100 protein-coding genes, 4 tRNA genes, 3 rRNA genes and 3 pseudogenes (2 of these 110 only partly in view) are annotated in these 112599 nt (G+C 65.6%); 41 read left to right on the forward strand and 69 right to left on the reverse strand.

Going from position 1 to position 112599, the window contains the following annotated elements; translation table 11 throughout:
• A protein-coding gene (gene glnA / locus FFI87_RS11050; protein WP_012364236.1) for a type I glutamate--ammonia ligase crosses the window boundary here: on the reverse strand, window positions 1-1385 show its 5' portion. Its footprint begins 31 nt before the window's first position; the window shows 1385 of its 1416 coding nt (coding positions 1-1385); the start codon lies at window positions 1383-1385; its stop codon lies off the left edge, out of view.
• 409 nt (window positions 1386-1794) lie between these two features.
• Here glnA and FFI87_RS11055 point away from each other — a divergent pair, with 409 nt between their 5' ends.
• Window positions 1795-2259, forward strand: coding sequence for a rhodanese-like domain-containing protein (locus tag FFI87_RS11055; protein ID WP_012364237.1), 465 nt, complete (start codon window positions 1795-1797; stop codon window positions 2257-2259).
• A gap of 127 nt (window positions 2260-2386) precedes the next feature.
• On the opposite strand, the gene FFI87_RS11060 is transcribed toward FFI87_RS11055, so the two are convergent.
• From FFI87_RS11060 to hrpA, 5 genes are all read right to left on the reverse strand, one after another.
• Window positions 2387-3202: a competence/damage-inducible protein A gene (locus FFI87_RS11060; RefSeq protein WP_138847458.1), complete on the reverse strand. Its 816-nt coding sequence runs from the start codon at window positions 3200-3202 to the stop codon at window positions 2387-2389.
• A complete protein-coding gene (locus FFI87_RS11065; RefSeq protein ID WP_012364239.1) occupies window positions 3199-4026 on the reverse strand; it encodes an EI24 domain-containing protein in 828 nt (275 codons plus the stop codon). Before FFI87_RS11065 ends, FFI87_RS11060 begins: the two co-directional genes overlap by 4 nt.
• Before the next feature lie 111 nt (window positions 4027-4137).
• Window positions 4138-5112, reverse strand: coding sequence for a sterol desaturase family protein (locus tag FFI87_RS11070; protein WP_012364240.1), 975 nt, complete (start codon window positions 5110-5112; stop codon window positions 4138-4140).
• A gap of 16 nt (window positions 5113-5128) precedes the next feature.
• Entirely contained in the window at window positions 5129-6118 is a 990-nt protein-coding gene (locus tag FFI87_RS11075) for a beta-propeller fold lactonase family protein (protein WP_012364241.1), read from the reverse strand.
• Between the two features lie 180 nt (window positions 6119-6298).
• Window positions 6299-10510 (reverse strand): ATP-dependent RNA helicase HrpA, encoded by a 4212-nt coding sequence (hrpA, locus tag FFI87_RS11080; RefSeq protein WP_138847457.1) that lies wholly within the window; start codon window positions 10508-10510, stop codon window positions 6299-6301.
• A gap of 23 nt (window positions 10511-10533) precedes the next feature.
• On the opposite strand from hrpA, the gene argA reads away from it, so the two are divergent.
• Both argA and FFI87_RS11090 read left to right on the forward strand, forming a co-directional pair.
• A complete protein-coding gene (argA, locus tag FFI87_RS11085; protein WP_138847456.1) occupies window positions 10534-11913 on the forward strand; it encodes an amino-acid N-acetyltransferase in 1380 nt (459 codons plus the stop codon).
• 49 nt (window positions 11914-11962) lie between these two features.
• Window positions 11963-12238 (forward strand): oxidative damage protection protein, encoded by a 276-nt coding sequence (locus FFI87_RS11090; protein WP_006755553.1) that lies wholly within the window; start codon window positions 11963-11965, stop codon window positions 12236-12238.
• A gap of 140 nt (window positions 12239-12378) precedes the next feature.
• On the opposite strand, the gene FFI87_RS11095 is transcribed toward FFI87_RS11090, so the two are convergent.
• The 3 genes from FFI87_RS11095 to FFI87_RS11105 form a co-directional block, all read right to left on the reverse strand.
• A complete protein-coding gene (locus FFI87_RS11095; protein ID WP_138847455.1) occupies window positions 12379-13794 on the reverse strand; it encodes an MFS transporter in 1416 nt (471 codons plus the stop codon).
• A gap of 163 nt (window positions 13795-13957) precedes the next feature.
• On the reverse strand, window positions 13958-15187 hold the full coding sequence (locus FFI87_RS11100; RefSeq protein ID WP_138847454.1) for a CaiB/BaiF CoA transferase family protein: 1230 nt from the start codon (window positions 15185-15187) through the stop codon (window positions 13958-13960).
• Window positions 15184-16938 carry an acyl-CoA dehydrogenase family protein gene (locus FFI87_RS11105; RefSeq protein ID WP_138847453.1) on the reverse strand — a complete coding sequence of 585 codons (1755 nt, stop codon included), beginning with the start codon at window positions 16936-16938 and terminating at the stop codon, window positions 15184-15186. Before FFI87_RS11105 ends, FFI87_RS11100 begins: the two co-directional genes overlap by 4 nt.
• Before the next feature lie 172 nt (window positions 16939-17110).
• Between FFI87_RS11105 and FFI87_RS11110 the strand changes: the two genes are divergently transcribed.
• Window positions 17111-18013 (forward strand): LysR family transcriptional regulator, encoded by a 903-nt coding sequence (locus tag FFI87_RS11110; RefSeq protein WP_138847452.1) that lies wholly within the window; start codon window positions 17111-17113, stop codon window positions 18011-18013.
• A 10-nt stretch (window positions 18014-18023) separates the two neighbouring features.
• On the opposite strand, the gene FFI87_RS11115 is transcribed toward FFI87_RS11110, so the two are convergent.
• From FFI87_RS11115 to FFI87_RS11130, 4 genes are all read right to left on the reverse strand, one after another.
• A complete protein-coding gene (locus FFI87_RS11115; protein WP_138847451.1) occupies window positions 18024-19442 on the reverse strand; it encodes an amino acid permease in 1419 nt (472 codons plus the stop codon).
• Window positions 19443-19534: 92 nt separating this feature from the next.
• Window positions 19535-20596: a porin gene (locus tag FFI87_RS11120; protein WP_186381699.1), complete on the reverse strand. Its 1062-nt coding sequence runs from the start codon at window positions 20594-20596 to the stop codon at window positions 19535-19537.
• A 99-nt stretch (window positions 20597-20695) separates the two neighbouring features.
• Entirely contained in the window at window positions 20696-21082 is a 387-nt protein-coding gene (locus FFI87_RS11125; RefSeq protein WP_012364250.1) for a RidA family protein, read from the reverse strand.
• A 30-nt stretch (window positions 21083-21112) separates the two neighbouring features.
• Window positions 21113-22327, reverse strand: coding sequence for an amino acid aminotransferase (locus FFI87_RS11130; RefSeq protein WP_138847449.1), 1215 nt, complete (start codon window positions 22325-22327; stop codon window positions 21113-21115).
• Between the two features lie 191 nt (window positions 22328-22518).
• On the opposite strand from FFI87_RS11130, the gene FFI87_RS11135 reads away from it, so the two are divergent.
• The gene (locus FFI87_RS11135; RefSeq protein ID WP_034176545.1) at window positions 22519-23001 is read left to right on the forward strand and encodes an Lrp/AsnC family transcriptional regulator; all 483 of its coding nucleotides are present in this window, start codon (window positions 22519-22521) and stop codon (window positions 22999-23001) included.
• 82 nt (window positions 23002-23083) lie between these two features.
• Window positions 23084-23158: transfer RNA gene (locus FFI87_RS11140), tRNA-Val, on the forward strand.
• Window positions 23159-23310: 152 nt separating this feature from the next.
• Here FFI87_RS11140 and FFI87_RS11145 read toward each other — a convergent pair.
• From FFI87_RS11145 to hutH, 10 genes are all read right to left on the reverse strand, one after another.
• Entirely contained in the window at window positions 23311-24696 is a 1386-nt protein-coding gene (locus FFI87_RS11145) for an aspartate aminotransferase family protein (protein WP_012364252.1), read from the reverse strand.
• A gap of 27 nt (window positions 24697-24723) precedes the next feature.
• A complete protein-coding gene (locus FFI87_RS11150) occupies window positions 24724-26061 on the reverse strand; it encodes a glutamine synthetase family protein (RefSeq protein ID WP_138847448.1) in 1338 nt (445 codons plus the stop codon).
• 12 nt (window positions 26062-26073) lie between these two features.
• Window positions 26074-26880: a gamma-glutamyl-gamma-aminobutyrate hydrolase family protein gene (locus tag FFI87_RS11155; protein WP_138847447.1), complete on the reverse strand. Its 807-nt coding sequence runs from the start codon at window positions 26878-26880 to the stop codon at window positions 26074-26076.
• A gap of 728 nt (window positions 26881-27608) precedes the next feature.
• The gene (gene hutG / locus FFI87_RS11165; protein WP_012364256.1) at window positions 27609-28406 is read right to left on the reverse strand and encodes an N-formylglutamate deformylase; all 798 of its coding nucleotides are present in this window, start codon (window positions 28404-28406) and stop codon (window positions 27609-27611) included.
• A 59-nt stretch (window positions 28407-28465) separates the two neighbouring features.
• Window positions 28466-29842 carry a formimidoylglutamate deiminase gene (locus tag FFI87_RS11170; RefSeq protein WP_138847446.1) on the reverse strand — a complete coding sequence of 459 codons (1377 nt, stop codon included), beginning with the start codon at window positions 29840-29842 and terminating at the stop codon, window positions 28466-28468.
• 23 nt (window positions 29843-29865) lie between these two features.
• Window positions 29866-31089, reverse strand: coding sequence for an imidazolonepropionase (gene hutI / locus FFI87_RS11175; protein ID WP_138847445.1), 1224 nt, complete (start codon window positions 31087-31089; stop codon window positions 29866-29868).
• A 4-nt stretch (window positions 31090-31093) separates the two neighbouring features.
• Window positions 31094-31744: a HutD family protein gene (locus FFI87_RS11180; protein WP_138847444.1), complete on the reverse strand. Its 651-nt coding sequence runs from the start codon at window positions 31742-31744 to the stop codon at window positions 31094-31096.
• Between the two features lie 2 nt (window positions 31745-31746).
• Window positions 31747-33435: a urocanate hydratase gene (hutU, locus tag FFI87_RS11185; RefSeq protein ID WP_012364260.1), complete on the reverse strand. Its 1689-nt coding sequence runs from the start codon at window positions 33433-33435 to the stop codon at window positions 31747-31749.
• 38 nt (window positions 33436-33473) lie between these two features.
• Entirely contained in the window at window positions 33474-34169 is a 696-nt protein-coding gene (gene hutC, locus FFI87_RS11190; RefSeq protein WP_011657419.1) for a histidine utilization repressor, read from the reverse strand.
• Between the two features lie 4 nt (window positions 34170-34173).
• Window positions 34174-35697 carry a histidine ammonia-lyase gene (gene hutH, locus FFI87_RS11195; RefSeq protein WP_138847443.1) on the reverse strand — a complete coding sequence of 508 codons (1524 nt, stop codon included), beginning with the start codon at window positions 35695-35697 and terminating at the stop codon, window positions 34174-34176.
• A 226-nt stretch (window positions 35698-35923) separates the two neighbouring features.
• Here hutH and FFI87_RS11200 point away from each other — a divergent pair, with 226 nt between their 5' ends.
• Window positions 35924-36844 (forward strand): glutamate/aspartate ABC transporter substrate-binding protein, encoded by a 921-nt coding sequence (locus FFI87_RS11200; protein ID WP_138847442.1) that lies wholly within the window; start codon window positions 35924-35926, stop codon window positions 36842-36844.
• Between the two features lie 21 nt (window positions 36845-36865).
• Here the strand turns inward: FFI87_RS11200 and FFI87_RS11205 are convergent, their stop codons facing one another.
• Window positions 36866-37621, reverse strand: a complete 756-nt coding sequence (locus tag FFI87_RS11205; RefSeq protein ID WP_138847441.1) for a 4'-phosphopantetheinyl transferase family protein — start codon at window positions 37619-37621, stop codon at window positions 36866-36868.
• 142 nt (window positions 37622-37763) lie between these two features.
• Window positions 37764-38822 (reverse strand): alpha/beta fold hydrolase, encoded by a 1059-nt coding sequence (locus tag FFI87_RS11210; RefSeq protein WP_138847440.1) that lies wholly within the window; start codon window positions 38820-38822, stop codon window positions 37764-37766.
• Window positions 38823-38939: 117 nt separating this feature from the next.
• Between FFI87_RS11210 and FFI87_RS11215 the strand changes: the two genes are divergently transcribed.
• The 3 genes from FFI87_RS11215 to FFI87_RS34820 all read left to right on the forward strand — a co-directional run bounded on the left by FFI87_RS11215 (window position 38940) and on the right by FFI87_RS34820 (window position 41561).
• Window positions 38940-39881 (forward strand): LysR substrate-binding domain-containing protein, encoded by a 942-nt coding sequence (locus tag FFI87_RS11215; protein ID WP_138847439.1) that lies wholly within the window; start codon window positions 38940-38942, stop codon window positions 39879-39881.
• Between the two features lie 334 nt (window positions 39882-40215).
• Window positions 40216-41448, forward strand: a complete 1233-nt coding sequence (locus tag FFI87_RS11220) for an MFS transporter (RefSeq protein WP_138847438.1) — start codon at window positions 40216-40218, stop codon at window positions 41446-41448.
• A complete protein-coding gene (locus tag FFI87_RS34820; RefSeq protein ID WP_041489831.1) occupies window positions 41439-41561 on the forward strand; it encodes a hypothetical protein in 123 nt (40 codons plus the stop codon). The genes FFI87_RS11220 and FFI87_RS34820 overlap by 10 nt, the downstream gene beginning before the upstream one ends.
• 8 nt (window positions 41562-41569) lie before the next feature.
• Here the strand turns inward: FFI87_RS34820 and FFI87_RS11225 are convergent, their stop codons facing one another.
• The 4 genes from FFI87_RS11225 to FFI87_RS11235 all read right to left on the reverse strand — a co-directional run bounded on the left by FFI87_RS11225 (window position 41570) and on the right by FFI87_RS11235 (window position 45001).
• Window positions 41570-43072 (reverse strand): cryptochrome/photolyase family protein, encoded by a 1503-nt coding sequence (locus FFI87_RS11225; protein WP_138847437.1) that lies wholly within the window; start codon window positions 43070-43072, stop codon window positions 41570-41572.
• A 263-nt stretch (window positions 43073-43335) separates the two neighbouring features.
• Entirely contained in the window at window positions 43336-44316 is a 981-nt protein-coding gene (locus FFI87_RS11230) for an acetyltransferase (RefSeq protein ID WP_138847436.1), read from the reverse strand.
• A gap of 17 nt (window positions 44317-44333) precedes the next feature.
• Window positions 44334-44543 (reverse strand): hypothetical protein, encoded by a 210-nt coding sequence (locus tag FFI87_RS34825; protein WP_244097105.1) that lies wholly within the window; start codon window positions 44541-44543, stop codon window positions 44334-44336.
• Complete coding sequence (locus tag FFI87_RS11235; RefSeq protein ID WP_244097106.1) at window positions 44495-45001, reverse strand: SDR family NAD(P)-dependent oxidoreductase; 507 nt, start codon at window positions 44999-45001, stop codon at window positions 44495-44497. Before FFI87_RS11235 ends, FFI87_RS34825 begins: the two co-directional genes overlap by 49 nt.
• A gap of 192 nt (window positions 45002-45193) precedes the next feature.
• Here FFI87_RS11235 and FFI87_RS11240 point away from each other — a divergent pair, with 192 nt between their 5' ends.
• Complete coding sequence (locus FFI87_RS11240) at window positions 45194-46555, forward strand: MFS transporter (RefSeq protein WP_138847435.1); 1362 nt, start codon at window positions 45194-45196, stop codon at window positions 46553-46555.
• Complete coding sequence (locus FFI87_RS11245) at window positions 46542-47591, forward strand: lactonase family protein (RefSeq protein WP_138847434.1); 1050 nt, start codon at window positions 46542-46544, stop codon at window positions 47589-47591. Before FFI87_RS11240 ends, FFI87_RS11245 begins: the two co-directional genes overlap by 14 nt.
• Window positions 47592-47675: 84 nt before the next feature.
• Here FFI87_RS11245 and FFI87_RS11250 read toward each other — a convergent pair.
• Window positions 47676-48350, reverse strand: a pseudogene (locus FFI87_RS11250) (helix-turn-helix domain-containing protein); the annotation flags it as partial.
• Window positions 48351-48626: 276 nt separating this feature from the next.
• On the opposite strand from FFI87_RS11250, the pseudogene FFI87_RS11255 reads away from it, so the two are divergent.
• Window positions 48627-49367, forward strand: a pseudogene (locus FFI87_RS11255) (fatty acid desaturase); the annotation flags it as partial.
• A gap of 41 nt (window positions 49368-49408) precedes the next feature.
• Here the strand turns inward: FFI87_RS11255 and FFI87_RS11260 are convergent.
• The gene (locus tag FFI87_RS11260; protein WP_012364274.1) at window positions 49409-50029 is read right to left on the reverse strand and encodes an HAD family hydrolase; all 621 of its coding nucleotides are present in this window, start codon (window positions 50027-50029) and stop codon (window positions 49409-49411) included.
• Window positions 50030-50253: 224 nt separating this feature from the next.
• Between FFI87_RS11260 and FFI87_RS11265 the strand changes: the two genes are divergently transcribed.
• The 3 genes from FFI87_RS11265 (at window position 50254) to FFI87_RS11270 (ending at window position 51816) form a co-directional block, all read left to right on the forward strand.
• Window positions 50254-50344, forward strand: a tRNA-Ser gene (locus FFI87_RS11265).
• A 260-nt stretch (window positions 50345-50604) separates the two neighbouring features.
• A complete protein-coding gene (locus FFI87_RS34450) occupies window positions 50605-50754 on the forward strand; it encodes a hypothetical protein (RefSeq protein ID WP_175734826.1) in 150 nt (49 codons plus the stop codon).
• Between the two features lie 366 nt (window positions 50755-51120).
• Complete coding sequence (locus FFI87_RS11270; protein WP_138848474.1) at window positions 51121-51816, forward strand: multiprotein-bridging factor 1 family protein; 696 nt, start codon at window positions 51121-51123, stop codon at window positions 51814-51816.
• 151 nt (window positions 51817-51967) lie between these two features.
• Here FFI87_RS11270 and FFI87_RS11275 read toward each other — a convergent pair whose 3' ends face one another.
• Together FFI87_RS11275 and FFI87_RS11280 are read right to left on the reverse strand one after the other, a co-directional pair.
• Window positions 51968-52801: a competence protein CoiA gene (locus FFI87_RS11275; protein ID WP_041489833.1), complete on the reverse strand. Its 834-nt coding sequence runs from the start codon at window positions 52799-52801 to the stop codon at window positions 51968-51970.
• Between the two features lie 121 nt (window positions 52802-52922).
• Window positions 52923-53276, reverse strand: coding sequence for a hypothetical protein (locus tag FFI87_RS11280; RefSeq protein WP_012364277.1), 354 nt, complete (start codon window positions 53274-53276; stop codon window positions 52923-52925).
• Between the two features lie 812 nt (window positions 53277-54088).
• Here FFI87_RS11280 and FFI87_RS11290 point away from each other — a divergent pair.
• Entirely contained in the window at window positions 54089-54445 is a 357-nt protein-coding gene (locus tag FFI87_RS11290; RefSeq protein WP_138847433.1) for a lysozyme inhibitor LprI family protein, read from the forward strand.
• Window positions 54446-54454: 9 nt separating this feature from the next.
• Window positions 54455-54559 (forward strand): annotated as a pseudogene (locus FFI87_RS11295) (PAAR domain-containing protein); the annotation flags it as partial.
• Between the two features lie 113 nt (window positions 54560-54672).
• On the opposite strand, the gene FFI87_RS11300 reads toward FFI87_RS11295, so the two are convergent.
• The 3 genes from FFI87_RS11300 to acs form a co-directional block, all read right to left on the reverse strand.
• Complete coding sequence (locus FFI87_RS11300) at window positions 54673-56688, reverse strand: sodium:solute symporter family protein (protein ID WP_138847432.1); 2016 nt, start codon at window positions 56686-56688, stop codon at window positions 54673-54675.
• A gap of 3 nt (window positions 56689-56691) precedes the next feature.
• Window positions 56692-57036: a DUF4212 domain-containing protein gene (locus tag FFI87_RS11305; RefSeq protein ID WP_012364279.1), complete on the reverse strand. Its 345-nt coding sequence runs from the start codon at window positions 57034-57036 to the stop codon at window positions 56692-56694.
• Between the two features lie 85 nt (window positions 57037-57121).
• Window positions 57122-59104: an acetate--CoA ligase gene (gene acs, locus FFI87_RS11310; protein ID WP_138847431.1), complete on the reverse strand. Its 1983-nt coding sequence runs from the start codon at window positions 59102-59104 to the stop codon at window positions 57122-57124.
• A gap of 322 nt (window positions 59105-59426) precedes the next feature.
• On the opposite strand from acs, the gene FFI87_RS11320 reads away from it, so the two are divergent.
• The 9 genes from FFI87_RS11320 to FFI87_RS11360 all read left to right on the forward strand — a co-directional run bounded on the left by FFI87_RS11320 (window position 59427) and on the right by FFI87_RS11360 (window position 66748).
• The gene (locus FFI87_RS11320; protein WP_138847430.1) at window positions 59427-60335 is read left to right on the forward strand and encodes a DMT family transporter; all 909 of its coding nucleotides are present in this window, start codon (window positions 59427-59429) and stop codon (window positions 60333-60335) included.
• Between the two features lie 114 nt (window positions 60336-60449).
• The gene (locus FFI87_RS11325) at window positions 60450-61055 is read left to right on the forward strand and encodes a TIGR00645 family protein (RefSeq protein WP_011657441.1); all 606 of its coding nucleotides are present in this window, start codon (window positions 60450-60452) and stop codon (window positions 61053-61055) included.
• A gap of 43 nt (window positions 61056-61098) precedes the next feature.
• On the forward strand, window positions 61099-62622 hold the full coding sequence (locus FFI87_RS11330; RefSeq protein ID WP_006762441.1) for a fumarate hydratase: 1524 nt from the start codon (window positions 61099-61101) through the stop codon (window positions 62620-62622).
• A gap of 193 nt (window positions 62623-62815) precedes the next feature.
• Window positions 62816-63292 (forward strand): bacterioferritin, encoded by a 477-nt coding sequence (gene bfr, locus FFI87_RS11335; protein WP_012364283.1) that lies wholly within the window; start codon window positions 62816-62818, stop codon window positions 63290-63292.
• A 46-nt stretch (window positions 63293-63338) separates the two neighbouring features.
• A complete protein-coding gene (gene murI / locus FFI87_RS11340; protein ID WP_138847429.1) occupies window positions 63339-64202 on the forward strand; it encodes a glutamate racemase in 864 nt (287 codons plus the stop codon).
• 150 nt (window positions 64203-64352) lie between these two features.
• Complete coding sequence (locus FFI87_RS11345) at window positions 64353-64589, forward strand: bacterioferritin-associated ferredoxin (protein ID WP_006755389.1); 237 nt, start codon at window positions 64353-64355, stop codon at window positions 64587-64589.
• A gap of 217 nt (window positions 64590-64806) precedes the next feature.
• On the forward strand, window positions 64807-65538 hold the full coding sequence (locus tag FFI87_RS11350; RefSeq protein WP_138847428.1) for an energy transducer TonB: 732 nt from the start codon (window positions 64807-64809) through the stop codon (window positions 65536-65538).
• 36 nt (window positions 65539-65574) lie between these two features.
• Window positions 65575-66306: a MotA/TolQ/ExbB proton channel family protein gene (locus FFI87_RS11355; protein ID WP_011657446.1), complete on the forward strand. Its 732-nt coding sequence runs from the start codon at window positions 65575-65577 to the stop codon at window positions 66304-66306.
• Between the two features lie 13 nt (window positions 66307-66319).
• Window positions 66320-66748, forward strand: a complete 429-nt coding sequence (locus FFI87_RS11360) for an ExbD/TolR family protein (protein ID WP_006754473.1) — start codon at window positions 66320-66322, stop codon at window positions 66746-66748.
• 381 nt (window positions 66749-67129) lie between these two features.
• On the opposite strand, the gene FFI87_RS11365 is transcribed toward FFI87_RS11360, so the two are convergent.
• Window positions 67130-68107, reverse strand: a complete 978-nt coding sequence (locus tag FFI87_RS11365; protein WP_006754472.1) for a LysR family transcriptional regulator — start codon at window positions 68105-68107, stop codon at window positions 67130-67132.
• Between the two features lie 122 nt (window positions 68108-68229).
• Here FFI87_RS11365 and FFI87_RS11370 point away from each other — a divergent pair, with 122 nt between their 5' ends.
• The 3 genes from FFI87_RS11370 to hemP all read left to right on the forward strand — a co-directional run bounded on the left by FFI87_RS11370 (window position 68230) and on the right by hemP (window position 70068).
• Entirely contained in the window at window positions 68230-69102 is an 873-nt protein-coding gene (locus FFI87_RS11370; protein WP_138847427.1) for a pirin family protein, read from the forward strand.
• Window positions 69103-69201: 99 nt separating this feature from the next.
• Window positions 69202-69684 (forward strand): SRPBCC family protein, encoded by a 483-nt coding sequence (locus FFI87_RS11375; RefSeq protein ID WP_138847426.1) that lies wholly within the window; start codon window positions 69202-69204, stop codon window positions 69682-69684.
• A gap of 138 nt (window positions 69685-69822) precedes the next feature.
• A complete protein-coding gene (gene hemP / locus FFI87_RS11380; protein WP_006760849.1) occupies window positions 69823-70068 on the forward strand; it encodes a hemin uptake protein HemP in 246 nt (81 codons plus the stop codon).
• A 318-nt stretch (window positions 70069-70386) separates the two neighbouring features.
• Here hemP and FFI87_RS11390 read toward each other — a convergent pair whose 3' ends face one another.
• From FFI87_RS11390 to uvrB, 5 genes are all read right to left on the reverse strand, one after another.
• On the reverse strand, window positions 70387-71784 hold the full coding sequence (locus FFI87_RS11390) for a 4Fe-4S binding protein (RefSeq protein WP_138847424.1): 1398 nt from the start codon (window positions 71782-71784) through the stop codon (window positions 70387-70389).
• Window positions 71781-72623 (reverse strand): FTR1 family protein, encoded by an 843-nt coding sequence (locus FFI87_RS11395; RefSeq protein WP_012364291.1) that lies wholly within the window; start codon window positions 72621-72623, stop codon window positions 71781-71783. Before FFI87_RS11395 ends, FFI87_RS11390 begins: the two co-directional genes overlap by 4 nt.
• A 58-nt stretch (window positions 72624-72681) precedes the next feature.
• Window positions 72682-73014, reverse strand: coding sequence for a cupredoxin domain-containing protein (locus tag FFI87_RS11400; protein WP_006760846.1), 333 nt, complete (start codon window positions 73012-73014; stop codon window positions 72682-72684).
• A 55-nt stretch (window positions 73015-73069) separates the two neighbouring features.
• Window positions 73070-73621, reverse strand: coding sequence for an iron transporter (locus tag FFI87_RS11405; RefSeq protein WP_012364292.1), 552 nt, complete (start codon window positions 73619-73621; stop codon window positions 73070-73072).
• 220 nt (window positions 73622-73841) lie between these two features.
• On the reverse strand, window positions 73842-75932 hold the full coding sequence (uvrB, locus tag FFI87_RS11410) for an excinuclease ABC subunit UvrB (protein WP_012364293.1): 2091 nt from the start codon (window positions 75930-75932) through the stop codon (window positions 73842-73844).
• Between the two features lie 248 nt (window positions 75933-76180).
• Here uvrB and FFI87_RS11420 point away from each other — a divergent pair, with 248 nt between their 5' ends.
• Window positions 76181-77380: an amino acid aminotransferase gene (locus FFI87_RS11420; RefSeq protein ID WP_011657455.1), complete on the forward strand. Its 1200-nt coding sequence runs from the start codon at window positions 76181-76183 to the stop codon at window positions 77378-77380.
• Window positions 77381-77529: 149 nt separating this feature from the next.
• On the opposite strand, the gene FFI87_RS11425 is transcribed toward FFI87_RS11420, so the two are convergent.
• Window positions 77530-78318: a 3-hydroxybutyrate dehydrogenase gene (locus FFI87_RS11425; protein ID WP_138847423.1), complete on the reverse strand. Its 789-nt coding sequence runs from the start codon at window positions 78316-78318 to the stop codon at window positions 77530-77532.
• A gap of 164 nt (window positions 78319-78482) precedes the next feature.
• On the opposite strand from FFI87_RS11425, the gene FFI87_RS11430 reads away from it, so the two are divergent.
• Together FFI87_RS11430 and FFI87_RS11435 are read left to right on the forward strand one after the other, a co-directional pair.
• Window positions 78483-79454 carry a potassium channel beta subunit family protein gene (locus FFI87_RS11430; protein WP_012364295.1) on the forward strand — a complete coding sequence of 324 codons (972 nt, stop codon included), beginning with the start codon at window positions 78483-78485 and terminating at the stop codon, window positions 79452-79454.
• A 111-nt stretch (window positions 79455-79565) separates the two neighbouring features.
• Window positions 79566-80411, forward strand: a complete 846-nt coding sequence (locus tag FFI87_RS11435; protein WP_138847422.1) for a 23S rRNA (adenine(2030)-N(6))-methyltransferase RlmJ — start codon at window positions 79566-79568, stop codon at window positions 80409-80411.
• Window positions 80412-80425: 14 nt separating this feature from the next.
• Here the strand turns inward: FFI87_RS11435 and FFI87_RS11440 are convergent, their stop codons facing one another.
• The 8 genes from FFI87_RS11440 to FFI87_RS11480 all read right to left on the reverse strand — a co-directional run bounded on the left by FFI87_RS11440 (window position 80426) and on the right by FFI87_RS11480 (window position 87162).
• Window positions 80426-80794: a hypothetical protein gene (locus tag FFI87_RS11440; protein WP_175712562.1), complete on the reverse strand. Its 369-nt coding sequence runs from the start codon at window positions 80792-80794 to the stop codon at window positions 80426-80428.
• 114 nt (window positions 80795-80908) lie between these two features.
• Window positions 80909-81055 (reverse strand): DUF3563 family protein, encoded by a 147-nt coding sequence (locus tag FFI87_RS11445; protein WP_006478295.1) that lies wholly within the window; start codon window positions 81053-81055, stop codon window positions 80909-80911.
• A gap of 215 nt (window positions 81056-81270) precedes the next feature.
• Window positions 81271-81675 carry a Cu(I)-responsive transcriptional regulator gene (gene cueR, locus FFI87_RS11450; RefSeq protein WP_012364298.1) on the reverse strand — a complete coding sequence of 135 codons (405 nt, stop codon included), beginning with the start codon at window positions 81673-81675 and terminating at the stop codon, window positions 81271-81273.
• A 217-nt stretch (window positions 81676-81892) separates the two neighbouring features.
• Window positions 81893-82005, reverse strand: a 5S ribosomal RNA gene (gene rrf, locus FFI87_RS11455).
• 153 nt (window positions 82006-82158) lie between these two features.
• Window positions 82159-85039 (reverse strand): 23S ribosomal RNA (locus FFI87_RS11460).
• 280 nt (window positions 85040-85319) lie between these two features.
• Window positions 85320-85395, reverse strand: a tRNA-Ala gene (locus FFI87_RS11470).
• A 96-nt stretch (window positions 85396-85491) separates the two neighbouring features.
• Window positions 85492-85568: transfer RNA gene (locus FFI87_RS11475), tRNA-Ile, on the reverse strand.
• A 62-nt stretch (window positions 85569-85630) separates the two neighbouring features.
• A 16S ribosomal RNA gene (locus FFI87_RS11480) occupies window positions 85631-87162 on the reverse strand.
• Together the 16S, 23S and 5S rRNA genes with 2 tRNA genes alongside form the textbook arrangement of a ribosomal RNA operon.
• A gap of 564 nt (window positions 87163-87726) precedes the next feature.
• Here FFI87_RS11480 and FFI87_RS11495 point away from each other — a divergent pair.
• The 4 genes from FFI87_RS11495 (at window position 87727) to FFI87_RS11510 (ending at window position 91524) form a co-directional block, all read left to right on the forward strand.
• Entirely contained in the window at window positions 87727-88944 is a 1218-nt protein-coding gene (locus FFI87_RS11495; protein ID WP_138848473.1) for a DUF2863 family protein, read from the forward strand.
• Between the two features lie 215 nt (window positions 88945-89159).
• Complete coding sequence (locus tag FFI87_RS11500; protein ID WP_012364300.1) at window positions 89160-89990, forward strand: LuxR C-terminal-related transcriptional regulator; 831 nt, start codon at window positions 89160-89162, stop codon at window positions 89988-89990.
• Window positions 89991-90065: 75 nt separating this feature from the next.
• Window positions 90066-90740, forward strand: coding sequence for an energy-coupling factor ABC transporter permease (locus FFI87_RS11505; RefSeq protein WP_012364301.1), 675 nt, complete (start codon window positions 90066-90068; stop codon window positions 90738-90740).
• A gap of 136 nt (window positions 90741-90876) precedes the next feature.
• A complete protein-coding gene (locus tag FFI87_RS11510; protein WP_012364302.1) occupies window positions 90877-91524 on the forward strand; it encodes a BspC domain-containing protein in 648 nt (215 codons plus the stop codon).
• Window positions 91525-91602: 78 nt separating this feature from the next.
• Here FFI87_RS11510 and FFI87_RS11515 read toward each other — a convergent pair whose 3' ends face one another.
• Both FFI87_RS11515 and yaaA read right to left on the reverse strand, forming a co-directional pair.
• The gene (locus tag FFI87_RS11515; protein WP_012364303.1) at window positions 91603-92757 is read right to left on the reverse strand and encodes a M14-type cytosolic carboxypeptidase; all 1155 of its coding nucleotides are present in this window, start codon (window positions 92755-92757) and stop codon (window positions 91603-91605) included.
• Window positions 92758-92943: 186 nt separating this feature from the next.
• Entirely contained in the window at window positions 92944-93726 is a 783-nt protein-coding gene (gene yaaA, locus FFI87_RS11525) for a peroxide stress protein YaaA (RefSeq protein ID WP_012364304.1), read from the reverse strand.
• A gap of 57 nt (window positions 93727-93783) precedes the next feature.
• Here yaaA and FFI87_RS11530 point away from each other — a divergent pair, with 57 nt between their 5' ends.
• Together FFI87_RS11530 and FFI87_RS11535 are read left to right on the forward strand one after the other, a co-directional pair.
• Window positions 93784-94281, forward strand: coding sequence for a putative toxin-antitoxin system toxin component, PIN family (locus FFI87_RS11530; protein WP_138847421.1), 498 nt, complete (start codon window positions 93784-93786; stop codon window positions 94279-94281).
• 31 nt (window positions 94282-94312) lie between these two features.
• Window positions 94313-95485, forward strand: a complete 1173-nt coding sequence (locus FFI87_RS11535) for a pyridoxal phosphate-dependent aminotransferase (RefSeq protein ID WP_138847420.1) — start codon at window positions 94313-94315, stop codon at window positions 95483-95485.
• Between the two features lie 48 nt (window positions 95486-95533).
• Here FFI87_RS11535 and FFI87_RS11540 read toward each other — a convergent pair whose 3' ends face one another.
• A complete protein-coding gene (locus FFI87_RS11540) occupies window positions 95534-96190 on the reverse strand; it encodes a glutathione S-transferase (RefSeq protein ID WP_138847419.1) in 657 nt (218 codons plus the stop codon).
• Between the two features lie 211 nt (window positions 96191-96401).
• On the opposite strand from FFI87_RS11540, the gene FFI87_RS11545 reads away from it, so the two are divergent.
• Complete coding sequence (locus tag FFI87_RS11545) at window positions 96402-97193, forward strand: oxepin-CoA hydrolase, alternative type (RefSeq protein WP_012364307.1); 792 nt, start codon at window positions 96402-96404, stop codon at window positions 97191-97193.
• A 172-nt stretch (window positions 97194-97365) separates the two neighbouring features.
• Window positions 97366-98058, forward strand: a complete 693-nt coding sequence (locus tag FFI87_RS11550; RefSeq protein ID WP_012364308.1) for a glutathione binding-like protein — start codon at window positions 97366-97368, stop codon at window positions 98056-98058.
• 51 nt (window positions 98059-98109) lie between these two features.
• Here FFI87_RS11550 and FFI87_RS11555 read toward each other — a convergent pair whose 3' ends face one another.
• The 15 genes from FFI87_RS11555 to nuoG form a co-directional block, all read right to left on the reverse strand.
• Window positions 98110-98586, reverse strand: coding sequence for a MaoC family dehydratase (locus tag FFI87_RS11555; RefSeq protein ID WP_138847418.1), 477 nt, complete (start codon window positions 98584-98586; stop codon window positions 98110-98112).
• Window positions 98583-99044 (reverse strand): MaoC family dehydratase, encoded by a 462-nt coding sequence (locus tag FFI87_RS11560; RefSeq protein WP_012364310.1) that lies wholly within the window; start codon window positions 99042-99044, stop codon window positions 98583-98585. Before FFI87_RS11560 ends, FFI87_RS11555 begins: the two co-directional genes overlap by 4 nt.
• 34 nt (window positions 99045-99078) lie before the next feature.
• The gene (locus FFI87_RS11565; RefSeq protein WP_138847417.1) at window positions 99079-100212 is read right to left on the reverse strand and encodes an acyl-CoA dehydrogenase family protein; all 1134 of its coding nucleotides are present in this window, start codon (window positions 100210-100212) and stop codon (window positions 99079-99081) included.
• A gap of 19 nt (window positions 100213-100231) precedes the next feature.
• A complete protein-coding gene (locus tag FFI87_RS11570) occupies window positions 100232-101428 on the reverse strand; it encodes an acyl-CoA dehydrogenase family protein (RefSeq protein WP_138847416.1) in 1197 nt (398 codons plus the stop codon).
• 107 nt (window positions 101429-101535) lie between these two features.
• Complete coding sequence (locus tag FFI87_RS11575) at window positions 101536-101958, reverse strand: DUF1178 family protein (RefSeq protein ID WP_012364313.1); 423 nt, start codon at window positions 101956-101958, stop codon at window positions 101536-101538.
• Window positions 101959-102096: 138 nt separating this feature from the next.
• Entirely contained in the window at window positions 102097-102687 is a 591-nt protein-coding gene (locus tag FFI87_RS11580) for an NUDIX domain-containing protein (protein WP_012364314.1), read from the reverse strand.
• Window positions 102688-102723: 36 nt separating this feature from the next.
• Window positions 102724-103020, reverse strand: coding sequence for a DUF2818 family protein (locus FFI87_RS11585; RefSeq protein WP_006756909.1), 297 nt, complete (start codon window positions 103018-103020; stop codon window positions 102724-102726).
• Window positions 103020-104474: an NADH-quinone oxidoreductase subunit NuoN gene (gene nuoN / locus FFI87_RS11590; protein ID WP_186381724.1), complete on the reverse strand. Its 1455-nt coding sequence runs from the start codon at window positions 104472-104474 to the stop codon at window positions 103020-103022. Before nuoN ends, FFI87_RS11585 begins: the two co-directional genes overlap by 1 nt.
• A gap of 36 nt (window positions 104475-104510) precedes the next feature.
• A complete protein-coding gene (locus tag FFI87_RS11595; RefSeq protein ID WP_138847414.1) occupies window positions 104511-106001 on the reverse strand; it encodes an NADH-quinone oxidoreductase subunit M in 1491 nt (496 codons plus the stop codon).
• Between the two features lie 18 nt (window positions 106002-106019).
• Entirely contained in the window at window positions 106020-108074 is a 2055-nt protein-coding gene (gene nuoL, locus FFI87_RS11600; protein WP_105830695.1) for an NADH-quinone oxidoreductase subunit L, read from the reverse strand.
• A gap of 17 nt (window positions 108075-108091) precedes the next feature.
• On the reverse strand, window positions 108092-108397 hold the full coding sequence (gene nuoK, locus FFI87_RS11605; protein WP_004185739.1) for an NADH-quinone oxidoreductase subunit NuoK: 306 nt from the start codon (window positions 108395-108397) through the stop codon (window positions 108092-108094).
• Window positions 108398-108414: 17 nt separating this feature from the next.
• A complete protein-coding gene (locus FFI87_RS11610; protein WP_012364318.1) occupies window positions 108415-109065 on the reverse strand; it encodes an NADH-quinone oxidoreductase subunit J in 651 nt (216 codons plus the stop codon).
• A 105-nt stretch (window positions 109066-109170) separates the two neighbouring features.
• Window positions 109171-109659 (reverse strand): NADH-quinone oxidoreductase subunit NuoI, encoded by a 489-nt coding sequence (gene nuoI / locus FFI87_RS11615; protein WP_006398806.1) that lies wholly within the window; start codon window positions 109657-109659, stop codon window positions 109171-109173.
• Window positions 109660-109674: 15 nt separating this feature from the next.
• Window positions 109675-110742, reverse strand: a complete 1068-nt coding sequence (gene nuoH, locus FFI87_RS11620; protein WP_006750463.1) for an NADH-quinone oxidoreductase subunit NuoH — start codon at window positions 110740-110742, stop codon at window positions 109675-109677.
• A protein-coding gene (gene nuoG, locus FFI87_RS11625) for an NADH-quinone oxidoreductase subunit NuoG (RefSeq protein WP_138847413.1) crosses the window boundary here: on the reverse strand, window positions 110743-112599 show its 3' portion. Its footprint extends 474 nt past the window's final position; only the last 1857 of its 2331 coding nucleotides appear in the window; its start codon lies beyond the right edge, outside the window; it ends in the stop codon at window positions 110743-110745. It abuts the gene before it with no gap.

Consider the following 112599-nt stretch of genomic DNA (forward strand, 5'->3'; position numbering starts at 1 on the left):
GGATGCGTCGTCATGCGGAACTTCGCCAGCTCCTGCTCCTTCAGCGCGAGGTACGCGTCGAGCATGCTGTCGGTGAACACGCCGCCGCGCGTCAGGAACTCGCGATCCTTGTCGAGCGCTTCCAGTGCCTGGTCGAGACCCGCGCAGACGGTCGGGATCTTTGCATCCTCTTCCGGCGGCAGGTCGTACAGGTTCTTGTCCGCGGCTTCGCCCGGATGGATCTTGTTCTGGATCCCGTCGAGGCCGGCCATCATCAGCGCCGTGAAGCAGAGGTACGGGTTCGCCATCGGATCCGGGAAACGCGTTTCGATACGGCGGCCCTTCGGGTTCGACACGTGCGGAATGCGGATCGATGCCGAGCGGTTACGCGCCGAGTAAGCGAGCTTGACCGGTGCTTCGAAGTGCGGGACCAGACGCTTGTACGAGTTCGTCGTCGGGTTCGTGATCGCGTTCAGTGCACGGGCGTGCTTGATGATGCCGCCGATGTAGAACAGCGCCAGTTCCGACAGGCCGGCATAGCCGTTGCCCGCGAACAGGTTCTGGCCGTCCTTCCAGATCGACTGGTGAACGTGCATGCCCGAACCGTTGTCGCCGACGACCGGCTTCGGCATGAACGTCGCCGTCTTGCCGTACGAGTGCGCGACGTTGTGGATGATGTACTTCGACCATTGCGTCCAGTCGGCGCGCTGAACCAGCGTCGAGAACTTCGTGCCGATTTCGTTCTGGCCCTGGCCCGCCACTTCGTGGTGGTGCACTTCGACCGGGATGCCGAGCTGTTCGAGCAGCAGGCACATTTCCGAACGCATGTCCTGGAACGTGTCGACCGGCGCGACCGGGAAATAGCCGCCCTTCGTGCCCGGACGATGGCCCGTGTTGCCGCCTTCGAATTCCTTGCCTGCCGACCACGGTGCTTCTTCGGAGTTGATCTTCACGAAGCAGCCCGACATGTCCGTGTTCCACTGGACCGAGTCGAAAATGAAGAATTCCGGTTCCGGACCGAAGTAGGCCGTGTCGCCGATGCCCGTGCTCTTCAGGTACGCTTCGCCGCGTTTCGCGAGCGAACGCGGATCGCGCTCGTAGCCCTTGCCGTCGGCCGGCTCGACCACGTCGCAGGTCAGCACGAGCGTCGACTCTTCATAGAACGGATCGATGAAGGCAGCGCTCGGGTCCGGCATGAGCAGCATGTCCGACGCCTCGATGCCCTTCCAGCCGGCGATCGACGAGCCGTCGAATGCATGGCCGCTTTCGAACTTGTCTTCGTCAAACGCCGAAACCGGCACCGACACGTGCTGTTCCTTGCCGCGCGTATCCGTGAAGCGGAAATCGACAAACTTGACGTCCTCGTCCTTCACGAGCTGCATGACGTCGGCGACGGTTTTACTCATAACCTCTTCTCCTGATTGAACAATTCCGGCGGACTGGGAACCGCCTCGTTTACCGAGCTGCCCGGAGTCTGGCTTTGGCGCAGCGCGCCCCGGGTCGACCGAATTCTATATAGCAGCAACCGTGCCAGCCATGCACAGATGCGACATGAATCGCGCCAGCCCGCGCCACCACGGGGCCCTGCTGCGCGATTGCGGGGCCGGGCGCCGCACCGGGGGCCGCGCAATCGCACTGAAATGGTGCAATCTCCGGAGGGCACAGGCGCAACTGAATCATTGTGGTGCATACGTACCATTCTGCACTCTTTTGGTGAGCACGGAGCGGTGCATGCGCGGCAGGCTACGCCCACATCCGCGCGGCGGCGGCGCGCTAGAATGTTTGTTTGATCGAACCATACGGAGACCTCCTGCCATGAGTACGCTCGACCAGCTTTACGCGAAGGCCGAAGAACGCCGCACCCAAGGCGCGCTCAACTATGCCGGCGCGCTGCTGCCGGTCGAGGCATTCGAACTGCTGCAGCTCGACCCGTCGGCGCGCCTCGTCGACGTGCGCACCCGCGCCGAGCTCGACTGGGTCGGCCGCCCGCTCGTCGGCGACGGCCAGTACCTGCACCTCGAATGGACGCGCTACCCGGGCGGCGTGCCGAACGCCGAATTCGTCAACGAACTGAAGGCGGCCCTGCCGGCCGATACGCCCATCCTGTTCCTGTGCCGCAGCGCCGCGCGCTCGAAGCTCGCCGCGGTCGCGTCGGCGCAGGCCGGCTTCACGAAGGCGTTCGACCTGCTCGAAGGCTTCGAGGGCGGCAAGGACGGCGAAGGCCACCGCAAGACGGTCGACGGCTGGTGCTTCCGGAAACTGCCGTGGATCGGCGCCTGAGCGCGCATCCGTTCAGGCACGCCCGACTGCCACATCGTCGAGCCGGGCGATGACATCCCGATGACGGGCCGCGTTGCGCGGCCCGTGGTTTTTGCGCGGCCCGTTTGCGTGAAGGATCGCGGGCTGCTCAGGCGCGCGGCGCATCCGGCTCGACGACGTCGCCGCCGAGCAGGTGCACGCCTTCGCGCAGCTTCACGAACGCGGCCGCGACCGCTTCCGGCTCGCCCTTCACGCCGAGATCGATATGCCGGCGCGCGTAGATCCCGCCGCGCTCCGCGTCGCCCACGCTCGGCAGGCTGAAGACGCGCACGCCGGGGAAGTCGCGCTCGATGTTCTCCATCAGCGGCGTCAACGTCGATTCGGGCAGTTCGAACACGAACAGCGAGCGCTCCGCGTGCGGCGTCACATGATGGAGATGCTGGTATTTCGTATCGAGCACCCATTCGATCATCGGCCACGCCATCACCGGGAAGCCGGGCACGAAATGGAGCTCGCCGACCGAGAAACCGGGAATCCGGTTATAGCCGTTCGGGATGATCGTCGCGCCCGCCGGAAACACGCCCATGTTGAAGCGGTGGCGATTTTCCGGCGAATCGAAGTCGACCGGCGTGGCCGGATCGGTATGCGTCTCGCGGATGCGCTCCGAAATCAGCGCCTTCGCTTCCGGATGCAGCGCGAGCGGCACGCCGAGCGCGGCGGCGGCGCACTGACGTGTATGGTCGTCCGGCGTCGCGCCGATCCCGCCCGTGCAAAACACGATGTCGCCGGACGCGCTCGCGCGGGCGAGCGTCGCGGTGATCCGCGCCGGATCGTCGCCGACGTATTCGGCCCAGTCGAGCGCGAGGCCGCGCGCGCCGAGCAGCTCGATGACCTTCGCCAGATGCTTGTCCTGCCGGCGGCCTGAAAGGATTTCGTCGCCGATGATGATGATGCCGATGCTCATGCCTGCCCCATGTCGATTGCGGTGGCGCGCGAACGCGCGCGCAGGTCGTCCAGCGCGCGCAGGCAATAGTGCCCGAACCACAGCGCCGAGAAGACCAGGATGAAAGCGTAAACCCAGATCATCGCCGCCGCCACGAACGGAAACAGCACCATCATCCAGACCGACGACACCCACACGAAGGTCGGCACGGTGCCGAGCAACCCGGTCGCGACGCCGATGCCGATCAGCGGCCAGCGATGCTGGCGCACGAGCGCGCGGCGCTCGTCGCGGCTCGCGTGCTGGGCGAGCGCGTCGTAGGTCATCACGCGGTACGTGAGCCAGCCCCAGATGACGGGCGGCAGCAGCGCGAAGAACGGAGGAATCAACCACAGCGGGATCGTGACGACGAGCAGCACGACGCCGACGAGCGCCGCGCCGAGCGAATTGACCACGCTGCCGAGAAATGTGCCGCCCCGCTTCGCCTCGAGCGCGGCGAACTGGCGGTTCGACAGGTGCTTGATCACGACGGGCATCGAGATCGTCGCGATCAGCAGCAGCACGGTCAGCACGATCAGCGGAATCGCGAGCGACACGACGACGAACGGCGCGACGACCGCATGCAGCTGCGACATCCCGATCGCGTCGAACGCGCGGTACAGCGCGGCGGTCAGCACGAAGCCGTCGAGCGCACCGCGCGCGGCATCGATCAGCGTCTGCCACGAGAACCACAGCAACACGCCCCACAGCAGCGCCGAGACGACAAACGGCATCAGGGTCAGCCACAGCATGCGCGGGTGCAGCGCGCTGGCGAGCGCCCGGATGAAGGAGCGCAGCAAGTCGTTCATGCGAACCTGTATCGACGGAGAAAAACGGGGAAAGGATAAACCACACGGCCCGCATGCGCCAAAGCGCATGCGGGCCGTGTGGGGAAGCGGTTCAACGGGACGGTGACGAGCTCAGGCCGACGCCGCGCCGCGCTTCGCGGGAACGAGGCGCCGGAAGATCCGCACGAACGCGAGGCCGTGCTGCGCCCAGAAGCCGTCGCCGTAGGACACGCCGTCGATCTGCTCGCGGATACCGGTCGGCTCGACCGTGCGGTTCCACGACGCGGTGCCGAACATGACGTCCCACCACGGGAACAGCACGCCGAAATTGCAGCCGTACTTGGTGCCTTCGTGACCGTAGCCGACCGCGTGGTGGCGCCGGTGGAAGGTCGGGCTCACGAGCAGGCGCTCGCCGAGCCGGCCGAACGACAGCCGCGCATTCGTATGCTGGATGCTCTGCAGGAAGTTGGTGACCGCGGTCAGCACGACGAACTGCGACGGCGTCACGCCGATCACGAGCGCGATCGCAGCGAAGAAGCACGACTGGAGCACGTCGTCGAGCAGGTGGTTGCGGTCGTCGCACCACAGCGACATCTGCCGCTGGCTGTGATGGACCGCGTGCAGCTCCCACCAGATGCCGAACTTGTGCTGCCAGCGGTGATACCAGTAGCCGGCGAAGTCGAGCACGACGAGGTAGATCGCGAACGCGACGATCGGCTGCGAGGTCACGCCGGGCCACAAATAGTCGAGGTTGAAGTTCGCGACGCCGTGCAGGCGCAGCCACGACTGGAACTTGTCGAACACCGGCTGCAGCGCGAAGAAGAAGAACAGCGCATAGATGCCGAGCTTCGAGATCGCCGTGTAGATCACGTCGACCCGCACCGCGCGGCGGTTCTTCCAGCGCTCGACGGGCGCGAGCGCCTCGAGCGGGCGCAGCAGCGCGAACATCAGCACCATCTGCAGCGCGCCGATGATCACCCAGTACAGTGCGTCGTAGGTGTCCTCGTCATAGTCCATCAGGTTGAACTTGAAGAGGAGCGGCTGCACGACGTCGACGTACAGCCAGGTCTGGATGTCCGACACGAACGCATCGATCAGGTGCAGCATCGTTCGCCTCCGCCCGTCACGCGCCGTTCGCAGCCTTCCACGGCGCGCGGTCGTAGAAGTAGATCCCGTGCGGCGAACGGCCGACGGCGATCGTCTGCACCAGCTTGCGCGATGCCAGATCGATGATACCGACCTTCTTCGCGAAGCGGAACGTCACCCACAGCGTCTTCTTGTCGGCCGACAGCTCCATGTCGTCCGGCCCCGGCAGCAGGCCGGTGATGTCGCCGACGTTGGTGAGCGTGTTCTCGTCGAGGATGCTGATCGTGTTCGCGACCCGGTTCGTGACGGCGACGTGCGAGCCGTCGGCGAGCGAGCGGAAGTTGTGCGCGCCCTTGCCCGTGTAGATCTGCTTGACGACCTTCTGGTTGCGCCAGTCGACGACCGCGACGTAATCCGCGCCGGTCATCCCGACCAGCAGGAACTTGTCGTCCGGCGTGAGCCACAGGCCGGCCGGCACCTTGCCGACCTTCATCTTCCACTTGACCGTCTGCGTGGGCAGGTCGATCGCCGCGATCTCGCCGGACACCTGCAGCGACACGAGCAGCGTCTTGCTGTCCTTCGTGAATGCGAGGTGGCTCGGCATCACCGCGAGCGGCACGCGCTTCGCGAGGTGCACGTCGTGGCCGTCGTAGCTGTAGATGTCGACGCGGTCGAGCCGCAGCCCCGCCGCCGCGAACCACTTGCGGTCGGGCGAGAAGCCGAGCTGGTACGGATCGTCGATCCCCTCGACGGTGCGCTGCAGCTTGCCCGTCTTCGGATCGAGGAACATCAGGCTGTTCGAGATCGAATTCGCGACGATCAGCGACGAATTGTCGGGCGTCGCCATCAGATGGTGCGGCTCCTTGCCGGTCGGCAGCGTGGAGACGACCTCGCGGGTCTGCTGATCGATCAGGGAAAGCGTCGCTTCGGCCGAGTTGAGGATGATCACGTTATTCGCGTGTGCGGCCGGCGCCAGCACGGCGGCGGCCAGCGCGAGTGCGCGGCCGAGGGAAAGGAAAGTGCGCATGAAGACTCACGTCGTGGAACAGCAGTCATTGTAGAACGTTCGACCGGCCCCGCCGGTTGACGCAAGCCCGGGTTGCGCCACATTGACGCACGCCGCGGCGGCCGGGCGGCCGACCGCGGCCGGCGCCACGGGGCGGCCGCGGCCGGCAGCCGGCGCGGGGCCGGCGAGCCCGCCGTGGCGCTAGCGCTGCATCGACTCCCACACCTTGTGCAGACGCTTGACAGAGACCGGCATCGGCGTGCGCAGTTCCTGCGCGAACAGCGAAATTCGCAATTCTTCCAGCAGCCAGCGGAATTCCGCAAGCCGCGGATCGGCGACACCGCCGCGCTGCGACACCGCGCGCTGGTACTGCTGCACGAGCGGCAGCAGCTCGCCGGACTGCTTCGCGTCGCGCGCCGGGTCGGCCTTCAGCTTGTCGATCCGCAACGCGATGCCCTTCAGATAGCGCGGGAAGTGCGCAAGCTGCGTGTAAGGCGTGTCGATCACGAAGCGCTTGCCGACCAGCGCCGCGAGCTGCTGCTGAAGATCCGCGTGGGCCTGCGCGAACGGCTTCGCCTGCGCGAGCTTCTTCACGAGCCCCGCGTATTCGGCGAGGATCTGCCCGACGAGCCGCGCGATCTCCTGCGCGAGCAGGTTCAGGCGGCTGCGGCCCTCGTCGCGGCGCGCATGGAAGCTCGCGTCGTCGTCGGGCAGCGGATCCTGCAGGCACGCGCGGTCGAGCGCCGTGTCGATCAGCTGGTCGCGCAGCTCGTCCTGCGTGCCGAGCGACATATACTGCATCGCCATCTCGCGCAGCCCCGGCAGGTTCTTCTCGAGGAACTTGATCGGCTCCTTCAGTTGCAGCGCGAACAGCCGCCGCAAGCCGGCCCGGTGAATCCGCGCGGCCTCCTCCGGCGAGTCGAACACCTCGACGTCGCAATGCGTGCCGCGATCGACGAGCGCCGGATAGCCGTACAGCGTCTGGCCGCGCCGGCGGATCTCCAGCAGCTCGGGGAGCTTGCCGAAGTTCCACGTCGTCAGGTTCTCGTACAGCGCGGTCGCGCCGGCTTCCGCCGGGGCGGCCATCCGCGCGGCGCCCGTGTGCGGCGCGGCGCCCTTGCCGGCCTTGCCACCCTTCGCCGCCGAACCCGGTACGGCAGCGGGCGCCGGCGTGTCGCCAGCGTCGCCCGCGCCAGCGTCGCCGCCGGGCGCGATCGTCGACGCCGCCGCGATCTTCTGGAACTGCTGCTGCGCCTGCGCGCCCAGCTCCTGTCGAAGCTGCGCGAGATTGCGCCCCATCGCGAGCTGGCGGCCGTGCTCGTCGATCACCTTGAAGTTCATGAACAGGTGCGCGGGCAGCGTCTCGAGCTTGAAATCGGCCGTCTTCATCGCGACCTGCGTCTCGGCGCGCACGTCGGCGATCAGCGCCTCGACGAGACCGCCCGCGCCGAAGCGCTCGCGCCCCATGCGCTCGACGAAGCCGGCCGCGTACTCGGGCAGCGGCACGCAGTGCCGGCGCAGCTTCTGCGGCAGCGACTTCAGGAGCAGCTGCACCTTCTCCTTCAGCATCCCCGGCACGAGCCATTCGCAGCGGCGCGCGTCGACCTGGTTCAGCGCATACAGCGGCACCGCGAGCGTCACGCCGTCGCGCGGCGTGCCGGGCTCGAAGTGGTACGTGAGCGCCATCTCGACGCCGGCCATCGTCGCGCGCTTCGGGAACAACTCGGTCGTCACGCCGGCCGCCTCGTGGCGCATCAGGTCGTCGCGCGACAGGTACAGCAGCCGCTGCTTGTCCTCCGCCCGGCCGCCCCTGCTCACCTCGTCGCGATACCAGCGCTCGAACGCGGCGCCCGTGTGGATGCCCTCCGGAATCGCCTGGTCGTAGTACGCGTAGATCAGTTCGTCGTCGACCAGCACGTCCTGCCGGCGCGACTTGTGCTCGAGCTGCTCGATGTCGGCGAGCAGCTTGCGGTTGTGCGCGAAGAACGGCAGCTTCGTGTCGAACTCGCCCTCGACCAGCGCGCCGCGGATGAACAGCTCGCGCGCGCGCGCCGGATCCTGCCGGCCGAACGCGACGCGCCGGCGGTGGTAGATCGGCAGCCCGTACAGCGTCGCGCGCTCGAATGCGCTGACCTGCGCGGGACGCTTTTCCCAGTGCGGCTCCGACAGCGACTTCTTCAGCAGGTGCGCGCCGACCTTCTCGATCCACTCCGGCTCGATCTTCGCGAGGCAGCGCGCGTACAGCCGGCTCGTCTCGACGAGTTCGGCCGCCATCACCCAGCGGCCGGCCTTCTTCGCCAGCGCGGAGCCCGGCCACAGGTAGAACTTGATCCCGCGCGCGCCGAGGTAGTGCGGATCGTCGTCGGCCTTCATGCCGAGGTTGCCGAGCAGGCCCGTCAACAGGGCCAGATGGATCTGCTCGTAGGTCGCCTCGACTTCGTTGAGCCGCCAGCCATGCTCGCGCACGACCGTCAGCAGTTGCGAATGCACGTCGCGCCATTCGCGCAGCCGCAGGTGCGACAGGAAGTTCTGCCGGCATGCATCGATCAGCTGACGGTTCGATTTCTTGTGCGCGACGGCCTCTTCGAACCACGCCCAGATCTTCAGCCACTGCAGGAATTCGGAGCGCTCGTCGGCGAACCGGCGGTGCGCCTGGTCGGCCTGCTCCTGCGCTTCGATCGGACGGTCGCGCGGGTCCTGCACGGACAGCGCGCTCGCGATGATCAGCACCTCGCGCAGCGACTGCTGGTCGCGCGCGGCGAGGATCATCCGGCCGACGCGCGGATCGAGCGGCAGCCGTGCGAGCTCGCGGCCGAGCGGCGTCAGCGCGTTGTCGTCGTCGACCGCGCCGAGTTCGTTGAGCAACTGGTAGCCGTCCGCGATCGCGCGGCCGGGCGGCGGCTCGAGGAACGGGAACGACTCGATCTCGGTCAGGTGCAGCGACTTCATCCGCAGAATCACCGACGCGAGCGACGAGCGCAGGATTTCCGGATCGGTGAAGCGTGCGCGCGCCTGGTAGTCGCTTTCCTCGTACAAGCGGATGCACACGCCATCGGCCACCCGGCCGCAGCGACCCGCGCGCTGATTCGCGGCGGCCTGCGAGATCGACTCGACCTGCAGCTGCTCGACCTTGTTCCGGTACGAATAGCGCTTCACGCGCGCGAGACCGGTGTCGACGACGTAGCGGATGCCCGGCACCGTCAGCGACGTTTCGGCCACGTTGGTCGCGAGCACGATGCGGCGCGCGTTCGACGCCTTGAACACCTTGTCCTGGTCGGCCGCCGAGAGTCGCGCGAACAGCGGCAGGATCTCGGTATGCGGCGGATGGTGCTTGCGCAGCGCCTCGGCCGCTTCGCGAATCTCGCGCTCGCCGGGCAGGAACACCAGCACGTCGCCGGGGCCTTCGCGACACAGTTCGTCGACCGCGTCGACGATCGCGTCCATCAGGTCGCGTTCGGCCTCGCGCGCGGTCTTCACGCGATCGCGCCCGCCCGTGCCCTCGGCGTTCTTCACGGCCGGGCGATCCTCGGCCACCGGGCGGTAGCGCATCTCGACCGGATACAGCCGCCCGCTCACCTCGATCACCGGCGCCGGGCGCGCGTCGCTGCCGAAATGGCGCGCGAAGCGGTCGGCGTCGATGGTCGCAGACGTGACGATCAGCTTCAGGTCCGGCCGCCTCGGCAGGATTTCCTTCAGGTAGCCGAGCAGGAAGTCGATGTTCAGGCTGCGCTCGTGCGCCTCGTCGATGATCAGCGTGTCGTACGCCTTCAGCAGCGGGTCGGTCTGCGTCTCGGCGAGCAGGATGCCGTCCGTCATCAGCTTCACGGACGCGCCCGGCGCGAGATTGTCGGTGAAGCGCACCTTGTAGCCGACCACCTCGCCGAACGGCGTGCCGAGTTCCTCGGCGATCCGCCGGCCGGTCGACGACGCGGCCAGGCGCCGCGGCTGCGTATGGCCGATCAGGCCCGTGCCGCCGGCGCCGAGGCCGCGGCCGAGATCGAGACAGATCTTCGGCAGCTGGGTGGTCTTGCCCGAACCCGTTTCGCCGCAGACGATGACGACCTGATGATCGGCGATCGCGCGCGCGATTTCGTCGCGCTTGCCCGATACGGGCAGGCTTTCGGGATACGTGATCGGCGGAACCGGATTGGGGGCGACGGCCGCGCGCGGCGCACGCTCGCGGCGCGGGGCGCGCGCATCCGCCCGCGCTGCGTCCGTCGCCGCGGCCGGCTGGCGCGCGTCGCCGCGCCGCTCTTCACCGCGCGGCCCGCGCGGCGGCTTGCCCGCCTGCTGTTGCTGCGGCTGGCGCGGCGGCTGGCCTTGCTGCTCGCGCGCATCGGCCGCACCATCCGGGTGCCTGGCCGACGGCGCTTTGGCCCGCGTCGGCGCGGGACTTTTAGGTACATTCGACATGGGGGCGCATTATAATCCCGCCCATGAATTCCCAAACCGACCTCCCTCCCGCCCAGACCGGCGCTGCGACGCCGCCGGCCGCCGACGATTCGGCCGCCAGCCACGCGCAGTTCGTCGACTGGATGCGCTCCGTCGCGCCCTATATCCACAAGTTCCGCAACAGCACCTTCGTCGTGGGGTTCGGCGGCGAGGTGGTGCAGCAGGGACTCCTGAACGCGCTCGTGTCCGACATCGCGCTGCTTCAGGCGATGGGCATCCAGATCGTGCTGGTCCACGGCTCGCGCCCTCAGGTCGAGGAGCAGCTGAGCCTGCATGGTGTCGAATCCGAGTTTTCGCACGGGCTGCGCATCACCGATGCGCGCGCGCTCGAATCCGCGAAGGAAGCGGCCGGCGAAGTGCGTCTCGACATCGAGGCCGCGATCAGCCAGGGTCTGCCGAACTCGCCGATGGCGCACGCGCACATCAGCGTCGTGTCCGGCAACTTCGTGACCGCACGGCCGGTGGGGATTCTCGACGGGGTCGATTTCGCGCACACGGGCATCGTGCGCAAGATCGACGCCGAATCGATCCGTCATTCGCTGGCGAGCCGCAAGCTCGTGCTGCTGTCGCCGCTCGGTTTCTCGCCGACCGGCGAAGCATTCAACCTGTCGATGGAAGACGTCGCGTCGGCGGCCGCGATCGCGCTGCGCGCCGACAAGATCATCTTCCTGACCGAAGCGCCCGGCATCATCGACGACGAAGGCGCGCTGGTCCGTGAAATGTCGCTCGACGCGGCCGCCGAGCTGCTCGATTCCGGCAACGTCCAGGGCGACGACGCGTTCTTCCTGAAGCATTCGATCCGCGCGTGCCGCGGCGGCGTGACCCGTGCCCACCTGATCCCGCAATCGCTCGACGGCAGCATGCTGCTCGAACTGTTCCTGCACGACGGCGTCGGCACGATGATCTCGTACGAGAATCTCGAGAGCCTGCGCGAAGCGACGCCGGACGACGTCGGCGGCATCCTGTCGCTGATCGAGCCGCTCGAGTCGGACGGCACGCTGGTGCGGCGCGGCCGCCACCAGATCGAACGCGACATCGACCACTTCTCGGTGATCGAGCACGATGGCGTGCTGTTCGGCTGCGCGGCGCTGTATCCGTACCAGCAGGAAAAGATCGGCGAGATGGCGTGCCTGACGGTCGCGCCGGAAGCGCAGGGCTCGGGCGACGGCGAACGCCTGCTCAAGCGCATCGAGCAGCGTGCCCGCGCGCGGGGCCTCACGCATATCTTCGTGCTCACGACGCGCACCGAGCACTGGTTCCTCAAGCGCGGTTTCGTCAAGGTCAGCGTCGACGACCTGCCGGAAGACCGCCGCAAACTCTATAACTGGCAGCGCAAGTCGCTCGTGCTGATGAAGCAGCTCTGAGCGCAGGCACGACTGCCCTCCCCCAGTCCGATTACAGGAGAAGTACACGATGGCTCGAATGATTCAATGCGCGAAGCTCGGCAAGGAAGCCGAGGCTCTCGATTTCCCGCCGCTGCCGGGCGAACTCGGCAAGCGCATTTACGAAAGCGTGTCGAAGGAAGCGTGGCAAGGCTGGCTCAAGCAGCAGACGATGCTGATCAACGAGAACCGCCTGAACATGGCCGACCCGCGCGCGCGCCAGTACCTGATGAAGCAGACCGAGAAGTACTTCTTCGGCGACGGCGCGGACCAGGCGTCCGGCTTCGTGCCGCCGACGGAAGGCTGAGCACCGCGGATCGCGCGGGCCGGTCGTACCGGTCTCATGCAAAGCAAACGGCACCGTGCATCGCACGGTGCCGTTTGCTTTTGGGGGCGGGCAAATCGAGAGCCGATGTGAGTCGGCCCGGCGCGGTCGATGCCGCCACGTCAGGTCGCGCCGGCCTGCCCCGCCGGCTTCAACGTGCCTCGCTCGTCCGGCTGCGCGGACGCGGCGTCGACACTCGCGCTTGCGGTGCCCCATTCGGCCGCATCGCTGCGCTCGGCGCTCGACAGCTCATCCGCACGGTAGCCGGTGCGATTGAGCAGCGCGAGCATGCAGGCGAGCGACACGAGCGCGTACAGCCCCGACGCGATCGCGACGCCGACGATGCTGCCGGTCGCGTTCAGGATCGCCTGCGCGAGCACCGGCGTGCCGCCGCCGACGACGAGCGCGCTCAGCTGATACGCCAGCGACAGGCCCGTATAGCGGATGTTGGCCGGAAACACGCGCGCGAGCACGCCGCCGACCGCACCGTAGAACATCGCCGACGGGATCGTCGAGATGCACATCCCCACGACGGCGACCCAGTACGAGCGGGTCGCGAGTGCATGGAACATCACCGGCATCAGCACGATCTCCGGAATCAGGATCCAGCACATCGCGCGGCGCATGTCGATCTTCGACACGAACCACGCGCCGATCGGCTGCATCAGGAACTGCACGACGAGCGAGATCGACAGGATGCCGAGGAACGTGCCCTGCGCGTAGCCGAGTTCCTTGGTCGCCCACGACAGCGCGAACGTGCTGCGGAAATACGTGACGTTGATCACCGGCAGCGTGCCGGCCGCGAGCAGCACGACGAGCCAGTGGTCGCGCACGACGTCGCGCAGCGGCAGCTTCACCGTGCGCTTGCGCGCGAGCACGCGCTGCATGTCGAGCGATTCCTCGAGCCGCAGCCGGATCACCATCCCGATGATCACGAGCACCGCCGACAGCAGGAACGGAATGCGCCAGCCCCACATCAGGAACGACGGCGTCGGCAACGCGCTCAATGCGAAGAACGCGACCGTCGCGAGCAGGTTGCCGGTGGGCGAGCCCTGCTGAGCGAAGGCTGCATACAGGATGCTGCGATGCTTCGGCGCGTTCTCGCTCGCGATCAGTACCGCACCGCCCCACTCGCCGCCGACCGCGATGCCCTGCAGCACGCGCAGCACGACGAGGCCCGCGGGCGCCCACACGCCGATCGACGCATAGCCGGGCAACAGGCCAATGCCGGTCGTGGCAAGGCCCATCATGATCAGCGTGATCACGAGCGCGGTCTTGCGGCCGACGCGATCGCCGAGATGCCCGAACACGATCCCGCCGAGCGGCCGCGCGGCGAAACCGGCCCAGAACGTGACGAACGCGAGTAGCGTCGCGACGCCGGGATCCATCGTGCCGGAAAAGAACACCTTGCCGAACACGAGCGCGGCGGCGGTGCCGTAGATATAGAAGTCGTACCACTCGATCGTGGTGCCGACGAAGGCTGCGAGGGCGGCGCGGCCGGGCCTTGGCGCGGCGGACGGGGTTTGCGGACGGCTCATCGATGTCTCCATGTTCGTGATCGGCGGCGCGACTGTCACGCGCCTTGCCGGATGGCCGGACTTGCGCCGCCGGCTGGCGGGGTTGTTTTACGGCTTTACGTTCTGATGCTTTGCCTGCTGCTTCCTCGGCCGGGGATGCTCACCCGCGGGCCCCGTCGGCCCGTCACGTCTCATCGGGCGCGACCTTCAGCACGCCGGCGTCGAGCAGCTGCTGCTGGAGCGCGGGATCGACGCCGAGGCGATCGAGCACCGCGCGCGTGTCGCGGCCGAGCGCCGGTGGCGACGAGCGATAGGTCGCCGGCGTGCGCGACAGCTTCACCGGCGATGCGGTGCCGCGATATGCGCCGATCTCGACGAACAGCTCGCGGTGCAGCGCATGCGGGTCGCGCGCGACGTCGGCGACCGTGCGCACCGGTCCGCACGGCACGCCCGCCGCCATCAGGTCGCGCGCGAGCGGCTCACACGGATGGGCGGTCAGCCGCGCCTCGAGTTCGGCCTTCAGCTCGGGCCGGTGCGCGCAGCGGCTGCGGTTGTCGACGAAGCGCGGATCGCCGGCGAGCGCCGGTGCGCCGAGATGCGCGACGAGCCGTGCGAACTGCCGGTCGTTGCCGACCGCGAGGAACATCGGCACCGTCGCCGTGCGGTAGCTGTCGTACGGCGCGATGTTCGGATGCGCGTTGCCGCTGCGCCCGGGCACGCGCCCCGAGCCGAAGAAGTTCGGCAGGTGCGGATGCAGCAGCGACACGCCGCAGTCGTACAGCGCGATGTCGATCGACTGCCCCTGCCCGCTCTTCTCGCGCTCCGCGATCGCAAGCAGGATGCCGGCAAGCGCGTTGAGCCCCGTGACCATGTCGACAATCGGCAAGCCGATGCGCATCGCGTCGCCGTCGCGCTCGCCGTTGACGCTCATCAGCCCGGCCATCGCCTGGATCACCGCGTCGTAGCCGGGCAGCCCGCCGAGCGGACCGTCCGCGCCGAAGCCGGTCACCGCGCAGTGGATCAGGCGCGGGAAGCGCGGCCGCAGGTCGCGCGCGTAGTCCATCCCCCAGCGCGCGAGCGTGCCGGGCTTGAAGTTTTCGACGAGCACGTCGGCGTCGTCGAGCAGGCGCCACAGGATTGCGCGCCCTTCGTCGCGGGACAGATCGAGCGCGAGCCCGTCCTTGTTACGGTTCACGCCCATGAAATACCACGCGGTGTCGCCGAGGAACGGCGGCCCCCAGCCCCGCGTCTCGTCGCCGTCCGGCGGCTCGATCTTGATCACCGTCGCGCCGTGGTCGGCGAGCGCCTGCGTGCAGTAAGGGCCGCCGAGCACGCGGCTCAGGTCGACGACCTTCAGGCCGTCCAGTGCGCCGCGTGTCGCGTTCGTCGGGTTGGTCGCGTTCGTCGCGTTCATCGTTCGACCTCCGGCAGCAGGTCGAGCGCCATGTCGAGCGGCACCGGCGTGCCGCGCACCAGCGCGTCGAACGCCATCGCTTCTTCGTCGCGCGACGCCGGCGCGAACGGATCGACCGGCAGCAGCTTGTGACGCACGATCAGGTGCGCGAGCGCGAGGCGCCGGTAGTCGGGCGCGAGCCGCACGCCCTCGCACGCCATCAGCACGGCCGCGCTCGCGTAGTACAGCGCCGACGCGGCCTGCCGCACGCACGCGTCGTTGCCTTCCGCCGCAACGCGGGCGAGCGCATCGCATGCGCGCGCGAGAATACGCCGCAGCGCCGCGCGACTCGCGTCGGGCAGCGGCGCCGCGCCGAGCCGATCGCCGAGGAACGTGCGCAGCGCGTCCAGCGCCTGCTCGCGCTGGGCGGCACGCGCGACGTCGAGCGCGACGATGTTGCTGGTGCCTTCCCAGATCGAGCCGAGATGCGCGTCGCGCACAAGGCGCGCATCGCTCCATTCCTCGATGTAGCCGATGCCGCCGCGCACCTCCATCGCGTCGCCCGTTACGCGGCGCGCATCGCGGCATGCGCGGAACTTGATCAGCGGCGTCAGGATGCGCACGCAGCGGGCGGCCTGCTCGTCGCCCGCATCCGCCTGCGGCAGCAGCAGCGCGATCTGCATGAACATCGCTCGCGCGGCCTCGGCGGGCAGCAGCATCTTCATCAACTGGCGCTGCATCAACGGCATCTCGATCAGCGTCCGGCCGAACGCCGTGCGGCGCGCGGCCACGTGCAGCGACTCGTTCAGCGCGCGCCGCATCAGCCCCGCCGCGCGCACGCCGTTCGACAGCCGCGACATGTTGATCATGTCGGCCATCTGGTGAAAACCGCGGCCGATCTCGCCGATCAGGTAGGCCTGCGCGCCTTCGAGCGCGATCTCGCCGCTCGCCATCGAACGGCTGCCGAGCTTGTCCTTCAGCCGCACGATCCGGTAGTGGTTGCGCGTGCCGTCCGGCAGCGTCTTCGGCAGCAGGAACAGCGCGAGCCCCTTGATGCCGTCCGGCGCGCCGTCGGGCCGCGCGAGCACCATCGCCAGATCGGCGTCGGCGTTCGAGCAGAACCACTTGTCGCCGTACAGGCGCCACACCGCTTCGCCCTGCGCGTGCGTTTCGTGCACCGCGCGCGTCGCGATGCGGCCGACGTCGGAGCCGGCCGCCTGCTCGGTCATGAACATCGCACCCTGGAACAGCGTGTCGAAATCGCGCGACGCGAGCATCGGCAGGTAGTGCTCGACGAGCGCCGGTTCGCCGAAACGGCGCAGCGTGCGCGTGAGCGAGTCGGTCATGCTGACCGGGCAGCACAGCCCGAATTCCGCCTGCACGAACAGGAAGGTCAGCGCGTACTTGACGAGCGGCGCCACCGCGTCGGGCTGGTGGCTCAGCGCCGCGAGCCCGAGCTCCGAATACGCGACGCGTTCGAGCGCGACATACGCCGGGTCCTTGTCGATCCGCTGCACGGCCACGCCGCGCCGGTTGCGATGTTCGAGCACGGGCGGATGCTTGTCCGCGCGCGACGCCCATTCGTCGAGCTCGCCCGACACACGCGCGCCGAGTGCGTGCAGTTGCGGTTCGAGTCGTGCGTATTGGGCGGCGCCGAGATGCAGCTTCAGCAACGCGCCGAGATCAGGATCGGCCGTGAAGAAATTGATGCCCCGGCTGTCGGGGATGTTGTTGGATGCGCCGGCGTCCGGCGTGCGAGCGGTGTCGTTCATGCATGCGTCTCCATGGTGGCCCGGCTGGCGGCCGGCGCCCGCATCGTGGCGGCGCGGCGGCCGATGCCAGGCGTTACGCAGAGACTAGGCGCGCGATCGATAAGCGTCCAATACAGGATTTGTCCGGTACGATAGACCGCACTTATCGATGCCGAAGCCGGGAGGAGACACCATGGAACTGCGGCAGTTGCGTTACTTCGTGGCGGTCGCCGAGGAACTGCATTTCGGGCGCGCGGCGAAGCGCCTGTTCATCTCGCAGCCGGCGCTGAGCTTCGATATCCGCAAGTTCGAGGAAGGGCTCGGCGTGCAGCTCTTTTCACGCACCAACAAGACGGTCGCGCTGACCAACGCGGGCGCGGTGCTGCTCAGCGAAGCGCGCCGGCTGCTGCTGCAGGCCACGGAGGCCGAGCGTCTCACGGTGCGCTCGGCGTCCGGCCTCGCGGGTCGGCTGAGGATCGGCTTCGTCCATTCGATGCTGTATCGCGGGCTGCCCGATGCGGTGCAGCGCTTCGAGGCCGACTATCCGGGCGTGGAGATCGTGCTGAGCGAGATGAACACGCACGCGCAGGTGCAGGCGATCCAGCGCGGCCAGATCGATCTCGGTTACGCGCACTGGGGCCACTGCCCGCCCGAGGTCGAATCGACGCCCGTCTACGCGGAACCGTTCGTGTGCTGCCTGCCGGCCGCGCATCCGCTCGCGGGGCGCCGGCAGGTCGCGCTCGCCGCGCTGGCCGCGGAACCGTTCATCCTGTTTCCGCGCGACGCGGCGCCGCACTATCACGACCTGATCATCGCGCAATGCGTGAACGCGGGATTCAGCCCGCTGATCCGTCACGAGGCGCGGCTGTGGCAGACGATCCTGTCGATGATCGAGTTCGGGATGGGCATCGCGCTGGTGCCGCGCGTGCTGCAGCAGGTGAAGAGCGACCGGCTCGCGTTCCGGCCGCTGAAGGACACGTCGTTCGAATCGCGCACGCTGGAACTGAAGCGCAGCGGCACCGCCGAACCGGTCGCGCTGCGCTTTGCCGACTACGTGCGCGCGTCGATCGACGCGCTGCCCGCGCTGGCGGGCTGAGCCGCCGCCGCTACTTCGCGTCCGGCTGCAGCACCGGCTGCGCGCGCCGGTACCACACCGCGTACACGATCGACAGCGCGATCAGGAACGGAATGCCGAAGATCAGCGTCATGTGGAATTCGGCGGTGAAGTAGGTCGTCACCATCACCGCGAGCATCAGCGCCGCGCCGAGCAGCGTCAGCAGCGGAAAGCCGCGCATCCGGAACGCGGGCGCCGGCAGGCCGAGCGCCGCGCGACGCCGCCGGAAGCAGTAGTGCGTGACGAAGATCATCATCCACGTGAACAGCGCACCGAACATCGACACCGACATCATGATCGCGAACGATGCATCCGGATACAGCACGCTCAGCACCGTCGCGAGCGCGATGCCGAGCGTCGACAGCAGCAGCGCGCCGAACGGCACGCCGCGCGCGTTCACCTCGCCGAGTGCCTTCGGCGCATGGCCCGCGCGCGACAGGCTGAACATCATCCGCGTCGTGATGTAGAGCTGGCTGTTCATCGCGGACAACGCGGCGATCAGTACCACGAAGTTGATCAGCCCGGCCGCGCCCGGCAGGTGGATCGCCTCCATCACCTTCACGAACGGGCTCTCGTCGCGCCCCGCCGCCGTCCACGGCACGATCGCGAGCATCAGTGCGAGCGTGACGAGGTAGAACAGCACGAGCCGCACGATCGTCGAGCGGAACGCGCGCGTCACCGCGCGCTCGGGATCTTCCGCCTCGCCCGCCGCGACCGCGATCATCTCGATGCTCAGGTAGCTGAAGATCGACACGATCACCGCGACCCACATCCCCCACATGCCCTTCGGAAAGAAGCCGCCATGATCGGTGTAATGATGGAAACCCGCGCGCGCCGCGCCGTCGCCGACCAGCGCCGGATTGCCGAAGACCACGTACGCGCCGAGCACGATGAAGCCGACGATCGCCGCGATCTTCACGACCGAGAAACCGTATTCGACCGCACCGAACACGTCGACGCTGCGCGCGTTGACGAACACGAGCAGCGCCGAGAAGCCGACGATCCACAGCCAGCCCGGCACGCCCGGGAACCAGTACTTCATGTACAGCGCGATCGCGGTGACTTCGGTGCCGACCGCGAGCACGATGCACGCCCAGTACGCATAGCGCACGAGAAACCCGGCCCACGGGCTCACGTAATGTTCGGCGTAGGCGCCGAATGATCCGGAGGTCGGGTGCGCGACCGTCATCTCCGCGAGACAGCCCATCAGCAACAGCGAGATGAACGCGCCGATCGCGTAACTGACGAGCACGCTCGGGCCCGCGAAGCCGATCGCGAACCCGCTGCCGAGAAAGAGACCGGTGCCGATCGCACCGCCGATCGCGATCATCGCCATCTGGCGTGCGGAAAGCGTGCGGCGCAGACCGTGCTCGCGCGCCGCGATGTGCTGGAATTGCCCTTCTGGTTGCATCGAATGACCTCGTTCTAAAGCGTATGTCCGGTCGAAACGTCGACGGCGCACGGGCCGGTGCCGGACCGCACCGGCCACCGCGCGCCGCATCCTCAGAACAGGTGGCGCAGGCCGGCCGCGAGGCCCGTCTGGTTGCCGCGTCCGGGCATTTCGGTGAACGCGCCGCCGGTCACCCGGTTGTAGTCGAGCGTCGCGTAGACCTGCGTCGCCTTCGACAGCGCGTACTCGGCCTCGAGCACGCCCGTATAACGCTTGCCGCCGTTACCTGCCACGCCGTTGACGTTGCGGATGTCGTCGTAGTACGCGACGCCCGTCACCGATACTGCCGGCGTGACCTTCACGCTCACACCGGTGTAGAAGATCGCGTCGCGGCGCGGGTTGTCGGCGAACGAACCGTAGCTCACGTCGCGGCCCGGCGCGTTCAGCAGTTGCCGATCGAGCATGCCCGTGCGGTCGATGCCGCCGAGATAGCCGGCGTACAGCGTCGCCGCGCCGAACGCGTAGCGTGCGCCCGCGCCCCAGGCCTGCTGTGCACGGCTGTTCAGGTCGCGCACCTGCTGGTAGGTCGCACCGACCATCAGTCCGCCGAGCGTGTACGACACGTGCGTGCCCCAGTACGCATTCGCGCCGAGGCTGCCCGCGACGCCGCCGAAACCGTAGCTCGCGCCGACGTCCAGCCCGCCGAACGTGCCGTCGTAGCTGACGGTGTTGCTTGCGCGGCCCTGCGTGAGGAAGTACGGCCACATGTTGGCCGTGTAGTTGCCGACCGTCAGCGGATCGAGATCGCCGAACAGGTTGAATGCCTCGGTCGCCTGCCTGCCGAGCTTCACGGTGCCCCAATCGCTCGCGAGGCCGACATATGCGTAGCGGCCGAACAGCGCGCCGTCGAGCTGCCCGTTCTGCGGCTCGAAGCCGCTCTCGAGCTGGAAGATCGCCTTCAGCCCGCCGCCGAGCGCTTCGCTGCCCTTCAGGCCCCAGCGGCTGTTGGTGATCGCGCCGTTGGCCATCTGCACGCTCGCGTCGTTCGACGCATTCGCATGCGTCGTGTAGCGGATGCTCTGGTCGACGATGCCGTACAGCGTCACGCTGCCCTGCGCCATCGCGCCGCTCGCGGCGATCAGGCCCGCCATCGTCGGTACTGCGAATCGAATCATTCTCGTCACGTTCGTCTCCATCCTTGTCTTTATCCTTGTTGCACTTCTTGGGGTTTGCTGGTGATACGGGTATTGCAAGCCGCGCCACACGGCGTGGTGCTAGTCGCGCGCCGCCGGCAGCGCGACGTACGCGACGAGTTCGACGCGCATCGCCGGATGCGCGAAGCCCTGCACGCCCACGCACGTGCGGTTCGGATACGGTTCGCGGAAGTGGCGCCGGTATTCGGCGTCGAATTCCGGCATCGCCTCCACGTCGGACAGATAGACGAGCACCTGCGCGACGTCATCCATCGTCGCGCCGGCCGCCGCGACGGCCTTCGCGAGATTGCAAAGCGTGATGCGCGCCTGCGCGGTCATCGTGTCGCCGGCGATCGCGCCGGATGCATCGACCGGCCCGTGGCCGGTAAACATCAGCCCGCCCGCGCGGGTCGCCCACGAGAACGGCTGGGCCAGCTGCGGCAAGTCGACCGGGATCGTATCTGCCATCGTGTCCTCCTTCGGTTCGGGATCGGCCGCTCAGGCGGCCTGGCGCGACGTGCCGCCGAGCACGTCGGCGATCGCGTTCGCGACATGGTCGACGTTCGCGTCGTTCAGGCCGGCGATGCACATGCGGCCCGAGCGCAGCAGGTAGACGCCGTGCGACGCACGCAGCCGGTCCACGTCGGCCGCGGCGATGCCCGTATAGCTGAACATCCCGCGCTGCGTGACGAGTGCATCGAACGCGGGCGCGGGCAGGCGCGCGTCGAGCCGCGCCTTCAGCGCGCCGCGCATGCGCTTGATGCGCGCGCGCACCGCTGCGACTTCGTCCTCCCAACACGCGCGCAGCACGTCGTCGTTCAGCACGGTCGACACGAGTTGCGCGCCTAACAGCGGCGGACTCGAATAGGTGCGGCGCACGCCGGCTTGCAACTGGCTCAGCACAGTCGCCGCTTCGCCCGCGCTCGTGCAGACGATCGATAGCCCGCCGACACGCTCGCCGTACAACGAGAAATTCTTCGACAACGAGTTGCTGACGATCGCCGGCAGCCCCGCTTCGACGATCGCGCGCACAGCCCACGCGTCGTCGTCGAGCCCGTCGCCGAAGCCCTGGTACGCCATGTCGAGGAATGGAATCAGCCCGCGGCGAGCGAGCACGTCGATCACCGCGCGCCACGCGTCGCGGCCGAGGTCGAGGCCCGTCGGGTTGTGACAGCACGGCTGCAGCAGCACGATGCTGCGCGCGGGCAGCGCATCGAGCGCCGCGAGCATCGCGTCGACGCGCAGATCGTTGCGCGCTTCGTCGTAGTACGGATACGTGTGCACGTCGAGGCCGGCCGCCGAGAAGATCACGCGATGGTTGTCCCACGTCGGATCGCTGATCCAGATCGCGCTGTCGGGGAAATAGCGCTTCACGAACTCGGCGCCGAGCCGCAGCGCGCCCGAGCCGCCGAGCGTCTGCAGGGTCGCGATGCGTCCTTGCGCGAGCGCCGCGCAGCCGGCGCCGAACACGAGGCGCTGCACGCCCTGCCGGTACGCGGCGAGCCCTTCCATCGGCAGATACGTGTGCGGCGTGCCGGCCTGGCTCACGCGCTCGGCCGCGAGACGCGTGCTCTCCAGCACCGGGATGCGGCCCGCGTCGTCGTAGTAGAGGCCGATGCTGAGATTGACCTTGTGCGGATGCGCATCCTGCTGGAACGCCTGGAACAGCGACAGGATCGGGTCGCCCGGATAGGCGGGAACATGTTCGTACATGGCGTAAAAACGATAGGTGTTGAAGGCGGCGATACGGCCGGCGGCATGACAGCGCGTCAGGCCGTGCGGTCGAGGCATGGGGCGCATGTTATCGAGGACGAAATAGAATGAGCTTCACTTTTCGATGACGAATCGCGCCGATTGCCGTAGAGTCTGCGTCTTGCATCTCAAAATTCACGGAATTCTGCGAAATGACTCTGGATCGAACCGACATGCGGATCCTCCGGCACCTCGAGCGGGACGGACGCATCAGCAATCAGGACCTCGCGAACGCGGTCGCGCTGTCGCCGTCGGCGTGCCTGCGGCGCGTGAAGTTGCTCGAGGAACGCGGCGCCATTGCAGGGTATCGCTGCACGATCGAGCCGAAGAAGGTCGGCGTCGCGTTCGAGGCGCTCGTGCATGTGTCGATGCGGCCGGACGTGCCCGAGTGGCACGACCGGTTCGTGGAAGCGATCCAGGCGTGGCCGGAAGTGATCGCCGCGCAGATCGTGACGGGCGGCTCGAACTACGTGCTGACGGTGCGGGCGCGCGACCTCGACCACTACTCGGACTTCGTGATCAATCGGCTGCACCGCGCGGCGGGCGTGATGTCGATCAATTCGAGCATCGTGCTCGCGACGCTGAAGCGCGACGGCTCGATCCTCGATCTCGTCGAGCCATCGACGGCCGGCTGATGGATTGCTGCACGAGCATGAAAAATATTTGCAGAAAGGGCTTTACGAACCCCAAAAGCTCTGACATAATTTCAGCTTCTTTGGGCGGTTAGCTCAGCGGTAGAGCACTGCCTTCACACGGCAGGGGTCACTGGTTCGATCCCAGTACCGCCCACCAAAGAATTCAAGGGCCTGCGTCTCACGACGCAGGCCCTTTTCGTTTTGCGGTCGCTTTTCTGCGCCCCTCCTCTGCTGCCGAATGCTTCGGGTTCGCCCACCGCGTTCAAGAGCCGGCGCTTCGACGGCAAGTAATCGAAGCGCCGCGACCGCTCACTTCACCCGCTCCGCCGTCGCGTCGAACGCACGCCGCGCCTTGTCGACGATCTCGTCGACTTCAGCCTCCCGGATCACGAGCGGCGGCGACAGCAGCATCCGGTCGCCTGTCGCGCGCATGATCAGGTTGCCGTTGAAACAGAAGTCGCGGCAGATCGTGCCGATATCGACGTCCGCGCCGAATCGCTCGCGCCGGCTCCGGTCGCGCGCCAGCTGAACGCCCGCGACCAGCCCCGCTCCCGCGATCTCGCCGACGATCGGATGATCGCCGAGCGCTTCCCGCAGCCGGCGCTGGAAATACGGCCCGATGTCGCGCTTTACCCGCTCGACGATCCCTTCGTCACGCAGCAGCTTCAGGTTCGCAACCGCGACGGCTGCCGCCACCGGGTGCCCCGAGTACGTGAGGCCATGATTGAATTCGCCGTTGTCGATGATCGGGCGCGCGATGCGCTCGTGAATGCCCACCGCACCCATCGGCACATAACCCGACGTCAGGCCCTTGGCCATCGTGATCAGGTCCGGCTCGAAGCCGAAATGCTGGTGCGCGAACCATTCGCCGGTGCGCCCGAAGCCGCCGATCACTTCGTCGGCGACGAGCAGGATGTCGTACTTGCGGCAGATCCGCTGGATTTCCGGCCAGTACGTCGACGGCGGGAAGATCACGCCGCCCGCGCCCTGGAACGGCTCGCCGATGAACGCGGCGACGTTCTCCGCGCCGAGTTCGAGGATCTTCGCCTCGAGCTGCTGCGCGCGTGCGAGGCCGAACGCTTCGGGCGTCTCGCCGGCTTGCGCCTCGCCGAAGAAATACGGCTGGTCGATGTGCACGATGTGCTCGACCTTCGACGGCATCTGCTCGTGCATGTAGCCCATCCCGCCGAGCGTGCCGCCCGCGATCGTCGAGCCGTGGTAGCCGTTCTTGCGCGAGATCACGAACTTCTTCTGCGGCTGGCCCTGCACGCGCCAGTACTGGTGCACGACGCGCAGCACGGTGTCGTTGCCTTCCGAACCGCTGTTGCAATAGAAGAAGTGGTTGAAGCCGGCGGGCGTGACTTCCGCGAGCAGCGCCGACAGCTCGATCACCGGCGGGTGCGTGGTCTTGAAGAACGTGTTGTAGAACGGCAGTTCCTGCAGCTGGCGATACGCGGCGTCGGCGAGCTCCTTGCGGCCGTAGCCGACGTTCACGCACCAGAGGCCTGCCATCCCGTCGATGACCTTGTTGCCGTCCGAGTCCCACAGGTAGACGCCGTCGGCCTTCACGATCACGCGGCTGCCCGCGCGGTTCAGCGCGCCCATGTCCGAGAACGGGTGGATGTGGTGGGCGGCGTCGAGCGCGCGGTATTCGGCGGTCGAGTGCGGCGGGAAGGCTTCGTTTCGATCGGTCATGTTTCCTCCGTAAGCAGCGCCGCACACTCACACGTGCAGCAGCAGATGGCGGCGTTCCCACGAGCTGATCACGCGGAAGAACGCTTCGTATTCGGTTTCCTTCAGCGCCAGGTAAGCCTTCACGAACTTGTCACCGAGAATGCCGGCGAGCGGCGTGCACGCGGCCATCAGCGAGATGCCCTCCTCGAGATTGCGCGGCAGCTGGTACGGCAGGTCGTAGCCGTCGGACGCGATCGGTTCGGTCGGCGCGAGCTGCTGCGTGAGGCCCAGATAGCCGGCCGCGAGCGTCGCCGCGAACGCGAGGTACGGGTTGCAGTCGACGCCCGGAATCCGGTTCTCGATGCGCCGCGCGACCGGCGTCGACTGCGGGATGCGGAAGCCGACCGTGCGGTTGTCGTAGCCCCACTGCACGTTGATCGGCGCGGCCATGAAACGCGACAGCCGGCGATACGAGTTGATGTACGGCGCGAAGATCGGCATCAGCGCAGGCGTGTACTTCTGCAGTCCCGCGAGATAGCTGTGGAACATCGGCGACACGACCCCGCCCTCTTCGGCGAACAGGTTGCGGCCGGTGTGCACATCGGCGAGGCTCTGGTGGATGTGCATCGCGGAGCCCGGCTCGCCTTCCATCGGCTTGGCCATGAAGGTCGCGTACATGTTGTGCCGCAGCGCGGCCTCGCGCACCGTGCGCTTGAACAGGAACACCTGGTCGGCCAGCGACAGCGCGTCGCCGTGCACGAAGTTGATCTCCATCTGCGCGGCGCCGACTTCGTGGATCAGCGTCTCGATGTCGAGCCCCTGCATCTCGCAGTATTCGTAGATGTCCTCGAACAACGGATCGAACTCGTTGACCGCCTCGATCGAATACGACTGCCGGCCGGTTTCCGCGCGGCCCGTGCGCCCGATCGGCGGACGCAACGGCAGGTCGGGATCCGCGTTCATATCGACCAGGTAGAACTCGAGCTCCGGCGCGACGACGGGCTGCCAGCCCTTCGCCTTGTACAGGTCGAGCACGCGGCGCAGCACGTAGCGCGGCGAGATCTCGACCGGCGAGCCATCGAAATGCACGCAATCGTGGATCACCTGCGCGGTCGGATCGACGGCCCACGGAATCAGGCAGATGGTCGATGGATCGGGCACGCACACCATGTCGGGATCGGTCACGCCGGTCAGCGAGCCGTCCTCCGGATAGTCGCCGGTGACGGTCTGCACCATCACGGCCTGAGGCAGGCGCATCGATTCGCCGGATTCGAATTTGTTGCGCGGAATGATCTTGCCGCGCGCGATGCCGGCCATGTCGGGAATGATCGCCTCGACTTCGGTGATGCGGTGCTGACGCAGGAATTCGCTCAGTTCGGGTTGCATGATCGGCCTCGTTCAGTCGATGTCGGATGCGGCCGGCGACGGCATGGTGCCGCCGGCCGCACGAATGCGGTGGGTCATGCGCGCGCGGCACGCCGCGCCGAATGCCGCGAAGATGTCGCGCGACAGCGGCTGTTCCGCGAAACGCCATTCGGGATGCCACTGCACGCCAAGCGCGAACGCGCGCGCGCCGCGCACGCTGACGGCCTCGATCAGCCCGTCGGGCGCGCTCGCTTCGGCCGCGAGCCCCGCGCCGAGCCGCGCGACGCCCTGGTCGTGCAGCGAATTGACCATCGCGTCGTGCGCGCCGCGAGCGATCCGTTGCAGCAGGCCGCCCGGCGCAAGCTGTATGCGGTGTGCGGGGCCGTACTGTCGCTCGAGCGGATCGCCGTCGCGCTCGCGATGGTCGTGAAAGCCGGGGCTCGCATGCAGCCGCTGATGCAGCGTGCCGCCGTACGCGACGTTCAGCTCCTGCATCCCGCGGCAGATCGCGAGCACCGGCACGCCGGCATCGATCGCCGCGCGGATCAGCGGCAGCGCGGTCGCATCGCGCGCGGGATCGTGCAGCGTGTCGGGCGTACTCGCCGGGCCGCCGTAGTGATGCGGCTCGACGTTCGAATAGCTGCCGGTCAGCAGCAGCCCGTCGACGGACGCCACGATCGCGTCGACCGGCTGCCGCGCACCCAGCGCGGGCAGCACGAACGCCAGCGCGCCGGCGCCGTCGACCAGCGCGACGAGATACTTCTCGCCGGCCGTGTGGTTCGGATGGGCGCCGCGCAGGATGCGGTCGGCGGTGACGGCTACGATCGGGCGCGCGCGCATGATCGCCTCCGCGATAAGCGCGCGACGCGTGCGGAGGCGCAAGACGATGGAAGCCCGCCGCCGCCTGGCATGCGCGCGTGCGCGATCATGCCGCGCGCACGGTGCGGCAACCGGCAGTGTGACCCGATGCGAAAACGGAAAAGGACACTAGGGTAACAATGAAGCGCTGCCGTCGCGCTGCACCGCGCTGAACAGGTGCGCGGTCACGAGGTTGAAGCGGCGCAGGCCGCGATGGGACACAGCGACGAAACCAGGCTCGCGTATGAGGGCGGCGCGCGTGCCGCGATCAGCATGCCGGATCGGCCCGGCCTGAGGCGGCGCGCCCGCCGACGGACTTCGGGTCCGGCGTATCGAAGGGCTGGCGGCTTTCACGATCGTACTCGACTGACTGATGAAGACAGGACACGTGTCGCGGTGAAGCGCAGACGGCAATGCCGTACGGCGACACGTCGGGAAGGTGCCTCGCGACGAATTCCGGCTGGGTACGGCGCCAATCGGCGCCGTCGTCGCCGGTGTGCGCGTGACGACTTCCTGACATTCAGCTTATATCACCTAAAAATTGCGTCAAATTTCCAGGTGCCGATCCCCGACATCGATCAGACAAAAAAACGGCATCGATCGTTCGGATCGATGCCGTTTTTGTGCGCTGCGTCAGCTTGCCCGCATCGCGTGCCGTCAAGCCGGCGCGGAAAGTATCACCGCACCGCCGCACGCAGCGTGCCGACGGATCAGCGATGCGCGAGCGCGGTTTCGACGAGCGTCTGCAGCAGCGGCACGATCCGCGCGGCGCGCGCTTCGTCGTATGCGTACGGACGCGTCTCTTCCATGTAGGTGATCTGCGACAGTTCGAGCTGCACGGCTTCGACGCCGGTTGCAGGCACGCCGTAGTGACGCGTGATGTAGCCGCCCTTGAACCGCCCGTTCGCGACCGCCGTATAACCGCCGTGCGCGTTCACGCAGGCGGCCAGCGCCTCGGCGAGGCCAGGCGCGGCGCTCGCGCCGCTCGACGTGCCGAAGTTGAAGTCCGGCAGGCGGCCTTCGAAGAAACGCGGCACGTGCGAGCGGATCGAGTGCGCTTCCCACACGAGCACGCGGCCATGCTCGCGCTTCAGGCGCGCGATCTCGCCTTGCAGCGCGTCGTGATACGGGCGCCAGTAGCGGTCGCGGCGGCGCATGATCTCGTCGTTGCCGGGCAGCGCGTTCGGCGGATACAACGGCGCCTTGTCGAACGTGTCGACCGGCACGAGCCCGGTCGTATCCTGCCCCGGGTACAGGTTCTCGTTGTCGGGCGGACGGTTCAGGTCGACGACGTAACGCGCATGCGACGGCACGAGGATCGATGCGCCGAGCGTCGCCGCAAACCCGTACAGCCGCTCGAGATGCCAGTCGCAATCGTCGACGAAGCGCGCGTCGGGCGTCATCGTCGCGGCGATGTCGTCGGGGATGTGGGTGCCTGCGTGCGGGATCGAGATCAGCAGCGGCAGCGTGCCCTGCTTCAGCGTGAATACAGCCGGTTGTTCAGTCATGTCGCCTCACCGTAAAAGTCTGCCGGCGCACGCGCGCGGCGTGCGCCAGGTGCCGCGCGTCAGCGCAGCAGTTGCGCCAGCGCGGCGCGGTAGCCGGCATAAGCAGCGGTTTCGTCGCGATGGCGGCGGCCGCTCACGACGCGTTCGCCGCCGGTGTAGACGTCGAGCACCGGCGTGTCGCCATGTTCGGCGAACACCGCGCCCGACAGCCAGTCCGCGCTGCCGTGTTCGGCGATCGCGGGATGATCGGGATCGAGCACGAGCCAGTCGGCGCGGCAGCCTTCGCGCAGCGCACCGATGCGCCGCCCGCTTGCCTGCGCGCCGCCGGCGAGCGACGCGTCGAACAGCCGGTCGGCGACATGCGCGTGCGTGTCGCTCGCGAGCACGTTGCGCGCGCGATGCACGAGCCGCTGCCCGTATTCGAGCAGGCGCAGCTCCGAGCGCCAGTCGACCGACGCATGGCTGTCCGAGCCGACACCGATCACGCCGCCCTGCGCGAGATAGTCGACGGCCGGGAACACGCCGTCGCCGAGGTTCGCTTCGGTGGTCAGGCACAGGCCAGCCACCGCGCGACGCTGCGCGAGCGCCGCCGTTTCGGCCGCATCGACGTGCGTCGCGTGCACGAGGCACCAGCGGGCGTCGACGTCGAAGCGATCGAGTAGCCATTGCACGGGCCGCGCGCCGTACGCACGCACGCAGTCGTCGACTTCGGCCGTCTGCTCGGCGATGTGAATATGCACCGGCGCGTCGTCTGGCAGGCCGTCGAGCAGCACGCGCAGCCCGTTCTCGGACACCGCGCGCAGCGAGTGCGGCGCGACGCCGTAGCGCAGCCCGCCATGCTCGGGCGCGACGCGACGCATCGCGTCGAGCAGTTCGAGCAGGCCGTCCGGCGTGTTGATGAAGCGGCGCTGGTCGTCGCGCGGCGGCTTGTTGCCGAAGCCGGCGAACTGGTACGACACGGGCAGCATCGTGATGCCGATGCCGGCCGAGCGCGCCGCGTCGATCACGCGCGTGCCGAGCTCCGCGAGCTGCGGATAGCGCGAGCCGTCCTGCGCGTGATGCACGTAGTGGAATTCGCACACCGACGTATAGCCGCACTTGAGCATCTCGACGTACAGCCAGCGCGCGATCGCCGCGAGCGCGTCGGGCGTGATCTTCAGCGCGAAGCGGTACATCAGGTCGCGCCAGCTCCAGAAGCTGTCGGCGGGATTCGCACGGTATTCGGTGAGCCCCGCCATCGCGCGCTGGAACGCGTGCGAATGCAGGTTCGGCATGCCGGGCAGCACGGGGCCGGCCGCGCGCGCGACGCCCGCCGGCGCATCGGTGTCGGGCGTCACGTCGGTCAGCGTGCCGGCCGCGTCCCAGCGCAGCAGCACGTTGCGGCGCCAGCCGTCGGGCAGGTAGGCATGGTCCGCGAACAGCGTCATTTCGGTCATGGTGAGTCTCTTCTCCTGCAAGGCTAGCCGTTCATCCGGCGAAACACCGTCGCACCGCCGCGCACGACTTGCTCGCACAGCGGACGGCCGATCCAGTAAGCGAGCTCCGCCAGCGAGCCGACCGACCAGACCGCGAAATCGGCCTGGCGACCGATCTCGAGCGCACCGTGCCGATCGGCACGGCCGAGCGCCGCGGCCGCATGGCGCGTCACGCCCTGCAGCACCTCGGGCACCGTCATCCGGAACAGCGTGCAGCCCATGTTCAGCGTCAGCAGCAGCGATTCGAGCGGCGACGTGCCGGGGTTGTGATCGGTCGCGAGCGCGATCGGCACGCCGTGCTTGCGCAGCAGCTCGATCGGCGGCAATTGCGTTTCGCGGATGAAGTAGTACGCGCCGGGCAACAGCACGGCGACCGTGCCGGCCGCCTTCATCGCCTCGATGCCGGCTTCGTCGAGAAATTCGAGGTGGTCGGCGGACAGCGCGCGATAACGCGCGGCGAGCGCGGTGCCGCCCGCGTTCGACAGCTGCTCCGCGTGCAGCTTCACCGGCAGGCCGCGCCGCGTCGCGGCTTCGAACACGCGCTCGGTCTGCGCGAGCGAAAAGCCGATGCGCTCGCAGAATACGTCGACCGCGTCGACGAGGCCTTCGTCGGCCAGCGTCGGCAGCATCCGTTCGCACACTTCGTCGATGTATGCGTCCGCGCGGCCCGCATATTCCGGCGGCAGCGCGTGCGCGCCGAGGAACGTCGTGTAGACGGTGACCGGGAAGCGCTCGCCGAGCTGGCGCGCGACGCGCAGCATCTTGCGCTCGCTCGCGAGGTCGAGCCCGTAGCCCGACTTGATCTCGATCGCGCTCACGCCTTCCGCGAGCAGCGGCTGCAGACGCGCGGCGGCCTGCACGAACAGCGTCGTCTCGTCGGCCGCGCGCGTCGCGCGCACCGTCGACACGATCCCGCCGCCCCGCCGCGCGATCTCCTCGTAGCTGACGCCGGCGAGGCGCTGCGCGAACTCGTCGGCGCGCGTGCCGCCGTACACGAGGTGCGTGTGGCAGTCGACGAGGCCCGGCGTCACCCACGCGCCGTGCAGGTCTTCGCGCTGCCAGTGCGCGTAACCGTGCGGCAGCGCGGAGAACGCGCCGAGCCACACGATCGTGCCGGTTTCGTCGACGGCGATCGCCGCGTCGTCGATGGTTTCGTCGGGGTGGCCGTGCGGACACAGCCTCAGGTGATGCCAGACAGTCGGTTTCATGCGTTCAGTCCCGTGCGCCGACGGCGAGCGACACGGCGAGCAGCGCGCCGCCTCCGCTCACGACGACGTCAAACGCACGCCGCGGCCCGTCGAGCCGCAACGTGTCCATTTCCTGCAGCGCGTAATGCGCGCCGTCGATGTCGACGCCGACCGCGCCGGTCGCGCAGAACAGCAGCACGGTATCGGCGCGCTCGACGCGGTGCGTGCCTTCGCGCCACACGTCGACGGTCCCACGCGCGGCCGAGCGGCGCGTCATCAGGTTGAAGTCGCGGGTCGGGCCGTCGTGCAGCGTCGCGTCGATCGCCGTTTCGCCGGCGAAATCCGCACGGGCGAGCGGCGCATCGAGCACATGGCGCGCGCCGCCCGCTTCCGTGAGCGTCATGCCCGCGCCGGACAGCAGCACGAGTGTGCGGTCGACGCCGTCGAAACGCGAGAACGGCCCGGCCGCGTCGACGTCCGCGACGCTCACGCGCCATGCGAACGCATCGAGCGCGGCGCCCGGTGCCGCCCCCGAGGACGTTCCCCGCGGAGAAAATGCCGCGATTTCGCGCGTGACGCCACCGCCGTTCTTCCACGGCGACGCAACGAGATCCGCCGCGCGGATCATCGCGGCGGCCAGTGTCGCGTGCACCGGCGCCTGGTCGAGCGCCGTCATGCTCAGCGGCCGAGCATCGGCAGCTTCAGGCCGGCTTCGCGGGCCGTCTGCTGCGCGAGTTCGTAGCCGGCATCCGCATGGCGCATCACGCCCGTCGCCGGATCGTTCAGCAGCACGCGCCCGAGACGCTCGTGCGCTTCGGCGGTACCGTCGGCGACGATCACGACGCCCGAGTGCTGCGAGAAGCCCATCCCGACGCCACCGCCATGGTGCAGCGACACCCACGATGCGCCGCCCGCGGTGTTCAGCAGCGCGTTCAGCAGCGGCCAGTCGCTCACGGCGTCCGAGCCGTCCTTCATCGATTCCGTCTCGCGGTTCGGGCTCGCGACCGAACCGGTGTCGAGGTGGTCGCGGCCGATCACGATCGGGGCCTTCAGTTCGCCGTTCTTCACCATCTCGTTGAACGCCTGGCCGAGACGATAGCGATCCTTCACGCCGACCCAGCAGATCCGTGCCGGCAGGCCCTGGAACGCGATGCGCTCACGTGCCATGTCGAGCCAGTTGTGCAGGTGCGCGTCGTCGGGGATCAGCTCCTTCACCTTCTGGTCGGTCTTGTAGATGTCTTCCGGATCGCCCGACAGCGCGACCCAGCGGAACGGACCCTTGCCTTCGCAGAACAGCGGGCGGATATAGGCCGGCACGAAGCCCGGGAAGTCGAATGCGTTCTCGACGCCCATTTCCAGCGCCATCTGGCGGATGTTGTTGCCGTAGTCGAGCGTGGCCGCGCCGCGTTCCTGCAGCGTCAGCATCGCGCGCACCTGCTCGGCCATCGACTGCTTCGCGACCTTCACGATGCTTTGCGGATCGACCTTCTGCGCCTCGCGCCATTGCGCGACGGTCCAGCCTTGCGGCAGGTAGCCGTTGATCGGGTCGTGCGCGCTCGTCTGGTCGGTCACGCAATCCGGCGTGACGCCGCGCTTGACGAGTTCCGCGAACACGTCGGCCGCGTTGCCGAGCAGGCCGACCGAGACCGGCTTGCCGGTGCGCTTCGCTTCGTCGATCATGCCGAGCGCTTCGTCGAGCGTCGTCGCCTTCTTGTCGACGTAGCGGGTCTTCAGGCGGAAGTCGATGCGCGTCTCGTCGCATTCGACCGCGATCATCGAGAAACCCGCCATCGTCGCGGCCAGCGGCTGCGCGCCGCCCATCCCGCCCAGGCCGCCCGTCAGAATCCAGCGGCCCGACGGGTCGCCATTGAAGTGCTGGTTCGCGACCGAGAAGAACGTCTCATAGGTGCCCTGCACGATCCCCTGGCTGCCGATGTAGATCCAGCTACCGGCCGTCATCTGGCCGTACATCATCAGGCCCTTGCGGTCGAGCTCGTGGAAGTGATCCCAGTTCGCCCAGTGCGGCACGAGGTTCGAGTTCGCGAGCAGCACGCGCGGCGCATCCGTGTGCGTGCGGAACACGCCGACCGGCTTGCCCGACTGGATCAGCAGCGTTTCGTTTTCCTCGAGATCCTTCAGCGACGCGAGGATCTGGTCGTAGCATTCCCAGTTGCGCGCCGCGCGGCCGATGCCGCCGTACACGACGAGCGCATGCGGATGCTCGGCGACTTCCGGATCCAGGTTGTTCTGGATCATCCGGTAGGCCGCTTCGGCCAGCCAGGTCTTGCAGACCTTCTCGCTGCCGCGCGGTGCGCGGATCGTGCGCGTCGGATCGAGACGGGGATCGATGTGTTTCGGATGGTTCATGACAACTGCTCCCGAAGGAAAGTGAAGATCAATTGGAATCAGAAATGCCCGGTGAAGCGATAACGACTGCCCGGGTGCCACAGATTCGCCACCGAGGCGACGACGCCCTGCGACCAGGTACGCCGATGTAAAACCAGACACGGCTCGACGTCGTCCATCCGCAACTGCTCGCGCCGCTCGGGCGCCGGAGCCGCCGCTTCGATCCGGTACTCGACGCGCTGCAGCGGGGCCGCGCGCATCAGGTACAGGTTCGGCGTCGTGTTCGTGAAATCCTGCTCGGCATAATCCGGCGCGACCGCCGGATTCACCCATCGTTCTTCGAGCTGGACGGGTTCGTCATTCTCGAAGTGCAACACCTGCGAATAAAACAGCGTTGCGCGCACGGCCATCTGCATCTCGTCGGCGAGCGCCTCGTCGGCGCGGATCGTGTCGAGGCCGAGCACGCTGGCGCGGTACGCATGCCCGCGCGCGTCGACCTCTTCCGAAATGCTGCGGATCGCGACGAGCGTCGACTCGTACTTCGGCCGCGCGACGTAGGTGCCCGCGCCCTTCATGCGCGTGAGCACCTGCTCGGCCGTCAACTCGCGCAACGCGCGGTTGACGGTCATGCGCGCGACCTTGAACTCGCGGGCCAGTTCGTTCTCGGAGGGCACCTGGTCGCCCTCCGCCCACTCGCCGGCGTGAATGCGGCCCAGGATGAAATCCTTGATCTCCTGGTAGACCGGCGCGCTCATGGGCTTACTGTTCCGATGCGAACGAGAACGGCGCGGCCTTCGCGAACGCGCGCTCGCCGACGAGCTTCGCGATCACCGCGATGTCCGGTGCGAAGTAGTGGTCGAGCTCGTAGTGCGCCACATGGCCGCGGATCGTTTCCATCACGGGCGCCAGCTTCGGACTCGTGTGGTACGGCGCGCGCAGGTCGACGCCCTGCGCGGCGGCCAGCAGTTCGATCGCGAGGATGTACTTCGTGTTGTCCGCGATGTCGGCGAGCTTGCGCGCGGCGAACGTCGCCATCGACACGTGGTCTTCCTGGTTCGCCGAGGTCGGCAGCGAGTCGACCGATGCCGGATGCGCGAGCGTCTTGTTTTCCGATGCCAGCGCGGCGGCCGTCACGTGGGCGATCATGAAGCCCGAGTTCACGCCGCCGTCCTTCACGAGGAACGGGGGCAGGCCCGACAGCGTCGCGTCGATCAGCAGCGCGATGCGGCGCTCGGCCAGCGCACCGATTTCGGCGGCGGCGAGTGCGAGGTTGTCGGCCGCGAATGCGACGGGTTCGGCGTGGAAGTTGCCGCCCGACAGCACTTCGCCGGTATCCGGGAAGATCAGCGGGTTGTCCGACACGGCGTTCGCTTCGATCAGCAGCACGTCGGCCGCGTGGCGCATCTGGTCCAGACACGCGCCCATCACCTGCGGCTGGCAGCGCAGGCTGTACGGATCCTGCACCTTGTCGCAGTCGCGGTGCGACTGGTTGATCGGCGAGCCGTCGAGCAGGTCGCGGTACGCCGCGGCCGCGTCGATCTGGCCGCGATGGCCGCGCAGCTCGTGGATGCGTGCGTCGAACGGCTTCACCGAGCCGGCTGCCGCGTCGACCGACAGCGCACCGGCGACGAGCGCGGTGCGGTACAGGTCTTCGATCGAGAACATGTTGTCGAGCGCCAGCGCCGTCGACGCCTGCGTGCCGTTCAGCAGCGCGAGGCCTTCCTTCGCCTGCAGCGTCAGCGGCGCGAGGCCCGCGACGCGCAGACCGTCGAGCGCGCTCGCGCGCTCGCCGCGGATGAACACTTCACCGACGCCGAGCAGCACGGCCGACATGTGCGCGAGCGGCGCGAGGTCGCCCGATGCGCCGACCGAGCCCTTCACCGGGATCAGCGGCAGCACGTCGGCGTTGAACAGCGTGATCAGCGCATCCATCACCTCGCGGCGGATGCCCGAGTGGCCGCGGCCGAGGCTCGACAGCTTCAGCGCCATCAGCAGGCGCACCGACGAGCGCGCCATCGGCTCGCCCACGCCGACCGCGTGCGACAGCACGAGGTTCTTCTGCAGGAGCTCGAGCTGGTCGTGCGGGATGTGCGTGCTGGCCAGGCGGCCGAAGCCCGTGTTGATGCCGTATGCCGGCTCGCCCTTCGCCGCGATGTCGGCGACGGCCTTCGCGCCGGCGTCGATCTTCGCGAAGCTCGCGGGGTCGAGCGTGAGCTGCACGGGTTCGCGAGCGATCTTGCGCAGTTGCGGAAGGGTCAGGTGGCCGGGGGTCAACGTAATCATGTGAGCAATCCTGTCTAGACAAGTTCGGGATGGATTGCAGTGTAGCCATCGGAACTTGTCTAGACAACCCCGTTTTTAATGATTTCGACTCGGGAGTTTCCCTGATGTCGGGCGGGCCCCGCGGGAGCAGCCGGCCGGGCTCGGGAATTAACATATGTTGCAATTATTTTTTATTTGGCAACATACGAATCCACCCTTTCCCGCCATCCGCCTTCGGAGACCTGCCATGACCATCCCGCCCCGGTTGACCGCCCTTTTCGGCCGCAGGCTGCTCGTCGCCGCCTGCGCGCTCGCGTGCGGCACGGCGCTCGCCGCCCAGCCGCTGTCCGGCACGCTCGAGAAGATCCGGCAGGCCGGCCTGATCTCGATCGGCCACCGCGAAACGTCGGTGCCGTTCTCCTACGTCGACGCGAGCGGCAAGGTGATCGGCTTCTCGCAGGACCTGTGCGATCGCGTGATCGCCGCCGTGAAGGCGCGCACCGGCAAGCCCGACCTGCAGGTGCGCTTCATCCCGGTCACGTCGCAGAACCGCATCCCGCTCGTGCAGAACGGCACCGTCGATCTCGAATGCGGGGTGACCACCAATCTCGCCGCGCGCCACGCGCAGGTCGCGTTCTCGACCACCTTCTTCGTCGCGACGACGCGCCTGCTCACGCGCACGAGCTCGGGCATCCGCGACTTCCCCGATCTCGCCGGCAAGACGGTCGTGACGAACCAGGGCACGACGTCCGAACGCCTGCTGCGCAAGATGAACGAGGAAAAGAAGATGAACATGCAGATCATCAGCGCGAAGGACTACGGCGAAGGACGCCTCACGCTCGAATCGGGCCGCGCGGCCGCCTACATGATGGACGACGTGCTGCTCGCCGGTGTGCGCCAGCTCGCGGCGAAACCGGCCGACTGGGCGATCGTCGGCACGCCGCAGTCGTCGGAAGCGTACGGATTCATGCTGCGCAAGGACGATCCGCAGTTCAAGGCGCTCGTCGACGGCGTGCTCGTGCAGCTGATGAAGAGCGGCGAGATCAATGCGCTGTACGACAAGTGGTTCATGAAGCCGGTGCCGCCGAAGGGGCTCGCGTTCGACTTCCCGATGAGCGACGTGATCAGGACGCGCTACGCGGCGCCGAACGATGCGCCGCTCGAGTGAGCATCGCGCGGTGACCTCGGCTCACGCGCGCGTCCACGCGACGCAGGCCGCGTAGCCAGGCGCCGCGTCGAGCCAGCGCGCGTCGAATGCGGCCACGCCGGCCGCCGGCGCGGCCGGCTCGACGATCGTCGTCGCGGGCGTCGCCGCATCGCGCGGCGGCACGACGGCGAACGCGCGCAGCCCACCGCCGATGCCGATGCCGAGCGCCTTGAGCAGCGCCTCCTTCGCGGACCACACGCGCATGAACGCGTCGGCACGCGCGCCGGGTGGCAGGCCATCGAGATACGCGGCTTCGGCGGCCGCGCACACTTCGGCCGTGAGCGCGCGCCAGTCGGTCGTGCGGTTGCAGCTTTCGATATCGACGCCGACGCGCCCTGTCCCTGCCCATGCGATGAGCGCGTGATCGCCCGCGTGCGAGACGTTGAAATCGAGCGATGCGCGATGCGCGGGATCCAGCGACGGCCGTCCCGATGCATCGACGACGATCGCGATATCGTTCGGCGCCGTGTCGAGCGCCGCGCCGAGCACGTCGCGCAGCGCGGCGCGGGTCGCGGCGCTGCGCACCGCATCCTCGTGTCGGAGATAGCGCGCGGCACGCGCGCGCTCGGCGTCACTCAATGCCGCATAGGCCGGCGACGCGAGCGGCACGCGCCAGTCGAAATCGATGCGCGCGACCTGCACGCCGGCACGCGACGCGGCAGGCGGCAGGTCGAGCAGGTGCACGCGCCACGCGTGCGACAGGTCGGCGGAAATCTCGGAATCGGGCTGAACGGACATCGGCACGCGGCAGGCAGTCGGATCAAACGTCCGATGTTAATCGATCGCGTCGGACGCGGATCGGTGTGTCGCGACGGGCATCGTCGCCAGGGGCAGCCAGCGCGACCGCCGCATCGACGCGGCCACCCGGTTGCGGGCGCGGTCAGCCTTGCGCGACGGCACCCGGCACGCCGCTTCCCGCCAGCCGCGCACGCTGCGCCGGATGGCGCGCGTGGACGTGGCCCGGCGCATCGGCCGGCAGCGCGCCGTGCTGCAGCCAGTACAACGCGACGGGCCACAGCGTGTCGGTGAAGCGGCTGTGGAAGAACGCGAAGTGGCCGATCACATCGACGCTGATGTCGCGCGGCGCGATCCGCAGATGCGTGACGTCGCTGCCCGTGTAGTAGCCGGCCAGCCGTTCGATCGCGTCGACCGTGCCGAAGCCGTCGTCTTCGAGGCCGATCGCGAGCATCGACGCCGACAGCCGCGCGAAGCGCGCCGGCAACGCGGCGCGGCTGGCCGCGGTTTCGGCGAGCGGGCCGTGCGTGTACGCATCCTCGAAGCGCGGTTGCGCGCGCACCCACGACAGCGCGACGCCGCGCGGCGTGTCTTCCATCCAGCCGAGCCGTTTCGCGGGCACATAGCCGAACACGGCCGCGAGCGCCGGCATCGCGACGTGCCACTTCAACCACATGCGCCGCCGCTCTTGCGGTCGATAGTCGCGCCAGTACGCATACTGCGCGCCGACGGTCACCACATGACGCACGCACGCGTTCGACGCCGCGAGCCCGAGCACGCAGCCGCCGATGCTGTGCGCGACGACGTCGAGCGGTTGGCCCGCAAACGCGTCGCGCGCGTACTGCAGCGCGGCCTCGCAATCGAGCCGCCCCCAGTCGAGCCAGTTCGCGCGCAGCGTCGCGAGCCGCGCGGGGCGCGATCCGCCGATCCCGCGATAGTCGTAGACCAGCACGTCGCGCCCCTGCGCGAACAGCCACGCGGCGAAGCGGAAGTAATAGTCGCAGCGCACCGACGTCGCGCAATTGATGACCGTCACGGGCCGCACGGCACCACCGCCGCCGCGATGGCGCCACACGTAGCCGCGCAACGCGTAGCCGTCGGCCGCGGTCAGCGTCACGGGCTGCGGCGGCAATGCGTCCGCCGCCCGCCCGGGCGCTTGCTCGGCCGCGTGCGCCGTCCCGTCTGCTTCGTTCGAAATCGTCATCCTGTCTCCTGTGCGGCACCCCCTGCGCCGGCGCCCGCCCGTCTGCAGCCTCCATTGAACTTGACGCGCCCGGTGTTCTCAACCAATCTTGCTGCTCCGTTCGCATGAGCCCTACGCATGTCAACGCCGCTCGTCCGTCTCCCGTCGCTGGACCTCGTGCGCGGCTTCGTCGCCGTCGGCCGCCGCATGAGCATCACGCTCGCCGCGCAGGACCTGTGCGTCACGCAGTCGGCCATCAGCCGCCAGGTGCATGCGCTCGAAGCGCATCTCGGCGTCGCGCTGCTGCAGCGCGGCTATCGGAAGATCGCGTTCACGCCCGAAGGCGAGCGGCTGTTCCGCGCCGCGGATGCGGCGCTGCTCAGCCTGCAGCACACCGTCGCGTCGCTCGCCGCCGCGCGCGAGCGCCAGCCCGTCACGATTACCGCGAGCATCGGCGTGACCGCCTTGTGGCTGCTGCCGCGACTCGGGCGCCTGCAGGCGCGCCTGCCCGAGGTCGACTTGCGCGTCGCCGCGAACGACAAGGTACTCGATTTGCGCGCGGAAGACATCGACCTCGGGATCCGCTACTGCCCGCGCGAGCGCGCGCCGGCCGGCGCGGTGCGGCTGTTCGACGAGATCGTCGTGCCGGTCGCGCACCCCGCGCTGGCCGCCCGGCCCGTCACCGACGCGGCCGCAATCGCGGACCACGTGCTGCTCGAATTCGACGGACCGCCGCAAACGCAGCTGCAATGGCGTGCGCACCTGCACGCGGCCGGGCTCGGCGACGCGCGCCCCAAGGGCGTGCTGCGCTTCAACCAGTACGACCAGGTGATCCACGCCGCGATCGCCGGCCAGGGCGTCGCGCTCGGACGGCTCGCGCTCGTCGCGCCGATGCTCGCCGACGGCCGGCTCACGGTGCTCGGCCCGCGCTCGCAGGCGGCGTCCGATGCATATGGCTACTGGCTGTTCCGGCACGATCCGGCACCGCGCCGCGAAGTCGCCGACGTGCGCGACTGGATTCTCGCCGAAGCGGCCGAGTGCGACGCGGCGATGCGCGCGTACGACGTGGCGCAGCGGTAGCCGCGCGCGATTTTCCGCGTCGAGTCGATGCCGATGCGGCGGCGATCGTTGTGCGACGGATCGCGCTGCCGCAGGCGATGCACCGACGCCGTAACCACCGCCTCAGCCTCGCGCGTCACGCCGACAGGCTGCGCGGCAGCGACTCCTCGCACCCAGCCCGCGCCGCCCTTCTCGCCCTTCTCGCCCTCCTCACCGGCATCGCGCGCGACCTCGCATCGCATTCCCAACGCGCATGCGAACCCGACCGAATGATCGCTTGAGCGACACATCGACCGGATCGTCTAATCGGATCGAACGCGGCCATCGCGCCGCACGCATTCATCCGGAGACACGCATGACCCCGATCGAACGAGACGCTCGGCGGCGCTGGCTGCCGGTACTGGCAGGCGGCCTGCTCATGGGCGCCGCGCTCGGCATCCGCCACGTACAGGGATTGTTCCTCGCGCCGGTCACGCTCGACCACGGCTGGTCGCGCGAAGCGTTCGGTCTCGCGCTCGCGCTGCAGAACCTGATCTGGGGCATCGCGCAGCCGTTGACCGGGATGATCGCCGACCGCTTCGGGTCGGTGCGCGTGATCGTCGCCGGCATGCTGCTGTACGCGGCCGGGCTCGTCGCGATGGCGCTGGCGGCGTCGATCGGTGTGTTCACGGCCGGTGCGGGGCTCGTGATCGGCATCGCGCTGTCGGGGTCGGCTTTCGCGTCGATCTACGGCGCGCTGAGCCGGCTGTTTCCGCCCGACCGGCGCGGCTGGGCGCTCGGCGTCGCCGGCGCGATCGGCGGGCTCGGCCAGTTCTGCATGGTGCCGGTCGCGCAGGTCCTGATCGGCGGCATCGGCTGGCAGCATGCATTCGTCGCGCTCGCCGTCGTCGCAGCGCTGCTCGCGCCGCTCGCCGTGCTGGTGCGCGACCGGCCCGCGCAGGCCGCGAGCCGTGCCGACGGCACCGACCAGTCGATCGCGGCGGCCGTGCGCGAAGCGTTCGCGCACCGCGGCTTCTGGCTGCTGAATGCCGGGTTCTTCGCGTGCGGGTTCCAGCTCGCGTTCATCGCGACCCACCTGCCGGCCTACCTGCTCGATCACGGGCTGCCCGCGCGCCATGCCAGCGTCGCGCTCGCGCTGATCGCGCTGACCAACGTGGCCGGCACCTACGCGTGCGGCCATCTCGGTGGCCTGCTGCGGCGCAAGTACGTGCTGTCCGTGCTGTACCTCGTGCGCGCGCTCGCGATGGCCGCGTTCGTTGCCGCGCCGTTGTCGCCCGCGAGCGTGTACGTGTTCGCGGCCGTGATGGGCTTCACGTGGCTCGGCACGGTGCCGCTGACCAACGGCGTGATCTCGCAGGTGTTCGGCGTGCGCTACATCGCGACGCTGTTCGGTTTCGTCTTCTTCGGGCACCAGCTCGGCAGCTTCTTCGGCGTGTGGCTCGGCGCGCTCGTGTACGACGCGACGCATTCGTACCTGCCGCTGTGGATCGGCTCGATCACGCTCGGCGTGCTGGCCGCGCTGCTGCACCTGCCGATCGACGACGCGCGCATCGCGCGCCCCGGCTCGGCCAACGCCGCATGGGCATGATCCGTGCGGTGCTGGCCGCCGGCGTGCTCGCGTTCGTCGCGTGGTGCGGCGCGACCTACTTCGATTCGGGCATCGCGCTCGCGCTCGTCGAGCACGCGGCGTTCTGCAATTGACGCGGCAGTTACACCGCGCGCGGCTGGCCGGCGGCGCCCGGCTTCGGCAACGTGGCCAGCGCATCGAGCGCACGACGGCGCGCGCCGTCGTGATCGACGGTCGGCGCCGGATAGTCGAGCCCGAGCCGCACGCCGGCCGCCGCCAGCTGCGCCGCGGACGCCTCCCACGGCGCATGGATCGCCGCCGCGTCGAGGCCCGCGAGTTCCGGCACCCAGCGGCGCACGTACGCGCCCTGCGGATCGAACTTCCGGCCCTGCGTCACCGGATTGAAGATGCGGAAATACGGCGCGGCGTCGGCCCCGCAGCCGGCCACCCATTGCCAGTTCGCCGGGTTGTTCGCGGCGTCCGCATCGACGAGCGTGTCGTGGAACCAGCGCTCGCCCGCCCGCCAGTCGATCAGCAGATGCTTGACGAGGAACGACGCGACGACCATCCGCACGCGGTTGTGCATCCAGCCGGTCGTCCACAGCTCGCGCATTCCCGCATCGACGAGCGGATAGCCGGTCAGCCCGCGCTGCCATGCGCGCAGCGCGGCCGGATCGTCGCGCCACTGCATCGCGTCGAACTGCGCGCGGAAGTTGTCGGTCGCGAGCGCCGGGAAGTGATACAGCAGCACGTGGCTGAATTCGCGCCAGCCAAGCTCGCTCAGGAATTTCTCCGCGCTGGCCGCGCACGCCGCGCCGCCCGCCTGTGCCGCACCCTGCACCGCATGCCACACCTGTCGCGGCGACACGTTGCCGAAGCGCAGGAACGGCGACAGCCGGCTCGTCGCGGGCTCGCCCGGTCGATCGCGTGTGTCGGCGTAGCCGGCCAGCGACTCGTGCACGAACGCGTCGAGCCGCGCGTGCGCGCCGGCTTCGTCGGGTGCCGGCCACGCGTCGCGCAGACCGCCTGCCCAGTCCGGCGCGTGCGGGCGCAACGCGAGTGTGTCGAGCGCCACCGCGCGTTCGCGCACAGCGGCCGGCCACGGATGAAACGCGATCCGCTCCGGTTCGGGCAGCGGCGCCGCCACCAAGCGATCGCGCCGCACCGCGCGCCAGTAGGCGGTGAACACCTGGAACGGCGTGCCGGCGCCCGTCATCACTTCCCACGGTTCGTTCAGCAGGCTGCCGTTGCTGCTCTCGACCTCGAGGCCGCGCGCCTTCAGCGACGCCTTCAACGCCGCATCGGCGTCGCGTTGCGGCTGCGCATAGCGGCGGTTCCAGTACACGGCCGCCGCGCCCGTGTCGTGCACGACGCGCTCGATCTCGCGCTGCGCATCGCCGCGCAACAGCAGCAGGCGTCCGCCATGACGCCCGAGCGCCGCGTCGAGTGCGGCGAGCGCGCCGTGCAGCCACCAGCGCGCCGCGCCGCCGAGCGCACGCCCCGCCCCGTCGCCCGTATCGTCGACATACACGCATACGAGCGGCCGGCCCGACGCGACTGCGCGCGTCAGCGCGGGCTGGTCGGTCACGCGCAGATCGTCGCGGAACCATACGACGGCAGGAGCAACGGACGACTTGGCTGACACGGGCACCTCGCGGCAGGAAACTGAAAGTGATGCGTATTGTCGCGGGAGGCTCGTGCGATGTCGATGCATGCAATGCATGCGCCGGCCGCACGTGCATCGCGTGCCGACGCCGGATCGCCGGATTGCCGGCCTGCTGAAACGCCTTAGTCCATTCCGACGATTCTTCGTCGAGGTTCACGCGTGACGCGATCGACTCGCGCGTGCCGGGCTCGCCGACGCAACCGGCCGGAGCGGCGCGACGCGCGCGGCGCACGGGCCGCGGCTCAGTCCAGCCGGAACGCCGCTTCGAAACGCTCGGCGAACGCGTCGAACTCGGCTTCCGGCAGATGGTTGATACCGCCCGCGCGCTTGCGTCCGCCGCCGGTCGGGAAACCGCGGCAGAACTCGTCGGCGCAAAGCGGCCTGCCGTCGGGCACGCGCACGCTGACCACGAACCCGCCCTGCGCACGCGGCGACAGCACCGCGAGCGCCGCATGCGGCGCGTTGCGCATCCGCTCGTTCGCGAGCATCCCCGACACGCGCCGCGCCCAGGGTTGATCCGGCGTCCTGATCAGCGTCGCGCCCGGCACGTCGCGCAGCGGCACGAGCGCGCATGCCCGCGCCATGTCGTCGCGATAGCCGTCGCGCAGCGCGGCGAACACCGGCGTGTCGCGCACGAAGTCGAGCGGATCGACGCACGGCAGCATCGCATCGGCCAGCACCGCCGGATCGAAATGCAGGTCGGCGACGCAGTCGCCGTATGCGTTGTAGTTCAGGTAGAGCCCGAGCTCGGCCAGCGTGCAGCGTTCGGCTTCGTCGATTCCGTATTCGCGCGCGAGCGCGTCGCCGAGCGCCGGCAGTTCGTCGCCGAACGCCGCGACGATCGCCCAGCGCACGTGCCGGCCGCCGAGATAGCGGTTCACGAGCGCGCTCGTGCAGATGTCGGCGGCCGTGTCGATATACGCATCGAAACGCGGATCGCCCGGCAACGCGCCCGCGAAGTGATGATCGAAATAGCGAACCGCCGCGCCGTCGCGCAGCAGCCGCGCGCATGCGTCGCGGTTCTGGTCGTGCGACACGTCGAGCACGGTCACGCGATCGCCGGCCCGCACGTGGATTCGCTCGAGCAGCTTGATGTCGCGCTTCACGCCGGTCACGAGCGTGCCGCCCGCGCCCTCCGCGAGCCGCAGCTGCTGCAACGCGCAGAGGCCGTCCGCGTCGCCGTTGAACGCGAAGAAATGCCGTGCCTGCCGAGTTTCCTGCATGATTCTCTGCTCCCTCCTCAGGGCATGAAATCGCCGCCGTTCGCATCCAGCGTCGCGCCGGGCACCGCGTTCACGTAATCCGACGCAAGGAACAGCGCTGCGCGCGCACAGTCGTCGTCGGTCGGCAGCTTCGCGAGCGCGATGTTCGACGCGACCGGCGCAATGATCTCCTCCTCCGTTATCCCGTACTCGGCTGCCGCCTGCCGGAAATACGTCTGCGTCGGCACGCCCCACATCCACCCATGTGGATGCTGTTCGCGCGGATCCCGTGCACGCCGAGCTCGCGCACCAGGTATTTTGCCGCGACCGCGAGCGCGCCCTTCGATACAGCGTAGCCCGATTCCCCTGCAAATGGCTTGCGCGTCGCCTGCGTGTTGATCATCAGGATCGCGCCGCGCTTCTGCCGCTTCATGTGCGGCACGATTTCCTGCGTGAGCGTCATCGTGCCGAACACGTTGGTGTCGAACACCGCGCGCCAGCCGTCGAGATCGGCGTCCTCGACTGCCTCCGGAAACGTGCCGTGCACGAACGCGCTGTTCACGAGCGCGTCGATCCGGCCGAAGCGCTCGATCGCCTGGGTCGCGAGCTGCCGGCATTGCGCGCGCTCGGCGATGGCGGTACGCACCGTCAGCACGGCGCCTGCGACGCCGCCAGTGGTGAGCCGGCACTTGCGGTCCCACGTCATACGTCATCAGATGTGATCGAGCACGGCGACTCTCTCATGATATTCCCCAATATATGGGCATATTCCGGGTAAACCCGCGACGTCACGCCTGATGCTCCGGCGTACCATGTCATACGACGACATACTACTTAAATCACCATCCCGACGCCGACGCGGGCCGCCGCCCCGTTCGCCGCCCGACCGGAGACACCCTTGACCTCACCCGCCCTGCCCGGACGCGACCCGCTCGCGTCCGCCGTTTCGAAAGTGAAGTGGCACGTGCTGCCGCTCGTGCTGATCATGTTCATCGCGAACTACATCGACCGCGTGAACGTCGGCTTCGTCGACCGCCACCTCGAAGCGTCGATCGGTATCGGCGCGGCCGCGTACGGGCTCGGCGCCGGCCTGTTCTTCGTCGGCTACGCGCTGTTCGAAGTGCCGTCGAACCTGCTGATGCAGCGCTACGGCGCACGCATCTGGCTCGCGCGGATCATGGCGACGTGGGGCGTCGTCGCGGCCGCGATGGCGTTCGTGTGGAACGACACGTCGTTCTATGCGCTGCGCTTCCTGCTCGGCGCGGCCGAGGCCGGCTTCTTCCCCGGCGTCGTGCTGTACCTGTCGCAATGGCTGCCGCCGCAGGAACGCGGCAAGGCAATGGCGATCTTCCTCGGCGGCTCGGCGTTCGCGTCGGTCCTGTCCGGGCCCGTCACCGGCGCGCTGCTGTCGATCCACGGCTTCGGCCTGCAGGGCTGGCAGTGGATGTTCCTGATCGAGGGAATGTTCTCGGTCGCGCTGTGCGGCGCGAGCTGGCTGCTGCTGAAATCGCACATCCGCGACGCGACGTGGCTCACCGCCGACGAACGCGCGGCGCTGCAGAACGCCCTCGATGAAGAGCGCGCGACCCGCGACGTGCGTTCGAAGGTGCACGTGTCGGCCGCCACGCTGCTGCGCGACCCGCAGATCATGCTGTTCTGCTTCCTGTATTTCGCGATCCAGCTGACGATCTACGCGGCCACCTTCTGGCTGCCCACGATCATCCGCAAGATGGGCGGCCTCACCGACTTCCAGGTCGGCCTCTACAACACGATTCCGTGGATGATCGCGATCGGCGCGATGTACGGCTTCGCGGTGCTGTCCGCGAAGTGGAAGCATCCGCAGCGCTGGCTGTCGTTCGCGCTGGTGCTGGCCGCGTGCGGGCTGTTCGCGTCGACGTCGCACGATCCCGTCTGGTCTTTCGCGTCGATCTGCTTCGCCGCGCTCGGCTTCAAGGCCGCGTCGGCGCTGTTCTGGCCGATCCCGCAGGGCTACCTCGACACGCGCGTGGCCGCGGCCGTGATCGCGCTGATCAACTCGATCGGCAACCTTGGCGGCTTCGTCGCGCCGACGGCATTCGGCTATCTGAAGCAACATACGGGTTCGATCACGGGCGGCCTGTATGCGCTCGCGATCGCGTCCCTCGTCGCGGCGGTCGCCGCGCTGTTCGCGCGCACGCACCGGCGCAGCGATCCGCCGCGCGGCCTGCCGGCCGACGAGTCCTTCACGAACACCGCGATGCTCCGCCATGCCGAACACTGATCGCCTGACCGTCGTCGTCTCGAATGCCGTCGACGGCGACCTCGCCACGTTCTCGCTCACGTCCGACGGCGCGCTCGCGCCGCTCGCCCGCTACCCGGCCGGCGACGCCGCGATGCCCGTCGCCGTGCAGGCCGATCGCGCGCGGCTGTACGTCGCGACGCGCGGCGAGCAGCCGACGATCGTCGCGTTCCGCGTCGCGAGCGCCACCGGCGCGTTTGCCCGCATCGGCGCGACCGCGATCGACGCGAGCCTTGCGTACCTGTCGCTCGACCGCAGCGGCCGCTGGCTGCTCGGCGCGTCGTACGGCGGCAATTCGCTGAGCCTCTACGACGCCGCACGCGTGCGTGACGGCGACGGGGCGCCGCTGCAGGTCGTGCACGGCATCGCGAATGCGCATGCCGTCGTCGTGTCGCCGGACAACCGCTTCGCGTATGTGAGTTCGCTCGGCTCCGACCGGATCTTCACGTTCGCGCTGGTCGAGGATGCCGGCGGCCTGCGTGCGCTCGAACACGGCGAAACGCGCGTGCCGGGCGGCTTCGGGCCGCGTCACCTGCGCTTCGTGCGCGACGGCCGCGCGCTCGTCGCGGTCAGCGAATTCCAGGCGACGCTCGCGACCTTCACACGCGACACCGACAGCGGCCGCCTCGGCGACGCGCAGGTCAGCGCGCGGCACGCGGCCGTCGCCGACCTCCCGCAAGGCCATGCGCGCCCGCCCGCGCCGACCGGGCCCGCCGTGTGGGCCGCCGATCTTCACCTCACGCCCGACGAGCGCTTCGCGTATGTCAGCGAACGCACGTCCAGCCAGTTGCTCTGCTATCGCCGCGCCGCGGACGGCAGCTTCGAACCCGCGCACGCGACGCTCACCGAAACGCAGCCGCGCGGCTTCGCAATCGATCCGTCGGGACGCTGGCTCGTCGCGTGCGGCGAACAGTCGGAACACGTGTCGGTCTACGCGATCGCGCCGAACGACGGCACGCTGGCGTTGCACGCGCGCGTGCACGGTGGGCGCGGCGCGAACTGGGTTGCGATCGTCTGATTCTGATTGTCGAATGACCGATGGATCGATGCCGTGCGCACGGTCGGCATCGGTCGACAGCGGCCCGCGCCGCCCGGCGCGCCGTCAGCGCCGCTCGCTCGGCGCGACGCCGGTCCAGCGCTTGAACGCGCGCGTGAAATTCGCGCGATCGGTATAGCCGACCCGCGCCGCGATCTCGTCGACCGGCAGGCGCGTGCCTTCCAGCAACCGGAGCGCATCGCGCAGCCGGATCTCGTCGAGCAGCGTCGAATACGTCGCGCCGAATTCCGCGAGCTTGCGTTTCAACGTCCGCGCCGATACGTGCAGTTCGCGCGCGACGTCGTCCACTGACGGATAGCCGGCGTCACCGCAGATCAGCAGGTTGCGCACGCGCTCGACGATGCTTTCCGCATAGCCGAGCCGCGCGAGCTCGGCCTCGCATTGCTGGACGATCATCTGCGCGGTCTGCGCGTTCGCAGTGCCGATCGGCTCGTCGAGCAGCGCTGCGTCGCAGCGGATGCGGTTCGCGCTCGCGTCGAAATGACAGCGCGGCAGCCGTGCGCGATAGCGCGCGAACCACGGCGGCTCGGGCCATTCGAAATGCAGCTCCGCACGCGACTGCAGCGTGCGCCCCGGCGCGGGATCGAGCAGCGAGTTGAACAGGATCGCCGTCTCGACCAGGAAGTTTTCCACCGCGAACTGGCGCAGCCGGCCGAGCGCAAACGCCTCGAGCACGTCGACGTCGACGATCCCGTCGAGCTGCGTGAGCCGCACCGAAAAGTTCAGCTGGCGTGCGGCATCCGGGGCGGACAGGGCCATACGGCGGACTCCGGTGCAGTTTCGGCGGATTGTAGCGTTGCTGGCCCGTAATGACACCACGACGGCACTCTAGCCGCGCGGGGCCGCATCGGGCAGCGTCGCGACCGCGATCGTGGCCCGAAATGACACCATCATTGGCACCGACGGCCCTCGTGTGCGCAACGGGGTGCGCCTATGCTTGTCACATCGGCATTGCGCCCCACTCTTTCCGCACGGATTCCGGTCGATGAGCCAGCCCGCATGCACCTGCATCACCACGAGGTTTCGGGCGGCGAATCGGATCTCGAGGAATTCGGCATCACCAACGGTGAACGCTGGGGCGTGAAGCGGCTGCTGATGATCGCGGACGGGATGCTCGCCGTCGTGTTGCGGCCGGATGCGATGCGCCGCAAGGTCAGGCAGTACGTCGCCGCGCAGCCGGTGCAGGATGCGTCCGAACGCGTGCAATTGCGCGTCGAGCAGGTGTCGTCCTACATGCCGGTCGGTCACGCGTACTACGCGCTGTGGCATGCGTTCATCGTCCATCACGTCGGCCTGTTCGCGCTGCATGCGTTCGGCCATGCGACAACCGTGCCGGCCGTCGTCGAGCGTGTGATGCACGTCGTCGATTTCCTTGCGGTCGTGTGGCTCGGGCCGAACTTCGTGCGCAGCTTCTGCATCAACTTCGTCAGCTCGAACATGCATTACTTCGGCGACATCGATTCGCGCAACGTGATCCAGCAGACTCAGGTGCTCAACCCGTGGTGGATGCTGCCGTTCCAGCTGTTCTGCTTCAACTTCGGCAGCACGCACGCGATCCATCACTTCGTGGTGCGCGATCCGTTCTACATCCGGTAGTTGACCGCGCGAACCGCGCATGTGGCGCTGCGTGAAGTCGGCGTGCGGTTCAACGATGTCGGCACGTTCAGGCGGGCGAATCGCTGGGGCGCGTATCGCCCGGATGGCGGGATGCGCAGCGTGCAGCGGGTCGACGCGTAACGGCGGCGCGCCGGGCTCGGCTCGGCGCCCCCGTCAATTCATCAGTCGCCGATCGGCGGCATCGGTCCGTGCCCGCGGATCCATGCCCAGTTCGCGAGTTCGGCCATTTCCTTGTCGCCGCGGCTGTCGCCGTAGGCGAACAGTTTCGCGGGTGTCCGATTTCCCCACCAGCCGCGCAGCCGCACGACTTTCTGCGGGCCCCAGCAGTTCTCGCCGTTCAGCCGCCCGGTGAACCTGCCGCGCTCGAACGCGAGGCGCGTCGCGAGCACCGTATCGATGCCCGCCGTCTTCGCCCACTTCTCCAGATACAGCGACGGCGACGCGCTCACCAGCACGACTTCGTGCCCACGCGCACGATGCTCGCGCACCCGTTCCAGCATGTCGGGACGCACGAGGTTCGGCAGATAGCCGTCGACGAATCGGCGCGCGAGCGCATCGAGCGCGTCGTCGCCCATCGGGCCGAATGCAAACCACGCGAACTTCGCCTTCGCATCGCCGCGCGACAGCAGCCCGGCTTTCATCGCGACGATCCACGGCAGCGCGCGCAGCCCGGCCCACGCGAAGCGCGGCGTGCCGACGGCGTAGCGGACGAAATGGCGGAAGCTGTCGGTGGTCGTGATGGTGCCGTCGAAATCGAACGCGGCGACGATGCGGTCAGTCATGGAGAGGCGGGGACGCGATGAGATGCCGGGGAAGATAGCAGACTTGGGGGCGGGGGCGGTCATCCCCGATCACGTCGAGCGCGGCGAGCGAGTCTATCGCCGCAAGGATCGCGCACGGCGGCACGGACGCGCGGGCCACGGAAACCGGATTTCCGGCAGCTTACAGCCTCTCGTCGAAGGGGGTGGCGGGAGGCCGCGGGAGTTTGCTATACTCTCGGTCTTCCGGAGAGATGGATGAGTGGTTTAAGTCGCACGCCTGGAAAGCGTGTATAGGTTAATCGCCTATCGGGGGTTCGAATCCCCCTCTCTCCGCCAGAATCAGTGCGAAAGCCCCGCAAAATCAATCGATTTGCGGGGCTTTTTGTTTTTTGACCCATCATGCGCCCCATCATCCGGCCAAAACCCAGCCGGGTCACTGAACTTCGCTGCTTCTCATACCCACAGTAGTTGTCCGTTCCCACTACGTCACGCGCAATGAGCCACGGCTCACCGTCAGGTTCGGTGCGCAGCGCAAACTCGATATAGACCTGCTGGCAGACACTAGAGGTGAGTATGAGTTCGCACCCAATGCAGAAATGGACGACATGCGCACTATTGTCCTGAAAGTCGGCAGTACCGGAGCGCTGACGGCCGACATGGAAGCCCATAACGGCACGCTCGACGAACACGGCAAGCCCGATACAGATTTCATAACGGCATCGACAGTTGTACACATCGGTCCATGAAACGCGGCGTTGTCGGGCCGCCGTCGTCTAGAAGCAGGAAAGAAAGCTGAAGCGTTCGAAATTCTGGCCAGTGGTCGCGCTGCTGTCGAGCACATCCTACTGATGCACGATCAGCGACTCGCGAGCACGACCGCCCACGTGGTAGCGTCGACTCACGCGCGCCCAGCCCAATTCATCGCGACCGAAAAACTTTCTCCGATCTCCGACCCGCAAGCTTCGGTTGGTGGTACGCCGGACATCGGCCTTGACGGCCATGTGACCTCAGACTGCTTGCGTCTGTCGGTGGACTGTCGGGTTCCTGTCGTGTTGCGTCGGCGTTTCGCTCCCCATACTTCGCTACATCAATCAACACGATGGAGCTACGAAATGAACGGTACCGGAAACTCTCAACAAAGCCGCATGCTCACCCCGGCCGAACTGGCCGTGTGCATCAAGTTGTTCCGGGAGACACGGCAATGGTCACAAGAACAACTGGCGGCGATTTCGGGACTGAGCGTGCGCACGGTCCAGCGTGTCGAGCAAGGCTTGTCCGCCAGCCTCGATACCCGGCGCGCGCTCGCCAGTGCATTCGAGTTCGAAGATATCGATGCGCTCAACAAGCCGTTCTCGATCCCATCCGAAGAAGAATTCAAGGCAGAGAAGGAAAAGTTTGACCGGGAGCATGTCACCTTGACGGCACTTCCCTTGACCACGGGCAAGCAATTGGCGAAGCTCGCGGAAACCTGCCACGCGGACTTATCTGAACCGGCTTTCGAGTTGACCCGCGAAGCAGATGAGACTTTTGCCATGCTTGTGGACTATTTACGAGATTTCCGGGATTGCGCCGATGCGTTCAGCGAAACCCAAAAATTTGATGTGTACGACGAGTTGCAGTGTCACATCGACGCGCTCAAGACACTCGGTGTCTCGCTACGCTACGCAGAACGGAAGATGCAGGTGAAGTTCGGGGCAGACGAGAACAGCAAGCCGATGCCCATCAACGTGCTGTACGTAGTCGCCTTTCCGCTCGGCAAGGAGCCGGAGCAATTTGCGACCCCAAGGTCCGGGGGGCTTGGCTTGTAAGGAACGAAGTTTTCAATTCCGAAGGCCGGGCCACGTCGAGCGGTCGCAGCAGGGCCCCCGCGCGCCGTAACACCTGACGCCGACTTCGCTTTAATTTCCGCGTTGCGCAGCCGTCAACATGCGTCGCTCGGCATATCCGGCCTGCAAGCATCTAACCGATCGGATAGAAACTCGTTGCGATAGCGCGGGCATCCGTCTCGACCATGACATCGTGGACAAATTTCCTCTTTGCAACGTACCGCATGCAGCGCAGCCCCGATTCATCGTACGTCATGAGTTGTGCAAGCCAGTCCTCGCCGAAGTCGATGTAGACCGGGCACGCTGCATCAAGCCACGTACTTCGCGGCCGGACCCAATCGTATTGGTGGTGCCCACTGTACGCGCGCGCTAGGTCCGCATCGATTTCGTCGATCCAGTGAATTCGATGCAAGCCGTCGCCCAAATCCGCCTTGGTCGCGTTCGGATTGTGTACGTGGCACTCTGTTAGCCTAAAAAACATCCCGCCCGCTGCACCGCGCAACTCTCGCCGAGCCTTCGCCCAAACCAGATCGCGAGCCGGCTCCGACGCCGGGTCGGGCAGCGCGTGGTAAATGTCAAAATTCTGCCGAAATCCGCGCCCGTCGATAACCCACACGAGGTTGCCGTAGAACGATTCGCGGGAAGTTCGCTCGGCGCCGGTCATGGCGGAATGTTGAACTTCGATAACAATGCCTGTCGGTGTCTTGATATCTGCCCGATGGATTTCACCGTCAGGTGCGACGTGTGAAATTTCTCGGCAGGCCGCTGGAAACAGGTTTTTCCACTCGCGATGCCACGGCGTTTCATTCTCCCACCACGGATCACAGTCGCGGCGGCTAGCGTGCGCCCAATGATGCATGACCCGCGGGCCGCATTTCGCAATGGTTGCTGCTCCGCATGTCGGACACACGCCGTGGCCGCCTGGAAACGCCTCTCGGCGCTGATTTTCAACGATCGCGAACTGCACCTGCTATCCCCATCGCATCTGATTCGTGAATCACGCCGCCGTCACACATCGACCGACATGACGTGCTGCGACGCGATGAGCAATGGCGGCACCGGACACTTGCACACAGATCGTCACTCCCCTATTGCGTTGCGGCCGCAGAATCGGTGTGGACGCCACAGTTCTTCGACGCACGCAGGTTGGAAAGAGCAGCACGACGATCGTTCGCGCTTTTGAGCGCCGCGTCCTTCTCCATCACATTGCCGATCCCAAAGTCGCCAAGAAACGACAAGATCGACCGACCATCGAAACGACTTTCCTCGTCAACGTGCTGAACAAAGCCGTCGACCTTGGCGGTTTCAAGGTCAATTTCTCGGCAGGTCATGGTGGATTTCTCGAAGCCGGTCAATTGCCCCTCGCGGCCGTAGTTCTTCGTCGCGCAACCGGTCAGCAGAATTGCCGCCGCGAGCGTCACATAGATCCCCGTCTTATTCATGTCATGTTCCTTTTGATCAGCTTGCCCGCACCAACGCCATTGCAATGGAATCGGCAAGCTTCACAAGCTTAGGGTGTTAGCACGTTGCCGGCTATGCGTGCAATCTCTATCAGGCGATGGGACGCGATCCAGGTCCGGCGCTCGCGTTCGGATAGGGCCCGGAGCTTCGTTGTTCTCGCCAACTACCTTGGACCGGTGGAGTCAGTTGACCGGCCTGCGTCCGCCGTTTGTTGATCGCCTCCGGGAAGTGAGCGTCGGTCGTGAGTTGGATGAACGTGTAGCGCTTGTACTCCAACACGGGATCACCCGGCAGAGGTTGCAGCCAGTCTGGATGATGAAACCTTGGCCAATCAGGCTGGTGCAGTTGTCGATACCATCATAAACCGAGCGATGTCGGGCATCAAAAATTGGAGTATCTTTAGGGGCGTAATTAATGATAGACGGCAGTTTTCAGACATTAATACCAGAAGGGTAGGCGCTTACGGATGCGTACAAGATGTTCCCGAGAGTAGAGTCCCTGCAAGGGTAAGGGCCATGGTTATCGCTCATTTGCAAGATAGGGCAAACGGCGGCCCGTCCCTCGTGGGCAACAATCGGAGCTATGCAAATCCCTATGTCTTAGACGAGGCAACGGACGCAACAAGAGCATGGGTTGAGGATGTTGTTCGTCAAGCAAGCATCACTGGATACAGCTACGGAAAGGGACGCGCGATTCACGTGCATGGAACAATCCAAGGTCTAATTCCTTTTTGACCGGACCGTGTCACCATAGCACTGCCGGAATCAGAAAATCAGTAATTTTTAATAGAGCCATGAAAAAAATCATCCCACTCGTATTTTTTCTCTTACCCCTCACCGCTTTTGCCGATGCGTGCGCCAATAGCGGAAACGTATACGACGACTTGTCGTGCACCAATCAAACCCTGGATAACTCAAAAAAAGAACTCAATACAATCTATCAAAAATTGTACTCTTCCACACAGTACAAAAACGAGTTTGAGCAATCTCAGAGGGCTTGGCTCAATTACCGGGACAAGCAGTGTAACGGATATATCGCAGCCGAGGCATCGCAATCCCAAGGTGCCGGCCCCGGTCTAATTACGAAAGATTGTCTAGCCACGATAACCAAACAACGAGTCGATTATTTGAAAACACTTCTCGTGAAATAGTGGGCTGATATGATGAATTTAATTCGCGTAGGAGATGACACCGACCACAGAGGAAAAGTCGAAACTGGTTTTACGACGATGCGATTCGACGGCCGGTATGTCGCCCGCAACGGCGGCCCCTCTCTCCGCCAGAATTCAAATGCCCGCGCAAGCGGGCATTTTCGTTTGTGGCCCGCCGCCCCGCCCCTCCCAAACCGCCCCCTGTTGGCCGTCCCAAGCGACTCCCCTCACGGATGCCGAATATAATCCACCAACGCCCGCGTATACTCATCCGGCTCCCGATCGACCAGACTGACCGCGATCGCCACCACAAACCCCGCCGGCACGCCGAATACGCCTGAACTGATCGGCTCGATCCCGAACCACGTCCGACCGGCAAACCCGGTGAGCTGCGTGAAAAACGGATACGTCGACACGATGTAATACACACAAACGGCAAGCCCCGTCACCATCCCGGCGATCGCGCCGCGCGTCGTCGTCCGTTTCCAGAACACCCCCAGCACGAGCACCGGAAAGAAACTGGACGCCGCGAGCGAAAACGCCGCACCGACGAGAAACAGAATCTTCCCCGTATTGAGCGACGCGACATACGACGCGAACAGCGCGACGCCGAGCAGCAGCACCTTCGAGACCGTCACGCGCCGCTGGCTCGATGCATCGGGCGCGACCATGCAGTAATAGACGTCGTGCGACAACGCATTCGCGATCGTCAGCAGCAATCCGTCCGCGGTCGACAGCGCGGCAGCCAACGCACCAGCCGCGATCAACCCCGACACGACATACGGCAGCCCCGCGATCTCCGGCGCGGCCAGCACGACCATGTCCGGCTGCATCTGGATTTCCGACCAGTGGACGATGCCGTCGCGAATCACCTCGACGACGCTGATCAGGTCCGGTTCGAAGTGATGCCACTGCGTGACCCACGCAGGCAGTTCGGCGATCGGCCGCCCGACAAGGCTGGTGAGAATCTCGTACTTGATCATCACCGCGAGCACCGGCACGCTCAGGTAGAACAGCGCGATGAAGAACAGCGTCCAGCCGACCGAGCGCCGCGCGGACGCAACCGACGTCGTCGTGTTGTAGCGCGTGAGGATGTGCGGCAGGCTCGCGGTGCCGAGCGACAGGCACAGCAGCAGCGCCAGGAAATTCCGCTCGCGCGGCTTGCGCTCGTCGTCGCTCGCGGCAGGAAACGGCTCGTGCATCGGCACGGGTGGCTCGGCGCGTGCCAGCAGGTCGTCGCGCGCCTGGGTCCAGATCACGCGCGCGCCCGTCGGGTCGCGCGGGAAGTCGGCCAGCTCGCGCTCGCGCTGGTTGATCTCGCGCAGCGGCCCGTTGTGGCGCCGCAGGTCCGCAAGCTGGTCGACGAGTTGCCGGCGTGCGTCCGCATACGATCCGGGCAAGCGATCGAGCTGCCCCTGGACGAGCGCAGCCTGCCGGCGATACGCATCGCGCACCTGCTGCTCCTCGGCCGCGTCGCGCACCTGCGCCTCGCGCGCCGCCACACGCTCCATCAGCTTGCCGTAATTGAACTGCGGCACGGGCCCGAGCCCGTTCTTCATCGCGATCAGCGACACGGGGATCAGGATCGCGCTGATCAGGATGATGTACTGCGCGACCTGCGTCCATGTGACCGCGCGCATGCCGCCGAGAAACGAGCAGACGAGAATGCCCGCGAGCCCGCAGAAGATGCCGATCGCGAAGTCGACGCCAATGAAGCGCGTCGCGATCAGCCCGATCCCCTGGATCTGCGCGACCAGATAAACGAACGAGCACAGGATCGCCGCACCGGCCGCAAGCGCGCGCACGGCCGTACTCGAAAAGCGCGTGCCGAGAAAATCGGGGATCGTGTAGCGCGCGAGCTTGCGCACGTACGGCGCGAGCAGGAACGCGACGAGGCAGAACCCGCCCGTCCAACCCATCACGTAGGCGAGCGCATCGTAGCCGGTCGCGTAAAGCGACCCGGCGAGACCTATGAACGACGCGGCCGACAGCCAGTCGGCCGCGGTCGCCATCCCGTTGAACGCGGACGGCACGCGCCGCCCCGCCACGTAGTATTCGACGAGATCGGACGTGCGCGACAGCAGCCCGATCACCGCATACACGGCGATCGGCACGAACAGGAACACGTAGCCGATCCAGACGCCGGAGCCGGCCGCGCGCTCGATCCGCCACAGCAGCAGCACGAAGCCCAGAAAGCCGAGCGTATAGAGCGCGTACGCGCGAATCAGTCGATGCGTCAGCATGGATCAGCGGGCATGGTGCGGATTGCCCGCCTGCGCGGCATGCTCGTCGTACGCACGCCGCAGCGCGCGGTCCGCGCGCTGCATCAGGCCGATGTAGACGACGATCAACACGAGATACACGAGAATCGCGCCCTGCGCGCCGACATAGAACGGCAGGCTGAAACCGGCGAAGCGAATGCCCGCGAGCGCGGGCGCGAAGAACGGCACGACGAACGACACCGTGAAGCCGATCGCCATCAGCACCAGGATCAGCGCGACGTTGAAGCGCCAATAGCGCGCATGAGCGCGCGCGAGCGGCTCGGGAACGGGCGGCGGCGCGGCACGCGCCGGACGGGACGGAACGGTCATGCCGTTATTTAGCAAAAAGCCCCTGCGCGGACAATCGGGATTGCCGCGCGGGGGCTCGTGCGCACGACGTGCGCAACGGGTTCGATCAGCGCACTTCGGCGAGCTGATCGAGGATCGCCGGGTTCTCGAGCGTGGACGTGTCCTGCGTGATCGCTTCGCCCTTCGCGAGCGAGCGCAGCAGGCGCCGCATGATCTTGCCCGAGCGCGTCTTCGGCAGGTTGTCGCCGAAGCGGATGTCCTTCGGCTTCGCGATCGGCCCGATCTGCTTGCCGACCCAGTCGCGCAAAGTCTTCGCGAGCGCCGCCGCTTCCTCGCCTTCCGGACGCGAACGCTTCAGCACCACGAACGCGACCACCGCCTCGCCCGTCGTGTCGTCCGGACGGCCGACCACCGCCGCTTCCGCCACCAGCTCATGCGAGACCAGCGCCGACTCGATCTCCATCGTGCCGAGCCGGTGGCCCGACACGTTCAGCACGTCGTCGATGCGGCCCATGATCGTGAAGTAGCCGGTGTCCTTGTCGCGCACCGTGCCGTCGCCGGCCAGATACAGCCGGCCGCCCAGTTCTTCCGGGTAATAGCTCTTCTTGAACCGCTCCGGGTCGCCCCAGATCGTGCGGATCATCGCGGGCCACGGCCGCTTGACGACCAGGATCCCGCCTTGCCCGTTCGGCACGTCCTGGCCGGTCTCGTCGACCACCGCGGCCATGATCCCCGGCAGCGGCAGCGTGCACGAACCCGGCACCGTCGGCGTCGCGCCCGGAAGCGGCGTGATCATGTGGCCGCCCGTCTCGGTCTGCCACCACGTATCGACGATCGGGCAGCGCTCCTGGCCGACGTGCTTGTGGTACCACATCCACGCTTCCGGATTGATCGGCTCGCCGACGGTGCCGATGATGCGCAGGCTCGACAGGTCGTAGCTCTTCGGGTGGACCTTGTCGTCGGCTTCGGCGGCCTTGATCAGCGAGCGGATCGCGGTCGGCGCGGTGTAGAACACTGTGACCTTGTGATCGCCGATCATCTTCCAGAAGCGCCCGGCGTCCGGATAGGTCGGCACGCCCTCGAACACGACCTGCGTGCCGCCGCACGCAAGCGGCCCGTACGTGATGTACGTGTGGCCGGTGACCCAGCCGATGTCGGCCGTGCACCAGAACACGTCGGTCGGCTTCCAGTCGAAGGTCCACTTCATCGTCTGCGCGGCCCACAGCAGGTAGCCGCCGGTGCTGTGCTGCACGCCCTTCGGCTTGCCGGTCGAGCCCGACGTATACAGGATGAACAGCGGATGCTCGGCGCCGACCCATTCCGGCGCGCACGTGTCGGATTCGGCGTGGGCGAGTTCGTGCATCCACAGGTCTCGCCCGGCGTGCCAGTCGACCTTGCCGCCGGTGCGGCGATAGACGATCACGCTCTTCACCGCGTCGCAGCCGCCCATCGCGATCGCTTCATCGGCGATGCTCTTGAGCGGCAGCGTCTTGCCGCCGCGCGCCTGCTCGTCGGCGGTGATCAGCGCGACCGCGCCGACGTCGACGAGCCGTTCGTTCAGCGATTTCGCGGAAAAGCCGCCGAACACGACCGAGTGCGTCGCGCCGATGCGCGCGCAGGCCTGCATCGCGACGATGCCCTCGATCGACATCGGCATGTAGATGACGACGCGATCGCCCTTCGCGATTCCGCGTTTCTTCAGCGCATTCGCGAAGCGCGACACGCGTGCGAGGAGATCGGCGTAGGTGACGCGCGTGACGGTGCCGTCGTCGGCCTCGAAGATCACCGCGACGCGCTCGCCGTTGCCGGCTTCGACGTGGCGGTCGAGGCAGTTGTACGACGCGTTGAGTTCGCCGTCGTCGAACCACTTGTAGAACGGCGCGTCGCTCTCGTCGAGCACCTTCGTGAACGGCTTGTGCCACGAAAGGCCTTCGCGGGCGAGACGCGCCCAGAAGCCCTCGTAATCGCGCTCGGCTTCGGCGGCGAGTGCCTCGTAGGCCGGCATGCCGGAAATGGTTGCCGCCTTTGCGAGCGCCGCGGGCGGCGCAAACTGACGGGTTTCGTGAAGAACCGATTCAATCGCAGACATCGACTACCCCTTGGTGAACATGAATCCTCTGCATGGCGGCGCGATCGTGCGCACCGCGTCTTGGCCGGCGCACGATCGCGCCGCTGTCTCCCACCACCTGCGCGCGCCCCGAAGGCACGCACGATGCTGCGCCGCACCACGTCACGCGACGGTGAGCGTACGGCCCGGCGATTTCCACGATAAGCGCTCGAACTTACCCGTCACTTACGGGGCCTCGCCGTTTAGCACACTGCCACGCTACGGTCGGCGCTTGACCGCCGGCTTTACGCTGTTACAACTGCGCCCCTACAATCGTAACTGAACTCGCCCCCCGGACTCCAGCTTGAATCGCTACGCCCTCTTCCTCGTTCTGTCGATGCTGTTTGTCGGCAGCAACGTCGGTATCGGTAAATCCATCGTCGTCTTCGTCCCGGTCGCCATCCTCGCCACGCTGCGCTTCGTGATCGCGATCGCCGTCCTGTGGCCGCTGTTCAGCCCGGTGAAGATGCGCGCGGTCCGGCGCGCGGAATGGTTGAACCTGTTCCTGCAGGCGTTCTTCGGCACCTTCATGTTCACGCTGCTGATGCTCAACGGCGTGCAACGCACGAGCGCGGTCGCGGCCGGCGTGATCACCAGCACGATCCCCGCCATCGTCGCGCTGTTCGCGTGGCTGATCCTGCGTGAAAAACCGAACGGCCGTGCGCTCGTGTCGATCGCGCTCGCGATCGCCGGCGTCGTGACGATCAATCTCGCGAACGGCGGTACGTCCGCGCACGACGCCGGCGCCGCCTCGTCCGGCTCGCTGACCGGCAATCTGCTCATCCTCGGCGCCGTCTGCTGCGAATCGATCTACGTGATCCTGTCGCGCCGGCTCACGCAGACGCTCGCCCCCATCGACATCTGCGCGTACACGCACCTGTTCGGCCTGTTCCTGATGCTGCCGCTCGGCGCGACGGCGATGTGGCAGTTCGATTACGCGAGCGTGCCGGCCGCTACGTGGGCGCTCGTCGTCTGGTACGGGCTGTCGGCCAGCATCTTCTCGTTCTGGCTGTGGATGAAGGGCATCCGGCACGTGCCGGGCAGCCTCGCCGGCGTGTTCAGCGCGGTGCTGCCGGTCGCGGCCGCCGCGTACGGCATCGCGTTCCTCGGCGAACGCCCGACGCTCGCGCACGGCATCGCGCTCGCGTGCGTCGTCACCGGCATCGTGCTCGCGAGCCTGCGCGTGAAACGCGCGCCGGCCGCGGCTTCCTGATCCGGCCCCTGCCCTCCCGGCGCGTCGCTGCAGTCGCGCCGGCCAACGCGTTACAATAGCGCGCCTTTTCGAGATTACCCCCGATACCTGCGCACAGCGCCCTGTACCTCCATCATGTCTGCCTCGCATTCGCCCGGCCACACCCGTCGCTCGCTACGCCCCCTTCCCGCGCTGATCTTCATGAGCCGCTGGCTCCAGGTGCCGCTTTATCTGGGCCTGATCGTCGCGCAGGCCGTCTATGTATTCCTGTTCCTGAAAGAAGTCTGGCATCTGCTGTCGCACGCGACCAGCCTCGACGAGATCAGCGTGATGCTCGCGGTGCTCGGCCTGATCGACGTCGTGATGATCTCGAACCTGCTGATCATGGTGATCGTCGGCGGCTACGAAACGTTCGTGTCGCGCCTCGGCATCGAGGGCCATCCCGACGAGCCCGAATGGCTCGACCACGTGAACGCGGGCGTGCTGAAGGTCAAGCTGTCGATGGCGCTGATCAGCATTTCGTCGATCCACCTGCTGAAGACCTTCATCAACCCGGACCAGCACACGACGCACGCGATCATGTGGCAGGTGATCATCCACGTGTCGTTCCTCGTATCGGCGCTCGTGATGGCGTGGGTCGACCGCCTGACGACCCATACGCACCCGGCCCATTTCCACGAGACGCACGCGCCGGCAGCGAACGAGTCCCGCAAGCCGGCCGAAGCAGCCGTCAACGCATAAACGCATTCCCCACAGTCCCCACAGTCCCCACAGAGTCTCAGCCATGACCGTCATCAAACAGGAAGACCTGATCCAGAGCATCGCGGATTCGCTGCAGTACATCAGCTACTACCACCCGCTCGACTACATCCAGGCCCTCGGCCGCGCGTACGAGCTGGAAGAGAGCCCGGCCGCGAAGGACGCGATCGCGCAGATCCTCACGAACAGCCGCATGTGCGCGGAAGGCAAGCGCCCGATCTGCCAGGACACCGGCATCGTCACGATCTTCGTGAAGGTCGGCATGGACGTGCGCTGGGACGGCGCGACGATGGGCCTCACCGACATGATCAACGAAGGCGTGCGCCGCGGTTACACGCACCCGGACAACGTGCTGCGCGCATCGATCGTCAACCCGCCGGAGGGCGCTCGCAAGAACACGAAGGACAACACGCCGGCCGTGATCCACTACGAGATCGTGCCGGGCGACAAGGTCGACGTGCAGGTCGCGGCGAAGGGTGGCGGCTCGGAGAACAAGTCGAAGTTCGTGATGCTGAATCCGTCGGATTCGATCGTCGACTGGGTGCTGAAGACGGTCCCGACGATGGGCGCCGGCTGGTGCCCGCCGGGCATGCTCGGAATCGGCATCGGCGGCACCGCTGAAAAGGCGATGCTGATGGCGAAGGAATCGCTGATGGAGCCGATCGACATTCAGGAAATCATCGCGCGCGGTCCGAAGGACTGGGTCGAGGAACTGCGCGTCGAGCTGCATGAGAAGGTCAACGCGCTCGGCATCGGCGCGCAGGGCCTCGGCGGCCTCGCGACCGTGCTCGACGTGAAGATCATGGCCGCTCCGACGCACGCGGCGTCGAAGCCGGTCGCGCTGATCCCGAACTGCGCGGCCACGCGCCACGCGCACTTCGTGCTCGACGGCTCCGGCCCGGCCAAGCTGGAAGCGCCGTCGCTCGACGCGTGGCCGAAGGTCCAGTGGGAACCGAACACCGAAACCAGCAAGCGCGTCGACCTGAACACGCTGACGCCGGAAGAAGTCGCGAGCTGGGCGCCGGGCCAGACGCTGCTGCTGTCGGGCAAGATGCTCACGGGCCGCGACGCCGCGCACAAGCGCATCGCCGACATGCTCGCGAAGGGCGAGAAGCTGCCGGTCGACTTCACGAACCGCGTGATCTACTACGTGGGCCCGGTCGATCCGGTGCGTGACGAAGTGGTCGGCCCGGCAGGCCCGACGACGGCCACGCGGATGGACAAGTTCACCGAGACGATGCTCGCTCAGACGGGTCTGATCTCGATGGTCGGCAAGGCCGAACGCGGCCCGGTCGCGATCGATGCGATCAAGAAGCACAAGGCGGCCTACCTGATGGCGGTCGGCGGTGCGGCGTACCTCGTGTCGAAGGCGATCCGCGGCGCGAAGGTGCTCGCATTCGAAGACCTCGGCATGGAAGCGATCTACGAGTTCGACGTGCAGGACATGCCGGTGACGGTGGCCGTCGATTCGTCGGGCACGTCGGTGCACCAGACCGGTCCGAAGGAATGGCAGGCGAAGATCGGCAAGATCCCGGTCGCAACCGCTTAAGCGCGATCGAACGAAAGGCCGGACGGGAGTCCGGCCTTTTTACTTCCCATTCTCATTCTCGCACGCGGCCCGTTGCTCAAGGCTGATTCTCATTACACGCAAAAGGCAGGCCCGACAAGGCTTCGAGGCTTGGCTTTTCTCGTTCGAGCGATTATCGTTCGGTTTCTGAAGCCCCACTGAACAAGGAATAGCCATGCAAGGCGACAAGAAAGTCATCGAATACCTGAACGCCCAACTGAAGAACGAACTCACGGCGATCAACCAATACTTCCTGCATGCGCGCATGTACAAGCACTGGGGCCTCGACAAGCTCGGCAAGCACGAATACGACGAGTCGATCGGCGAAATGAAGCACGCCGACTGGCTGATCGAGCGCGTGTTCATGCTCGACGGCCTGCCGAACCTGCAGGACCTGCACAAGCTGCTCATCGGCGAGGAAACCGAAGAGATCCTGAAGTGCGACCTGAAGCTCGAGCAGATCTCGCAGAACACCTGCAAGGAAGCGATCGCCTACTGCGAATCGGTGCGTGACTACGTGTCGCGCGAGATCTTCGAAAAGATTCTCGACGACACCGAAGAGCACATCGACTGGCTGGAAACGCAGATCGACCTGATCGGCAAGGTCGGCCTGCAGAACTACCAGCAGACGATGATGGGTTCGCCCGAGTAAGCGCCATCACGGCCACCACCGCCACGCCCGCCACCTCGCCGTCCGCATGACGATGACGCACCAGCCAGCCGCTTCCGGGGTCCGCCCCGCCGCCCCCGTCGGGATCTTCGATTCGGGGCTCGGCGGCCTGTCGGTGCTGCGCGCCGTGCGCGCGCACCTGCCCGGCGAATCGTTCGTCTACGTCGCCGATTCGCAGCACGCGCCGTACGGGTCGCGCGACGAGGCATTCATTACGGAACGCACGCTGGCCATCGGCGAGTGGCTCGCCCGCGAAGGGGCGAAAGCGCTCGTGATCGCGTGCAACACGGCAACGGCGCGAGCGATCGCGGCCATCCGCGAACGCCTGTCGATACCGCTCGTCGGTGTCGAGCCGGGCATCAAACCGGCCGCCGCGCTGTCCACGACCGGCGTCGCGGGCGTCCTCGCGACGCAATCGACGCTGAACAGCCCGCGTTTCCAGGCGCTGCTCGACCGCTACGGCGCCGGCCGCCGCTTCATCTGCCAGCCGGGCCACGGGCTCGTCGAAGCGATCGAACGCGGCGACACGAACTCGCCCGCATTGCGCACGTTGCTCGAGCGTTATCTGCAGCCGATGCTCGACGACGGTGCCGATACGCTGGTGCTCGGCTGCACGCACTATCCGTTCTTCACAGAAACGATTCGTGACATTGTGGGCGACCGCCTGACGATCGTCGACACGAGCGATGCCATCGCCCGCCAGCTCGCGCGGGTGCTCGACGAACGCGGCCTGCGCGCGCCGGCCGGCACGCGTGCCGCGCCGCCGCGCTTTTGCTCGACGGGCGACGGCCGGCAACTGCACGCACTCGCGTCGACGCTGCTTGGCCTCGACGCGCCGGTCGAATCCGTCACCATTTCCTCGCCGAACGCGCGCGCCTGCGCGACCGCCTGACGCGCGCCGGCACACCGCCGGCACGCCCTCTCCTGCTATCCCCGCCGTTTGAAGGGTCTGATGACCTTAAAAAAAGCCGAGCCCAGGCTTGTCAACACCCGCAAATTTAATGATAATAATTCGCATTACCGTTAGCTATCGCAACTCATCATGATCGTCTGCGTGTGCAAGTCAGTTTCGGATCGCAAGATTCGCGCGTCCCTCGCCGAGGGCGTGGGTTCCTTCGATGAACTCCAGTTCGAGCTTGGCGTGGCCACGTGCTGCGGCAAGTGCGAGGAGTCCGTACGCGACCTCATGGCCGAGCAAGGCGTCTGCGCGAGCCGGTGCGGTGTCGAGCACCACGCTCATCCGATCCCGGTCACGTTCTACGACCGCAAGGCCGCCTGAGCGGCGCCGAGCGTGCGCATGCGGCCGCTGCCGCATTTAATGTCCAACCGTCAGCAAGCCATTTTCCGCGCGAGCCAGCGGCTTACCTGCCAAGGAGCCTGTCATGGAATTGCTGATCGGATTTGTGACCACCGTTTGCATCTCGCTGCTGATCTTCCGCAAGTAGTGCCGATTCACCCGCCGCGCCCCGGGTGCGACGTCGTTCTTTCAAGCTAACATGCAGGCTTCGCAATCCGCTCCTGCCGGCATCCTGCCGGCTGCTCCACGTATGAATCCCCGGGTCATCACGGTCGCGGTCGGTGTGCTTGCCGCACACGCGATCATGCTGACGGCTGCGTGGCTCCATCGCAACGCGCCGCCGCCGAAATCGGTCGAAGTGCAGTCGATCACCGCGCAGCTCATCACGCCTGCGCCGATCGCCCAGCAGGTCGCGGCTGAATCGATCCCGCAGCCCGCGCCGCCGAAGCCCACCCCGCGCGTCAAACCGAAGGTCGAGCCGAAGCCGGTGCAGAAGGCGGCCAAGCCCACGCCTCAGCCGGTTGCGCAATCGCCTGCCCCGTCGCCGACGCCCGCGCCGGCTGCCGATCCGACGCCCGCGCCCGCCGCGCCCGCAGCTGCAGCGCCGGCCGCAACGCCCGGCCCGGCTCGCGAAACGATGCAGGTCAGCGCGCCGAAGAACGTGCCGACGCTTCAATGCAACTTCGTGAAACCCGACTACCCGTCGATGTCGCGTCGCCGCGGCGAATCGGGCACCGCCTATGTTCACTTCGTCGTCGGCGTGACCGGCAAGATCGAAAGCGTCGAGCTGCAGAAGAGCAGCGGTTACCCGCGCCTCGACGATGCCGCACTCGACGCGATGCGCTCGACCACCTGCCGTCCGTATATCGAGAACGGCCAGGCGATCCGCGCCGCCCGCACACAGCCCTACAACTTCGGGCTCACCGACTAACCTGCCTCACCCGGAAGATTCAAAGGAAACAAGAAAATGCAAAGCTACGGTATCGCGCACGTCTGGGCGCAAGGTGATTTCGTCACGCGCGCCATTGCGATCACGCTGCTCGTGATGTCGGTCCTGTCGTGGATCGTGATCATCGTCAAGGGCTGGAACGTGATTCGCCTGAACCGCCTCACGAAGAATGCGGAACAGGCGTTCTGGCATTCGGACGACTTCGACGACGGCATCAAGAAGCTCGGTCTCACCGCATCGACGCCGAGCGACAACCCGTTCCTCGCGCTCGCGCTGTCGGGCAAGGAAGCCGCCGATCACCACCATCAGACGCAGCCGCACCTGCACGACCGCATGGACGTGTCCGACTGGGTCACGCGCTGCCTGAAGGACACGATGGACGAAGGCATCTCGCGCATGCAGGCCGGCCTCGCGATCCTCGCGTCGATCGGCAGCACGGCGCCGTTCGTCGGCCTGTTCGGCACGGTCTGGGGCATCTACCACGCATTGCTCGTGATCGGCGCAACCGGCCAGACGTCGATCGACCAGGTCGCGGGCCCGGTCGGCGAATCGCTGATCATGACGGCCTTCGGCCTGTTCGTCGCGATTCCGGCGGTGCTCGGCTACAACGCGCTGACCCGCGCGAACAAGGGTGTCGTCAGCAAGCTGCGCCGCTTCGCACACGGTCTGCACGCCTACTTCGTGACGGGCGCGCGCCTCGCGTCGTCGTCGCCCCGCGACGGCCTGCGTCTTGCGACGCGCGCCAGCTGAGACGAGGTGAACCATGGCAATGAACACCGGCTTCAGCGATGACGACGACGATGGCGTGATGAGCGAGATCAACATGACGCCACTCGTCGACGTCATGCTCGTACTCCTGATCATCTTCCTCGTGACGATCCCGGCGATGCAGCACGCGGTGAAGATCGACCTGCCGCATGCGAGCAGCCAGCCCGTCGACGAAAAGCCGCAAACGGTCGACGTCGCGATCCAGGGCAACGGCACGATCCTGTGGAACGACCAGACGGTCACGCGCGAGCAGCTGCAGGCACACATCGCGGAAGCGGCACAGCATCAGCCGCAACCGGAGTTGCACCTGCGCGCCGATCGCAAGGTTGCCTATGAGCGTGTGGCGGAAGTGATGTCCGATGCGCAGGCCGGCGGCCTGACGAAGCTCGGCTTCGTCACCGAGCCGACCGCGAAGGCGAAGTAACGCACGCGCGTTTGGCGGGTCGGGGGCGGCGCCTAGCCGGCCGCGCCTAGCCGGCCGCGCCCAAAGTAAAAGGCCTTCATCGCCAGATGAAGGCCTTTTTTCATGCGCACGCGGGCGCCTTCGGGCGGCGGGCTCTTCGGCGGTATCGGTTGCGCCTCGAGCAACGCAATGCGGCTACCGTGGTCTGCACGGACTGCGCGTTCTGCCCTATCTGGCTCGCAATATATGCGGCCACCTGATTCCGCTCAGAACTTCCTTCGCGAAATGGGATTTCAATATAGGCCCGCGCGCGAACGCATTCAAGGCCCCCGCGATTGAAACTTGCGATTGCCGGCGGCACTTCAATGACAAAACAAATTTGCCACGACGCGCATCTTGCATTCAGGTGGACGAAGCATCGACGGCCGCGGCTTCCTTCTTGTCGCGCTCCGGGCAGCTCGGCTGCTTGTAATCGCCGTGATCGAGCTTCTCGACCAAATAGTCGACGAACGCGCGGACCGCGGGCGGCATCCCCTGCCGCGACACGAACACCGCATAGAGTTGCGGCACCGGCAGCGTCCAGCCCGGCATCACCGGCGACAACTGTCCGGCGCGCAATGCATTGCCGTACATCATCTCAGGCAGCGCCGCGATACCGAGGCCGTCGAGCACGGCCTCGCGGATCGTCATCAGGTCCGCCGTCACGAGCCTCGGATCGTGCTCGTGCAAGTGACGCGTGCCGTCCGGCGCGATCAGGTTGAACACGTGCCGTCCGTCGACGCTCGGCGTATCGAGCGTCTCGAAGCGCGCCAGATCGTCCGGGACGAGCGGCGGCGCATTCTGGCTCAGCAGGCTCGGCGCGCCGACCAGCATCTGCTCGGTCCGCCACAATGGCCGCACGACGATGTTCGCGTTCTGCGGCGGCTCCGAACGCACGCGCAACGCGACATCGACCGAATCCTCGAACAGGTCGATCACGCGGTTCGTCACCCGGATGTGAACCTTCACCTCGGGATAGCGGTGCAGGAATTCGGGCAGGATGCGCGACAGCATCGTCTGCGACAGCGTGACAGGGACACTCACGCGCACCGAGCCACGCGGCGACGAGCGCAGCTGCTGCACGGCGTTCATCGCGGCCTGGGCTTCGGCGAGCATCGCCTGGCAATGCTGGTAGAACAACTCCCCCGCCTCGGTCAGTGCGAGCTTGCGCGTCGAACGCTGCAGCAGCCGCACGCCGAGCGCCGCTTCGAGTTCGGTCAGGCGCCGCGACAGGCGCGATTTCGAGATACCCAGCACGCGCTCCGCAGCCGAGAACCCGCCATGTTCGACGACCTGCGAAAAGTACATCAGGTCGTTCAGGTTGTGTGCATCGATGTTCATTTCATCGTTCCAATTTCAGAACAATCCATTGCGAAGCGCCGTAAATCGGACCGCAAAACGCCCAATATAATAGCGCTATGTTTCAAAAATAACGCTATTCCGATGATTTCGAGGGCTTCTGCATGACGACCGCTCGCTCGCTTGACCGCACCTACCCCGCGCTTCGCACGACCGAAGGCGGCGGCTTCGTGGTTCACCGCCCGTTCCCGACCCGGCTGCTGATGGATTTCGATCCGTTCCTGCTGCTCGATGAAATGGGCCCTGTCGACTATGCGCCCGGCGAGGCCAAGGGCGCGCCCGACCACCCGCATCGCGGCTTCGAGACCGTCACCTACGTGCTCGACGGGCGCTTTCGCCATCGCGACTCGGCCGGCCATGCCGGCACGCTCGGGCCCGGCGACGTGCAGTGGATGACGGCCGGTGCGGGCGTCGTGCACAGCGAAATGCCGGATCCCGAATTCGCACAGGCGGGCGGCCGCTCGCACGGTTTCCAGTTGTGGGTCAACCTGCCGCGCCGCGACAAGCTGATCGCACCGCGCTACCAGGAAATCCCGGCCGACCGCATCCCGATCGCGACGTCGCCGGACGGCCGTGCGCAGGTCCGCGTGATCGCCGGCGAAGCGTTCGGTGTGCGTGCGGCGATCGAGACGCGCACGCCGATCCTCTACCAGCACTTCACGCTGCAACCGGGCGCAATGGTCACGCAGCCGGTGCCGCCAGGTTATCGCGTATTCGCCTATCCGCTCGACGGAGCGGGCCGCTACGGGCCCGACAGGCAACCCGTCGACGCACGGCACATGGTCGTCTACGGTGACGATGGCGACGCGGTAACCTTTGAAGCCGGCGATACGCCGCTCGACCTGCTGCTGATCGGCGGCGTCCCGCTCAACGAGCCGATCGTCCGCTATGGCCCGTTCGTGATGAATACCGAGGAAGAGATCCGACAGGCCGTCGTCGACTACCAGACGGGCCGCATGGGCCGCATCGAAGCGTGATGCGCAATCGGGGCCGCAGCTGCCGCGAAACGGCTTGTTTTGCGTCACAATAACTTCTTGATCCATGTGGCTGCCCGCCACCAGAAGGAATCCGTCCCCTTGAACTTCGAACATCTGATCCAGATCAACTCCGACGATCCGGCCGTGCCGTCCCTTACCCGCGACCAGCTCTGGGAAGGCCTCGTGCTGCGCGCCGAACAACCGCAGCTGTTCGTGATCGGTCTCGACAGCTGTGTCGTCCACGAACGGACGGACACGACGCTCGAACGCGAACTGCACTACGGGCATGCGATCGTGCGCGATCGCGTGACGTTCATCCCGAACCAGCAAGTGCGCTACGACATCCATGCGGCCGGCGGTGAAATCGGCGGCTCGCTGACGATGACGATCGAGGAGCGCGACGACCATGAGCTGTTCCTGCGTTTCGAATACCGCACGACGCTGACCGTCACGGACGACAGCGAGGAAGCGCGTCACACGCACGGTATCGTCAAGGAAGCGTATCGCACGTCGGACATCGACACGGTGCGCCTGATTCGCGAATACGCACAAGGGCGCAAGGACCCCGATCCGCTCCACTGACGTCGATGGCGGCCGACGGGCCGCCTCTTTGACTCACGCTATCGGGTTTGTTGCATCGATCGATAAAGAGTTTTTGTAAATGGGAATAGTTATCATTTAGAATTCATTCCATCGCATCGACTGTTACCGATCAACCGAATGACCGACACCACGCGCCCGACCACGCTGACCTTGCGCCGCACGACCGGCACCGCAAGCGGCAACCGTCAGAAGACGGCAGCGGTCACGACGCCGGCGAAACCCGCCGGAAGCCGCGATGCCGGCACACGGACCCTCAGCAGCGATGCGCTGCTGCAAGGTCACAGCCACATCAGCATCGCGCATAACGGAGAGACCTATCAGTTGCGTGCCACGCGGCTCGGCAAACTGATCCTGACGAAGTAACGACAGAGTATTGTGGGGACCACCTCCCTGAGAGGTGTTGGGCAGTAGCCAGCGTAACGGCTTGCACGCGAGATCTAGACCCCTTCGTGCAAATACACTCAAGCAGCCGTTCCAGCAAGCCAAGCCACTTTTTTGGTTCTCACACATGGAAGAAAAAAGCGACACGTCGAAAGACGTGTCGCTTTTTGTTTGGGCGTCCGCAGACAACGGAAAAGGCATTGCGGCTATCGGCGCTGCTGTTTCAGCGGACTCCTGTGCCCGGCGGCGGAACTCTCGCCTGCTACTCCGGCGCGTGGCCGCAAGGCCTTCAATCCCGCATCAGAAACCCCAGAACATCAACCACCACGCGCTGTCGATCACGGCCAGGCCAGCCGCGAACCACGCGAATGCAGCCAGTCGGCGCGGCCACGCCGCATAGCGTCCCGTCACCTTCCAGGCGAGCCACGCGCTCCACGCGTTCGCACAAACGAGAATCGCGATGCGCACATCCGTCGCCCAGCCGAGCGGCACATGTTCGGCCCGCAGCAGCGACAGCGTCGTCGCCGACAGCCCGAGGAACACGCCCGCACCCGCGATCGGGATCAGCGCCTGCGCGAGATGATGAAGACGCACGCGATCGAAACGGCCGAGCATCAGCGTCGCGCCGGCCAGCAGCACCAGCAGCGCGGTGCCGTACACGAGCCCCGTGCCGACGATATAGCTAACGACCAGCCCGCCGTCGAGCCACGAGAACACGTCGTTGCGATCCGGGTAATGCGTGAGCAGGAACCACGGTGCATTGGTCTCGAGCGGCCACGTGATGTCGCGGTCGATCAGCCAGCCCGCGAGGAATTGCTTGATCTGCACGAACCACGGGCTCACGGTCCAGTGGAACGCCCCGATCGCGACGCCGAGCAGGCCGTACAGGATCAACGCCGTGTCCCACGGGTTTGCCTGTTGCGCGCCGAGGTTCACGACCTCATCGGACGGCGAGCGCCACGACAGTTCGATCGCATCGCGGTGGCCACTGCAGCGGCCGCACATGTGGCACGCGGCGGCGCCCTTCATGTTGCGCAACGGCACGAGCGGCGCGCAGTTGATCGGAATCACGCGATGTCCGTGCTCGCCGTTCTTGTACGAGCGGCGCCACGCATCCTCGTCGACCTTGTAGCGCATCGGCGCGAGCCGCGACAGCAATCCGAACACCCCGTTGACCGGGCACAGGTACTTGCACCACACGCGCTTCTCGCGGCCGTAGAGCAGGCCGATCACGATCGCGCCGACGGTCGAGCCGCCGAGCACGAACAGCACGGCGAGCGGGTACTGGTACACGCTGACCATCTGCCCATAGATCGTCGTGAGCCCGAACGCGACGAACGGCCAGCCGCCCCACCGCATCCAGCGCGGAATCGCGCCGCCGCGGCCGAACCGGCTCGCGTACTCGGTCAGCGCGCCTTCCGGGCACAGCACGCCGCACCAGACGCGGCCGAGCATCACCATCGACAGCAGCACGAACGGCCACCAGATGCCCCAGAACACGAACTGCGCGATCAGCGTGAGGTTGTTCCACAGGTGCGCGGAATCGTCCGGCAGCGGCAACACCGCCGGCACGATGATCAGGAATGCATAAACGGCGACGACGACCCACTGGATGCCGCGGATCACCGCGCCGTGGCGCTGCATCCACTGGCCGGCCTGTGCGAGCCAGCCCGGCTTGGCTGCGGCGGCCACGCTCATGCCGTGCGGCCCGCTGTGACGGCCGGACGGCGGCTCGCGCGCTTCATCAGCAACCAGACGACCGCCCAGTACACCGCATAAGCGACCAGGTTGGTCAGCGCCGGATGCGCGCGATAACCGGTCAGCGTCGCGACGAGCGAACCGAACGTGCCGGAATCATCGAGGATCGCGGACGTGTCCCACAGCTGCGCGATGCCGAGCGGCAGGATTTCCTTGTCGATCAGCTTGTCGACGCCGGTCTGGAACAGGCCCGCGCCGAGGAACAGCAGCATCACTTCGGTGACGCGGAAGAAATGCCGCCACGAGAAGTACTTGCCGCCGAGCTGCAGCAGATAGAACGTGAGGAATGCGAGGCCGAGGCCGATCACGACCGCGAGCATCTGGCTGGCGTCCACGTGCCCCGACTGGCCGAAACCGAGGCCGTACAGGAAGATCACCGTCTCGCTGCCTTCGCGGGCGATCGCGAGCGCGACCAGCACGGCAACGCCCCACCAGTTCGAATCGCGCGTGCTCTGCTGCAGCGACTGCTCCATGTCGCGCTTCAGCGTGCGGCCGTGCCGGCGCATCCACAACACCATCTGCACGATCAGCACGCAGGCGATCAGCACCATCGCGGTCTGGAAATAGTCCTGTGCGTCACCGGACAGCACTTCGGTGAAGCCGACGAGTGCGGCGCCGAGACCGATGGCCATCAGCAGGCCGACCGCCACCCCCGTCCACAGAAAGGGCAGGCCGCGGCGCGCATCGTCGTCGCCGTTCTTCAGCCATGCATAGAGGATGCCGACGACGAGCAGCGCTTCGACGCTCTCCCGCCAGACGATGAACAAGATCTGACCCATTGAATCCTCCTGACGTGCGGGGCACGGCACTCGTGCGCCCGTACGCAGATAAAACGCATTACTTCGCGACGATCACGCCCTGTGCCTGCTGGTGGAAATCGTCGAAAAACTTGTACTCGCCCGGCGACAGCGGGGCGACGACCACGAACGAATCGGCGCCCGGCGCGAGCACCTTCTCCTTGCGCAACTGCACGCTCTCGAATTCGGCGGCGCCCTTGCCGGTATTCCTGATCTCGATCTTGAAGCGCTGACCGGCCGGCACTTCGATGCGGGCGGGGTTCAGCTTGCCGTCCGTCATCTCGAGCTTGAACGTCGGCAGATCGGCGGCATGCGCCGCGCCGGCGAGCCACAGCGCGGCGGCTGCGGCGACGATTTTCTGGGGAAATTTCATTCTGGGTTCTCTACGCTGACGGCGCGCCGAAGCGCGCCGTCCGTGATGCCACCGATCAGTACCCGCCCTTCTTGCCGATGCCGGCGAACGGGAAGTCGTATTCGAGGGTGACGGGCTTGAACCACGGACCCACACCGGTTTCCTTGTCGACGTGACGGCCGAACGCCATGTGGCCCGACTGCATCGGCGGCTTGACGGTCATCGTCAGGTGGTACTTGCCCGGGCCGGCCAGCTTCACGTTGTCACCGTAGTGCGGGCCGTCGCTCGCGACCATGCCCATCAGGTCGCCTTCGGCCTTCCACTTCGTGTCACCCTGCTTCGTCAGCTTGTACGTGACCTGCAGGTACGGCATCCAGTCGCCTTCCGCGAAACCCGTCGGGTTGTTCTTGACCGCGTGGATATCCGCCTCGAGGTGGATGTCCGAATCCGACGCCTTGCGCATCATCCCTTCCGGATCCATCGTGATCGGCTGCAGGTACACCGCGCCGATTTCCATGCCGCCCTGGATCTGCTGCTTGCCGATCGGATATTCGGCCGCCGAGGCCGACATCGCGGCAAGCGCCGCCGCTACCGCAACCGACGTGCGGATGAACGAAGAACCCAACATGGACACTCCTTGTTATTTGTCTGACACGCTGCCAACCGCCCTCCTGGACGGCTCGCCGGAAACACTAACGCAATGAAGAACGTTAATGCGAACTATTCTCAATACTTGCGAAGTGTAGCACCGAACCGGCTCTGGAACAAACGAGCCCCCCGGTAAACCCCTGATGCGACAAGGCTTACAGCCGAGTTACCGGGAGGTTTCAGTGACGTTTTGGAAAGGTTTACCGGCCGCCGCTGATGTGGTCGCCCACATTCGCGCCGAATACGCGTTCGCGCAGCAACGCCAGCTGGTCGCGGGTGGCCGCAGCCTTTTCGAACTCGAGGTTCTTCGCGTAGTCGGCCATCTGCTTTTCGAGCCGCTTGATTTCTTTCGCGATCTGCTTTTCCGACATGTCCTCGAACTTCGCGCGTTGCTGCGCTTCCTTCAGCTCGGCGCGTGCGTCGTCGGCGTTGTAGACGCCGTCGATGATGTCCTTGATGCGCTTCACGACGCCGCGCGGCGTGATGCCCATCTTCTCGTTGTGCGCGATCTGCTTCGCACGGCGCCGCTCGGTCTCGCCGATCGCGCGCTTCATCGATTCGGTCATCGTGTCGGCGTAGAGGATCGCCTTGCCGTTCACGTTGCGCGCCGCGCGGCCGATCGTCTGGATCAGCGAGCGCTCGGCGCGCAGGAAGCCTTCCTTGTCCGCGTCCAGAATCGCGACGAGCGACACCTCCGGAATGTCCAGGCCCTCGCGCAGCAGGTTGATCCCGACCAGCACGTCGAACGTGCCGAGTCGCAGGTCGCGGATGATCTCGACCCGCTCCACCGTGTCGATGTCGCTGTGCAGGTAGCGCACCTTGACGCCATGGTCGGCGAGGAACTCGGTGAGCTGCTCGGCCATCCGCTTCGTCAGCACGGTGATCAGCACGCGCTCGCCGGCGTTCACGCGCGCGTTGATCTCGGTCAGCACGTCGTCGACCTGCGAGCTGGCCGGGCGCACTTCGATTTCCGGATCGACGAGGCCCGTCGGCCGCACCACCTGCTCGGCGATCTGCCCCGTCACGCGCTTCTCGTAGTCGGCAGGCGTGGCCGACACGAACACCACCTGGCGCATCTTGCGTTCGAACTCCGGGAACTTGAGCGGCCGGTTGTCCAGCGCCGACGGCAGCCGGAATCCGTAGTTGACGAGATTCTCCTTGCGCGCGCGGTCGCCGTTGTACATGCCGTTCAACTGGCCGATCAGCACGTGCGATTCGTCGAGCAGCATCAGCGCATCGGGCGGCAGGTAGTCGACGAGCGTCGGCGGCGGCTCGCCGGGCGCGGCGCCCGAGAAGTGCCGCGAGTAGTTCTCGATACCCTTGCAGAAGCCGAGCTCCTGCAGCATCTCGAGATCGAAGCGCGTGCGCTGCTCGAGGCGCTGCGCCTCGACGAGCTTGCCGTCGCGGTGAAAGAACTCGAGGCGCTCGCGCAATTCCTCCTTGATCGTCTCGACCGCACGCATCACGGTGTCGCGCGGCGTCACGTAGTGCGACGACGGATACACCGTGAAGCGCGGAATCTTCTGCCGCACGCGCCCGGTCAGCGGGTCGAACAGCTGCAGCGTCTCGACCTCGTCGTCGAACAGCTCGACGCGCACGGCCATCTCCGCGTGCTCGGCCGGGAAGATGTCGATCGTGTCGCCGCGCACGCGGAACGTGCCGCGCTGGAAGTCCTGTTCGTTGCGCGAGTACTGCATCGCGATCAACCGCGCGATCACGTCGCGCTGGCCGAGCTTGTCGCCGGTGCGCAGCGTCAGGATCATCTTGTGGTACTCGGACGGGTTGCCGATACCGTAGATCGCCGACACCGTCGCGACGATCACCACGTCGCGGCGCTCCATCAGGCTCTTCGTCGCCGACAGCCGCATCTGCTCGATGTGCTCGTTGATCGACGAGTCCTTCTCGATGAACAGGTCGCGCTGCGGCACGTACGCTTCCGGCTGGTAATAGTCGTAGTACGAGACGAAGTACTCGACCGCATTGCGCGGGAAGAACTCGCGGAACTCCGCGTAGAGCTGCGCCGCGAGCGTCTTGTTCGGCGCGAACACGATCGCCGGGCGGCCGAGCCGCGCGATCGTGTTCGCCATCGTGAAGGTCTTGCCCGACCCCGTCACGCCGAGCAGCGTCTGGAATGCGAGGCCGTCGCCGACACCTTCGACGAGCGTCTCGATCGCGGTCGGTTGGTCGCCTGCGGGCGGATACGGCTGGTATAGCTGAAATGGCGACCCTTCGAAGGTCACGAATTTCGATTCGTCGAGCGCGTCGCCGACTTCGGCGTGATGTTCGGACATGGAGTGCGGCCGGAGCGAGGGCAAAAGACTATTCTAGCGCTTCGCGGCGTTGCGGACCGGTGGCGGCTCCTGACGCGCGACACTGGCCGAAATCGCAATTCGCCGCGCGATCGCCGCCTCGGGCAGCGTGAATTCGCTACAATGTCAGGCTGCTGCGCTTTCCGGCGCCGTGCCCGTTGGCGCGCGGTCCGCTGCGCCCGCCTCGCCGGCTGAAAGCCTGACCCTCTTTTCACAACTGCCGAATCATCATGTCGCTCTTCTCCGCTGTCCAGCTTGCTCCCCGCGACCCGATCCTGGGCCTGAACGAAGCCTTCAACGCCGATGCGCGTCCGACCAAGGTCAACCTCGGCGTCGGTGTGTACACGAACGAAGAAGGCAAGATTCCGCTGCTGCGCGCCGTTCGCGAAGCGGAAAAGGCGCGTGTCGACGCCGGCCTGCCGCGCGGCTACCTGCCGATCGACGGGATCGCCGCCTACGACGCAGCGGTGCAGAAGCTGCTGCTCGGCAACGATTCGCCGCTGATCGCCGCAGGCCGCGTGGTCACCGCGCAGGCACTGGGCGGCACGGGCGCGCTGAAGATCGGCGCCGACTTCCTGCGCACCGTGAACCCGAACGCGAAGGTCGCGATCAGCGACCCGAGCTGGGAAAACCACCGCGCGCTGTTCGAAGCCGCCGGCTTCGAAGTCGTCGCGTATCCGTACTACGACGCCGCCACCAACGGCGTGAACTTCGACGGCATGCTGTCGGCGCTGAACGGCTATGCGGCAGGCACGATCGTCGTGCTGCACGCGTGCTGCCACAACCCGACCGGCGTGGACCTGACCGAAGCGCAATGGCAGCAGGTCGTCGACGTCGTCAAGGCGCGCAACCTCGTGCCGTTCCTCGACATGGCCTACCAGGGCTTCGGCGAGAACATCGAGGCAGATGCAGCGGCGGTGCGCCTGTTTGCCGCGGCCGACCTGAATGCATTCGTGTCGTCGTCGTTCTCGAAGTCGTTCTCGCTGTACGGCGAGCGCGTCGGCGCGCTGTCGATCATCACGTCGAGCAAGGAAGAAGCGACGCGCGTGCTGTCGCAGCTGAAGCGCGTGATCCGCACGAACTACTCGAACCCGCCGACCCATGGCGGCGCCGTCGTCGCGGCCGTGCTCGCGTCGCCGGAACTGCACGCTGCGTGGGTGCAGGAACTCGGCGAAATGCGCGACCGCATCCGTGCGATGCGCAATGGCCTCGTCGAGCGCCTGAAGGCGAGCGGCGTGGATCGCGACTTCAGCTTCATCAACGCGCAGCGCGGGATGTTCTCGTATTCGGGCCTGACCTCGGCGCAAGTCGATCGTCTGCGCGAAGAGTTCGGCATCTACGCAGTCGGCACGGGCCGCATCTGCGTGGCAGCGCTGAACACGCGCAACCTCGACGCGGTCGCCAATGCAGTCGCAGCAGTCCTGAAGTAAGTCGGCATCCGCGGGCGGCAGCCGTCACCGGCCCGCCCTGCCGAAACAAAAAACGCGCTCCCCGGAGCGCGTTTTTTTATGGCTTCGTGCGTTGCCGGCGACGGCTCGGCACGAACGGTACGCGTGGCGACCGCCCGTGCCGGACTCCGTTACTTCATGAACCAGCCGTGGCTGACGACGACCGACTGCCCCGTGAGCGCGGCGCTCGGGAACGTCGACAGGAACAGCACCGTCTGCGCGACGTCCTGCACCGTCGTGAACACGCCGTCGACCGTGTTGCCGAGCATCACCTTCTTGATCACTTCCTCTTCGCTGATCCCGAGCTCCTTCGCCTGCTCCGGAATCTGCTTGTCGACCAGCGGCGTGCGCACGAAGCCCGGACACACGACGTGCGAGCGCACGTTGTGTTTCGCGCCTTCCTTCGCCAGCACGCGCGCGAGGCCCAGCAGACCGTGCTTGGCCGTCACGTAGGCCGACTTCAGCGGCGACGCTTCGTGCGAGTGCACCGAGCCCATGTAGATCACGACGCCGCCGCGATCATCCTTGTACATGTGCTTGAGCGCGGCCTTCGTCGTCAGGAATGCGCCGTCGACGTGGATCGCCTGCATCTTCTTCCAGTCGGAGAACGCGTAGTTCTCGATCGGATTGACGATCTGGATACCGGCGTTCGACACGAGGATGTCGACCGAGCCGAACGCTTCGGCGACCTTGTCGATGCCGCTGTTCACGGCGTCCTCGTTGGTCACGTCCATCGCGACGCCGATCGCCTTGCCGCCTGCCTTGTTGATCTCGTCGGCAACCGCGTTGGCGCCGTCCTGGTTCAGGTCGGCGATCGCGACCGCCGCGCCCGCCTTGGCCAGCTCCAGTGCGATTTCCTTGCCGATGCCGCTTGCGGCGCCCGTGACGACTGCGGTCTTGCCGCTCAGATCTGCTTCCATGTCCGTCTCCTTCCGTTATCGGATCGAAAAAGCGCGCCCCCGCCGCATCCGCTTTCGTCGCGGGCTCGTGCCGGCGGGCCAGCCGCTATTGTGCACGATCGGCCCCGCCGTTCGCGCGCAAAACGTCTAAGCTTAAGGTCGGTTCCGAGTCGCGGGAGATTTTCATGCACTATCGACGGCTAGGCCGCTCCGGCCTCCAGATCAGCGAGCTTTCGCTCGGCTCGTGGGTGACCTACGGCAACCAGGTCGATCAACGGGCCGCCCGCGAATGCCTCGCGGCGGCCCGCGATGCGGGCGTCAATTTCTTCGACAACGCCGAGGTCTACGCGGGCGGCAAATCCGAGGAAATCATGGGCCAGGCGCTCAAGTCGCTCGGCTGGCCGCGCATCAGCTACCTCGTGTCCACGAAGTTCTTCTGGGGGCTCGCGGAAGCCCCGAATCAGTACCACACGCTGAACCGGAAATATCTGCTGAACGCGATCGACGGCTCGCTGCGCCGGCTGCAGCTCGACTATGTCGACCTCGTCTACTGCCATCGCCCGGATCCGAACACGCCGATCGAGGAAACGGTGTGGGCGATGAGCGACATGATCGTGCGCGGCAAGGCGCTGTACTGGGGCACGTCCGAATGGAGCGCCGACGAGATCCGCGCGGCGTATGAGATTGCCGAGCGGCACCATCTGCACAAACCGGTCGTCGAGCAACCGCAGTACAACCTGTTCCACCGTACCCGGGTCGAACGCGAATACGCGCGGCTCTACGACGACTACGGCCTCGGCCTGACGACCTGGAGCCCCCTTGCATCGGGGCTGCTCACCGGCAAGTACCGCAATGGCGTACCGCCGGGCAGCCGCGCGGAACTGCAGGGCTACGACTGGCTCCGCGACCGGCTGACGGACCCGACCAGCAACGATGTGGTCGAACGGCTCGGCGGGATCGCGGCCGAACTCGGTTGCAGCACCGCCCAGCTCGCGATCGCGTGGGTGCTCGCGAATCCGCGCGTGAGTTCGGTCATTACGGGCGCCTCCCGGATCGAGCAGATCGGCGACAACATGCGCGCGCTCGACGTTGCCGCCAAGCTAACGCCGGAGGTCAGGCAACGCATCGAGGAGGCCGTCGGCGACGCATACGAGTAAGGCGACTCACGTCCACTCGCGTACAATACGCGGCCGCATTGGCGTGCGGCCTGACGGCCGCGCGCGATCGTCCGTTTTCATCGATTCATCCTTCGTTTCAGGCAGCCAGCCATGCTCAGTTATCGTCACGGTTTTCACGCAGGCAACCACGCGGACGTGCTCAAGCACGCCGTCGTCGTCCAGCTGCTGCGCTACCTGAACAAGAAAGACAAGTCGTACTGGTACATCGACACCCACGCCGGCGCCGGCGTGTATTCGCTGCGCGAGGGTTATGCGGCCAAGACGGGGGAATTCGACACCGGCATCGGTCAGCTGTGGAACGACAAGAACCTGCCGGAGGCGCTCGGCGATTATATCGACGAGGTGCGCGCGCTGAACGACGACGGCGAGCTGCACTACTATCCGGGCTCGCCGTATCTTGCATGGCGCGCAATGCGCGAGCAGGACCGGATGCGTCTGTTCGAGATGCACACGACGGAAATCGACGTGCTGCGTCACAACTTCCGCGACGCCGGGCGACGCGCGATGATTTACGCCGGTGACGGCTTCGAGGGCATCAAGGCGCTGCTGCCGCCGCCGCCGCGACGCGCGCTGGTGCTGATCGATCCGTCCTATGAGGACAAGAAAGATTACGCGCGCACGGTGACCTGCGTAACGGAATGCCTGAAGCGTTTCGCCACCGGGTGTTACGCGATCTGGTATCCGCAGGTTGCGCGGGTGGAGTCGCAGCGTTTTCCTGAACAGCTCAAGCGCCTGCAGCCGAACAACTGGGTGCACCTGACGTTGACGGTATCGAATCCGCCGGCAGATGGCCTGGGACTTTACGGCAGCGGAATGTTCATCCTGAATCCGCCGTACACGCTCGCACAGAGCATGAACGAAGCGCTGCCCTACCTCGTCGAACGCCTGGGACAGGACAGCGGCGCCCGATGCGAGATCGAGCACCGCGGGAACTGAGCGGGCGGCGGGCCTTACGGTTGCAGTCTCGGGGCGGGTCTGGGCTGATTCGCACGCGACGCACCCCAGCCCGGCACATTGATATACGGCGCGACGAACAATGGGACCGACGAATTCGGTCCCTGCCCGGCCGGCATTCGCATGCCCGCGGGCTCGACAATCGGCTCGGACGATAACGGCGCCGTTTGCAACACCAGGCCGCCCTGGCCATCCTGGATCCCGCGTTGCGTATCGAGAATCAGCGGCTTGGACGAAGTCGCCGCACCAGCCGCGATGCCGTGAACGAGCACCGCAGCGCCCAGAACGAGACGCGCACGGGAAGCGTGACGCACATCGAGACGCAAGCGCATGGTTGTAATCTTCCTATGGAAAAGCAGGTGCATACCATAGCGCCACGCTGACGATTCCGCCAGATCCGGCGCACAAAAAAACAAAGCCCCGTCAATACGGGGCTTGCTTTTTCGCTCGGTGCCACAGGGCACCTGACGGTACTCCGCTTACAGCGAGTAGCCGTTCGTTTCGAGCGAACGGATGCGGCTCTCGAGCTGGACGATGTCCGACGACGTAGCGAGGTAAGCCTCACGGCGCTCGCGCTCTGCGGATTCGAACCAGTTGCTCAGCTTTTCGACGATGTAGGCGATCATGACTTTCTCCAAGGAAGGGGAACCCTGGCGAATTCGAAATTCAGGGATTTCCCGTATAGGGTTATCCCTGATTATAGCGATGTCGCACCAAGATGCTAGTGAAATACTTGCATGGAAACCATTCCAATTCGGAATGGTTCGTGAACCATCTTCGTCAACCCATTGAATTATAAGGATATTGAATTGAGGCCCCTCTTCGACCTCGAGGGCATGCACTAATCTGGTTCACCGACGGGGTCGGCGAGACGCGCCAAGATCGGGCATTCCGGGCGTCCGTCACCATGGCAGTGCGCGGCGAGATCGGCGAGCGTATTGCGCATGTCGCTCAATTCGGCGATCCGCTTGTCCAGTTCGGCCACGTGTTCGAGGGCGATCGACTTCACTTCGGCACTGGCGCGGGAGCGGTCTTGCCAGAGCATCAGCAACTTGCGGATATCCTCGACGAGAAAGCCGAGCCGCCGCGCCTGGCGGATGAAACGCAGGATATGGATTTCGTCCGAACCGTAGATCCGGTATCCGGCCTCGCTACGCTTGCTCGGCGCAAGGAGGCCGACCTGTTCGTAGTACCGGATCATTTTTGCGCTGACGCCGGATTCGCGCGACGCGTCGCCGATATTCATTCCTACCTCTCTCTCCATCAAGCTCCAGTCGAACACGAACGTCGACGCACGCAGCGGTCGACGACATTTCGATCGTATCAAATCGCGTGATTTCGTTCCGGCGTGGACGAGGAGGGCAACATCCACAGCGATGAGCTCCTCGTCTTGCTGCCATCGCCTTTCCGCCGCCCAAATGCAAAAACCCCCGCCTTTCGGGCGGGGGTTCTTGGCTTAGGGAGCCTGACGATTACCTACTTTCACACGGGAATCCGCACTATCATCGGCGTAGAGTCGTTTCACGGTCCTGTTCGGGATGGGAAGGGGTGGGACCGACTCGCTATGGTCATCAGGCAAAGAGGGTTGTCACGTTGCTTCGCAACGCGACCAATCTGGGAAGAAGCAGTAATTTTGAGTTGTGTGTATCACACACGAGAATCCAACCTGTCGCTTTGGATCGCGGCCGGTGCTTGCGCACGGCGCCGATCTACAAGGCAGACTTGTTATAGGATCAAGCCTTACGGGCAATTAGTATCAGTTAGCTGAACGCATTACTGCGCTTACACACCTGACCTATCAACGTCCTGGTCTCGAACGACCCTTCAAGGGGATCTAGTCCCCAGGGATATCTCATCTTAAGGCGAGTTTCCCGCTTAGATGCTTTCAGCGGTTATCTCTTCCGAACATAGCTACCCGGCGATGCCACTGGCGTGACAACCGGTACACCAGAGGTTCGTCCACTCCGGTCCTCTCGTACTAGGAGCAGCCCCCTTCAAATATCCAACGCCCACGGCAGATAGGGACCAAACTGTCTCACGACGTTTTAAACCCAGCTCACGTACCTCTTTAAATGGCGAACAGCCATACCCTTGGGACCGGCTACAGCCCCAGGATGAGATGAGCCGACATCGAGGTGCCAAACACCGCCGTCGATATGAACTCTTGGGCGGTATCAGCCTGTTATCCCCAGAGTACCTTTTATCCGTTGAGCGATGGCCCTTCCATACAGAACCACCGGATCACTATGACCTGCTTTCGCACCTGCTCGACTTGTCGGTCTCGCAGTTAAGCACGCTTATGCCATTGCACTATCAGCACGATTTCCGACCGTACCTAGCGTACCTTCGTACTCCTCCGTTACGCTTTGGGAGGAGACCGCCCCAGTCAAACTGCCTACCATGCACTGTCCCCGACCCGGATCACGGGCCAAGGTTAGAACCTCAAACAAACCAGGGTGGTATTTCAAGGACGGCTCCACCGAAACTAGCGTTCCGGTTTCATAGCCTCCCACCTATCCTACACAGATCGGTTCAAAGTCCAATGCAAAGCTACAGTAAAGGTTCATGGGGTCTTTCCGTCTAGCCGCGGGTAGATTGCATCATCACAAACACTTCAACTTCGCTGAGTCTCGGGAGGAGACAGTGTGGCCATCGTTACGCCATTCGTGCAGGTCGGAACTTACCCGACAAGGAATTTCGCTACCTTAGGACCGTTATAGTTACGGCCGCCGTTTACCGGGACTTCAATCAAGAGCTTGCACCCCATCATTTAATCTTCCGGCACCGGGCAGGCGTCACACCCTATACGTCCACTTTCGTGTTTGCAGAGTGCTGTGTTTTTATTAAACAGTCGCAGCCACCAGTTTATTGCAACCCCTTCACCCTCTGCGCGCAGGCGCATCAAGCTACAAGGGCGTACCTTATCCCGAAGTTACGGTACCAATTTGCCGAGTTCCTTCTCCCGAGTTCTCTCAAGCGCCTTAGAATACTCATCTCGCCCACCTGTGTCGGTTTGCGGTACGGTCATCGTTAGACTGAAGCTTAGAGGCTTTTCTTGGAACCACTTCCAATTGCTTCGCTCCCGAAGGAGCTCGCGCCACACCCTTGAATTGCGCACCCGGATTTGCCTAAGTGCCTTCTCCAATGCAGCGACCGGGACTTCCAACACCCGGACAACCTTCCGCGATCCGTCCCCCCATCGCATCTAACAATGGTGCAGGAATATTGACCTGCTTCCCATCAGCTACGCATTTCTGCCTCGCCTTAGGGGCCGACTCACCCTACGCCGATGAACGTTGCGTAGGAAACCTTGGCTTACGGCGAGGGGGCCTTTCACCCCCTTTATCGCTACTCATGTCAGCATTCGCACTTCCGATACCTCCAGCACGCTTTTCAACGCACCTTCGCAGGCTTACGGAACGCTCTCCTACCATGCGTGCAAAGCACGCATCCGCAGCTTCGGTATATAGCTTAGCCCCGTTACATCTTCCGCGCAGGACGACTCGATCAGTGAGCTATTACGCTTTCTTTAAAGGGTGGCTGCTTCTAAGCCAACCTCCTGACTGTTTTAGCCTTCCCACTTCGTTTCCCACTTAGCTATATTTGGGGACCTTAGCTGGCGGTCTGGGTTGTTTCCCTCTTGACACCGGACGTTAGCACCCGATGTCTGTCTCCCGTGATTGCACTCTTCGGTATTCGGAGTTTGCTATGGCGGGGTAATCTGCAATAGACCCCCAACCATGACAGTGCTCTACCCCCGAAGGTGAGACACGAGGCACTACCTAAATAGTTTTCGGAGAGAACCAGCTATTTCCAAGTTTGTTTAGCCTTTCACCCCTATCCACAGCTCATCCCCTAACTTTTCAACGTTAGTGGGTTCGGACCTCCAGTACGTGTTACCGCACCTTCATCCTGGCCATGGATAGATCACTTGGTTTCGGGTCTACGCCCAGCAACTGAACGCCCTATTCGGACTCGCTTTCGCTACGCCTGCCCTATACGGTTAAGCTTGCTACTGAACGTAAGTCGCTGACCCATTATACAAAAGGTACGCCGTCACCCCTTACGAGGCTCCGACTGTTTGTATGCATGCGGTTTCAGGATCTATTTCACTCCCCTCCCGGGTTTTTTTTTCGCCTTTCCCTCACGGTACTGGTTCACTATCGGTCGATCACGAGTATTTAGCCTTGGAGGATGGTCCCCCCATCTTCAGACAGGATTTCACGTGTCCCGCCCTACTTGTCGTACACCTAGTTCTTTCATACTGTTTTCGCCTACAGGGCTATCACCTGCTATGGCCGCACTTTCCAGAGCGTTCGGCTAACAATACAAATAAAGAGTACAAGGCTCATCCCATTTCGCTCGCCACTACTTTGGGAATCTCGGTTGATTTCTTTTCCTGCGGTTACTTAGATGTTTCAGTTCACCGCGTTCGCTTCACATGGCCTATGTATTCAGCCATGGATACTCCAAAAGGAGTGGGTTTCCCCATTCGGACATCTACGGATCAAAGCTCGTTTGCCAGCTCCCCGTAGCTTTTCGCAGGCTACCGCGTCCTTCATCGCCTGTGATCGCCAAGGCATCCACCACATGCACTTGTTCGCTTGACCCTATAACGAGTCTGTCTCGCGACAGTCGCTACAGGTTGAGTTCTCGCGTTGTGCCGTATTCCAATTGAGTCAAACATAGAGTTCGAATCATCTTGAGATACATCGATACAATCACAACCCGGATAGTTTTCACGTCCATCTCAAGACGCTTCCGCTATCCAAATTACTTACTTCTTCCAGATTGTTAAAGAACGACAGCCGATATCTGTTGATATCACTCTGACTGGCTCAATCGCCAATGACAAAAGTTCGATGACGTCGAACGCTTGTCATTGAGGATTGGTGGAGGCAGACGGGATCGAACCGACGACCCCCTGCTTGCAAAGCAGGTGCTCTCCCAGCTGAGCTATGCCCCCATGAGTACAGATTTCCTCAGGTACCTACAGCCTATCGGCATGGGCTGCTCGTAAGCGCTAAAGCGCTAACGATCACCGACACGCCAGACAAGACAATGGTGGGTCTGGTTGGATTCGAACCAACGACCCCCGCCTTATCAAGACGGTGCTCTAACCGACTGAGCTACAGACCCCTGAGTCTGTCTTTAATTTACAGCCGATAAGCGTGAGCGCTCAATTTTGCGAGAAGCTCTGGAAAGGAGGTGATCCAGCCGCACCTTCCGATACGGCTACCTTGTTACGACTTCACCCCAGTCATGAATCCTACCGTGGTGACCGTCCTCCTTGCGGTTAGACTAGCCACTTCTGGTAAAACCCACTCCCATGGTGTGACGGGCGGTGTGTACAAGACCCGGGAACGTATTCACCGCGGCATGCTGATCCGCGATTACTAGCGATTCCAGCTTCATGCACTCGAGTTGCAGAGTGCAATCCGGACTACGATCGGTTTTTGGGATTAGCTCCCCCTCGCGGGTTGGCAACCCTCTGTTCCGACCATTGTATGACGTGTGAAGCCCTACCCATAAGGGCCATGAGGACTTGACGTCATCCCCACCTTCCTCCGGTTTGTCACCGGCAGTCTCCTTAGAGTGCTCTTGCGTAGCAACTAAGGACAAGGGTTGCGCTCGTTGCGGGACTTAACCCAACATCTCACGACACGAGCTGACGACAGCCATGCAGCACCTGTGCGCCGGCTCTCTTTCGAGCACTCCCACCTCTCAGCGGGATTCCGACCATGTCAAGGGTAGGTAAGGTTTTTCGCGTTGCATCGAATTAATCCACATCATCCACCGCTTGTGCGGGTCCCCGTCAATTCCTTTGAGTTTTAATCTTGCGACCGTACTCCCCAGGCGGTCAACTTCACGCGTTAGCTACGTTACTAAGGAAATGAATCCCCAACAACTAGTTGACATCGTTTAGGGCGTGGACTACCAGGGTATCTAATCCTGTTTGCTCCCCACGCTTTCGTGCATGAGCGTCAGTATTGGCCCAGGGGCTGCCTTCGCCATCGGTATTCCTCCACATCTCTACGCATTTCACTGCTACACGTGGAATTCTACCCCCCTCTGCCATACTCTAGCCTGCCAGTCACCAATGCAGTTCCCAGGTTGAGCCCGGGGATTTCACATCGGTCTTAGCAAACCGCCTGCGCACGCTTTACGCCCAGTAATTCCGATTAACGCTCGCACCCTACGTATTACCGCGGCTGCTGGCACGTAGTTAGCCGGTGCTTATTCTTCCGGTACCGTCATCCCCCGGCTGTATTAGAACCAAGGATTTCTTTCCGGACAAAAGTGCTTTACAACCCGAAGGCCTTCTTCACACACGCGGCATTGCTGGATCAGGCTTTCGCCCATTGTCCAAAATTCCCCACTGCTGCCTCCCGTAGGAGTCTGGGGCCGTGTCTCAGTCCCAGTGTGGCTGGTCGTCCTCTCAGACCAGCTACTGATCGTCGCCTTGGTAGGCCTTTACCCCACCAACTAGCTAATCAGCCATCGGCCAACCCTATAGCGCGAGGCCCGAAGGTCCCCCGCTTTCATCCGTGGATCGTATGCGGTATTAATCCGGCTTTCGCCGGGCTATCCCCCACTACAGGACATGTTCCGATGTATTACTCACCCGTTCGCCACTCGCCACCAGGTGCAAGCACCCGTGCTGCCGTTCGACTTGCATGTGTAAGGCATGCCGCCAGCGTTCAATCTGAGCCAGGATCAAACTCTTCAGTTTAAACCTGTTACTGTTTTCGGTTCTTTCGAACCGGTCGCTCACTCAAAGCTGACAGGAATATGAATCACTTCATAAACCTGACTTACTTTAGTGTGAGACTCTTGATACTTTCGCTATCTGATCCGAGGATCAGCTCGCTGCCATCAAGCGCCCACACTTATCGGCTGTTAATTTTTAAAGAGCATTTCTGCGAGAAACCTTCTGTTTCCCAGCAGCGCTGCGTTTTCAGCAGCAGAGAAGTGAGATTATGAACCGTCTTTCTTCGCTCGTCAACAACTTTCTGAACTGCTTCGTTGCGACCGCGAGGGGTTCAACTTCGTGTGCGCCGGGGCTCCTGCAACCTCCCTCGACAGCACCGCTTCCCTTCCCTCCCGCGCTGCGTTTCCGTTAGCGCGAAAGAGGCGTGATTGTAGGCACCCTCCTTGGACGGCGCAAGGGGTTTGATGGATTTTTCTTCGCCCCCGTCGAGACGGCCTTCCGGCCATGCCGGCGCACAAGGCCGCTTATGGTGCAAAGAACGGACTAGAATGTGAGGTTCTTCGCCCCTTTCTATACGTATTTAATATGCGCCAGCGAATCGCCAAACGCCTCCCCCCCGACGCCGACAAACTGGTCGGCCTGTCGCTTGCGCTCTTCGCCTCGGGCAGCCGCATCGAGGATCGCTTCTGGGAAGCGAAGCTCGACGCACTGCTCGCCAAGATCGTTCGCAACGGCAACCAGACCACGCTCGACGCGGCACTCGACCATCTGCAGCAGAACCACCCCGATGCCTACGGCGCTCTCGCCGACATGGCCGAGACGCACAGTGAATCGATGGTGATCGAGCACGACGGCCAGCCGTACGATGCACTGCTGGTTGCCGTCCCCGTTCTCGCGTGGACGCGATACATGATTCCGTCAGGCCCGCTGAAAGGCGATGTCGCCGACGCACTGCGCACCCAACTGCAGGCGCACGTGCTCGCAAGCGGCACGCTCGTCGGACTGGCCCCGTTCCTGTACAGCATCGACCAGCTGCCGCGCCACCACGTCGAGACCTACCGGCTCGCCCAGCAACTCGCGCATGCGGCAATCGGCCAGCACGCCGCCAAGCTGAGCTTCGGCGACCTGCCCGAAACTTCGCCGATCCTCGCCGACCCGCGCTTCCTGCTCGCCGTGGTGGCCGCGCCTGCCGGTGCACCGCTGTTCCGCTGGCAGGAAGAAGAGCACGGCAACCGGATCGAACGCGGCCAGTGTCTCGAGCAGTGGACCGCCCAGGGCGGCCCCAGCCTGTCGGTCGCCCTCCCCGGCTGCGAGTTCGAATGCCTGCTTCCGGACGCGTACTACTCGGCCTGCCGCGATGCGGACGAGAGGATCCGTCCGCACACGGTCCGAACGGCCATCCGTTATCTTTTCGACACACTTGGTGCGGCACCGCAGGAACTTCGCGCCGTGGTCGCGGGCTTCGGCGAGCGCCGGATCGACGAGTATCGCGTCGGCTTCACGCGACGCGCCAGCAACGACGTGATCTATGGCGTCGTGTGGCCGCTCTACGGCCGCGAGAACGGCGACGTATCGATCGACAGCGCGACGCTCGAAGGTGAAGCGCCGATGGAAGGGCCGATGGAGGAAATCGTGAGTCTGCTGAAAGAATGCGGCGTAACCGACGTCCGGCGGCACGCAGGCCGCTTCGAGCCCGAGTATTGCGACGACTGCGGCGTGCCGCTCTATGCGGACCCACTCGGCGAGATCGTCCACGCCGAAATGCCGGAAGACGCATCGCCGGCCCAGCCGCACTTTCACTGATCCGCGTACTGCAGGCTCGTCGAGCCTACCCGACAAAGCCGCTCCCGGTTCCTGCCGGAGCGGCTTTTTTTCGCCCGCATTTTCCGCCACTCAAAATTTCGGACTTTTCCTAAGCCTTTCAGCCAAGCAGACATCGTGTAAGGTCTTTGTCATGATCGGATCCACGCCAAGACATGCCGACGGCAAATCAATGACTCACCTTACGGAGGTTGAATATGCGGTTCCTGGTGTTGAACTCAGACGCCGAACGGCGTGACGGACTGAAGGCCCTGCTGCGGCAGATCGACCGTCACGCCAGCATCAACGACGCGCCCGACGGTTTCCAGGCGCGCCGATTGCTGCGCGCCCAGCGTTTCGACCTCGTCGCAATCAACTGGCCGGACGTCGGCCGGCTCAGCGAACTGCAGGCACTCTGCAGCGCCTGCTCGCCGACGCCCGCCGCGGTATTGATCGACGAATCCACGCCGGAAGCCATCCAGCGCTTCTACAACTATGGCGTCGCGGGCGTGATCCCGCACTCCATGCGGCCGCACCTGATCGTGCGGGCTCTCGAAATGGTCCTCCTGGGCGGCCACTACATTCCGCCCATTGCGCTGAGCCTGCTGCCCTCCGCCGCCGCGGCCCGCCACGACGCCCATTTCCAGACGCTCGCCGGATCGCTGCCGCGCCGCCCGGCAAGCCGCCTCCTGTCGCCGAGACAGGCGCAGATCATGCGCTTCGTCCACATGGGCAACACCAACAAGATGATCGCCCGCACGCTCGGCATCAGCGAAGGCACCGTAAAGATCCACCTCGCCAGCATCTTCCAGCAGCTTGGCGCGGCAAACCGGGCCGCGGCCGTCGCGATCTACAACGGCTGGCTGTCGCCGCATCTCGAGGTGCTGCTGGCGAACCGTGAGCGTGCGCAAAAACCGACCATCGGCGAACGCGGCCCGGTTCCGCTGCGCATGCAACGGAAGAACCGTCCGTATCCGCTGCCGGACGCAAACACGGCGGACCTGCCGCTCGCGGCCGAACCGCCGGCGCGGTTTCGGCGCGAACGCTAGTCGGACAGTATCGATATTGCGACGGTCAGCACGTGCGGATTCCCACCTTTGATGCTCAACGAGTAATATGGACGCATGGGTTTTCTTTTCACACCGCTTCCGCTCTGGGTTGGCATCGGCGGCTGGATCGGCGCCGTGGCTCTGCTCGCGCTCGCGCTCTGGAATCGCCCCTTCGTCCGCTTGCAGGACGCAACGCTCCAGCACGTGTGGCTCGCGCTCGTCACTGCAATTACGGTTCTGTGGGCCTCGAATGCATGGCTCGAGGACGGCACCGTCATGCACCTGCTCGGCGCGACGCTGCTCGTCACACTGTTCGACTGGACGCTTGCGCTGATCGCGATGGGTGCCGTCACGGGCATCGCCGCGATCGTCTTCGACGCGCCGTGGCACGGCATCGGCCTCACCTATCTGATCTATGGCGCGCTACCGGTGGCCGTGTCCGCATTGCTGCAGCGCGCCGTGATCGCGTGGCTGCCGCATAACCTCACATCGTTCATCACCGGCCAGGGATTCCTGTCTCCGGCCATCGCGATCGTCGCGGTCGCCGCGGCCGCGGCCGGCGTCCAGCTCGCGCTCGCGGACGGCGTGCCCGTCGTGATTCCCGCCGGCTATCTGCTCAACACCGCGCTGCTCGCGCTCGGCGAAGCGTGGTTCACCGGCATGGCCACCGCGCTCATCGCCGTCTATCGTCCGGCGTGGGTCACCACGTTCGACGTGCGGCGCTATCGTCTCGGCGGCCCGCGCGCCTGAGTGCGCCGGTCCCGATGCGATCTGCACACGCGCCGATCCGCTTGCGCAGCGCGGGAGAGTGCGGCACCTACTGCCGCCCAACTTTTTTACGCTAAGATTGAACTCCTGTTCTTCATCGGGCATCTATACCTGCCCGATGCCTCATTCGCTCCTCACCAATAACCAGATGGACAGCTCTCCTGCCTCGCTCCGGATTTTCCGGGCGCTCGGCAAGCTGGCAGCCTGTGTCGCCGGCCTGTCGCTTGCGCTTCCGGCACCGGTACTCGCCGACCTCCTCGACCAGCGCTCCGAACTGATCAACAAATTCGTCAACGAGATGCATGCCGATCCGATCGTCGCCGATTGTGCGGCGCACGGCAGCTTCATCGCCAGCACGTCCTCGGCCTTCGATCGCGTCGACTTCGCGCCGAAGGCGTTCGAAAACGGCAACGCGGCGATCACGCCGTGGAACGATTCGTTCGATCAGGGCAAGCAGCGCGTAAAGGTGGACAACATCGTCACCGTCGACGGCCTCGGCATCCACAGCGACGGCAGCGACCCGACACCGCTGAAATTCCGCTGCGGCTATGTCGGTCAGCAAATGCTTGCGTTCAGCTGGAACGATCCAGTGCCGCCGCTGAAGCCGCGCGTCGAGCGTCCGTCGTCGTCGACGAAGAAGTTCACGGGCAAGTCGCACCGCGGCAAGGTCAAGGCAACGAGCCGCACCGGCAAGAAAGCCGCCGCAACGAAGAAATCAAGCGGCCAGAAGAAAGTCGTGAAGAAGAAAACCGCGAAGAAGTCCTGACCGGACGGCAGCGGCAGAAGCGAAAAAGCCGGCGCATCGCACGATGCGCCGGCTTTCTTCATGTCGACGGCGATGCGTTTACGCGAACGTCTCGACGTGCACCAGGATTGCCGCCAGCATCGCTGCACCCAGTGCCGCACTGCGTTCACCGTTCCAACCGACCCGCTCGTCGGGCAGGTTCGCGTTGTCCTTGAACGGCATCTCGAGCGTCAGCGACAGGCACCCGAACTGGTGACCGATATACTTCGATGCGAGCTTGAGCGCGTCTTCCTTGTACTTGCTCGCCGCGTAGCCGTGCTCGGTCTGGAAATCCGGGCTCGCGACCTTGAACGCGTCGATGAACGCGGTCTGCTCCTTGCGCTGCTGCTCGGTGAAGCTCGGCAGCATCTCCGAACCCGCGACGAACACGTAAGGCAGATCCTCGTCGCCGTGAATGTCGAAGAACATGTCGCAGCCGATCGCATGGATCGCATCGCGCACGGCCAGCACCTCGGGGCTGCGCTCGGCATCGGGCTCCATCCACTCACGGTTCAGGTTCGCGCCCGCCGCGTTGGTGCGCAGGTTGCCGTGCACGCTGCCGTCCGGGTTCATGTTCGGGACGATGTAGAAAGTCGCGCGGTCGTAGAGCTTGCGCGCCACCGGATCGCCCGCCCAATCGCCCCAGCCGGCCAGCCGCTTGACGAGCCCTTCGATAAACCATTCGGCCATCGTCTCGCCGGGGTGCTGACGCGCGATGACCCACACCTTCTTCTTCGGTGCGCCGTCGACTTCCGGCGTACCGAGCGTCAGCAACGACATCGGACGGCCTTCGACCGTGCGGCCAAGCTCGACGACGCGCGCCTGCGGCAACTGCTGGACCGCGCCGAGAAACGCCGCGTGGCGCTCTTCCGAATACGGCTCGAAATACGCGTAGTAGATGCTGTCGAACTCGGGCGTATGGTCGATGGTCATCGTCTTGCCGTCGAAGGTCGTCGGCACGCGGAACCAGTCGACGCGGTCGTAGCTCGCGACCGCGCTGTAGTTGCGCCATCCCGACGGATACGCGCATTCGGCCGCATTCTCGAACGACATCACGCAACGCTCGCCGCGTGCGCCCGTGAGACGGTAGTAGAACCATTGGGCGAATTCCGAGCGGTTGTCGCCGCGCACGCGCAGCCGGATCGCGTCGGGGCTGTCGCACGACACGACGTCGATGGCGCCCGCGTCGAAATTGCTGGTGATCGAAAGGGTCATCTGTCTCTCCTCTGTCGACGGGAGTTAGTGCTTCAGCACTTACTCCCGTCCCATGCAAAGCTGTCGACCGGAGTTGGCGCTTGAGCACTTACTCCGGGCCCATGCAAAGCTGTCGAGCGGAACGGGCGGTTTGCCGCCTGCCCGACCGCATGCATGCGCCGGCCGTCTCGTGAACGGCCGCCGGGGTCACTCGCCGATTCGCCGGCGATATACGTAAGTCGAATCGTTCGATGCAGCGGCGTCGAACACGTAGTCTTCCATCGCGAAATCCTTCAGCGCCGCCGGTTCGGCGATGCGGTTCTCGACGATATAGCGCGCCATCAGGCCACGGGCGCGCTTCGCGTGGAAGCTGATGATCTTGTAGCGGCCGCCCTTCCAGTCCTCGAACACCGGCGTGACGACCGGTGCGGCCAGCAGTTTCGGCTTGACCGACTTGAAATACTCGGTCGACGCGCAGTTGACCAGCACGCGCGCCGCACCGCTGCGCGTCTCGAGCTGCTCGTTCAGCGCACGCGTGATCCGGTCGCCCCAGAACGCGTACAGATCCTTGCCGCGCGCGTTCGCGAAACGAGTGCCCATCTCGAGCCGGTAAGGCTGCAGCAGGTCGAGCGGGCGCAGCAGCCCGTACAGGCCCGACAGCACGCGCACGTGCTGCTGCGCGTAGTCGAGATCGGCGGCCGACAGCGATTTGGCATCGAACCCTTCGTACACGTCACCGTTGAACGCGAGCACCGCCTGCTTCGCATTGGCCGGCGAGAAGGTCGGCGACCAGTCCGCGTAGCGCTGGAAGTTCAGGCGCGCGAGCGGGTCGGAGATGTCCATCAGCGTCGCGATGTCCTGCGGCGACAGCTTGCGCAGGCCGTCGATCAGTTCCGACGCATCGTCGACGAATGCAGGCTTCGTGTAAGACGGGACATGGGCGGGCGTATCGTAGTCGAGGGATTTGGCGGGAGAGAGAACGATTATCATAGAGGCTCGCTGGCACGCCGTGCCTTGCGGTCAGACGAAAACCACCGATTGTAACGAATGACCCGCTCCTCCGCCCCGCACGCCGCGCATCGCGTCGTGCTCGACTCGAACGTCTGGATCGACATACTCGTATTCGACGACCCTGCCACACGCCCGATCCGGGCTGCGCTCGAACGCGGCACGCTGGCCGCCGTGATCGACGGCCGCTGCCTGAACGAACTCGAGCTCGTGCTCGACTACCCGCAGTTCCGCGAGCGTGCGATCGACAAGGCCGAAGCGCTCGCGACCGTCGCACGCCTGACGAGCCGCGTCGAGCCGCTGCCCGTCGACGCCGACGCGCCGCCGCTGCCGAAGTGCAAGGACCGTGACGATCAGAAGTTTCTCGAACTCGCGCGCGCCGCGCAGGCCGACTGGCTCGTGTCGAAGGACCGCGCGCTGCTCAAGCTCGCGAAGCGCACCGCACGCGACTTCGGCTTCCGGATCGCGCAGCCCGCGCCGTTTACCGAAGCCTGCGCGCTCGATGCCGCGTCGGCCATCCCCACCACGCCGGCCTGACGGGCCGACGCAACACGCTGCGACCGTATCGATGAACGCTCCTTCCGACATGCCTACGAATCCCGTTTTCCCGTCGCGCCTGCCGAACGTCGGCACCACGATCTTCACGGTCATGAGCGCGCTCGCCGCCGAGAAAGGCGCCGTGAATCTCGGCCAGGGCTTCCCGGATTTCGACTGTGACCCGCGCATCGTCGACGCGGTCGCGGCCGCGATGCGCGACGGCCACAACCAGTATCCGCCGATGGCGGGCGTTGCGCCGCTGCGCGACGCGATCGCCGACAAGATCGCGCAGGTCTACGGCCGGCGCTACGACCCGGCCACCGAGATCACGGTGACGGCCGGCGCGACGCAGGCACTCCTGACGGCGATCCTGTGCGCGGTGCATCCGGGCGACGAGGTGATCGTCGTCGAGCCGACCTACGACAGCTACCTGCCGTCGATCGAGCTCGCCGGTGGCAAGCCGGTGTTCGTCACGCTGGAGGCGCCCGACTACGCGATCCCGTTCGATCGTCTCGCCGCCGCGATCACGCCGAAGACGCGGATGATCATGATCAACACGCCGCACAACCCGACCGGCACCGTGTGGCGCGAGGCCGACATGCGCAAGCTCGAGGAGATCGTGCGCGGCACCAACGTGCTGATCCTGTCCGATGAAGTGTACGAGCACATGGTCTACGACGGCGCCCGGCACGAGAGCGTCGCGCGCTACCCGGAATTGGCCGAGCGCAGTTTCATCGTGTCGAGCTTCGGGAAGACCTATCACGTGACGGGCTGGAAGATCGGCTATGTCGCGGCGCCTGCCGCACTGATGGCGGAGTTCCGCAAGGTCCATCAGTTCAACGTGTTCACGGTGAACACGCCGACGCAGATCGGGCTCGCCGACTACCTGCGCGATCCGGCACCGTACCTGACGCTGCCCGACTTCTACCAGAAGAAGCGCGACTTCTTCCGCGCCGGCCTCGAACGCACGCGCTTCAAGCTGCTGCCGTGCACGGGCACGTACTTCCAGTGCGTCGACTATTCGGCGATCAGCGACCTGCCCGAAGCGGAATTCTCGAAGTGGCTCACGTCGGAAATCGGTGTGGCGGCGATTCCGGTGTCGGCGTTCTATCACGAGCCGCACGAATCGGGCGTCGTGCGCTTCTGCTTCGCGAAACAGGAAAGCACGCTCGCGTCCGCACTCGAACGGCTCGCACGCCTGTAAGTCCGGCACGGGCAGCAAGACGCTGCCCGCTCTGTGTCCGGCTCGCGCTTACGAACGCGCGGCGGCCGTCGCCTCGACATAGGCCTTGCGATCGGCCGCCACGCGCTGCGCGGCCGGCCGCTCGCCGACCAGCTTCGCGTGCGCCTTCCAGTCGATGCCGGCGTCGAGCAGGAAATCGCGGCCGAAGATGGCCTTCGTCGCCATCCCGATCACCGGCAGGTGGACCGATGCGGCGATGTCCGCAAGACCGAACGTGTCGCCGAGCACGTAGGGCGAGAATTGCGTCATCCGCTTGAATGCATCGATCGCACGCGGCAGGCGCTTCTCGACATGCGCCTTGGTCCCGTCGCTGACCTTGCCGCCGAAAAACGCCTCCGTATAGACCTCGCGCGCGGTCCATTCGAGATACAGCTCGAGCGTCTCGACGAGTTCGCGCACCTTCGCGGCCGCGAACGGCCCCGCCGGGAAAATTGCCTTGTCGGGATAACGCGCTGCCAGATATTCGATGATCACCTGCGACTCGAACAGCGCGCCCTCTTCCGTCTTCAGGAACGGAATCTTGCCGAGCGGCGAATCGGCGAGCAATGCAGGATCGCTGACCGGCAACGTGCATGTCGCTTCCTCGAACGGGATGTCATGTTCGAGCAGGACGAACTTCACCTTGTTGTAATAGTTGGACAACGGAATACCGCACAGCTGTAGCATCGGAGTCTCCTTCGTTGCGGGAGCGCGGCCGCAGCGACGCCGGCCGCACCAGGATTCGTCGCGCTGAAAAGCACGTTCGTGCTAGTCTAAAGCAGTTTCATGTCCGTCACGACAACAATGCATCCGCTGCGGCAGCGCCCTCGCGGGTATGCGCACGAGCCCGCGCAACGCGCGGCGCCGCAGCCTCGCCATCCGATGGAGACACCCTCGCATGAGTGCTGAACTGCTGGCCTCGCGTCCGCCCGAGAGCGAATCGACGCTCGTCCTCACGCTGTCCAATCCCGGCGCGCGCAATGCGCTGCATCCCGACATGTACGCGGCCGGCGTCGAAGCGCTCGCCACCGCCGAGCGTGATCCGGCGATTCGCGCGGTCGTGCTCACGGGCGCCGATCGTTTCTTTTGCGCTGGCGGCAACCTGAACCGGCTGCTCGAGAACCGCGCGAAAGATCCGTCCTACCAGGCCGACAGCATCGATCAGCTCGGCGCGTGGATCACGGCGATCCGCGCATCGACGAAACCCGTGATCGCGGCGGTCGAAGGGGCGGCGGCCGGCGCGGGCTTCTCGCTCGCGCTTGCATGCGACCTGATCGTCGCCGCACACGACGCGAAGTTCGTGATGTCGTATGCGCGCGTCGGCCTCACGCCCGACGGCGGTGGCTCGTGGTTCCTCGCACGCGCGCTGCCGCGCGCGCTGGCCGCCGAAATCCTGTTCGAAGGCAAGCCCGTCGCGGCCGAACGCCTGCATGCGCTCGGCGTAGTCAATCGACTCGCCGTGCCCGGTGCCGCATTGTCCGATGCGCTCGCGTGGGCCGACTCGCTTGCCGGCATCTCGCCGAACGCACTCACGCGCATCAAGTCGCTGCTCGACGATGCGCCCGCGCAGCCGCTCGAAACCCATCTCGGCACCGAGCGCGATCACTTCGTCGCCTCGCTGCATCACGCGGACGCGTTCGAAGGCATTACCGCATTTCTCGAGAAACGGCAGCCGCGCTACAAGCGCTGATCCGCGCAATCCCGCTGTTCTAACCGCCTCGCCGCGCCGCATCGACACGCGGGCGCCGGCGCGCGGCCGCGCCTTGCCGCCGCCTGCAGCGCACGTCGATCCATGCTCTAATGACCGCCTGTCGCGGCGTCCTGCCGGCGCCGTTTTCGCGCATGCAACGAAGGAGTTGACGATGATCGACGTCTACAGCTGGGCGACCCCGAACGGCCACAAGGTACACATCATGCTCGAGGAAACGGGCCTCGCGTATCGCGTGCATCCGGTCGATATCGGTGCGGGCGACCAGTTCAAGCCTGAATTCCTGAAGATCAGCCCGAACAACAAGATTCCCGCGATCGTCGACGCGGACGGCCCCGGCGGCAAGCCGATCTCGCTGTTCGAATCGGGCGCGATCCTCGTGTACCTTGCGGAAAAGACCGGCAAGTTCCTGCCGACCGACCCGGCCGGGCGCTATGCGACGCTCGAATGGCTGATGTTCCAGATGGGCGGCGTCGGCCCGATGCTCGGGCAGGCGCATCACTTCCGCCTGTACGCGCCGGAGCAGATCGAATACGCGGTCAATCGCTACACGAACGAAGCGAAGCGCCTGTACAACGTGATGGAAAAACGCCTCGGCGAATCCGAATATCTCGCGGGCGACACGTACACGATCGCGGACATCGCGACGTTCCCGTGGACACGTTCGTGGCAGAACCAGGGCATCGTGCTCGATGAACTGCCGAACGTGAAGCGCTGGCAGGAAGCGATTGCCGCGCGTCCGGCCGTGCAGCGCGGCGTCGAAGTCCTCGCCTCGATGCGCAAGGCACTGCAGGACGACAAGGCGCGCGAGATGCTGTTCGGCGCGACGCAATACGCGAAGCATTGACGCAGCACGCGCGGGCAACGCGGGCGGCATCCGTCGACGCCGCCGCGCGCATCAGAAGTAGTGCAGCGTAATGAATTCCGCCGCGCAAACCAGCAACGGCGCGTCGGGACGCTCGGCCTGCATCGATACCGACCATGTGACCTGCACGCCGCCCCGCGCGGCCTCCGCGGTTTCCTTCACCGCGAACAGCGCGCGCACACGCGTGCCGACCGGCACCGGCTTCAGGAACCGCACGCGATTCAGTCCGTAGTTCACGCCCATCTTCTGCTCGAAGCGCATCGCATCGGCCATCAGCGCGGGAATCAGCGACAGCGTGAGGAATCCGTGCGCGATCGGACCGCCGAACGGCGATTCGCGCCGCGCGCGCTCGGGATCGACGTGGATCCACTGGCGATCGCCGGTCGCGTCGGCGAAACCGTCGACCCGACGCTGGTCGATCTCGACCCAGCCGCTTGCCAGCGGTTCCGCGCCGACCTGTGCATGGAGCGCCTGCGGCGACGCGATCAGCGGCAATGTCACGTCCGTCATGCGCCCGCTCCTTGCGGATGGCGCAGCCCGAAGATCACCTTGGTATGCACGGAGATCACCGTGTCGCCGGCGCCGTTGATGCCGATCCACTCCGTCGACACGATGCCGCGATCGGGCTTGCTCGCCGACACGCGCTTGTCGTGGATCTTCTGGAGCATCGTGATCGTGTCGCCGGCACGCACGGGCTTGAGCCACCGGATCGAGTCGATGCCGGGCGAGCCCATGCTGGTCGAATCCGGCCCGAGCTTCTTGATGAGCAGGCTCATGAAAACCGAACACGTATGCCAGCCGCTCGCGACCAGTCCGCCGAACGGCGATGCCTTGCCGGCCTCCTCGTCCAGATGGAACGGCTGCGGATCGTAGCGTTGCGCGAACGTCTTGATGTCGTCCGGTTCGAACGTGTAGCGGCCGATTTCGGTCGTACTGCCGACTTCCAGGTCTTCGTAACTGATACCCACTGTGTGTCTCCTCTGGCGCGCTCGCGCGTCGCCGTCATGCCGCGTCGGCCTGCGCGAAATCCGGCAGGGCCGTGATGCGCGCAAGGTGGTGATCGGTGTCGCCGAGGGTCGTCTCGATGATCGACAGCCGCTTGAACAGGTGCGCGGCGGCGACCTCGTTGGTCACGCCCATGCCGCCGTGCAGTTGCACGGCCTGCTGGCCGACGAAGCGCGCTGCCGTGCCGACCCGCGCCTTCGCGGCCGACGCCGCCTTGCGCCGTGCATCGGCATCGCCGCCCGCGTAACGCACCGCGGCCAGGTAGGTCAGCGAGCGCGCCTGCTCCGCGTGAATCAGCATGTCGACCATCCGGTGCTGCAGCGCCTGAAAACGCGCGATCGGCACGCCGAACTGTTCGCGCGTCTTCGTGTATTCGACCGTCGCGCGGTTCAGTTCGTCGAGTGCGCCGACCGCTTCCGCGCAGAGCAGGAAGGTCGCGTAATCGGCGATCTGCTCGAGCGCGGCCGCGTCGCGTGCGCCGCCGGTCAGTTGCCGCGCGGGCGTTTCGTGCAGCTCGATCGTCGCGGCGCGCTGGCCGTCGATCGTCCGATAGTCGACGAGCTTCACTCCCGCGGCGTCGCGCTCGACCACGAACAGGCCGATGCCACCGCCGTCGACCCGTGCGGGAACGATCCACGCGTGCGCCTGTGCGCCGTGCTGCACGACCGACTTGGTGCCGGTCAACCGGCCAGCACCGCCCTGCTCGCGTGCCTGCGTGCCGAGTTCGTACAGGTCGTAGCGCGCCCGCGGTTCGTGAAACGCGACCGCCAGGCGCTTCTGCCCCAGTGCGACCGCTTCCAGCAGCGCGGCATCGTCGCCCGTGCCGGACCCGGCGAGCCGCAGCGCCTCGATGCCGACCGCCGTCGCCCAGTACGGCTCGACCACGAGTGCGCGGCCGAGCTCCTGCATCGCGACCAGCATGTCGACCGGGCCGCCGCCGAATCCGCCCTGAGCCTCCGGCACGGGCAGCGCGGTCAGGCCCAGCTCCGCGAATGCGCTCCATTGCGCGTCCGACACGCCCGCATCGCTGCGCACGATAGCCTGGCGCGCGTCGAAACCGTACTGCTCGCCGAGATAGCGGCGCAGCGCGTCGGCGAACTGTTGCTGCTCATCGGTAAAGCTGAAATCCATGGTTGTCTCCGTTCCCTGATCACAGCCCGAGAATCATCTGCGCGATGATGTTCTTCTGAATCTCGTTCGAGCCGCCGTAGATCGACGTCTTCCGATAATTGAAGTAGTACGCGGCGAGCGGCGCGGCATCGTCGTCGCCCGCGATGCTGTGTTCGCGCTTGCCCTCGAGGAACGGCACGTCGAACGGCGCCGCGAGCGGCCCGATCGCCTCGAACATCAGCTCGGTGAGCGCCTGCTGCACCTCGGTACCCTTGATCTTCAGCATCGACGCCTCGGGGCCCGGCCCCTTGCCGCTCGTCTCGCGGCTCACGACGCGCAGCACCGTCACCTCGAGCGCCATCAGCTCGACCTCGAGCGCCGCGACCTTGGCGGCAAACACGGGATCCGCGAGCAACGGCTTGCCGTTCTTCTGCTGGTGCGACGCCACGCGCTTCAGGAACACGAGCTCGCGCTTCGACGCCCCGACGCGCGCGATACCGGTGCGCTCGTGGCCCAGCAGGTATTTCGCGTAGGTCCAGCCGCGGTTTTCGTCGCCGACGAGATTCTCGACGGGCACCTTCACGTCCTCGAAGAACACCTCGTTGACCTCGTGATCCTCGTCGAGCGTGATGATCGGACGCACCGTGATGCCGGGCGTCGCCATGTCGATCAGCAGGAACGAGATGCCCTCCTGCTTCTTCGCGGCCGGATCCGTGCGCACGAGGCAGAACATCATGTCCGCGTACTGGCCGAGCGTGGTCCAGGTCTTCTGGCCGTTGACGACGTAGTAATCGCCATGGCGTTCGGCGCGGGTGCGCAGCGACGCGAGGTCCGACCCGGAGCCGGGCTCCGAATAGCCCTGACACCACCAGTCGGTGCCGTCGAGGATGCGCGGCAGATAGTGGCGCTTCTGCGCTTCGCTGCCGTATTTCATCAGCACCGGCGCGACCATCGACACGCCGAACGGAAGCACGGTCGGCGCGCCGATGCGGGCGCACTCCTCGTCCCAGATGTGCCGCTGCGTCGCGTTCCAGCCCGGGCCGCCGTATTCAGCCGGCCACGCGGGCGCGGACCAGCCGCGCTGGCCGAGAATCCGGTGCCAGCTCGCGAAGTCCTCGCGGTCGAGTCGTTTGTGATCGAGTACCTTGGCGCGCAGGGCGTGAGGCAGATTGGCCTCGAGCCAGGCGCGAACGTCAACGCGGAACGCGTCGTCGGCGGGGGAATAATCCAGATCCATGCGCAGTGTCTCCTGTCGGTCGACCGGAGTTAGCGCTTTAGCGGTTACTCAGGTCCCATGCAAGGCTGACCGCGGCCATCCGGCCCGGCCAGGACCCACTGCGTACGTCATTGCAGCGGTTCTTTCAGCGCGGCGGGAATCGGCAGCGGCATCACGTCGATGCCTTCTTCAACCAAGGATTGCGCATCCTCCGGCGTCGTGACGCCGCGAATGCTGCGTGCCGGCGCCTCGTTGTAATGGATGCGCCGCGCTTCCTCGGCGAAGCGCTCGCCCACATTCTCGGTCTTATCCAGCACCTCGCGCAGCGCACGCATCACCTGCGCCTGCAGCGCACGCGGATCGGCCGGCTGCGCCTGCGTCGCACCCGACAGGTTCAGGCGCGGCGCCGACGGCATCCGGTTGATCTCGGTCGTCCCGCACACCGGACATTCGACCAGCTTGCGGGACAACTGCGCTTCGAACTCATCGGCGGAAGCGAACCAGCCTTCGAACCGATGATCGTGCGGGCACTGCAAATCGAGGACCTTCATGCTGTGAATCAGGGCGTGTGACGAGTGTAGCGCAAAACGCGCTTTTGTGAACGATCGTGCTAAATCAGGATCGCGCGGCCGGAAAGCGGCCGCGTCACCGGATTGTAACGCGGCGCCCTACCCGCCGCTGACGCGCGGTCAGGGCTTCACGACCGGGCCGAGCGGCCAGGTGCCGGACAGTACCTTGTCGAGCCACATCATGCCGATGATCGTCTTCACGTCGGTGATCTGGCCCGTGCGCACCCATTCCTGGAGGTCGGCCTGCGTCGCCGTGAAGGTTTCGAGGAATTCGCCTTCGTCGAGCTTGCGCTCGCCGGCCGTCAGCCCGCGTGCGAGATACAGGTCGATGAATTCGGTCGAGTAGGAGATGATCGGATGAATCCGGGCCAGGAACACGTATTCGCGTGCCGTGTAGCCGGTTTCCTCGCGCAGCTCGCGCACCGCGCACGCCAGCGCGCCTTCGTCCGGATCGAGCTTGCCGGCCGGGAATTCGGCCATGACCTTGCCGATCGGATAGCGATACTGGCTTTCCATCAGCACGCGGCCGTCGTCGAACAGCGGGATCACCATCACCGCGCCCGGGTGCTGAACGTATTCACGCGTGGCGCGCTTGCCATCCGGCAAACGGACGGTATCGCGCTTGAGCTTGAGGAACGAGCCTTCGAAAATCGCCTCGCTCTCGAGGCAGGTTTCGGTCAGTGCGGCGTCGTGATTGGGTAGTTCGGCCATCGGCGGCTCCGTGGATGAGCGTGACGGCCGAAGCCGTCAGCGTCGTTTGACGAGATACTGGAACGTGAAGCCGGGAAACGCGAACACGACAAAGAGACTGAAGGTGATCGCGTAAAATTGCCAGCCCTGTTCGAAGCGGTTGCCGGCGCGCGACTCGAGCCAGAAGCCGAGGGCGCCGACGACGAAATACAGCACGATCAGCTCGCCGATCCGAACCCACGCGTTCTTCTTCGTCGCGCCGAACGGCACGACGGCGAAGAGGCGTTGGTTCAGGAACGGCACGTTGGCGCAGACGAGCGCCAACAGCACGATGAACCAGCCGGCTGCCGACATTACAGCGGCAGCGTATGACGGATCGCCTGCAGGCAGGCCGTCAGCAGCGGGCTCGGGATCAGGCCGAGCACGACGACCGCGACGCCATTCAGCGCGAGGATCGTGCGCTTGCAGAAATCGCCGGTGATCGGGGCCGTATCCTGCGGCGCGTCGAAGTACATCAGCTTGACGATGCGCAGGTAGTAGAACGCGCCGAACAGCGACGTGATCACCGCCAGCACGGCGAGCCACGTGAGACCCGCATTGACGGTCGCCTCGAGCACCGCGAGCTTCGCGTAGAAGCCGACGGTCGGCGGGATACCGGCCAGCGAGAACATCATGACCATCATCACGAACGCGAACACCGGGCTGCGCTTGTTGAGGCCCTTGAAGTCGTCGATCGTCTCCGCTTCGAAATCGCGGCGCGCGAGCAGCATCACCACGCCGAACGAGCCGAGCGTCGTGATCAGGTAGACGATCGCGTAGAACATCGCCGAGCTGTACGCGTTCGCCGGTGCGGCCGCGTCGCCCTTCACGATGCCGGCCAGCAGGCCGAGCAGCACGAAGCCCATGTTCGAGATCGCCGAGTACGCGAGCATCCGCTTGATGTTGCGCTGGACGATACCGGTGATGTTACCGACGATCAGCGACAGCGCGGCGAGGATCACGAGCGCGGTCTGCCAGTTCTGGGCTAGCGGCAGCAGGCCCATCACCAGGAAGCGCAGGCCCCACGCGAACGCGGCAACCTTCGGGCCGCCGCCGACGAACAGCGTCATCGCGGTCGGGGCGCCCTGGTAGACGTCCGGCACCCACATGTGGAACGGCACGGCGCCAAGCTTGAACGCGATACCGGCGACGATGAACACCACGCCGAACATCAGCACGGCCGCGTCGGTGTTGCCGCCGACTGCCTTGTACACCTCGCCCAGCTCGAGCGAGCCGGTCGCGCCGTAGAGCATCGAGATGCCGTACAGCACGAAGCCCGACGCGAGCGCGCCCAGCACGTAGTACTTCATCGCGGCTTCGCTCGACTGCGGCGCGTCGCGGCGCAGCGCGATGACCGCGTACAGCGACAGCGACATCAGTTCGAGGCCGAGGTACAGCGTCAGGAAGTTGTTGCCCGACACCATCACCAATTGACCGAGCAGCGAGAACATGCCCAGCAGGAAGACGTCGCCGCGGAACATGTCGCGGTCTTCGAGGTACTTGCGCGAATAGACGAGCGAGACGGCGAAGCCGATCGACACGACGGCCTTCATCATGCTCGCGAACGAGTCGACGACGACCATCCGCGAGAAGAAGTAGTACTGGTGCGGGTCGAGCGCCTGCACCGCGAACCACACGCCGGCGACGACCGACGAAACCACCGCGATCAGATAGGTCAGGCGGCGGCCAGCGGCACCAGTAAAGGTGTCGTTCAGCCATGCGACGACGACGGCGACCATCACCAGCGCGTCAGGCAACAGGACATTCATAGGTGCGTTCATGATCTTGATTTCCTCCGCTCGCGATTACTGGGCCAGCGGCAGTTTGGACTGCCCGACATGGGAGAGGAGGTTTTCCACGGAAACGTGCATCACGTCGGTGAAAGGCTTCGGATACAGGCCCATCAGCATCGTGAACGCGGCCAGCACGACCAGCATCACGAATTCGCGACGGCCGATGTCCTTCAGCTTGGCAACGTGATCGTTCGCGACCGCGCCGAAGTACACGCGCTTGTACATCCACAGCGTGTAGGCGGCGCCGAGGATCAGCGTGAATGCCGCGCCGAATGCGATCCAGAAGTTGTACTGGACGGCGGCGAGAATCACCATGAATTCGCCGACGAAACCCGACGTGCCCGGCAGGCCGCAATTGGCCATCGAGAACAGCATCGCGAATGCCGCGAACTTCGGCATCACGTTCACGACGCCGCCGTAGTCGGCGATCTGGCGCGAGTGCAAACGGTCGTACAGCACGCCGATGCACAGGAACATCGCACCCGACACGAAGCCGTGCGAGATCATCTGGATGATCGCGCCTTCGACGCCGAGCTGGTTGAAGATGAAGAAGCCGAGCGTCACGAAGCCCATGTGCGCGATCGACGAATACGCGACCAGCTTCTTCATGTCGGCCTGCACCATCGCGACGAGGCCGATGTAGATCACCGCGATCAGCGACAGCGTGATCACGACCGGTGCGAGGAAGTGGCTTGCGTCAGGCGTGATCGGCAGCGAGAAACGCAGGAAACCGTACGCGCCGAGCTTCAGCATGATCGCCGCCAGCACGACCGAGCCGCCCGTCGGCGCTTCCACGTGCGCGTCCGGCAGCCAGGTGTGCACCGGCCACATCGGCACCTTCACCGCGAACGCGAGGAAGAATGCGATGAACAGCAGGATCTGCGGCGTCATCGCGATCTTGGCGTTCTGCCACGTCGCGAGGTCGAACGAATGCGTCTGCGTGTACAGGTAGATCAGCGCGACCAGCATCAGCAGCGAGCCGGCCAGCGTGTACAGGAAGAACTTGAATGCCGCATACACGCGGTTCGGGCCGCCCCACACGCCGATGATGATGTACATCGGGATCAGGGTCGCCTCGAAGAACACGTAGAACAGCAGGCCGTCGGCCGCCGAGAACACGCCGATCATGATCCCGGACAGGATCAGGAAGGCCGCGAGGTACTGCGCGACGTTCTCGGTGATCACTTCCCACGCGGCGATCACGACGATCACCGTGATCAGCGCGGTCAGCACGACGAACCACATCGAAATGCCGTCGACGCCGAGGTGGTACGAGATGTCGAAGCGTTCGATCCAGGTCGACTTCTCGACGAACTGCAGCGCGGCCGTGCTCGAGTCGAAGTCCGTGATCAGCGGGATCGTGACCGCGAGACCGAGCAGCGAACCGATCAGCGCGACCCAGCGGGCCGTCCCCGGATTTTTGTCGTTACCCACCGCGAGCACGAGGAGGCCGAAAACGATCGGCAGCCAGATCGCGGTACTGAGAATCGGAAAAGCGTGCATTAGTGTTGTCCCCCCGCCTTATTTGCCGCCGAGCGTTACAAACAGGGTCAGGAGCCCCAGCATGCCGATGATCATGGCGAACGCGTAGTGATAGATGTAACCGGATTGGAGGAAGCGGATCACGCCGGCGAACCAGCCGATGAACCGGGCGCTGCCGTTGACGAGGCCGTCGATCACGACGACGTCACCTTCCTTCCAGAGGCCGCGGCCGATCGCCACCGAACCGCGGGCGAACACCACTTCGTTGATCTTGTCCATGTAGTACTTGTTGTCCAGCAGCGTGTAGATCGGGCCGAACGCGCGGCGGATCGACGCCGGCAGTTCCGGACGCTTCAGATACAGGAACCATGCGACGACGACACCGGCGAGCGCCAGCCACACCGGCAGGCCCGACACCGAGTGCAGGCCCATGCCGACCCAGCCGTGGAACTCTTCGGCCATCTCGGCCAGAGCCGGATGGTTCGCGCCGATGAAGATCACCTTGTCGAATGCGACGCCGTGCTGGAAGAAGTCGCCGAACAGCATCGGGCCGATCGCGATCGCGCCGATGATCACCGACGGAATCGCCAGCAGGACCAGCGGCACCCACACGACCCACGGGGTCTCGTGCGGCTCGTGCGCGTGGTCGTCATGACCGTGGCCATGGCCGTGATCATCGTGGCCGTGCGCGGCCGCCATGCCCATCGGCGATTCCGGATGCTTCGGCTTGCGGAAGCGCTCTTCGCCGTGGAACACCAGGAAGTACATGCGGAACGAGTACAGCGCCGTGACGAACACGCTCGCGACGACCGCGAAGTACGCGAAGCCCGAACCCGGCAGGTGCGACAGCTTCACCGCGTCGATGATCGAGTCTTTCGAGTAGAAGCCCGAGAAGAACGGCGTACCGATCAGCGCCAGCGAACCGACGAGCGACGTGATCCACGTGATCGGCATGTACTTGCGCAGGCCGCCCATGTTGCGCATGTCCTGGTCGTGGTGCATGCCCATGATCACCGAACCGGCGCCGAGGAACAGCAGCGCCTTGAAGAACGCGTGCGTCATCAGGTGGAACACGGCGACCGGGTAGGCGGACACGCCGAGCGCGACGGTCATGTAGCCGAGCTGCGACAGCGTCGAGTACGCGACGACCCGCTTGATGTCGTTCTGGACGATCCCGAGGAAGCCCATGAACAGTGCCGTGATCGCGCCGATCACCGTGATGAACGACAGCGCGGTATCCGACAGCTCGAACAGCGGCGACATGCGCGACACCATGAAGATGCCGGCCGTCACCATCGTCGCCGCGTGAATCAGCGCGGAGATCGGGGTCGGGCCTTCCATCGAGTCGGGCAGCCACACGTGCAGCGGGAACTGCGCCGACTTGCCCATCGCGCCGATGAACAGGCAGATACAGGCAACGGTCAGCAGGCCCCAGTCGGTGCCCGGGAAGTGCAGGCTTGCGAGCTCGGCACGCTTCGCGAACACTTCGCCGTAGTTCATCGAACCCGCGAATGCGAGCAGCAGGCCGATGCCCAGCAGGAAGCCGAAGTCGCCCACGCGGTTCACGAGGAACGCCTTCATGTTCGCGTAGATCGCGCTCTCACGCGTGAAGTAGAAGCCGATCAGCAGGTACGACACCAGACCCACCGCTTCCCAGCCGAAGAACAGCTGCAGGAAGTTGTTGCTCATCACGAGCATCAGCATCGAGAACGTGAACAGCGAGATGTACGAGAAGAACCGCTGGTAGCCGTCCTCCTCCGACATGTAGCCGATCGTGTACACGTGCACCATCAGCGAGACGAAGGTCACGACGACCATCATCATCGCGGTCAGCGAATCGACGAGGAAGCCGACTTCGAGTTTCAGCGAGCCCACGTTCATCCATTCGTAGACGGTCGCGTTGAAGCTCGCGCCGCCCATCACGTCGAGGAAGACTTTCGCCGACAGGAGGAACGCGATCAATACGCCGAGGATCGTGATCCGGTGTGCGCCCTTGCGCCCCACTGCGTTCCCGAACAGCCCCGCAATCAGCGAGCCGGCCAGCGGAGCGAGCGGAATCGCCAGCAGCAGGTTTTCATTGAGTGTCATTGACATAACAGCGTTGCCTGAAATTAACCTTTGAGCTGATCGAGATCCTCGACATTGATCGTGTCGAGCTTACGGAACAGGGTCACCAGAATCGCGAGACCGATCGCGGCTTCCGCTGCGGCGACGGTCAGCACGAAGAACACGAAGATCTGGCCGTGCACATCGCCGAGGTAATGCGAGAACGCGACGAAGTTGGTGTTCACCGCCAGCAGCATCAATTCGATCGCCATCAGGATGATGATGATGTTGCGGCGGTTCAGGAAAATCCCGACGATCGCGATCGCGAAGAGGATCGCGCCGAGCACGAGGTAGTGAGCAAGAGTCAACATGGTTTCTTTTCCTCCGCTTAGCCGTTGGTGCTCGTACCGGCTTCGCTCTGCGCCGTTTCCGGCTGCGGCTTTTCTGCTTCCATCTTCACGAGGCGCACGCGGTCGTTGCGGCGCACCTTGACCTGATCCGACACGCGCTGGCGCTTGCTGTCCTTGCCCTTGCGCTCGGTCAGCCCGATCGCGGCGATGATCGCGACCAGCAGCACCAGGCCGGCGATTTCAAACGCGAAGATGTAGTCGGTGTAGATCACCTTGCCGATCAGTCGCGTGTTGGACCAGTCGGCCATCGCGCCCGTCGCCATGGCGTGCACCGCGTGCGTGTCGCCGTAGCCGCGCCACAGGATCAGCGCGGTCTCGACCACGATGATCGCGCCGACCACCGTTGCCATCGGCACGAAGCGCTTGAAGTCGCGGCGCAGGTAATCGATGTTGATGTCCAGCATCATCACGACGAACAGGAACAGCACCATCACGGCGCCCACGTACACCAGCACCAACAGGATCGCGAGGAACTCCGCTTCCAGCAGCATCCAGATCGCGGCGGCGTTGAAGAACGCCAGCACAAGGAAAAGCGCAGACGCCACCGGGTTGCGCGAAGTGATCACCTTCAGCCCTGATACCACCAGGAGCAGCGCGAAGATGTAGAACAATACGGTCGTGAATTCCATGATTACCGGTTCATCGTTAGGCCATAGTCAGGCGCGGCTTGCGGGACGCCCGCACCCGTCGCGGCGGCTCGACCCGTTCATGCCGGGCCGGCACTGCAAACACAATCAACGATACGGCGCGTCGGCGGCCTTGGCCGCAGCGATGTCCTTCTCGTAGCGATCGCCCACCGCGAGCAGCATTTCCTTCGTGAAATACAGGTCGCCGCGCTTTTCGCCGTGATACTCGAGAATCTGCGTCTCGACGATCGAATCGACCGGGCAGCTCTCTTCGCAGAAACCGCAGAAGATGCACTTCGTCAGGTCGATGTCATAGCGCGTCGTACGGCGCGTGTTGTCCGCACGCGTTTCCGATTCGATCGTGATCGCCAGCGCGGGGCACACGGCCTCGCAGAGCTTGCACGCGATGCAGCGCTCTTCGCCGTTCTCGTAGCGGCGCAGCGCATGCAGCCCGCGAAAGCGCGGCGAAATCGGAGTCTTCTCTTCCGGGAACTGCACGGTGAACTTGCGCCGGAACGTGTAGCGACCGGTCAGCGCGAGCCCTTTCAGCAGCTCCGTCAGGAAGAAGGTCTTAAAGAAGTGTTGGATTGCCGTCATGATTTCGTCCGATCTTTACTTCACCCAGATGTTGAGCGGCGACATCATCCAGAAGCCGACCACGACCACCCAGATCACCGTGACGGGCAGGAACACCTTCCAGCCCAGACGCATGATCTGGTCGTAACGGTAGCGCGGGAACGTCGCGCGAACCCAGATGAACACCGACAGCAGCGCGAACACCTTCAGCACCAGCCAGAAGACGCCCGGAATGAACGACAGGAATTCGAACGGTGCATCCCAGCCGCCGAGGAACAGCGTCGCGGCGAGCGCCGAGATCACGATCATGTTGATGTACTCGGCGAGGAAGAACAGCGCGAACGCCATGCCCGAGTAATCGATCATGTGACCCGCGACGATCTCCGACTCCCCTTCCACCACGTCGAACGGGTGGCGGTTCGTTTCGGCGATGCCGGACACGAAGTAGACGACGAACGCCGGCAGCAGCGGCAGCCAGTTCCACGACAGGAAATTCACGCCGTGGCCGGCGAAGAAGCCGTGCTGCTGCGAGCCGACGATTTCCGACAGGTTCAGGCTGCCGGCCGTCATCAGCACGAGCACCAGCGCGAAGCCCATCGAGATTTCATACGACACCATCTGGGCCGCCGCGCGCATCGCGCCGAGGAACGCGTACTTCGAGTTCGACGCCCAGCCGGCGAGAATCACCGCGTACACGCCGATCGACGAGATCGCCATCGCATACAGCAGGCCGGCGTTCACGTTCGCGAGCACGGCCTCGGCCTGGAACGGGATCACCGCCCAGACGGCGAATGCCGGCACGACGGTCATGACCGGCGCGATCAGGTACAGCCAGCGGCTCGCGGCGCTCGGCTGAATGACTTCCTTCAGCAGCAGCTTCAGCACGTCGGCGATCGGCTGCAGCAGGCCGGCGGGGCCGACGCGGTTCGGGCCGAGACGCACGTGCATCCAGCCGATCAGCTTGCGTTCCCACAGAATCAGGTACGCGACGCACAGCAGGATCACGACGGCGACGACGAGGATGCGCACGATGGCCCACACCGTCGGCCATGCGATGCCGAGAAGCTGGGCTCCGCCCGCGTTGATCGTATCGAACAAGCTCATTTACGCCTTCTCCACCACCAGTTCACCGGACAGGCTGCCGAGCGCTGCGCCGGCAGGCGTCGCCGCCGACACGCGAACGACCGTCTCCGCAAGATTCGCGTCGCGCACGGCCGGCAACTGCACCGCACGCTCGCCCTGGCGCACGCGCACCGCGTCGCCTTCCTTCAAGCCCAGCTTGTCGAACAGCGCGGCCGGCAGGGCTGCGGCGTTCGCCACCTTCGCGGCGGCCGTCAGGTGCAGCGCACCCGCGCGGCGCACGAGTGCGTCGGCGTGATAGATCGGCACATCGGCGAGGCGCTCGAAACCGCCGTTCGCGGCAGTCGCCGCGACGCGGGCCGGCGCGACCGACGCCTGGTTCGACAGACGGCTCGCGACACCTGCGTCGCCGAGCGCTGCGAGACGCACTTCTTCGGCGGTCTCGTATTCGAAGTTCGGCAGGCCGAGCAGGCTGCCGAGCACGCGCAGCACCTTCCACGCCGGACGCGTGTCGCCGAGCGGGCGCACGACGCCGTTGAAGCTCTGCACCGAGCCTTCCGCATTCACGTACGTGCCGGCCGTTTCCGTGAACGGCGCGATCGGCAGCAGCACGTCGGCGTAATCGAGGCCGTGCTTGAACGGCGACATCACGACGACCATTTCGGCCTGGTTCAACGCGGCAAGCGCCTGCGCCGGATCGGCGGTGTCGAATTCCGGTTCGACGTTCAGCAGCACGTAGCCCTTGCGCGGCTGCGCGAACGCTTCGCGTGCGTTCAGGCCGCCTTCGCCCGGCAGCGCACCGACGACGTGCGCGCCGACCGTGTTCGCCGCTTCGGTCAGGAAGCCGAACGTGGCGCCGGTGTTGTCGGCGATCCACTGCGCGACCGCGTGCAGCTGCGCGAATTGCGGATGACGGACGGCCACGTTGCCGAGCAGCACCGCACGGCGCTCGCCGTTCGCGAGCGACTGGGCGACCGCTTGCGCGGCCGGCGAGGCAGTGACGCCCGCGAGCGTGTCCGGCAGTGCGACGCCGCGCAGTTGCGCGACGGCCGCGGCGATGCCGGCCAGTTCGTCGAGCCATGCCGACGGCGCGGCGACGATGCGCTTCGCGGTCGGGATCAGGGAATCGTCGGCGGTCGCGTTCAGGAAGTGCAGCTTCGCGCCGTTCTTCGCGGCCTGACGCAGGCGTGCGGCGAACAGCGGGTGGTCGCGGCGCAGGAACGAACCGACGACGAACGCGGCATCCACGTTCGACAGGTCGGCGATCGGCATGCCGAGCCACGGGGCACCCTGGACCGGCGCCGAGAAATCCTGCTGACGCAGACGGAAGTCGACGTTCGGCGTCTTCAGTTCGTTGGCGAGCTGCTTCACGAGGAACAGCTCTTCAGCGGTGCTGTGCGCGCTCGCGAGCATCGCCAGCGCGTTCGCGCCGTGATCCGCGGCGATGCCCTTCAGGCCCTTCGCGACATACTCGAGTGCCGTCTGCCAGTCGGTTTCGATCCACTGGCCGCCCTGCTTCAGCATCGGCTTCGTCAGGCGCTCTTCGCTGTTCAGGCCTTCGTACGAGAAACGATCCTTGTCCGAGATCCAGCATTCGTTGATCGCTTCGTTCTCGAACGGCAGCACGCGCATCACGCGGTTGTTCTTCACCTGCACGACGAGGTTCGCGCCGACGGAATCGTGCGGGCTCACCGACTTGCGGCGCGACAGTTCCCACGTACGGGCGCTGTAGCGGAACGGCTTGCTGGTCAGCGCGCCGACCGGGCACAGGTCGATCATGTTGCCCGACAGCTCGGAGTCGACCGTCTTGCCGACGAACGTCGTGATTTCCGAGTGCTCGCCGCGACCCAGCATGCCGAGCTCCATCACGCCGGCGATTTC

The organism is Burkholderia sp. KBS0801 (assembly GCF_005937855.2).
GTDB classification, from domain to species: Bacteria; Pseudomonadota; Gammaproteobacteria; order Burkholderiales; family Burkholderiaceae; genus Burkholderia; species Burkholderia ambifaria.

Excerpts from the sequence above, each read along its gene's own strand:
- FFI87_RS11430 (WP_012364295.1), top strand. The coding sequence starts at position 78,483 with ATGCACTATCGACGGCTAGGCCGCTCCGGCCTCCAGATCAGCGAGCTT.
- FFI87_RS11230 (WP_138847436.1), bottom strand. The coding sequence starts at position 44,316 with ATGCAGGAAACTCGGCAGGCACGGCATTTCTTCGCGTTCAACGGCGAC.
- FFI87_RS11235 (WP_244097106.1), bottom strand. The coding sequence starts at position 45,001 with ATGACGTGGGACCGCAAGTGCCGGCTCACCACTGGCGGCGTCGCAGGC.
- FFI87_RS11305 (WP_012364279.1), bottom strand. The coding sequence starts at position 57,036 with ATGACCGTTCCGTCCCGTCCGGCGCGTGCCGCGCCGCCGCCCGTTCCC.
- FFI87_RS11120 (WP_186381699.1), bottom strand. The coding sequence starts at position 20,596 with ATGATTCGATTCGCAGTACCGACGATGGCGGGCCTGATCGCCGCGAGC.
- hrpA (WP_138847457.1), bottom strand. The coding sequence starts at position 10,510 with ATGTCGAATGTACCTAAAAGTCCCGCGCCGACGCGGGCCAAAGCGCCG.
- FFI87_RS11055 (WP_012364237.1), top strand. The coding sequence starts at position 1,795 with ATGAGTACGCTCGACCAGCTTTACGCGAAGGCCGAAGAACGCCGCACC.
- hemP (WP_006760849.1), top strand. The coding sequence starts at position 69,823 with ATGACCGACACCACGCGCCCGACCACGCTGACCTTGCGCCGCACGACC.
- nuoN (WP_186381724.1), bottom strand. The coding sequence starts at position 104,474 with ATGAATGTCCTGTTGCCTGACGCGCTGGTGATGGTCGCCGTCGTCGTC.
- FFI87_RS11355 (WP_011657446.1), top strand. The coding sequence starts at position 65,575 with ATGCAAAGCTACGGTATCGCGCACGTCTGGGCGCAAGGTGATTTCGTC.
- FFI87_RS11550 (WP_012364308.1), top strand. The coding sequence starts at position 97,366 with ATGATCGACGTCTACAGCTGGGCGACCCCGAACGGCCACAAGGTACAC.
- FFI87_RS11260 (WP_012364274.1), bottom strand. The coding sequence starts at position 50,029 with ATGACTGACCGCATCGTCGCCGCGTTCGATTTCGACGGCACCATCACG.
- FFI87_RS11065 (WP_012364239.1), bottom strand. The coding sequence starts at position 4,026 with ATGAACGACTTGCTGCGCTCCTTCATCCGGGCGCTCGCCAGCGCGCTG.
- FFI87_RS11330 (WP_006762441.1), top strand. The coding sequence starts at position 61,099 with ATGACCGTCATCAAACAGGAAGACCTGATCCAGAGCATCGCGGATTCG.
- FFI87_RS11610 (WP_012364318.1), bottom strand. The coding sequence starts at position 109,065 with ATGGAATTCACGACCGTATTGTTCTACATCTTCGCGCTGCTCCTGGTG.
- FFI87_RS11400 (WP_006760846.1), bottom strand. The coding sequence starts at position 73,014 with ATGAAATTTCCCCAGAAAATCGTCGCCGCAGCCGCCGCGCTGTGGCTC.
- FFI87_RS11280 (WP_012364277.1), bottom strand. The coding sequence starts at position 53,276 with ATGAATAAGACGGGGATCTATGTGACGCTCGCGGCGGCAATTCTGCTG.
- FFI87_RS11595 (WP_138847414.1), bottom strand. The coding sequence starts at position 106,001 with ATGCACGCTTTTCCGATTCTCAGTACCGCGATCTGGCTGCCGATCGTT.
- FFI87_RS11070 (WP_012364240.1), bottom strand. The coding sequence starts at position 5,112 with ATGCTGCACCTGATCGATGCGTTCGTGTCGGACATCCAGACCTGGCTG.
- FFI87_RS11545 (WP_012364307.1), top strand. The coding sequence starts at position 96,402 with ATGAGTGCTGAACTGCTGGCCTCGCGTCCGCCCGAGAGCGAATCGACG.
- FFI87_RS11215 (WP_138847439.1), top strand. The coding sequence starts at position 38,940 with ATGTCAACGCCGCTCGTCCGTCTCCCGTCGCTGGACCTCGTGCGCGGC.
- FFI87_RS11110 (WP_138847452.1), top strand. The coding sequence starts at position 17,111 with ATGGAACTGCGGCAGTTGCGTTACTTCGTGGCGGTCGCCGAGGAACTG.
- hutH (WP_138847443.1), bottom strand. The coding sequence starts at position 35,697 with ATGATTACGTTGACCCCCGGCCACCTGACCCTTCCGCAACTGCGCAAG.
- FFI87_RS11155 (WP_138847447.1), bottom strand. The coding sequence starts at position 26,880 with ATGCGCGCGCGCCCGATCGTAGCCGTCACCGCCGACCGCATCCTGCGC.
- FFI87_RS11205 (WP_138847441.1), bottom strand. The coding sequence starts at position 37,621 with ATGTCCGTTCAGCCCGATTCCGAGATTTCCGCCGACCTGTCGCACGCG.
- FFI87_RS11495 (WP_138848473.1), top strand. The coding sequence starts at position 87,727 with ATGCGCCAGCGAATCGCCAAACGCCTCCCCCCCGACGCCGACAAACTG.
- FFI87_RS11510 (WP_012364302.1), top strand. The coding sequence starts at position 90,877 with ATGCCTCATTCGCTCCTCACCAATAACCAGATGGACAGCTCTCCTGCC.
- FFI87_RS11300 (WP_138847432.1), bottom strand. The coding sequence starts at position 56,688 with ATGCTGACGCATCGACTGATTCGCGCGTACGCGCTCTATACGCTCGGC.
- FFI87_RS11115 (WP_138847451.1), bottom strand. The coding sequence starts at position 19,442 with ATGCAACCAGAAGGGCAATTCCAGCACATCGCGGCGCGCGAGCACGGT.
- FFI87_RS11170 (WP_138847446.1), bottom strand. The coding sequence starts at position 29,842 with ATGACCGAAATGACGCTGTTCGCGGACCATGCCTACCTGCCCGACGGC.
- FFI87_RS11365 (WP_006754472.1), bottom strand. The coding sequence starts at position 68,107 with ATGAACATCGATGCACACAACCTGAACGACCTGATGTACTTTTCGCAG.
- bfr (WP_012364283.1), top strand. The coding sequence starts at position 62,816 with ATGCAAGGCGACAAGAAAGTCATCGAATACCTGAACGCCCAACTGAAG.
- hutI (WP_138847445.1), bottom strand. The coding sequence starts at position 31,089 with ATGAAACCGACTGTCTGGCATCACCTGAGGCTGTGTCCGCACGGCCAC.
- FFI87_RS11420 (WP_011657455.1), top strand. The coding sequence starts at position 76,181 with ATGTCGCTCTTCTCCGCTGTCCAGCTTGCTCCCCGCGACCCGATCCTG.
- FFI87_RS11090 (WP_006755553.1), top strand. The coding sequence starts at position 11,963 with ATGGCTCGAATGATTCAATGCGCGAAGCTCGGCAAGGAAGCCGAGGCT.
- hutG (WP_012364256.1), bottom strand. The coding sequence starts at position 28,406 with ATGACTGAACAACCGGCTGTATTCACGCTGAAGCAGGGCACGCTGCCG.
- nuoH (WP_006750463.1), bottom strand. The coding sequence starts at position 110,742 with ATGAGCTTGTTCGATACGATCAACGCGGGCGGAGCCCAGCTTCTCGGC.
- FFI87_RS11150 (WP_138847448.1), bottom strand. The coding sequence starts at position 26,061 with ATGCAACCCGAACTGAGCGAATTCCTGCGTCAGCACCGCATCACCGAA.
- FFI87_RS11445 (WP_006478295.1), bottom strand. The coding sequence starts at position 81,055 with ATGATCGCCTACATCGTCGAAAAGCTGAGCAACTGGTTCGAATCCGCA.
- FFI87_RS11565 (WP_138847417.1), bottom strand. The coding sequence starts at position 100,212 with ATGGATTTCAGCTTTACCGATGAGCAGCAACAGTTCGCCGACGCGCTG.
- FFI87_RS11370 (WP_138847427.1), top strand. The coding sequence starts at position 68,230 with ATGACGACCGCTCGCTCGCTTGACCGCACCTACCCCGCGCTTCGCACG.
- hutU (WP_012364260.1), bottom strand. The coding sequence starts at position 33,435 with ATGAACCATCCGAAACACATCGATCCCCGTCTCGATCCGACGCGCACG.
- acs (WP_138847431.1), bottom strand. The coding sequence starts at position 59,104 with ATGTCTGCGATTGAATCGGTTCTTCACGAAACCCGTCAGTTTGCGCCG.
- FFI87_RS11105 (WP_138847453.1), bottom strand. The coding sequence starts at position 16,938 with ATGAACGACACCGCTCGCACGCCGGACGCCGGCGCATCCAACAACATC.
- FFI87_RS11200 (WP_138847442.1), top strand. The coding sequence starts at position 35,924 with ATGACCATCCCGCCCCGGTTGACCGCCCTTTTCGGCCGCAGGCTGCTC.
- FFI87_RS11425 (WP_138847423.1), bottom strand. The coding sequence starts at position 78,318 with ATGGAAGCAGATCTGAGCGGCAAGACCGCAGTCGTCACGGGCGCCGCA.
- FFI87_RS11575 (WP_012364313.1), bottom strand. The coding sequence starts at position 101,958 with ATGAAGGTCCTCGATTTGCAGTGCCCGCACGATCATCGGTTCGAAGGC.
- cueR (WP_012364298.1), bottom strand. The coding sequence starts at position 81,675 with ATGAATATCGGCGACGCGTCGCGCGAATCCGGCGTCAGCGCAAAAATG.
- FFI87_RS11580 (WP_012364314.1), bottom strand. The coding sequence starts at position 102,687 with ATGGCCGAACTACCCAATCACGACGCCGCACTGACCGAAACCTGCCTC.
- FFI87_RS11130 (WP_138847449.1), bottom strand. The coding sequence starts at position 22,327 with ATGTACGAACATGTTCCCGCCTATCCGGGCGACCCGATCCTGTCGCTG.
- nuoI (WP_006398806.1), bottom strand. The coding sequence starts at position 109,659 with ATGACGGCAATCCAACACTTCTTTAAGACCTTCTTCCTGACGGAGCTG.
- nuoK (WP_004185739.1), bottom strand. The coding sequence starts at position 108,397 with ATGTTGACTCTTGCTCACTACCTCGTGCTCGGCGCGATCCTCTTCGCG.
- FFI87_RS11570 (WP_138847416.1), bottom strand. The coding sequence starts at position 101,428 with ATGGATCTGGATTATTCCCCCGCCGACGACGCGTTCCGCGTTGACGTT.
- FFI87_RS11145 (WP_012364252.1), bottom strand. The coding sequence starts at position 24,696 with ATGACCGATCGAAACGAAGCCTTCCCGCCGCACTCGACCGCCGAATAC.
- argA (WP_138847456.1), top strand. The coding sequence starts at position 10,534 with ATGAATTCCCAAACCGACCTCCCTCCCGCCCAGACCGGCGCTGCGACG.
- FFI87_RS11125 (WP_012364250.1), bottom strand. The coding sequence starts at position 21,082 with ATGGCAGATACGATCCCGGTCGACTTGCCGCAGCTGGCCCAGCCGTTC.
- murI (WP_138847429.1), top strand. The coding sequence starts at position 63,339 with ATGACGATGACGCACCAGCCAGCCGCTTCCGGGGTCCGCCCCGCCGCC.
- FFI87_RS11535 (WP_138847420.1), top strand. The coding sequence starts at position 94,313 with ATGAACGCTCCTTCCGACATGCCTACGAATCCCGTTTTCCCGTCGCGC.
- FFI87_RS34450 (WP_175734826.1), top strand. The coding sequence starts at position 50,605 with ATGGACGACATGCGCACTATTGTCCTGAAAGTCGGCAGTACCGGAGCG.
- FFI87_RS11350 (WP_138847428.1), top strand. The coding sequence starts at position 64,807 with ATGCAGGCTTCGCAATCCGCTCCTGCCGGCATCCTGCCGGCTGCTCCA.
- FFI87_RS11270 (WP_138848474.1), top strand. The coding sequence starts at position 51,121 with ATGAACGGTACCGGAAACTCTCAACAAAGCCGCATGCTCACCCCGGCC.
- FFI87_RS11075 (WP_012364241.1), bottom strand. The coding sequence starts at position 6,118 with ATGCGCACTTTCCTTTCCCTCGGCCGCGCACTCGCGCTGGCCGCCGCC.
- FFI87_RS11530 (WP_138847421.1), top strand. The coding sequence starts at position 93,784 with ATGACCCGCTCCTCCGCCCCGCACGCCGCGCATCGCGTCGTGCTCGAC.
- FFI87_RS11555 (WP_138847418.1), bottom strand. The coding sequence starts at position 98,586 with ATGACGGACGTGACATTGCCGCTGATCGCGTCGCCGCAGGCGCTCCAT.
- FFI87_RS11290 (WP_138847433.1), top strand. The coding sequence starts at position 54,089 with ATGAAAAAAATCATCCCACTCGTATTTTTTCTCTTACCCCTCACCGCT.
- FFI87_RS11390 (WP_138847424.1), bottom strand. The coding sequence starts at position 71,784 with ATGAGCGTGGCCGCCGCAGCCAAGCCGGGCTGGCTCGCACAGGCCGGC.
- FFI87_RS11540 (WP_138847419.1), bottom strand. The coding sequence starts at position 96,190 with ATGCTACAGCTGTGCGGTATTCCGTTGTCCAACTATTACAACAAGGTG.
- FFI87_RS11360 (WP_006754473.1), top strand. The coding sequence starts at position 66,320 with ATGGCAATGAACACCGGCTTCAGCGATGACGACGACGATGGCGTGATG.
- yaaA (WP_012364304.1), bottom strand. The coding sequence starts at position 93,726 with ATGATAATCGTTCTCTCTCCCGCCAAATCCCTCGACTACGATACGCCC.
- FFI87_RS11440 (WP_175712562.1), bottom strand. The coding sequence starts at position 80,794 with ATGCACCTGCTTTTCCATAGGAAGATTACAACCATGCGCTTGCGTCTC.
- FFI87_RS11135 (WP_034176545.1), top strand. The coding sequence starts at position 22,519 with ATGACTCTGGATCGAACCGACATGCGGATCCTCCGGCACCTCGAGCGG.
- nuoL (WP_105830695.1), bottom strand. The coding sequence starts at position 108,074 with ATGTCAATGACACTCAATGAAAACCTGCTGCTGGCGATTCCGCTCGCT.
- FFI87_RS11220 (WP_138847438.1), top strand. The coding sequence starts at position 40,216 with ATGACCCCGATCGAACGAGACGCTCGGCGGCGCTGGCTGCCGGTACTG.
- FFI87_RS11210 (WP_138847440.1), bottom strand. The coding sequence starts at position 38,822 with ATGACGATTTCGAACGAAGCAGACGGGACGGCGCACGCGGCCGAGCAA.
- FFI87_RS11405 (WP_012364292.1), bottom strand. The coding sequence starts at position 73,621 with ATGTTGGGTTCTTCGTTCATCCGCACGTCGGTTGCGGTAGCGGCGGCG.
- FFI87_RS11060 (WP_138847458.1), bottom strand. The coding sequence starts at position 3,202 with ATGAGCATCGGCATCATCATCATCGGCGACGAAATCCTTTCAGGCCGC.
- FFI87_RS11505 (WP_012364301.1), top strand. The coding sequence starts at position 90,066 with ATGGGTTTTCTTTTCACACCGCTTCCGCTCTGGGTTGGCATCGGCGGC.
- FFI87_RS11180 (WP_138847444.1), bottom strand. The coding sequence starts at position 31,744 with ATGACGGCGCTCGACCAGGCGCCGGTGCACGCGACACTGGCCGCCGCG.
- FFI87_RS11500 (WP_012364300.1), top strand. The coding sequence starts at position 89,160 with ATGCGGTTCCTGGTGTTGAACTCAGACGCCGAACGGCGTGACGGACTG.
- FFI87_RS11345 (WP_006755389.1), top strand. The coding sequence starts at position 64,353 with ATGATCGTCTGCGTGTGCAAGTCAGTTTCGGATCGCAAGATTCGCGCG.
- FFI87_RS11435 (WP_138847422.1), top strand. The coding sequence starts at position 79,566 with ATGCTCAGTTATCGTCACGGTTTTCACGCAGGCAACCACGCGGACGTG.
- FFI87_RS11515 (WP_012364303.1), bottom strand. The coding sequence starts at position 92,757 with ATGACCCTTTCGATCACCAGCAATTTCGACGCGGGCGCCATCGACGTC.
- hutC (WP_011657419.1), bottom strand. The coding sequence starts at position 34,169 with ATGAGCGCGCCGGTCTACCAGGAGATCAAGGATTTCATCCTGGGCCGC.
- FFI87_RS11325 (WP_011657441.1), top strand. The coding sequence starts at position 60,450 with ATGTCTGCCTCGCATTCGCCCGGCCACACCCGTCGCTCGCTACGCCCC.
- FFI87_RS11095 (WP_138847455.1), bottom strand. The coding sequence starts at position 13,794 with ATGAGCCGTCCGCAAACCCCGTCCGCCGCGCCAAGGCCCGGCCGCGCC.
- FFI87_RS11395 (WP_012364291.1), bottom strand. The coding sequence starts at position 72,623 with ATGGGTCAGATCTTGTTCATCGTCTGGCGGGAGAGCGTCGAAGCGCTG.
- FFI87_RS11100 (WP_138847454.1), bottom strand. The coding sequence starts at position 15,187 with ATGAACGCGACGAACGCGACCAACCCGACGAACGCGACACGCGGCGCA.
- FFI87_RS11585 (WP_006756909.1), bottom strand. The coding sequence starts at position 103,020 with ATGTCGGCAGCCGGCTGGTTCATCGTGCTGTTGGCGCTCGTCTGCGCC.
- FFI87_RS34820 (WP_041489831.1), top strand. The coding sequence starts at position 41,439 with ATGGGCATGATCCGTGCGGTGCTGGCCGCCGGCGTGCTCGCGTTCGTC.
- uvrB (WP_012364293.1), bottom strand. The coding sequence starts at position 75,932 with ATGTCCGAACATCACGCCGAAGTCGGCGACGCGCTCGACGAATCGAAA.
- FFI87_RS11245 (WP_138847434.1), top strand. The coding sequence starts at position 46,542 with ATGCCGAACACTGATCGCCTGACCGTCGTCGTCTCGAATGCCGTCGAC.